This is a genomic window from Alkaliphilus sp. B6464 (assembly GCF_018141165.1).
Classification (GTDB): Bacteria; Bacillota; Clostridia; order Peptostreptococcales; family Natronincolaceae; genus Alkaliphilus_B.
On sequence record NZ_CP058557.1, the window covers coordinates 922,742 to 1,038,084 of the forward strand.

107 protein-coding genes, 3 tRNA genes, 3 pseudogenes, 1 riboswitch and 1 other annotated feature (1 of these 115 cut by a window edge) are annotated in these 115,343 nt (G+C 30.5%); of the genes and pseudogenes, 30 read left to right on the forward strand and 83 right to left on the reverse strand.

Translation table 11 applies throughout. The features are described from left to right. From HYG84_RS04455 to HYG84_RS04465, 3 genes are all read right to left on the reverse strand, one after another. Positions 1–1,471, reverse strand: partial view of an ABC transporter ATP-binding protein gene (locus HYG84_RS04455; protein ID WP_212380929.1) — the 5' portion only. The gene continues 401 nt to the left of window position 1, outside the view; the window shows 1,471 of its 1,872 coding nt (coding positions 1–1,471); the start codon lies at positions 1,469–1,471; its stop codon lies beyond the left edge, outside the window. Beyond that, entirely contained in the window at positions 1,471–3,204 is a 1,734-nt protein-coding gene (locus HYG84_RS04460; RefSeq protein WP_212380930.1) for an ABC transporter ATP-binding protein, read from the reverse strand. The genes HYG84_RS04455 and HYG84_RS04460 overlap by 1 nt, the downstream gene beginning before the upstream one ends. Before the next feature lie 135 nt (positions 3,205–3,339). After that, positions 3,340–3,783, reverse strand: a complete 444-nt coding sequence (locus HYG84_RS04465) for a MarR family winged helix-turn-helix transcriptional regulator (protein ID WP_212380931.1) — start codon at positions 3,781–3,783, stop codon at positions 3,340–3,342. Between the two features lie 527 nt (positions 3,784–4,310). On the opposite strand from HYG84_RS04465, the gene HYG84_RS04470 reads away from it, so the two are divergent. The 4 genes from HYG84_RS04470 to HYG84_RS04485 all read left to right on the forward strand — a co-directional run bounded on the left by HYG84_RS04470 (position 4,311) and on the right by HYG84_RS04485 (position 7,230). Then, positions 4,311–5,165: an ABC transporter ATP-binding protein gene (locus HYG84_RS04470; RefSeq protein ID WP_212380932.1), complete on the forward strand. Its 855-nt coding sequence runs from the start codon at positions 4,311–4,313 to the stop codon at positions 5,163–5,165. Next, positions 5,158–5,886, forward strand: coding sequence for an ABC transporter permease (locus HYG84_RS04475; protein WP_212380933.1), 729 nt, complete (start codon positions 5,158–5,160; stop codon positions 5,884–5,886). The genes HYG84_RS04470 and HYG84_RS04475 overlap by 8 nt, the downstream gene beginning before the upstream one ends. A gap of 1 nt (position 5,887) precedes the next feature. Continuing rightward, on the forward strand, positions 5,888–6,607 hold the full coding sequence (locus tag HYG84_RS04480) for an ABC transporter permease (RefSeq protein WP_212380934.1): 720 nt from the start codon (positions 5,888–5,890) through the stop codon (positions 6,605–6,607). 119 nt (positions 6,608–6,726) lie between these two features. Continuing rightward, a complete protein-coding gene (locus HYG84_RS04485; protein ID WP_249168711.1) occupies positions 6,727–7,230 on the forward strand; it encodes an HDIG domain-containing metalloprotein in 504 nt (167 codons plus the stop codon). A 191-nt stretch (positions 7,231–7,421) separates the two neighbouring features. Here the strand turns inward: HYG84_RS04485 and HYG84_RS04490 are convergent, their stop codons facing one another. The 10 genes from HYG84_RS04490 to HYG84_RS04535 all read right to left on the reverse strand — a co-directional run bounded on the left by HYG84_RS04490 (position 7,422) and on the right by HYG84_RS04535 (position 17,763). Further along, positions 7,422–8,078, reverse strand: a complete 657-nt coding sequence (locus HYG84_RS04490; RefSeq protein ID WP_249168712.1) for a putative ABC transporter permease — start codon at positions 8,076–8,078, stop codon at positions 7,422–7,424. A 343-nt stretch (positions 8,079–8,421) separates the two neighbouring features. Then, the gene (locus tag HYG84_RS04495) at positions 8,422–8,586 is read right to left on the reverse strand and encodes a hypothetical protein (RefSeq protein WP_212380936.1); all 165 of its coding nucleotides are present in this window, start codon (positions 8,584–8,586) and stop codon (positions 8,422–8,424) included. Positions 8,587–8,620: 34 nt separating this feature from the next. Continuing rightward, positions 8,621–8,788: a hypothetical protein gene (locus HYG84_RS04500; RefSeq protein ID WP_212380937.1), complete on the reverse strand. Its 168-nt coding sequence runs from the start codon at positions 8,786–8,788 to the stop codon at positions 8,621–8,623. Positions 8,789–8,861: 73 nt separating this feature from the next. After that, positions 8,862–9,497: a thiamine phosphate synthase gene (thiE, locus tag HYG84_RS04505; protein ID WP_212380938.1), complete on the reverse strand. Its 636-nt coding sequence runs from the start codon at positions 9,495–9,497 to the stop codon at positions 8,862–8,864. Further along, a complete protein-coding gene (thiM, locus tag HYG84_RS04510) occupies positions 9,484–10,302 on the reverse strand; it encodes a hydroxyethylthiazole kinase (RefSeq protein ID WP_212380939.1) in 819 nt (272 codons plus the stop codon). Before thiM ends, thiE begins: the two co-directional genes overlap by 14 nt. Positions 10,303–10,401: 99 nt before the next feature. Beyond that, positions 10,402–10,515, reverse strand: a riboswitch (TPP riboswitch). Positions 10,516–10,608: 93 nt separating this feature from the next. Continuing rightward, positions 10,609–11,352 carry an elongation factor P 5-aminopentanone reductase gene (gene ymfI / locus HYG84_RS04515; RefSeq protein WP_212380940.1) on the reverse strand — a complete coding sequence of 248 codons (744 nt, stop codon included), beginning with the start codon at positions 11,350–11,352 and terminating at the stop codon, positions 10,609–10,611. Positions 11,353–11,462: 110 nt separating this feature from the next. Beyond that, complete coding sequence (locus tag HYG84_RS04520) at positions 11,463–12,149, reverse strand: phosphoribosylaminoimidazolesuccinocarboxamide synthase (RefSeq protein ID WP_212380941.1); 687 nt, start codon at positions 12,147–12,149, stop codon at positions 11,463–11,465. A 218-nt stretch (positions 12,150–12,367) separates the two neighbouring features. Next, on the reverse strand, positions 12,368–14,326 hold the full coding sequence (locus HYG84_RS04525) for an endonuclease MutS2 (RefSeq protein WP_212380942.1): 1,959 nt from the start codon (positions 14,324–14,326) through the stop codon (positions 12,368–12,370). Between the two features lie 670 nt (positions 14,327–14,996). Then, positions 14,997–17,096 carry a sensor histidine kinase gene (locus HYG84_RS04530; protein ID WP_249168713.1) on the reverse strand — a complete coding sequence of 700 codons (2,100 nt, stop codon included), beginning with the start codon at positions 17,094–17,096 and terminating at the stop codon, positions 14,997–14,999. Further along, positions 17,065–17,763 (reverse strand): response regulator transcription factor, encoded by a 699-nt coding sequence (locus tag HYG84_RS04535; RefSeq protein ID WP_330655575.1) that lies wholly within the window; start codon positions 17,761–17,763, stop codon positions 17,065–17,067. Before HYG84_RS04535 ends, HYG84_RS04530 begins: the two co-directional genes overlap by 32 nt. A gap of 178 nt (positions 17,764–17,941) precedes the next feature. Beyond that, positions 17,942–18,192 (forward strand) — a binding site (T-box leader). A 54-nt stretch (positions 18,193–18,246) separates the two neighbouring features. On the opposite strand from HYG84_RS04535, the gene HYG84_RS04540 reads away from it, so the two are divergent. The 6 genes from HYG84_RS04540 (at position 18,247) to HYG84_RS04565 (ending at position 24,976) form a co-directional block, all read left to right on the forward strand. Beyond that, positions 18,247–19,593: a sodium-dependent transporter gene (locus HYG84_RS04540; RefSeq protein WP_212380944.1), complete on the forward strand. Its 1,347-nt coding sequence runs from the start codon at positions 18,247–18,249 to the stop codon at positions 19,591–19,593. A gap of 272 nt (positions 19,594–19,865) precedes the next feature. Then, positions 19,866–20,288 carry a DMT family transporter gene (locus HYG84_RS04545; RefSeq protein WP_212380945.1) on the forward strand — a complete coding sequence of 141 codons (423 nt, stop codon included), beginning with the start codon at positions 19,866–19,868 and terminating at the stop codon, positions 20,286–20,288. A gap of 11 nt (positions 20,289–20,299) precedes the next feature. Continuing rightward, positions 20,300–20,752, forward strand: coding sequence for a DMT family transporter (locus HYG84_RS04550; RefSeq protein ID WP_212380946.1), 453 nt, complete (start codon positions 20,300–20,302; stop codon positions 20,750–20,752). A gap of 222 nt (positions 20,753–20,974) precedes the next feature. After that, complete coding sequence (locus tag HYG84_RS04555; RefSeq protein ID WP_212380947.1) at positions 20,975–22,462, forward strand: spore germination protein; 1,488 nt, start codon at positions 20,975–20,977, stop codon at positions 22,460–22,462. Beyond that, complete coding sequence (locus HYG84_RS04560) at positions 22,459–23,619, forward strand: Ger(x)C family spore germination protein (RefSeq protein WP_212380948.1); 1,161 nt, start codon at positions 22,459–22,461, stop codon at positions 23,617–23,619. Before HYG84_RS04555 ends, HYG84_RS04560 begins: the two co-directional genes overlap by 4 nt. Positions 23,620–23,878: 259 nt before the next feature. Then, positions 23,879–24,976 (forward strand): GerAB/ArcD/ProY family transporter, encoded by a 1,098-nt coding sequence (locus HYG84_RS04565; protein WP_212380949.1) that lies wholly within the window; start codon positions 23,879–23,881, stop codon positions 24,974–24,976. 83 nt (positions 24,977–25,059) lie between these two features. On the opposite strand, the gene HYG84_RS04570 is transcribed toward HYG84_RS04565, so the two are convergent. The 3 genes from HYG84_RS04570 to HYG84_RS04580 form a co-directional block, all read right to left on the reverse strand. Next, positions 25,060–26,241 (reverse strand): hypothetical protein, encoded by a 1,182-nt coding sequence (locus tag HYG84_RS04570; protein ID WP_212380950.1) that lies wholly within the window; start codon positions 26,239–26,241, stop codon positions 25,060–25,062. Positions 26,242–26,488: 247 nt separating this feature from the next. Continuing rightward, a complete protein-coding gene (locus HYG84_RS04575) occupies positions 26,489–27,076 on the reverse strand; it encodes a TlpA family protein disulfide reductase (protein WP_212380951.1) in 588 nt (195 codons plus the stop codon). A gap of 12 nt (positions 27,077–27,088) precedes the next feature. Continuing rightward, positions 27,089–27,784 carry a cytochrome c biogenesis CcdA family protein gene (locus tag HYG84_RS04580; RefSeq protein WP_212380952.1) on the reverse strand — a complete coding sequence of 232 codons (696 nt, stop codon included), beginning with the start codon at positions 27,782–27,784 and terminating at the stop codon, positions 27,089–27,091. A gap of 391 nt (positions 27,785–28,175) precedes the next feature. Here HYG84_RS04580 and HYG84_RS04585 point away from each other — a divergent pair. Both HYG84_RS04585 and HYG84_RS04590 read left to right on the forward strand, forming a co-directional pair. After that, a tRNA-Lys gene (locus HYG84_RS04585) sits at positions 28,176–28,252 on the forward strand. A 231-nt stretch (positions 28,253–28,483) separates the two neighbouring features. Further along, complete coding sequence (locus HYG84_RS04590; RefSeq protein ID WP_212382068.1) at positions 28,484–31,249, forward strand: calcium-translocating P-type ATPase, PMCA-type; 2,766 nt, start codon at positions 28,484–28,486, stop codon at positions 31,247–31,249. A 130-nt stretch (positions 31,250–31,379) separates the two neighbouring features. Here the strand turns inward: HYG84_RS04590 and HYG84_RS04595 are convergent, their stop codons facing one another. Together HYG84_RS04595 and HYG84_RS04600 are read right to left on the reverse strand one after the other, a co-directional pair. Then, the gene (locus HYG84_RS04595; RefSeq protein ID WP_212380953.1) at positions 31,380–32,231 is read right to left on the reverse strand and encodes a GNAT family N-acetyltransferase; all 852 of its coding nucleotides are present in this window, start codon (positions 32,229–32,231) and stop codon (positions 31,380–31,382) included. A 1-nt stretch (position 32,232) separates the two neighbouring features. Beyond that, positions 32,233–32,841 (reverse strand): TetR/AcrR family transcriptional regulator, encoded by a 609-nt coding sequence (locus HYG84_RS04600; protein WP_212380954.1) that lies wholly within the window; start codon positions 32,839–32,841, stop codon positions 32,233–32,235. 245 nt (positions 32,842–33,086) lie between these two features. Between HYG84_RS04600 and HYG84_RS04605 the strand changes: the two genes are divergently transcribed. Together HYG84_RS04605 and kynU are read left to right on the forward strand one after the other, a co-directional pair. Continuing rightward, entirely contained in the window at positions 33,087–33,524 is a 438-nt protein-coding gene (locus HYG84_RS04605; protein WP_249168714.1) for an Lrp/AsnC family transcriptional regulator, read from the forward strand. Between the two features lie 230 nt (positions 33,525–33,754). Next, complete coding sequence (kynU, locus tag HYG84_RS04610) at positions 33,755–35,038, forward strand: kynureninase (RefSeq protein WP_212380955.1); 1,284 nt, start codon at positions 33,755–33,757, stop codon at positions 35,036–35,038. A gap of 82 nt (positions 35,039–35,120) precedes the next feature. On the opposite strand, the gene HYG84_RS04615 is transcribed toward kynU, so the two are convergent. Beyond that, complete coding sequence (locus HYG84_RS04615) at positions 35,121–36,053, reverse strand: helix-turn-helix transcriptional regulator (RefSeq protein ID WP_212380956.1); 933 nt, start codon at positions 36,051–36,053, stop codon at positions 35,121–35,123. 130 nt (positions 36,054–36,183) lie between these two features. Here HYG84_RS04615 and HYG84_RS04620 point away from each other — a divergent pair, with 130 nt between their 5' ends. After that, positions 36,184–36,606, forward strand: a complete 423-nt coding sequence (locus HYG84_RS04620; protein WP_212380957.1) for a pyridoxamine 5'-phosphate oxidase family protein — start codon at positions 36,184–36,186, stop codon at positions 36,604–36,606. A 297-nt stretch (positions 36,607–36,903) separates the two neighbouring features. Here the strand turns inward: HYG84_RS04620 and HYG84_RS04625 are convergent, their stop codons facing one another. Next, entirely contained in the window at positions 36,904–37,593 is a 690-nt protein-coding gene (locus tag HYG84_RS04625) for a Crp/Fnr family transcriptional regulator (RefSeq protein ID WP_212380958.1), read from the reverse strand. A gap of 171 nt (positions 37,594–37,764) precedes the next feature. On the opposite strand from HYG84_RS04625, the gene HYG84_RS04630 reads away from it, so the two are divergent. Next, positions 37,765–38,454, forward strand: coding sequence for a YjjG family noncanonical pyrimidine nucleotidase (locus HYG84_RS04630; RefSeq protein ID WP_212380959.1), 690 nt, complete (start codon positions 37,765–37,767; stop codon positions 38,452–38,454). Between the two features lie 359 nt (positions 38,455–38,813). Here HYG84_RS04630 and HYG84_RS04635 read toward each other — a convergent pair whose 3' ends face one another. From HYG84_RS04635 to HYG84_RS20730, 10 genes and pseudogenes are all read right to left on the reverse strand, one after another. Then, on the reverse strand, positions 38,814–40,148 hold the full coding sequence (locus HYG84_RS04635; RefSeq protein WP_212380960.1) for a S41 family peptidase: 1,335 nt from the start codon (positions 40,146–40,148) through the stop codon (positions 38,814–38,816). Between the two features lie 261 nt (positions 40,149–40,409). Further along, positions 40,410–41,087 (reverse strand): NAD(P)H-dependent oxidoreductase, encoded by a 678-nt coding sequence (locus HYG84_RS04640; RefSeq protein ID WP_212380961.1) that lies wholly within the window; start codon positions 41,085–41,087, stop codon positions 40,410–40,412. Beyond that, a complete protein-coding gene (locus HYG84_RS04645) occupies positions 41,081–41,653 on the reverse strand; it encodes a flavodoxin family protein (RefSeq protein ID WP_212380962.1) in 573 nt (190 codons plus the stop codon). The genes HYG84_RS04640 and HYG84_RS04645 overlap by 7 nt, the downstream gene beginning before the upstream one ends. Continuing rightward, positions 41,654–42,178, reverse strand: a complete 525-nt coding sequence (locus HYG84_RS04650; protein WP_212380963.1) for a PadR family transcriptional regulator — start codon at positions 42,176–42,178, stop codon at positions 41,654–41,656. Positions 42,179–42,549: 371 nt separating this feature from the next. After that, complete coding sequence (locus tag HYG84_RS04655) at positions 42,550–43,443, reverse strand: EamA family transporter (RefSeq protein ID WP_212380964.1); 894 nt, start codon at positions 43,441–43,443, stop codon at positions 42,550–42,552. 94 nt (positions 43,444–43,537) lie between these two features. After that, the gene (locus tag HYG84_RS04660; RefSeq protein ID WP_212380965.1) at positions 43,538–44,272 is read right to left on the reverse strand and encodes an AraC family transcriptional regulator; all 735 of its coding nucleotides are present in this window, start codon (positions 44,270–44,272) and stop codon (positions 43,538–43,540) included. Positions 44,273–44,480: 208 nt separating this feature from the next. Beyond that, positions 44,481–44,693 carry a helix-turn-helix domain-containing protein gene (locus HYG84_RS04665; RefSeq protein ID WP_212380966.1) on the reverse strand — a complete coding sequence of 71 codons (213 nt, stop codon included), beginning with the start codon at positions 44,691–44,693 and terminating at the stop codon, positions 44,481–44,483. A gap of 9 nt (positions 44,694–44,702) precedes the next feature. Continuing rightward, on the reverse strand, positions 44,703–45,179 hold the full coding sequence (locus HYG84_RS04670) for a DUF2975 domain-containing protein (protein WP_212380967.1): 477 nt from the start codon (positions 45,177–45,179) through the stop codon (positions 44,703–44,705). Between the two features lie 328 nt (positions 45,180–45,507). Next, positions 45,508–45,864, reverse strand: coding sequence for a cupin domain-containing protein (locus HYG84_RS20605; protein ID WP_330655578.1), 357 nt, complete (start codon positions 45,862–45,864; stop codon positions 45,508–45,510). A gap of 66 nt (positions 45,865–45,930) precedes the next feature. Then, positions 45,931–46,062, reverse strand: a pseudogene (locus HYG84_RS20730) (helix-turn-helix domain-containing protein); the annotation flags it as partial. Positions 46,063–46,179: 117 nt separating this feature from the next. Between HYG84_RS20730 and HYG84_RS04680 the strand changes: the two are divergent. Further along, positions 46,180–46,764, forward strand: coding sequence for a LysE family transporter (locus tag HYG84_RS04680; RefSeq protein WP_212380969.1), 585 nt, complete (start codon positions 46,180–46,182; stop codon positions 46,762–46,764). A gap of 63 nt (positions 46,765–46,827) precedes the next feature. On the opposite strand, the gene HYG84_RS04685 is transcribed toward HYG84_RS04680, so the two are convergent. Beyond that, on the reverse strand, positions 46,828–47,046 hold the full coding sequence (locus HYG84_RS04685; protein WP_212380970.1) for a hypothetical protein: 219 nt from the start codon (positions 47,044–47,046) through the stop codon (positions 46,828–46,830). Positions 47,047–47,075: 29 nt separating this feature from the next. After that, positions 47,076–47,846: a DUF2087 domain-containing protein gene (locus HYG84_RS04690; protein ID WP_212380971.1), complete on the reverse strand. Its 771-nt coding sequence runs from the start codon at positions 47,844–47,846 to the stop codon at positions 47,076–47,078. A gap of 383 nt (positions 47,847–48,229) precedes the next feature. Here HYG84_RS04690 and HYG84_RS04695 point away from each other — a divergent pair, with 383 nt between their 5' ends. Both HYG84_RS04695 and HYG84_RS04700 read left to right on the forward strand, forming a co-directional pair. Beyond that, positions 48,230–49,876 carry a molecular chaperone HscC gene (locus tag HYG84_RS04695; RefSeq protein ID WP_334301094.1) on the forward strand — a complete coding sequence of 549 codons (1,647 nt, stop codon included), beginning with the start codon at positions 48,230–48,232 and terminating at the stop codon, positions 49,874–49,876. Then, entirely contained in the window at positions 49,876–52,101 is a 2,226-nt protein-coding gene (locus HYG84_RS04700) for a J domain-containing protein (RefSeq protein ID WP_212380972.1), read from the forward strand. Before HYG84_RS04695 ends, HYG84_RS04700 begins: the two co-directional genes overlap by 1 nt. 156 nt (positions 52,102–52,257) lie before the next feature. On the opposite strand, the gene HYG84_RS04705 is transcribed toward HYG84_RS04700, so the two are convergent. After that, complete coding sequence (locus HYG84_RS04705) at positions 52,258–52,521, reverse strand: hypothetical protein (RefSeq protein WP_212380973.1); 264 nt, start codon at positions 52,519–52,521, stop codon at positions 52,258–52,260. A 223-nt stretch (positions 52,522–52,744) separates the two neighbouring features. Here HYG84_RS04705 and HYG84_RS04710 point away from each other — a divergent pair, with 223 nt between their 5' ends. Further along, positions 52,745–53,416 (forward strand): protein kinase domain-containing protein, encoded by a 672-nt coding sequence (locus tag HYG84_RS04710; RefSeq protein WP_212380974.1) that lies wholly within the window; start codon positions 52,745–52,747, stop codon positions 53,414–53,416. A gap of 340 nt (positions 53,417–53,756) precedes the next feature. Here HYG84_RS04710 and HYG84_RS04715 read toward each other — a convergent pair whose 3' ends face one another. After that, positions 53,757–54,617, reverse strand: a complete 861-nt coding sequence (locus HYG84_RS04715; protein ID WP_212380975.1) for a damage-control phosphatase ARMT1 family protein — start codon at positions 54,615–54,617, stop codon at positions 53,757–53,759. A gap of 75 nt (positions 54,618–54,692) precedes the next feature. Between HYG84_RS04715 and HYG84_RS04720 the strand changes: the two are divergent. Next, positions 54,693–55,118: pseudogene (locus HYG84_RS04720) on the forward strand (ATP-binding cassette domain-containing protein); the annotation flags it as partial. 325 nt (positions 55,119–55,443) lie between these two features. Here the strand turns inward: HYG84_RS04720 and HYG84_RS20610 are convergent. Then, positions 55,444–56,580, reverse strand: coding sequence for a DUF2200 family protein (locus HYG84_RS20610; RefSeq protein WP_330655579.1), 1,137 nt, complete (start codon positions 56,578–56,580; stop codon positions 55,444–55,446). A 259-nt stretch (positions 56,581–56,839) separates the two neighbouring features. Between HYG84_RS20610 and HYG84_RS04730 the strand changes: the two genes are divergently transcribed. Then, the gene (locus HYG84_RS04730) at positions 56,840–57,643 is read left to right on the forward strand and encodes a UPF0489 family protein (RefSeq protein ID WP_212380977.1); all 804 of its coding nucleotides are present in this window, start codon (positions 56,840–56,842) and stop codon (positions 57,641–57,643) included. A 946-nt stretch (positions 57,644–58,589) separates the two neighbouring features. Here HYG84_RS04730 and HYG84_RS04735 read toward each other — a convergent pair. From HYG84_RS04735 to HYG84_RS04820, 18 genes are all read right to left on the reverse strand, one after another. Further along, the gene (locus HYG84_RS04735; RefSeq protein WP_212380978.1) at positions 58,590–58,862 is read right to left on the reverse strand and encodes a 2TM domain-containing protein; all 273 of its coding nucleotides are present in this window, start codon (positions 58,860–58,862) and stop codon (positions 58,590–58,592) included. A 16-nt stretch (positions 58,863–58,878) separates the two neighbouring features. Continuing rightward, on the reverse strand, positions 58,879–59,664 hold the full coding sequence (locus tag HYG84_RS04740) for a MerR family transcriptional regulator (RefSeq protein WP_212380979.1): 786 nt from the start codon (positions 59,662–59,664) through the stop codon (positions 58,879–58,881). Between the two features lie 294 nt (positions 59,665–59,958). Further along, positions 59,959–60,774 carry a DUF2268 domain-containing protein gene (locus tag HYG84_RS04745; RefSeq protein WP_330655580.1) on the reverse strand — a complete coding sequence of 272 codons (816 nt, stop codon included), beginning with the start codon at positions 60,772–60,774 and terminating at the stop codon, positions 59,959–59,961. A 404-nt stretch (positions 60,775–61,178) separates the two neighbouring features. Next, on the reverse strand, positions 61,179–61,505 hold the full coding sequence (locus HYG84_RS04750) for a DUF2200 domain-containing protein (protein WP_330655581.1): 327 nt from the start codon (positions 61,503–61,505) through the stop codon (positions 61,179–61,181). A gap of 291 nt (positions 61,506–61,796) precedes the next feature. Further along, positions 61,797–62,846, reverse strand: a complete 1,050-nt coding sequence (locus HYG84_RS04755) for a DUF262 domain-containing protein (protein WP_212380981.1) — start codon at positions 62,844–62,846, stop codon at positions 61,797–61,799. Then, complete coding sequence (locus tag HYG84_RS04760; RefSeq protein ID WP_212380982.1) at positions 62,833–63,429, reverse strand: hypothetical protein; 597 nt, start codon at positions 63,427–63,429, stop codon at positions 62,833–62,835. The genes HYG84_RS04755 and HYG84_RS04760 overlap by 14 nt, the downstream gene beginning before the upstream one ends. A gap of 317 nt (positions 63,430–63,746) precedes the next feature. Then, complete coding sequence (locus HYG84_RS04765) at positions 63,747–65,756, reverse strand: hypothetical protein (RefSeq protein WP_212380983.1); 2,010 nt, start codon at positions 65,754–65,756, stop codon at positions 63,747–63,749. Between the two features lie 310 nt (positions 65,757–66,066). After that, a complete protein-coding gene (gene rlmH, locus HYG84_RS04770; RefSeq protein ID WP_212380984.1) occupies positions 66,067–66,546 on the reverse strand; it encodes a 23S rRNA (pseudouridine(1915)-N(3))-methyltransferase RlmH in 480 nt (159 codons plus the stop codon). A gap of 198 nt (positions 66,547–66,744) precedes the next feature. Then, entirely contained in the window at positions 66,745–66,912 is a 168-nt protein-coding gene (locus tag HYG84_RS04775) for a CxxH/CxxC protein (RefSeq protein ID WP_212380985.1), read from the reverse strand. Positions 66,913–67,109: 197 nt separating this feature from the next. After that, complete coding sequence (gene htrA, locus HYG84_RS04780) at positions 67,110–68,393, reverse strand: serine protease HtrA (RefSeq protein WP_249168715.1); 1,284 nt, start codon at positions 68,391–68,393, stop codon at positions 67,110–67,112. Positions 68,394–68,527: 134 nt separating this feature from the next. Next, positions 68,528–69,322, reverse strand: coding sequence for an MBL fold metallo-hydrolase (locus HYG84_RS04785; protein WP_212380987.1), 795 nt, complete (start codon positions 69,320–69,322; stop codon positions 68,528–68,530). 59 nt (positions 69,323–69,381) lie between these two features. Then, positions 69,382–70,641, reverse strand: coding sequence for a UDP-N-acetylglucosamine 1-carboxyvinyltransferase (locus HYG84_RS04790; protein ID WP_212380988.1), 1,260 nt, complete (start codon positions 70,639–70,641; stop codon positions 69,382–69,384). Positions 70,642–70,980: 339 nt separating this feature from the next. Beyond that, positions 70,981–71,880: a two-component system regulatory protein YycI gene (gene yycI / locus HYG84_RS04795; protein WP_212380989.1), complete on the reverse strand. Its 900-nt coding sequence runs from the start codon at positions 71,878–71,880 to the stop codon at positions 70,981–70,983. Positions 71,881–71,896: 16 nt separating this feature from the next. Further along, positions 71,897–73,351 carry a two-component system activity regulator YycH gene (gene yycH, locus HYG84_RS04800; protein WP_212380990.1) on the reverse strand — a complete coding sequence of 485 codons (1,455 nt, stop codon included), beginning with the start codon at positions 73,349–73,351 and terminating at the stop codon, positions 71,897–71,899. A 17-nt stretch (positions 73,352–73,368) separates the two neighbouring features. Beyond that, positions 73,369–73,884, reverse strand: coding sequence for a hypothetical protein (locus HYG84_RS04805; protein ID WP_212380991.1), 516 nt, complete (start codon positions 73,882–73,884; stop codon positions 73,369–73,371). Between the two features lie 90 nt (positions 73,885–73,974). Next, entirely contained in the window at positions 73,975–75,798 is a 1,824-nt protein-coding gene (locus tag HYG84_RS04810) for a sensor histidine kinase (protein WP_212380992.1), read from the reverse strand. Between the two features lie 2 nt (positions 75,799–75,800). Then, positions 75,801–76,490: a response regulator gene (locus tag HYG84_RS04815; protein WP_212380993.1), complete on the reverse strand. Its 690-nt coding sequence runs from the start codon at positions 76,488–76,490 to the stop codon at positions 75,801–75,803. Between the two features lie 97 nt (positions 76,491–76,587). Next, a complete protein-coding gene (locus tag HYG84_RS04820; RefSeq protein WP_249168716.1) occupies positions 76,588–77,403 on the reverse strand; it encodes a peptidase MA family metallohydrolase in 816 nt (271 codons plus the stop codon). 248 nt (positions 77,404–77,651) lie between these two features. Between HYG84_RS04820 and HYG84_RS04825 the strand changes: the two genes are divergently transcribed. After that, positions 77,652–78,950, forward strand: a complete 1,299-nt coding sequence (locus HYG84_RS04825) for a S8 family peptidase (protein ID WP_212380994.1) — start codon at positions 77,652–77,654, stop codon at positions 78,948–78,950. Between the two features lie 58 nt (positions 78,951–79,008). On the opposite strand, the gene HYG84_RS04830 is transcribed toward HYG84_RS04825, so the two are convergent. Continuing rightward, positions 79,009–80,505, reverse strand: coding sequence for a M23 family metallopeptidase (locus HYG84_RS04830; RefSeq protein ID WP_212380995.1), 1,497 nt, complete (start codon positions 80,503–80,505; stop codon positions 79,009–79,011). A 310-nt stretch (positions 80,506–80,815) separates the two neighbouring features. Then, the gene (locus tag HYG84_RS04835; RefSeq protein ID WP_249168717.1) at positions 80,816–82,321 is read right to left on the reverse strand and encodes a M1 family metallopeptidase; all 1,506 of its coding nucleotides are present in this window, start codon (positions 82,319–82,321) and stop codon (positions 80,816–80,818) included. 231 nt (positions 82,322–82,552) lie between these two features. Here HYG84_RS04835 and HYG84_RS04840 point away from each other — a divergent pair, with 231 nt between their 5' ends. Beyond that, entirely contained in the window at positions 82,553–83,644 is a 1,092-nt protein-coding gene (locus HYG84_RS04840) for a DnaD domain protein (protein WP_212380997.1), read from the forward strand. 13 nt (positions 83,645–83,657) lie between these two features. Continuing rightward, positions 83,658–84,635: an ATP-binding protein gene (locus HYG84_RS04845; RefSeq protein ID WP_212380998.1), complete on the forward strand. Its 978-nt coding sequence runs from the start codon at positions 83,658–83,660 to the stop codon at positions 84,633–84,635. 34 nt (positions 84,636–84,669) lie between these two features. Here the strand turns inward: HYG84_RS04845 and HYG84_RS04850 are convergent. From HYG84_RS04850 to HYG84_RS04910, 13 genes are all read right to left on the reverse strand, one after another. Next, positions 84,670–84,744, reverse strand: a tRNA-Glu gene (locus tag HYG84_RS04850). Positions 84,745–84,798: 54 nt separating this feature from the next. Continuing rightward, a tRNA-Lys gene (locus HYG84_RS04855) sits at positions 84,799–84,874 on the reverse strand. Between the two features lie 125 nt (positions 84,875–84,999). Beyond that, positions 85,000–85,203: a DUF1858 domain-containing protein gene (locus HYG84_RS04860; protein WP_212380999.1), complete on the reverse strand. Its 204-nt coding sequence runs from the start codon at positions 85,201–85,203 to the stop codon at positions 85,000–85,002. Between the two features lie 309 nt (positions 85,204–85,512). Continuing rightward, on the reverse strand, positions 85,513–86,118 hold the full coding sequence (locus HYG84_RS04865; protein WP_212381000.1) for a GNAT family N-acetyltransferase: 606 nt from the start codon (positions 86,116–86,118) through the stop codon (positions 85,513–85,515). An 11-nt stretch (positions 86,119–86,129) separates the two neighbouring features. Then, on the reverse strand, positions 86,130–87,455 hold the full coding sequence (gene dnaB / locus HYG84_RS04870) for a replicative DNA helicase (protein ID WP_212382075.1): 1,326 nt from the start codon (positions 87,453–87,455) through the stop codon (positions 86,130–86,132). A 218-nt stretch (positions 87,456–87,673) separates the two neighbouring features. Then, the gene (gene rplI, locus HYG84_RS04875; protein ID WP_212381001.1) at positions 87,674–88,120 is read right to left on the reverse strand and encodes a 50S ribosomal protein L9; all 447 of its coding nucleotides are present in this window, start codon (positions 88,118–88,120) and stop codon (positions 87,674–87,676) included. Beyond that, a complete protein-coding gene (locus HYG84_RS04880; RefSeq protein ID WP_212381002.1) occupies positions 88,117–90,129 on the reverse strand; it encodes a DHH family phosphoesterase in 2,013 nt (670 codons plus the stop codon). Before HYG84_RS04880 ends, rplI begins: the two co-directional genes overlap by 4 nt. 27 nt (positions 90,130–90,156) lie before the next feature. Continuing rightward, on the reverse strand, positions 90,157–91,086 hold the full coding sequence (locus HYG84_RS04885) for a DUF2232 domain-containing protein (protein ID WP_212381003.1): 930 nt from the start codon (positions 91,084–91,086) through the stop codon (positions 90,157–90,159). A 19-nt stretch (positions 91,087–91,105) separates the two neighbouring features. Continuing rightward, entirely contained in the window at positions 91,106–91,435 is a 330-nt protein-coding gene (locus HYG84_RS04890) for a MazG-like family protein (protein WP_212381004.1), read from the reverse strand. Positions 91,436–91,632: 197 nt separating this feature from the next. Then, entirely contained in the window at positions 91,633–91,899 is a 267-nt protein-coding gene (locus HYG84_RS04895; protein ID WP_212381005.1) for a pro-sigmaK processing inhibitor BofA family protein, read from the reverse strand. 270 nt (positions 91,900–92,169) lie between these two features. Further along, positions 92,170–92,472 (reverse strand): YaaL family protein, encoded by a 303-nt coding sequence (locus tag HYG84_RS04900; protein WP_212381006.1) that lies wholly within the window; start codon positions 92,470–92,472, stop codon positions 92,170–92,172. Between the two features lie 188 nt (positions 92,473–92,660). Beyond that, positions 92,661–93,989, reverse strand: coding sequence for a PhoH family protein (locus HYG84_RS04905; protein WP_212381007.1), 1,329 nt, complete (start codon positions 93,987–93,989; stop codon positions 92,661–92,663). Positions 93,990–94,268: 279 nt separating this feature from the next. Continuing rightward, entirely contained in the window at positions 94,269–94,685 is a 417-nt protein-coding gene (locus tag HYG84_RS04910; protein WP_212381008.1) for a bacteriohemerythrin, read from the reverse strand. Between the two features lie 410 nt (positions 94,686–95,095). On the opposite strand from HYG84_RS04910, the gene rbr reads away from it, so the two are divergent. Further along, entirely contained in the window at positions 95,096–95,686 is a 591-nt protein-coding gene (rbr, locus tag HYG84_RS04915) for a rubrerythrin (RefSeq protein WP_212381009.1), read from the forward strand. A gap of 185 nt (positions 95,687–95,871) precedes the next feature. Here the strand turns inward: rbr and HYG84_RS20810 are convergent. Next, positions 95,872–95,934 (reverse strand): annotated as a pseudogene (locus HYG84_RS20810) (hypothetical protein); the annotation flags it as partial. A 259-nt stretch (positions 95,935–96,193) separates the two neighbouring features. On the opposite strand from HYG84_RS20810, the gene HYG84_RS04925 reads away from it, so the two are divergent. Continuing rightward, a complete protein-coding gene (locus HYG84_RS04925; protein ID WP_212381010.1) occupies positions 96,194–97,177 on the forward strand; it encodes a D-alanyl-D-alanine carboxypeptidase family protein in 984 nt (327 codons plus the stop codon). Positions 97,178–97,446: 269 nt separating this feature from the next. Here HYG84_RS04925 and HYG84_RS04930 read toward each other — a convergent pair whose 3' ends face one another. From HYG84_RS04930 to HYG84_RS04945, 4 genes are all read right to left on the reverse strand, one after another. Continuing rightward, positions 97,447–99,420, reverse strand: a complete 1,974-nt coding sequence (locus HYG84_RS04930) for a S9 family peptidase (RefSeq protein WP_212381011.1) — start codon at positions 99,418–99,420, stop codon at positions 97,447–97,449. Between the two features lie 273 nt (positions 99,421–99,693). Then, complete coding sequence (locus HYG84_RS04935; protein ID WP_212381012.1) at positions 99,694–100,464, reverse strand: ABC-2 family transporter protein; 771 nt, start codon at positions 100,462–100,464, stop codon at positions 99,694–99,696. Positions 100,465–100,479: 15 nt separating this feature from the next. Beyond that, positions 100,480–101,271, reverse strand: coding sequence for an ABC transporter permease (locus HYG84_RS04940; RefSeq protein ID WP_212381013.1), 792 nt, complete (start codon positions 101,269–101,271; stop codon positions 100,480–100,482). A gap of 15 nt (positions 101,272–101,286) precedes the next feature. Continuing rightward, positions 101,287–102,255, reverse strand: coding sequence for an ABC transporter ATP-binding protein (locus tag HYG84_RS04945; protein ID WP_212381014.1), 969 nt, complete (start codon positions 102,253–102,255; stop codon positions 101,287–101,289). 99 nt (positions 102,256–102,354) lie between these two features. On the opposite strand from HYG84_RS04945, the gene HYG84_RS04950 reads away from it, so the two are divergent. Then, complete coding sequence (locus HYG84_RS04950) at positions 102,355–102,531, forward strand: hypothetical protein (protein WP_212381015.1); 177 nt, start codon at positions 102,355–102,357, stop codon at positions 102,529–102,531. A gap of 523 nt (positions 102,532–103,054) precedes the next feature. Here HYG84_RS04950 and HYG84_RS20260 read toward each other — a convergent pair. Together HYG84_RS20260 and HYG84_RS20265 are read right to left on the reverse strand one after the other, a co-directional pair. Continuing rightward, on the reverse strand, positions 103,055–103,282 hold the full coding sequence (locus HYG84_RS20260; RefSeq protein WP_249168718.1) for a hypothetical protein: 228 nt from the start codon (positions 103,280–103,282) through the stop codon (positions 103,055–103,057). Between the two features lie 51 nt (positions 103,283–103,333). Next, positions 103,334–103,549 (reverse strand): hypothetical protein, encoded by a 216-nt coding sequence (locus HYG84_RS20265; protein ID WP_334301095.1) that lies wholly within the window; start codon positions 103,547–103,549, stop codon positions 103,334–103,336. 1,311 nt (positions 103,550–104,860) lie between these two features. Here HYG84_RS20265 and HYG84_RS04960 point away from each other — a divergent pair. Further along, entirely contained in the window at positions 104,861–106,564 is a 1,704-nt protein-coding gene (locus tag HYG84_RS04960; RefSeq protein WP_212381016.1) for a methyl-accepting chemotaxis protein, read from the forward strand. Between the two features lie 484 nt (positions 106,565–107,048). On the opposite strand, the gene glmS is transcribed toward HYG84_RS04960, so the two are convergent. The 3 genes from glmS to HYG84_RS04975 all read right to left on the reverse strand — a co-directional run bounded on the left by glmS (position 107,049) and on the right by HYG84_RS04975 (position 109,761). Continuing rightward, positions 107,049–108,878, reverse strand: a complete 1,830-nt coding sequence (gene glmS, locus HYG84_RS04965) for a glutamine--fructose-6-phosphate transaminase (isomerizing) (RefSeq protein WP_212381017.1) — start codon at positions 108,876–108,878, stop codon at positions 107,049–107,051. Positions 108,879–109,265: 387 nt separating this feature from the next. After that, on the reverse strand, positions 109,266–109,502 hold the full coding sequence (locus HYG84_RS04970; protein WP_212381018.1) for a Spo0E family sporulation regulatory protein-aspartic acid phosphatase: 237 nt from the start codon (positions 109,500–109,502) through the stop codon (positions 109,266–109,268). Positions 109,503–109,530: 28 nt separating this feature from the next. Beyond that, positions 109,531–109,761, reverse strand: coding sequence for a helix-turn-helix domain-containing protein (locus tag HYG84_RS04975; RefSeq protein ID WP_212381019.1), 231 nt, complete (start codon positions 109,759–109,761; stop codon positions 109,531–109,533). A 179-nt stretch (positions 109,762–109,940) separates the two neighbouring features. Between HYG84_RS04975 and HYG84_RS04980 the strand changes: the two genes are divergently transcribed. After that, positions 109,941–110,315 carry a helix-turn-helix domain-containing protein gene (locus tag HYG84_RS04980; protein ID WP_212381020.1) on the forward strand — a complete coding sequence of 125 codons (375 nt, stop codon included), beginning with the start codon at positions 109,941–109,943 and terminating at the stop codon, positions 110,313–110,315. Positions 110,316–110,533: 218 nt separating this feature from the next. Here the strand turns inward: HYG84_RS04980 and HYG84_RS04985 are convergent, their stop codons facing one another. From HYG84_RS04985 to ade, 5 genes are all read right to left on the reverse strand, one after another. Beyond that, complete coding sequence (locus HYG84_RS04985; RefSeq protein WP_212381021.1) at positions 110,534–111,004, reverse strand: hypothetical protein; 471 nt, start codon at positions 111,002–111,004, stop codon at positions 110,534–110,536. After that, positions 110,992–111,342, reverse strand: coding sequence for a YtrH family sporulation protein (locus HYG84_RS04990; RefSeq protein WP_249168720.1), 351 nt, complete (start codon positions 111,340–111,342; stop codon positions 110,992–110,994). The genes HYG84_RS04985 and HYG84_RS04990 overlap by 13 nt, the downstream gene beginning before the upstream one ends. Positions 111,343–111,666: 324 nt before the next feature. Further along, the gene (locus HYG84_RS04995) at positions 111,667–112,530 is read right to left on the reverse strand and encodes a diguanylate cyclase (RefSeq protein WP_212381022.1); all 864 of its coding nucleotides are present in this window, start codon (positions 112,528–112,530) and stop codon (positions 111,667–111,669) included. Beyond that, the gene (locus HYG84_RS05000) at positions 112,524–112,877 is read right to left on the reverse strand and encodes a hypothetical protein (RefSeq protein WP_212381023.1); all 354 of its coding nucleotides are present in this window, start codon (positions 112,875–112,877) and stop codon (positions 112,524–112,526) included. Before HYG84_RS05000 ends, HYG84_RS04995 begins: the two co-directional genes overlap by 7 nt. Before the next feature lie 646 nt (positions 112,878–113,523). Continuing rightward, positions 113,524–115,308, reverse strand: a complete 1,785-nt coding sequence (gene ade / locus HYG84_RS05005; RefSeq protein WP_212381024.1) for an adenine deaminase — start codon at positions 115,306–115,308, stop codon at positions 113,524–113,526. Positions 115,309–115,343: the final 35 nt, after the last annotated feature.

Genomic DNA, 115,343 nt, shown 5'->3' on the forward strand with positions numbered 1-115,343 from the left:
TAGCTGCCCTAACAATCTCTTCATCAGTGGCATCTTTTCTACCGTAGGCTATATTGTCTTTTATAGTGCCATTAAATAGCCATGTGTCTTGCAGGACCATACCAAATATACTTCTTAAATGTCCTCTATTTAAATCTCTAATATCAAAACCATCAACGGTAATTTTCCCTTCACCTATTTCATAAAAACGCATTAAAAGATTTACAAGAGTAGTTTTACCTGCTCCAGTTGGTCCTACAATAGCAATTGTTTGACCTGGTTTTACATCTATATTCATATCTTCTATTAGAGGCTCTTCTTCTTTATATCCAAACTTTACATTTCGGAAAGCAACTTCTCCCTTAGGCATTTTAATAACCATACTATCTTCTCTATCTGGAATTTCTTCAACCTCATCTAGAAGTTCAAAAACACGCTCTGCTGACGCTATAGTAGATTGCAAAATATTAGCTATATTAGCTGTTTGAACTATTGGCTGTGTAAACTGTCTTGAATATTGTATAAAAGCCTGAACATCTCCTATTTGAATTGCATTTTTAATTGCTAAAATACCCCCAACAACAGAAATAATAACATATCCAATATTATTAACAAAGGACATAAGGGGCATAATTACGCCCGAAATAAATTGGGCCTTCCAGCCTGCATCATAGAGTGTTTCATTAATTTTGTCGAAATGCTCTATTGACTTTTCCTCCCTAGAAAAAGCCTTAACTATTTTATGTCCAGTATACATTTCCTCTATATGACCATTAAGCTCTCCTAAAGTCTTTTGTTGCTGTAAAAAGTATTTCTGAGAACGTTTAGCTACAGACTTTGTTACTAGTACATATAGTGGTAGTGTTACAACCAGAATCAAAGTCATAGTAGGGCTGATAGTGAGCATCATAACTACTATACCTACGAGGGTTATTAATGATGTAATAAGCTGGGTAATGCTTTGTTGCAAGGTATTGCTTATATTATCGACATCATTAGTTATTCGGCTTAATATCTCTCCGTGGGTATGAGAATCGAAAAACTTAAGTGGTAACCTAGAAAGCTTATCATTTACATCGTTACGCATATTATATACAGTTTTTTGTGCAACTGTAGCCATAATTAGTTGTTGTATATAGCTAAAAACAGCGCTAACAATGTATAATGTCCCTAAAATAAATAGTATTCTTAATATATAATCAAAGTCTATACTAACTCCAGCTACCCCTTCTATCCTTTTCATTGTTCCTTCAAAAAGTTTAGTTGTTGCCTTACCCATAATCTTCGGACTAAGTATGCTAAATCCTGTGCTTAGTATTGCAGTTAGCATTACTATGGTAAGTTGAAGCCTAAATGGTTTCAAATAACTTAACAATCTTTTAAGTGTCCCTTTAAAATCTTTTGCCTTTTCAGTGGGCATACCCATCACTGGTCCTCTACCGTGACCACCACCTGGCCTTATCGTTGGTTTTTGCTGTCTATTATCTTTCATTAGGCAATCTCCTCCTCTGAAAGCTGAGAATGTACAATCTCCCTATAAACGTCACAGGTTTTCAAGAGTTCTTCATGATTTCCTACTCCTGCAATTTTACCTTTATCCAAAACTATTATTTGATCTGCATCTATAATAGTACTTACCCTTTGTGCAACTATAATTAGTGTAGAATTAGTGGTTTCACCTTTTAAGGCACTACGTAATTTTGCATCGGTTTTAAAGTCGAGGGCAGAAAAACTATCATCAAATAAATATATTTCTGGTCTTCTTACTAAAGCTCTTGCAATAGAAAGTCTCTGTTTTTGTCCACCAGAAACATTGGTTCCACCCTGTGCAATAACAGAATCGAATCCATCTTTCATATTTGATATGAAATCAGTAGCTTGGGCTATTTCTGCTGCCAGCCTTACCTCTTCATCTGTTGCATCTTCTTTTCCATATCTAATGTTTTCTGCAATTGTTCCTGTGAAAAGCACTGCCTTTTGAGGAACAAAGCCTATTTTGTTACGAAGGTTTTTTTGTTCCATTTGCCTTATATCTACTCCATCTAGTAAAATACTTCCACTATCTATATCATAAAAGCGAGGAATAAGATTTATTAATGTTGATTTTCCTGAGCCAGTACCTCCAATAATAGCTGTAACTTTACCAGGTCTTGCGGTAAATGAAATATCATTTATAGCTGGTTCTTCTGCACCAGGGTAACTAAATATTACATTTTTAAACTCTACCAATCCACTTATACTTGTTGCATCAGTAATACTAGATTTTGCTGGATTCTTTATTTCTGGAATCGTATCAAGTACCTCATTAATTCTCACTGCGGATGCAGAAGCACGAGGTATCATTACAAACATCATAGAAACCATAATTAAAGCAAACATAATTTGCATTACATATTGAATGAATGCCATTAAGTCTCCTACTTGCATAGCTCCGCTGTCAATTTTTATGGCACCAAACCATATTACAGCTATTGTTGTAAAGTTAAGTATTAAAGACATAGTTGGCATTAATGCTGACATTAACTTATTAACCTTAATGGCTGTACTTGTAAGATCATAGTTTGCTTCTTTAAATCGATTCTTCTCGTGATCTATTCTATTAAAAGCTCTAATTACTCTAACTCCCATAAGGTTTTCTCTTAGCACTTGATTTAACTTATCAAGCTTGGTCTGCATTACTTTAAATAGTGGCACCCCTTTTTTAGCTACAGCAAGTATTCCTAATAAAATTATAGGTATAACAAATACAATAACTAATGATAGTTTTGCATTTTTAGAAACTGCCATAATAATACCACCAATAGCCATCATCGGTGCTCTTGCCATCATTCTAAGAGACATCATCACTACCTGTTGTATTTGTGTAATATCGTTTGTGGTTCTAGTAATAAGAGATGATGCCCCTATTTTATCAAATTCATTAAGAGAAAAATCTTCTGCTCTTTTAAAAACTTGACCTCGAAGATCCCTGCCAAAGGCTGTCGAAGTTTTTGCTGACAAATAGCTAGATGCAATTGCACATAGAGTTCCTCCTATAGCAATTAGTATCATCAAAATACCTACTTTAAATATATAGGTTGTATTTCCATCAACTACACCTATATCAACGATGTTTGCCATTAGTGTAGGTAGGTATAATTCCGAAATGGCTTGTAGAAATATTAGTCCTAAGGCTGCCATAACTGACAGACGATAGGGTTTTAAAAATTTAAATAGCTTAAGCATTATTATCATCTCCTGTCGTAAAACGTATATCAGCTTATCCTTTTTAATATTTTATACTTTAGATTATTACCGTAGGCTTTAATCTATATAAGCAAGGTTATCTCTTATAGTAAATAGAACTTAATAATTAGCCGACTAACTATTATGACATGCTTTTTTAAGATTATCCCGCATTTGCATTAATAATCTACGGAGTAGCATTTGCTCTTCTTCTGTGAAATTACTAAAGGATTCTATTTCTATAACTTTTCTAATTTTATCAACTTCTTTACATACTTCCATTCCTTTTTCAGTAATATATACCCTTGAAACTCGCTGGTCTTCAAAGTCCTGCCTACGCTCGATAAGCCCCACTTTCTCCATTCTTTTAACCATTGTGGCAATTGTAGACGCCTTAATATTAAGCTTATTAGCTAAATCTTTCTGGCTCTGACCATTTCTATGGTATAGGGCAAATAATAGAAAAGGCTGACCTGGATATACCCCTACTTTATCTAAGAGCATATGGCTTCTTTGATGATGAAGGCGTATTACTTGATAAAAAATATGTTGTAACGAATCTGGATCATGAAAGTCCATCTATATCCCTCCACTTAGTTAGTCGGCTAAATACATTTAATATTACCATTAAAAAATTTACTAGTCAAGTTTTTTTGGATAAAATAGATATAAAAAGAACCCCTTTGTTTGGCTGTTCTAGTATACTTGCATTGAACCAAAGGGGATATTTTTTCATTTTAAAAATCCTATTAATGACTGTTTAGCTTTCTCCATGTGCCCTTCTAAAATCTCTATGGCTAGACCTTTATCTCTATTTTTACAAGCTTCCAATTATAATCGCTTCCTTTAATCTTTCTGCAATGATCTCTAGTATTGTTTTACATCTTTCTATTTTTTCTGTATAAATCTGCCAGTTTTTATCATATCTAAATTACAATATATTTTAATGTTTTGTAAACTATATTTTATAGAGTATGCTACATACAATTATTGTTTAGAGTAACCATAATGTCTACATTTTTAGTTTTAATAAAACTTATAGTTAAGGTGTTTTAGTCATATAATATGTTTAACTTATACTAATAGCATTTGAGGAGTGAATTTAGATGTTTAAAATCGACAACCTGGAATTTAAGTATCCTGGCAATAAAGCGGATACAATAAAAGGTATTTCATTTGAATTTAAAGAGGGTGAAATTTTTGGTTTCTTAGGCCCATCTGGAATGGGAAAATCTACAACTCAAAAAATAATGACAAGGATTTTAAAAGATTACAGGGGACAAATATTATATAGGGGCAAGGACCTTAGAGAATACGATAAAAGTATGTTTAATGACATTGGAGTTGGATTTGAAATGCCTGTACTTTTCACTAAACTAACTGCCATGGAAAACATGAGGTTTTATCGTGACCTATACCCTAAGGGAGCTGAGATACAGCCCATATTAAAACGTTTAGGTCTTTGGGAAGATAGGGACAAAAAGGTAGCATCCTTCTCTAAGGGTATGAAATCCAGACTTAATTTTGCTAGGGCCCTTATTAATGATCCTAAGATGCTATTTTTAGATGAACCAACAAGTGGACTTGACCCAGTAAATGCCCGTATAGTAAAGAATATAATTTCAGAGTTTCGTCAGAAAGGCGGTACTGTATTTTTAACAACCCATGTAATGCACGATGTGGAGGAACTTTGTGACAGAGTAGCCTTCATAACTAATGGAAAAATTGCAGAAATTAGCTCTCCAAAGGATTTAAAACTTCGTTACGGTAAAAGAGAAATAACAATTGAATATAAAGAAGATGATAAGGTGCTAAAGGATGTATTTAATATGGATACTCTAAAGGAAAATAATAAGTTGTTTGATATTTTAAAAAATAAAGAGGTAATTACAATCCACAGTGGAGAAACCACCCTTGATGAAATTTTTATTAAGGTAACTGGGGTGAAGACTAATGAATAAGTTTATAACCCTAGTGAAAGGTGATCAAATGCGAATGAGGAAGTACGGTATTACCTATGCAAGTTTATTTACGGCAGTACTTTTTGTAATTATGATACAGCTAATAAATATGAACTCTATAGACGCATACTTTCCTCTTTTTATATTTATAGATGCTACAATAATGTCCTTTTTACTGGTAGGAGTATCTATGATTTTTGAAAAACAAGAGAATACAATTAAATCTATGCTTGTGACTTCAATAAGTAAGCATCAGTATTTGTTATCAAAAATAATAGCCACAGTTGCTTCTTCTCTTTTAATCCTTATACTATTAGGTGCTTACGGCATTATATTTAAAAATCTATCAATAAACTATGTTGGTATTATTGGCGCCGTACTCTTAACAGCTTTTGTATTCTCATGCTTCGGTATTCTGGTTACTTATATATCTAATGATTTTACAAGTCTACTTATGTGGATATTTGCATATTCAATGATAATGATAATACCTACCTTACTACAGGCATTTAATATTATTACCGGGAATTGGTTTAAGTATATACAATATATTAACCCTACACAGTCTGCTCTTAATGTTTTAAATGCAACTGTTATGCCCATCGATAAGACAGATTTCATAATAAGCTTAAGTTATTTAGTGATTTTAGCAGTTGTTTTATATATATTTGCAGCAAAAAAGTTTGACAAGTATAGTCAGAAAGAGCTGGGAGGTGAATAGTATGAGGCAAAGCTATATTAAATACGAGCTAAAAAAATGGATAAGGGACCCTATGGTAGGTTTTTTACTTATTTATCCTATAATACTAGCCCTCGTTGTAAGATTTGGAGTACCCTTTGCAGAAAACAAGTTTGGCTTTCCACTTGCCCCTTACTACCACATAATTATTGGTGCCTTATTATTATTTGTAACTATATTAACAGGTACTGTAATTGCATTTTCAATATTAGATGATAGGGACAATAAGATACTATATGCAATAGATGTATCCCCTGTTAGCTTTAATACCTTTATAGGACTTCGATTTATAATGTGCTTTGTATTAACCTATATTAGCAGTGTATTAGCCATATTAATTTCGGGTATTGAGGTTCCTTTATATGCTATGCTTCTGATATCTATATCTATATCTCTTTTTGCCTCCCTTTCAGCTATGTTTATTAACTGCTTCTCTAATAATAAAATTGAAGGTTTTGCTGTAATGAAGGGTGGAGGATCCATATTAATATTTCCAATAGTGGCCATGTTTTTTACTGATAAAAAAGAATTTTTCTTTGGATTTGAGCCTAACTTCTGGACTGTAAAGGCATTGAGCGTCGCAATGCAGCCTAATATGAATTTTAATCTTACTTTTGGAACGTATTATATAGCTGGACTCTTATTTGTAACAGCCCTTAACTTTTTAATATATAAGACTTTTAAGAGAAAGATTTTGGCTTGATATTTTAATAATGCTATCTAAAAGAACTATAGTGTCAGTGCTCTTGATTCTTTTAGTTTATTATAATTTGTTAATACCCTAAAACTGTATTAGAATATAATTAAACTATATGGAGGAAGGTGTATAAAATATACAGGATTAAACAATTCTATTGGTATTTTACAGGTATTTTTAAAAAGATTGATGAAGAATTTGTAATTAGATATTTAAATAAAGAAGAATTAGCTCTGTTTAAAAAATTATCTGTAGGAGAGCAGCATCACAGTATAAGAGTTGCTAAAAATGCCATTAAAATCATTAATGATAAAAAAGTATTAGGAATAGATATGAGCTGGTTTATAAAAATATGTTTACTACATGATATAGGGAAAATAGATGGGAATATTAATATTATCGACAAGTCAATATTGGTGATTATAGATAAGCTATCTAAAGGAACTATAAAAAAATATGCAAATATAAAAAAAATAGATATATATTATAATCATCCAACAAAAGCTATGAAGATCCTAAAACCCCTTAATTTAGATGAAGAATCTTTATATATAATAAGAAATCATCATAAAGTTATAGAAGATAACATGCTTTTAAATATATTAAAAGAAAGTGATGATATTTCCTAACATCTTTCCTTAATATCTTCTATAGAAAAATTGTTTATTTCATCTATCTTCACTACTTTTTCAAAACGAGAAAAGCACACACCTAATTGTAGAGTCTGTGCTTAATTTTTGTTTATTTTTAATTTTCATAAATATAATAACATAGTATATTCTAATAATTAATAAAAGTCATTTTGTAATTAAATACTTCTTTATATCTTTCTTTCCTCTATTCTAGATTTTATTTCGCCAATTAAGTCACTAAACTTACCTTTGGTTAAGGTAGGATACATTCTTAAAAAACTAATATGTCGTTTTTTCAATCTCATATATACCTTATCTCTACGCTGTGCTAGCAAGGTATCTTTTTCCTTAAGCTTTTGACTTAGCTCCTCTTTAATTACTTTAAGCTCTTTTAGTATCGCTCTAAACTCAATTAAAGAATTAATTGTTAAAGTAACGTCTACAACAAAAATAACTAGGATTATATTATATAATGGCTCTATCATAAAGTTAGGTATTGAATATATGATTTCTTGTATTTTATAATTTAAAACCCTCATTAAAAATACTGATGCAGCTCCCCACATAATCGAAAATCTTAAGCACACATATCCTTTTAAATTAAACTTTTCATTAGTATAATCCCACCATTTTGTATCAAATGCTATCTCTAAAACATAGCCTGTTATATATTCTAAAATAGTAGCTACAATAAATCCACCCACAAATAAATAGAAGATATTGTCTTGTAGTGGTGTTAAAAATAATATCATTAATACTGATCCAGTACCATAAATAGGGCAAATAGGTCCATGTAAAAATCCTCTGTTAATCAGCTTCTTATCGGTATAAATATGAAATATCACTTCTAGGCACCACCCTAAAAATGAATAAACTATAAAAATTAAAAATATAGTATGTAGATTTAAATATTGATTCAAGTCCCTCTCTCCAATCTTTATTTAGTGCAAATAGTATTAATTAATATATGTACCCACTATTACTTATCTATATCAATATAACAAAACTTTTTTCAAAGATTATTAATGTTGATTTTGTTGACACATTACAGAAATTATGGCTTATCCACAGTTTTAGAAAGTACATAATTTCCTATGTGGTATAAATAAAGCCAGCTCCTAATAAAAAGGGCTGGCTTTATTTATATATTTTATCCTAAGGAAACTAAAAACTTTTCTACACTTAATTTTAGCGATCTTTAGCAAGAGCTAGGCTGTTCTTTGAAACATTAGATTGTTTGGTAATCATAGAGCCAATTATACATATAGCAGCTGAAGTAATAACTGGCAGCGCAAATGCTATTAATAACTTGTTAGCCACAAAGAATGGCACTCCTGAAACTATTCCTAGCACAGCTGCTACTAATGCGACCTTTTCTGCAAATACTCTAATACAAAGTAAATGTGGCAGATAATATTTTCGATCCTATACTGCCACTAGCAGTTAGAAAATCGTCCATGGTCTCTATTTTTCCTCTACTATATAGAACACCTATAATAGTAAAGGCAACAACCGTTAATGCTAATAAAGCCATTATGTTGAAATATGAAATCATTAATCTATACCTCCTGCATTTGTATTTATCCTATAGCATAGGGTTCTAAGACCCATTGGAATTAAACCTTTATTTATTTTCGTGAAAAATCATTATATAATTTTACGGCTGCTTCTCTAATATCCTGTTTACCTAATATGGCAGAAACTATAGCAACTCCATCTATACCTGTGTCGCTTACGGATTTTATATTACTTTCATTAATACCACCTATCCCAACCACTGGAATATTTATATTTTCTTTAATATTTTTAAGCTGGTCTAATGTTACAATACGAGTATCCGTTTTAGTATCTGTAGGAAATAATGCCCCTACCCCTATATAGTCAGCCCCATCTTCTATAGCCTTTAGGGCCTCTTCTAATGTTGCAGTGGAGACTCCCACAATTTTATCTTTTCCTAGAATATCTCTTACAACATTTGCTGGCATATCATCCTGTCCCACATGAACACCATCAGCATCTACTGCTAGAGCAATATCTAGTCTATCATTAATTATTAGAGGAATATTATATTTATATGTAAGCTCTTTAACCTTAACTGCAAGGCTATAAAACTCTGAAGAAGTAGCACTTTTTTCTCTAAGCTGGATAAGAGTTACACCACCTAAAATAGCTTCTTCTAAGCTCCTTATAAAGTCCCTTCCACCTAAAACATCTCTATCGGATACTAAATAAAGTTCGTAATTAATATTTCTATTGGATTTCATTAATCTTTCCCCTTTCTTTAATATCTTCTGGCTTAAGTTTGCTTATTGCATCCATTAAGTAAACCTTAACGCTTCCTAATCCTTCCTGTTCTTTTAATCGTTTATGTGCTTTCTCTCCTGCAATACCCATTATCATAATTCCTGCAATTGTCCCATATAGGCTTTCTTCTCCTGTACCACAACAAACACCTATTAAAGATGAGCTCATGCATCCTGTGCCTGTTATGCTAGATAATATTTCATGACCATTATTGATATAATAGACCTTTTCTCCATCAGAAATAATATCTACGGCTCCTGTTATCGCAACAATACATCCCAGCCTTTTTGAAAGCTCTATAGCTATTTCTTTTCCTCCATCTAATGGATTATCTATAGAATCTACTCCTCTAGTTAAGGCTTCTATCCCATAAATATTTTTAATTTCCGACATATTACCTCTAAGTACAGATAATTTTACTTCCCTTAAAATTCTTTCTACTGTTTTATTCCTCAAAGTTGTTGCACCCACTCCTACAGGGTCTAATATTACTGGAATATTTAATGTATTTGCTTTTTTACCTGCTAATATAAAGGATTCTATAGTTCTTTCATTTAATGTGCCTATATTCAATACCAGTGCAGATGCGATGGATACCATCTCCTCAACTTCCTTTGGGTCATCTGCCATTACAGGACTTCCTCCTAAAGCTAGCACAATATTTGCACAATCGTTAACTGTAACATAATTTGTAATGTGATGTACAAGTGGTTTATTCTTTTTTACATTTTCAAGAATTCCATAAATATGTTCATATAACTTCATAATTAACCCCCTACACTTTAAAAGTAATTTATCTTAAACAATAAAAAAAGCACAAACCCAACTATAGGATTTGTGCTTAATTACGCATATAATAAAATGCCTAATACAAATACACTTTCCTACGCTGGTATTATCCAGATCAGGTTCTTAGGGATCAAAGACATTATAGGGTCTTTCTCTCAGCTGGCCTTTCCAGCTCTCCCAGTGTTTAATTCTAATTTAGTTTTATTTTATACCAACATAATAACACATAGTATTTTTATAATCAATAAGAACAAATAAGTGACAAAAGCTATAGCTTTAAAATTATATAACAAATCCTCCGTTAACACCGATAACCTGTCCTGTTATAAAGTCAGCTTTATCCGATGCTAGATAAAGAACACTTTGAGCAACTTCTTCTGGCTTACCAAATCTTAATAGAGGTGTACATTCAACTAAACATTCCTTTTCTTTTTCATCAAGAAAGCTATTCATATCCGTCTCAATAATACCAGGTGCAACACAATTTACTTGAATATTCGAAGGACCTAATTCCTTGGCTAAAGCTTTTGTAAAACCAATTATCCCTGCTTTTGCTGTAGAATAGTGGACCTCACAGGAAGCACCTACCATACCCCATATAGAAGATATATTTATGATCTTACCTTGTTTTCTACTAATCATATGTGGAAGGGCACATTGAGAACAATTAAACATCCCTTTAATATGTACATTCATCATATTATCCCATTCATGCTCTGTAATATCTGTAAATAACTTTTGCTCAGAAATACCAGCGTTATTTACTATTACATCTATAGCCCCAAATCTTTTTATACCTTCATTAATCATAGCTTCAGCTTCGTCTCTTTTTGTAATATCCGCTCTGTGTGCTAAAGCGTTATACCCTTCCTTTAAAAGACTCGACTGTAAATCAAGAGCTTCTTTTTCAGACTTTAAATAGTTTATTATTACATTATAATTATTTTGCGCAAATAGCTTTGTTATTGCTGATCCAATTCCCTTTGAACCTCCAGTTATAAGTACAGTTTTCTTCACTAGTTTCATCTTCTTTCTTATGCAATTAAAAAATTTATACTTTCCTAGACTATAAAAAAGCTCCATTATGGCTTTATATCTTTAATTTTACCATAAGGGAGCCTATTATTTATATTTTTTTACTCTAGTAGCATTAATCTCTCTAATTCCAATGGTTCTATATACTCTCCATCCTTATATGCCCTCATATTTCCGCCAGAGATTTCATCTATTAATGCGACGTGAGCATCTTCTCCTACTCTACCAAATTCAAACTTTATATCATATAGATCTATCCCTTTTTTGGCCAATTCTTCCTTAATTATATTTCCTATTTCTTTAGTAAGGCCTTTCAGCACTTTGTACTCGTCTCTAGATAAAATACCTAGCATATGAAGAGCATCTTCTGAAATAGGCGGGTCTTGACGGATATCATCCTTAAGTGTAACTTCTACAAAGCCATCTAATGGCTGGCCCTCGGTAGCATACATACCATAACGACGTAGAAAGCTTCCTACTGCTCTGTAACGGCAAATAACTTCAATCCCATTACCAAATACAGTAGCAGGTTTTACTGTCATAGTTGCTTGTTCAATGTTTGCATCAATATAGTGGGTAGGTATATTCTTTTCTCTTAATATTTCAAAGAAAAACTTTGTTAATCTAAGCCCTGCCTTACCTGCTCCCTCTATGGTTAACCCAACTGTGTTGGCTCCCGGATCAAACTTACCGTCTTCTCCTGTTACATCGTCTTTAAACTTAAGTAGATAATTTCCGTCTTCTAAAGCATATACATCCTTTGTTTTACCTGTATAAACATGCTCCATATTCATTAGCTCCTTTTTGTTTAAATTTTATAACCGCTATATCTATAATATTTATTATACATTAATTTTTTTCAAAAAACCAAATGTTTTATATAAAATTTTAAAAAATATACGAATATGTTAGAACGTTTATGCAATTATGATAGTATTTTATACGATATTTTAATTTTGTATAACAAAGAAAACAACTCTATGGCTTATATTGCACCAGCTTTTAATTAATTCTCTCTTCTCTCCAACTCTATAGAAATTCCCTTTCCATGTCCTTTATTAATTAATTTATCTTTCTTTCGATGATCTTTGGTTTTAAGCACAATATCAAAATCATAATTCTCTGGATAGAGTTCTTCCTTTTCTATATAGAGTGATAGGCGTTTTTTGTTTATCTTGATTTTCTTTTGCATAATCATAACACCGTACTCGCCCTTAGCATTTTCACCCTCACATATAATTCCTGTTCTGTTCATAGAGCTTACAAAAACGCAATCTCCCACATTGAACATTTCCTTTTTATTACTCTTCTTAGCCTCTTTATTTTTATCGATACCTATTTTTACCTTCTCAACCTGTTCTAAATGCTTTTTTACCTCTACTTCATCTTTAATAATAACTTCATATTGATCTTTATATTGGGAATAATCCTTTTGCTCTTTATAGGTAATTGTATGAGCTCTTTCTATTAGTTTTTCATTCATACCAAGTCTTAATGCGATTAAAAATGCATTACTCTCTCCCGGTTTACCTATATTAAGCTTATATAATGGTTTTAAAGTATTAATATCAAATGCCATGGAACCATTTATAAAGCCTTCATGATTTTGAGCAAATTCTTTTATTTCACTATAATGAGTTGTAGCACATATAATAGCACCTTTATTATATAACTCCTCTAGTACTGCAACAGCTATACCCATTCCTTCACCTGGATCTGTACCTGCCCCCAGTTCATCTAATATTACTAAGGTATGTTCATCTGCGCAATTTAAAATAGTGATTATATTTTTAATATGTGAGGAGAAAGTACTTAGACTCTGTTCTATACTTTGACCATCTCCAATATCCGTTAACACATTGGCAAATATAGCTACTTCACTGCCTTCATCCACGGGTATATGCAGTCCTGATTGAGCCATAATGGTTAATAGTCCTACTGTTTTTAAAGTAACGGTTTTACCACCAGTATTGGGCCCTGTTATAATTACACCTTTATAGTTTTTACCAACTTCAAAGTCCAAGGGCACTGCTGACCTGCCAATTAGTGGATGCTTAGCTCCCTTGATATTGATATAATTTCTATTATTAAAATCTACACTTCTACCCTCTATAAGCTTACTGTACTTACCTTTAGCGAATATAAAGTCATAATTACTCATTACTTCAATGTTAATATTAATTTCCCTTTCCTTTTCACATACAAGGGCTGATAGGGTCGATAAAATTCTGTAGACCTCCTTTTCCTCCTCAAACCTATACATTTCTAGTTTATCCTGCATTTTTCTAACCTCTTCTGGTTCAATAAAAACCGTTGATCCACTTTGAGATTTATCATGAATACTTCCTTCTATCTGTTTCTTATGCTCGGTTTTTATAGGAATTACATATCTATTATTTTTTTGACTAACTAGTGAATCTTGAATATATGATTTATATCTGTCATTCCGCAAAAAATCCTCCAACTTAATTTTTATCTTGTTTTCTAAAATAGCTATATCCTTTCTTACTTTAAAAAGCTTTGAGCTGGCTCTATCATCTACCCTTCCTCTAACAATAGCTTTTTCAATTTCTTCTCTTACTTCATCTAGCTCATAGGTAGATAGAGCATAAAGGCTAATAGTAGGTGCAACATAGTCCTTATCTTTCATGAAAATTTTTAGTCTTTTTATTTCTTTTAGTAGTCCTGCTAACATTTCTAAATCTTCGGGCGAAAGAACCATACCTTTAGTGAACTTATCTCTTACAATATCTATTCCCGCTAAGCTATTAATAGGTATACTTGAGCTTATGTTTACAATAGCCCTAGCCTCTGTAGTTTCCTTCATAGCCATTTCGATGCTTGCTTTATCTAATAAAGGCTCTAACCTTTCAACCCTCTCCTTAGCTATATTGGATAAGGCATATCCCTTTAATATTTCTTTTATTTTGTTATATTCTAATAGTTCGATTGTTTTACTGTTCAATTTTATTTCCTCCATTTCTTTTTAAAAACTTCTAGAGGATTTTTATGGATCTTAACTTAGTAAAAAATTCGTCTGATGCTATCGCATCGACTCATGGCGCACTCAATTTTAAAGCTTGAGCTTCAAGATTTCAAGTGCTTAAAGTATTACTGACCTTATACTTCTTTAAAAATCTCTCAATAACTAAAAATTTCTACTCTCCTAAGCAATAAAAAAGGCTATAGGTAACCAGAGCTCACCTATAGCCTAAAACTTCCTTTAATAATTGTATACTAAACCTATACATATCTAATAAATAATTAGATATTATTAAACAGGCTTATTCATACAATAAAATGGCATAAAAATACCGTGACAAAGCACGGATTATTATCTTCACATATTATAAGGAGACTGTGAACCGCGTTTTTACTAAGTTTAAGTCCTAAAAAATCCACAACAAATAAACCTACATAAATAGGCAAATTTAAAATTCTTTAAGACCCGTTATTCAATTACTTAGTTAAAAACAACCTCGGACATCAACATACTCCCTTTCTTGTAATATATATTTATTATATTACTATTTACATATTTTGCAATAGTATTTTAGAAAAATCAAATAATTTAATAATAAAGATCTAGTTATGCGAAACATGTGCTTTACATAACTAGATCATTTATGCAATTCTTATGCCTTTGGAAATGTAACAATTAATTTGAACAAATCCCCATCTACAGTTATTTCTAATTTCCCATTTTGAAGTTCTACAAAGCTTTTAGCTATCGAAAGTCCAAGCCCTGATCCTTCGGTATTCCTGGATTCATCCCCTCTTGCAAAGCGTTCTGTAATTTCAGATGCATCAAAATTCATCTCATAAGCAGAAATATTTTTAAATATAAAGCTTACTTCATGCTCATTTTCTAAAATATCTATATATACTCTTGAGTTTTCCATTGCATATTTTAATATATTAGTCAAAATATTTTCGAATACTCTATAGGTTCTTCTACCGTCTAAATTACACATCACTTTATTTTCTGGTGCATTTATTTTAAATTGAAGGTTACTGTCATTTATTTTTTCCTCTAGCTCTCCTAATGTTTGTCTAAAGAGAGCAACTGCATCTACATTTTCTAAATAAAGCTCAATATTACCACTAGAAGCCCTACTTGCCTCAAATAAATCCTCTATTAATATCTTTAGCCTCTGTGATTTCCTATCAAGTATACTAATATACTCTTTTTGGGTATCTAGGTCGATATCTTCATTTTTCAATAAGTCTATATAGGTAATAATAGATGTAAGTGGAGTTTTAAGATCATGGGATACATTTGAAATAAGCTCCGATTTCATCCTTTCGCTTTTTATTTCTTTATCTACAGCTAATCGAAATCCTTTATTAATATTATTCAAGTTTTTAGCCATAGGGCTTAATATTCCCATATCCTCATCAAGACTAATATTAAAATTACCCTCAGCAACTTTAGCACTAGCACCATTTAAATCTTTTGCTTTATCAAATACTTTTAGCAAATATTTAAATATAAATAAGCTATAGGCTACTGCTAAAATAAATCCTAAAAAGCCACCTGCACCTAAGATTAATATTGCTAATAGATTTATTCCTGTTACTAATACTAACTTTCTATAGTTATCTTCCCTTAAATCTATTCGTGTCAACTTTTTGAATACTCCTTTTACACCTCTTACAAAATATAAAAATATTTTTCCAAAAAAGCCGTTATCGATTAGACCCTTCTTGAATCCTGTATAATAAATATACTTTAAATATACAGTACTTAAATAAACAAGAATGTATAATATAAATGTTAGAATTATCCCAACTACATAAAAGTATGGGTCTGCATCATATATGAAACTCCCAATGCCATATCCATAGTAATTATATCCATTAATCACAGACCCTGTGCCAGCACATAATAATACAAATCCAATCCAAATAAAGACTTTAAGCTCTAAAAACATTTTATTAAATACTCTACAAATACTCATCCTGCTTTGTGCAGAATAGGGCACTGCAAAGGCTGCTATTATTAAAATTAGAATACTTACTGCTCCTATTACTGAAATAAGCATTGCATAGTCTGGAAATGCATGAGTGTCCTTCATATCCACAGTAAACACATCATTATATGCTTCGAAATCCTCTGGAACAATGTATAATACCTCTAAATTAGCATATTCTTTTTTGACTTCATCATCTGAATGATTCAACATATCTACAAAAGCGCTTTTACTAAACTTATTTTCTAGAGATGTTTCTATTTCCGGATTCCCATTTTCATCAAATGTAGCTTTCATATAAAAAATACTATTTTTTATTTCTTCTTGAAGCTGGGCATCTGAAATATCTGCCATATTACTTAAGGAGTTTGTTTCTACTGTATATTCCTCAGATTGTGTATTCTCTACTTCATCAACGGAGTCTAAGGCCTTATTAACTGTATTATTGATCTTATACTTAACACTTTTTACATTTACATATCTACTCTCATAGCCTTCATCGGCTTTGTTTATAGAGTGCTGAAGATTCCTTGTTAAACGTGATAGATTATAAACAAAATTACTACTTTCTAAATAAGATTTTGCATTATCTTCCGCAGGAAAATAGCTATTTCTTATAGGCGGATAGCTTACCACTGAAGCTGCAGCAAATATTAATATAATAAGCACTGTAGCTAGTGAAGAAGCTATAAAACTTCTCTTATCTTTTTTATCATATATAATTTCATCATTATCGTTTTGGTTGTTCAAATTTGTATCCAACTCCCCACACCACCTTTAAATATTTCGGCTCTCCTGGATTAATTTCAATTTTTTCGCGAATTCTTCTAATATGAACTGTTACTGTATCTGGATTATAAACTGGCTCTTTCCATACCTTCTCGTATATTTCCTCTATAGAAAATACTCTGTTAGGATTGCTCATAAGTAAATATAAAATTCTATATTCCAAAGGGGTAATTTTAACTTTTTCGCCATCTACAGCTAGTTCCTTACTATCATCCCTAAGCTCTATACCACCTATTTTTATAGTATTTTCTTTAGATACTACATTGTTATTTGAATAATTTGTGTATCTTCTCAAGTTTGAATTAACCCTTGCAAGTAGCTCCATAGGGTTAAATGGCTTGGTTATATAATCATCTGCCCCTATATTAAGTCCTAGTATTTTATCCATATCCTCAGACTTTGCTGATAGAAAAATAATAGGCACTGAACTCTTTTCTCTTATTTTGATTGTGGCCTTTGTACCATCTAGCCTTGGCATCATAATATCTATAAGCACTAGATGTATTTCCTCTCTATCAAACACTTCTAAAGCTTCTATCCCATCGTATGCCTTAAAAACATTGTAGTTTTGGTTTTTTAAATAAACCTCTATTGCATCCGTTATTTCTTTTTCATCATCAACAACAAGTATATTATACATATGCATTTCACCTCTAAACCCTTCTGAGATATCTCTTGTAGTTATAATAACATATACTTTCTAAAAATCTACTATTATAATCCTTACAAATTTCTTACAAAATTACGCTGGTCAAAAAAATATTGACATTTATCTGTTTTAAAAATATAATAACTAATAATTAATCAAAGTGAATATTTAATCAACGATGACAGAGAAAGAAGCATTGAAACTGTAACTACAGAGAACTGGAATAGGTGAGAGCCAGTATTATAAGACAATGTGTATGTTCACTCTAGAGTTTTTGCTCTTAAAGATATTCAAGTAGGAGCAAAGGGTTGTCCCCCTTACCAAGACTATAGTTTAGCCTTCGGCAGACTAGAAATTAAGATGGTCTTATTCTTTTAAAGATCAAATAGAGTGGTACCGCGAATCAGCTTCGCCTCTACATATGTATGTAGAGGTGAGGCTTTTTTTATTAATTATTAAAAGGAGGTATTTTTTATGAGGGACAAATGGTCTTCAAAGTTAGGATTTATATTAGCCGCTGCAGGCTCAGCGGTAGGATTAGGTAATATTTGGAAATTTCCTTATAGCGTTGGCACCAATGGAGGAGGCGCCTTTGTAGCTATATATATTGCCTTTTTAATTATTATAGGAGCTCCACTTATGTTAGCTGCTATTACATTAGGTAGAAAAACTCAACTATCTGTTTTTGGGGCTTATAAAAGTATAGATAGCAGATGGTCCTTTGTTGGCACATTAGGAGTAATTTGTGGTTTCTTTATACTAGCTTTTTATTCAACCGTAGGAGGATGGGTTTTATATTATTTTAAAAGTGCTATTTCAGGCACATTAAATATTGCAGACCCTAATTCTCTTGGAGAAATATTCAATAATCTTATGAACTCACCAAAAGAACTCATTTTATATCAATTTATTTTTATGTTATTAACTGTAGCTATCGTGTTAAAGGGCATTAGCGGAGGAATAGAAAAAGCCTCTAAGGTAATGATGCCAGCATTGTTTATTATGTTAATAATAATAGCCATAAGAAGCTTAACTCTAGATGGTAGCATGGCTGGAATTAGATTTTTATTTGTACCAGATTTATCTAAAATAACTATGGATGTAGTTATGAATGCCTTAGGACAAATGTTCTTCTCCTTAAGCATTGGTATGGGTGTTATAGTTACCTATGGTAGCTATTTAGATAAAAAAGAAAATATCTTAAATACGGGTGTTATTATTCCAGCTATAGATACGGCAGTTGCATTAATTGCAGGTATAGCCATAATACCAGCGGTTTTTGCCTTAGGTTTTGAGGCAAGTGAGGGTCCAGGGCTTATGTTTGTCACCTTACCAGCAGTTTTTGCATCTATGCCAATGGGAACTATATTTTGCATTGTTTTCTTCTTACTAGTAGTTTTTGCAGCCTTAACATCCTCCATATCTATGTTAGAAGTAGCTATATCCTATTTTGTAGATGAAAGACAAAAAAGTAGAGTACCTACCACATTAATAATAGGTCTTTTAATTTTTATTTTAGGGATACCTGCTTCCCTTTCAATGGGGGCATGGAAGGATTTGGGTCTAATTGGAAACCTTAACTTTTTTGACCTTTACGACAAGCTAACTTCAAATATACTCCTTCCTACAGGTGGATTTCTACTTTGCATATTTGTTGGATGGATATTAAAAGCTGAGGAAGCAGTTGAAGAGATAGAAAGCTCAGGTATTAAGTTTAAATTAGCTGGACTTTGGTGTTTTTTAATCAAATATATAGTGCCTATCGCTATATTTATAATATTAGTCAATTCCTATAGAGATTTTTTTCTTTCATTATTATAGAAATGTTTCTACAGGCAAGACTCCAAATGGACACTAAGCATATTATCTAATGACCGTACAATTCTAATATTCCAGTCTGTAGAGGATGGAATATTAGAATTGTTAGTCAGCAGATAAACCACCTTTTTTTCATGTTTATCAACATCAATGCAATCTTATAATAAAAATTTATAATTTTATATAATTATAGCATACATACTATGACATATGTCATGATGTACTTTGCTCTATATGTGCTAATATTAAGACTAGATAATTTAGGGAGGTGTTTTATGTATAAGCTATACTCAGGACTAATAGGTGTGTTAATTGCAATAATGTTAGTTTTTAATGGTGTTCTTGCTAGTAATATAGGTAATTATTCATCAACAGTAATAATTCACATAATAGGACTTATTGGAATAAGTTTTGTTTTGATAATAAATAAAACTAAATTTAATTCTTATAAGGATATTCCCATACATCTTTATAGTGCTGGGGCTATTGGAGTTTTTACCGTATTATTTAACAATATCAGCTTTAATCATCTTGGAGTGTCATTAACTTTAGCTTTAGGCTTGTTAGGTCAATCATTTGCTTCAGTAGTTATAGATCACTATGGTTTGCTTGGAATGAAAGTTGTAAAATTTAAAAAAGATAAGATATTAGGTCTAATTTTAATATCTTTAGGTATAGTTATTATGAATCTATATTAGGAGGATAAAACATGATATATGCTTTATTTGCCATTGGAGCAGGGGTTTCAATAGTTGTTGCTAGAATTATAAACTCAAATTTAGCAGATAAGATAGGGGTATTTCAAGGAACCTTTTTTAATTATGTTATAGGATTATTGTTTTCAAGCATATTTTTATTTTTAAGTACAGAAACCTTTAACATATCATCTCAAATTCTAATAACCGTGCCATTTTGGGCTTATTTAGGTGGTTTAGTTGGTGTAGTAGTTGTAGCAATGTCAAATATAGTTACCCCTAAAGTATCTACATTCTACTTAACTTTGATTATTTTCATAGGACAACTATTGGCTGGAATAATAATTGACTACTATACTTTAAGCCTAATATCAAAGGGTAAAATAATTGGAGGTTTATTAGTAATTGTAGGATTAACATATAATCTGACTATAGATAAGAAACAATTAGATGAAAATAAATTATAGAGCATCTGACTATAAAGGCCAGTATGGTAATTTATATTAAATTACCATACTGGTTTTTTTATAAACTCATCTTCTGAATTAATAGTTACAACTTTAATTACACTATTAACGTTCCAGTATATAATTTCTTTTGTCTCATGGCTAACTAAACACTGAATATTATCTGTCCATTTTGCTTAAACTATTTATTATAACTATTATTAACATAGGGTGGTTCTAAATATGTCTAAATTAGAAAACTATAAATTGTCTAGTTCATTAGACAAAAATATAGAAACAATCAAAGAAATATTTAATAATGATGACACATTAATAAACAGGATATTTAAAAACCAGCATAATCCTGGTTTAGAGTACTGTATATTTTTTGTTAATGGAATGGTGGATAGTAGGCTTATCAATGAAAATATTATTGAACCAATTATTACAAACCATATTATCGAAGAAGGAGCCGATTCAATTAATCAGCTACATCATCAAATAATTGCTGCAGATAATGTGACAAAGACGAAGGATATAGCCAAAATTATAGAAGGTATTGTTAGTGGTGATACAATACTTTTTGTTGAAGGCTCATCAGAATCATTAATAATTGACACAAAACAATATGAAACTAGATCTATTGAAGAGCCGGTTTCGGAAAAGGTTCTACGTGGCCCACGAGAAGGATTTACAGAACATATTATAACTAATCTTGCAATGATAAGAAGAAAGCTAAAAACAAATGATCTTAAATTTGAATTCACTGTACTTGGGCAGCAAAGTCGTACAAGGGCATGTATATGTTATATTGATGGAATCGTAAATAAAAAAATACTTAATGAATTATATAAAAGATTAGATAGTTTTAGTATAGATGGAGTATTAGATGTAAATTATATACAAGAATTTATTAAAGATTCTCCATTGTCAATGTTTGATACAATAGGTAATACAGAAAGACCAGATGTTGTTGCCGCTAAGCTGTTAGAGGGACGTATTGCTCTTATCCTTGATGGAACACCTGTTGTATTAACACTCCCATATTTATTTATTGAATATTTTCAGTCCAATGAAGATTACTATATAAGCTTTACTTTTGCTTCTATTGGAAGATTTTTAAGAGTAATAAGTTTTTTTATTACTATAAGCACTCCAGCCATATATTTAGCATTAATAACCTTTCATCAAGAAACTATACCAACACCACTCCTTTTAAGCATAGCTGCAGCGAGACAAGGAGTACCCTTCCCAACAGTAGTTGAACTGTTAGTTTTATTAATTGTCTTTGAAATATTAAGAGAATCCGGAATACGTATGTCAACACATATGGGTGAGTCTTTAAGTATTGTAGGTGCCCTAGTGTTAGGGCAAGCCGCAGTAGAAGCAAGATTTATTAGCGCACCTATAGTAATTATAGTAGCAATAACAGCAATAACAGGTTTTATGATACCAGGAATTAAAGGTGCATCTATTACACTACGATTTTCTTTCTTACTTCTTTCAGCAATGTTAGGGCTATATGGATATATGTTTGCCGCTTCTGCATTATTGATTCATCTATTTAGGCTACGTTCTTTCGGTGTCCCCTATATGGCTAATTTAACTTCATTACACCTACAGGACCTAAAAGATACAGCTATAAGAGCACCATGGTGGTATATGAAATATCGTCCTAAATTCTTAACATATAAAAATATTAAAAGAGAAGCTTCTGGAGGCATAAAATGATGAACAAGCGTTTTCTTCTATTTTGCATGGTTATGATTAGCGTCATGATTTTAGTTTCTGGATGTTGGAATTATGCGGAACTTGATAGGATAGCAATAGTTTCCGGCTTAGCAGTTGACAAAAATCCTAAAGGCGATAAATTTCTGCTCACCGCTGAAATAGTCGATATCCAAGGAAGTCTAACTGAGGAACATGTTAAAGCTAGAAGAATTCAAGCGGAAGGGGATACAATTTTTGATGCTGTTAGAAATATGATACTTATTTCCGCTAAAAAATTATATTGGAGCCATACAAAGGCTATTATAGTAAGTCAGGATGTAGCTAAAGAAGGTATAAGACCAGTTATAGATTGGGTATGTAGAGACATTGAACCAAGAGCAGATATGGGCATATTTGTTTCTAGAGAAAAAACGGCTTGGGAATTATTAGAACAACAAAGTATAACAACGGATATACGTGCTTTTGAAATGGAATATATGCTTATAGCAAATACTGATTTATCAAAGTCTGTAAGAATAGATATAATTGAGTTAATAGATACTATAGCAGGTAAAGGAACTTCCTCATATTTACCTGCTATTGGTGTTACATTAAATGACGGAAGAATGACTGCAAATCTTTCTGGAATAGCTGTACTTAAAAAAGATAAGTTTATTGAATTTCTAAGTGAACAAGACGCAAAATTCTTTCTTTTTGTAAGGAATAAAATACGAGGAGGATTATTAATAATATCTCCAGACGAAGAACAGCCGAAAGATAGAATAACATTAGAAATATTTAAGAGTAAAACAAAAATACAACCGGTTTATTCAAATGGAAAATTATTAATGAAGATAAATATAAATACAGAAGTAGGTATAGCAGAAGAGGATGCACCTATAAATTATATGATTGAAAAAAATAAAAACAAACTCAAAAAAGAAACAGAAGAATACTTGAATAAAAATATTGAAAATATAATAAAAAAGGTTCAAGAAAATTTTGATACAGATATTTTTGGATTTGGAAGAATTGTTATGGAAAAAATGCCTTCATTATGGAAGAACATTGATGATGAATGGGATGAAGTTTTTAAAACGCTAGAAGTTGATATAAATACAGAAATAGATATTAGGGGTAGTGGCCTTATATCTAAACCAATACAAGTAGGTGACTAAATATGGGAATACTTATATTGTACTCTCTCCTATATATTTTATTTATATTTGTTGACATTGTTCCAATTTATAAGGATAATAAGCGAAAATTATTATTAGTGTACTCCATAATATGGTTTTCCTCTTACATAATTTTTGTATTGATAAATGCCAACGTAAAAATCCCTAGTCCTGCACCAGCTATAAAAAAACTTGTAGCCTTAATCTATGGCATATAGAATAGACAAGTCATTTTTTTGTTAATTAAGGAGTAGAAACCATGAAAAAAGAAATAATTTCAACTAAACAAGGTATAAGTATAATGTTTATATTTTTGATAGGAACTACTTTAGTAGCTGGTACTACCAATAAAGCTCACCAGGATACTTGGATTTCTATATTAATTGCTGTAGTCATGAGCCTACCAATGTGCTTTGTATACTCAAGACTTCTTAAGCTTTTCCCTGGTAAGAGTTTATTTGATATTGTTGAAGAGATATTCGGAAGTATTGTTGGAAAAGCTATAACTCTTATTTTTATTTGGTACTTTTTTCATTTAGGGGCTTTAATTATAAGGAATATTACCGAATTTATTCAAATTATCTCCTTTGCTGAAACACCCCAGTTCTTTGTCGCTATATTTATTGCATTATTAGTTGTTTATATGGTTAAAAGTGGCATGGAGGTGTTGGCACGATGGACTGAATTTGTTCTTCCCATAATAATTTTTATAATTATTTTGACAATTTGTTTATCTGCACCAAAAATGAACTTTAATCATTTAAAACCAGTGCTATATAATGGATTTAAACCAGCTTTTCAAGGTGCTTATGCTCTGTTTGTATTCCCCTTTGCTGAAACTGTGATATTTACAGTTATTTTTAGCTCATTAGAACAGCAGGACAAGTGTTTTAAAGTGTATTCATTAAGCCTAATTATGTTTGGCATTATCTTACTGCTTGTAACACTGCGAAATATTTTGGTTTTGGGAATTGCAAATATAGACATCCTTTATTTCCCATCTTATTCCGCTGTATCTATGATAGATATAGGTAACTTTTTGCAACGCATCGAAGTAGTAGTATCTGTAATATTAATATTATCAAGCATTGCAAAGCTAAGTGTTTGCCTATTTGCAACAAGTATTGGTGTTTCAAAACTATTTAATTTTGATGATTATAAATTGGTAGCAGCTCCAATATGTCTTTTAATGTTAAATCTATCGTTCATTATTTACAATAGTACTATGGAAATGTTTGATTGGATAGGAACAACTAATTTATATTATTCAATACCATTTCAAATAATATTACCATTAGCTATTCTAATCGTTGCTGAAATAAAAATTAGAATAGGTAATTCAAATAATAGTTTATAAAAAAACAGGAACTTTTCTTCTACAATATTAAGAAGAGTTCCTGCTTTTTATATAATGATTATTAAATTAAGCTTTGTAAAAAATTACTCGATTACTGGTATTAAATCGTTAAAATATAAAGCATTTTCAGCATTTACATCAGGCATTGTAATATTTATATCTTTATTATTAATGTTATAAATATTTGTTTTAAACTTTATGCCTAATTTTATTATAGGTGCTTTTTCACCTAACATAGATTTTCCAGCTATATCAGTATTAATAAAAGTTTTTTCTATAGAACCTAAGTCAATGTTTAGGTCAATTACTCCTTCTTCATGAGTAATATATCCATCTTTATTTATACCATACTCTATAGTAATACCATTATCTCCTAAAACCTTCACTTTATCGAATTTATCCATAAACTCATTAAATTTCTTCTTTAGTTCTGGAACCTCTTCTTCAAACTTATTTAATCCTTGATTAAATTCTTCTTTAGCTGATAGTTTTTCACTTTCTTCTATCTCTACAATATCCATTACTGAATTCATATAGTCTTTTATAAATTCAACAGCATCTTTATTATCTAATAAATCGTTTACTGAATATCTAATAAGCTTTTTAAAAGCAGCATCATCTAGCTTTACTTCATATATAGATAATGACTCACCATCAACAGTCTTTTTACCTTTAGAATTTATCATTTTAAATCCAGGGTCAAAGTCTAGGTAGTGCTCCTTTACAAAATCAGTTAGTTTTGCTTCAATGTCTTTTCCAAGCTTAGCAAACTTACTGAAATCAACCTCTTCTTGACCTGCATTCATCATCTTACCTATGTCATATACTATGTATTCCTTGCTTTCGCTCTCTGGAGATAATGATGCCATCATAAGCTGAGGCATCTTAATGATTTCTATCATCTTAGGTGTCTCACCAGACATATCAGCATCAATCCATACCTGCATATCCATTTGCATACCGCCAAAGTTTACTCCTACTTTTGCTTCTGCCTTAGTTGCTGTTTTGTCTTTATTCAAGATCGCTTTTTGATGTGCATTAACTTTTAATCCATTAATCATGTTTACTATTTGTTTTGCCATTTCTTGATCTTCTTCTGAAAGATTGTCAACATCTACAGTAAAACTAATATCAGTTTTACTCTCCATAGATGTTATATCTTTAGATTTCTCGAAAGCCTGATATAGTTTTAATTCGTCACTTGTACATCCAACAAAAAGCATTGATACTACTAACAATAGTGATACAATTGATATTTTTTTCATTTATGTCCCTCCCATATTATATATGTATTCCTATAATTATACACCATATTCATCATATTACAATTTAACCTATTTTTCAATTAAAAATAAAAAAAGGTTACAGATTAGGAAATTCGAACTACTTAAGTCATTTTATTAAGACATTCTTAATTAGAAGTGTATATTACTAAAATTTATAAGCCACAGAAACCTTAGTTGCTATGGCTTATGTGGCTTGAAATTAGAGGTTAATAAACATAGCTTTCCTTTATTTGTTTTCCCTAATATGCTGTAAAGCTTGATTCATCTGCTCATATGTCATCATTCCTGGTACTGCCCCTTGAAAAATACCTTCTTCATCTACAAAATATGATGCAGGGTATCCACCTACTAGGTAAGTTCTAGCTATAGTCCCATCCTCATCTAAAACTACTTCAAAATCATATCCGCCTTCTTTAATATATTTTTCTACAGTTTCTTTATGTTCCATTACATTTACTGCTAAAACAACTAAATCTTCATTCTCCTTATCTAGTTTTTGTAAATCTGGCATTTCTATGTCGCAGTACACACACCAGGTTGCCCAGAAGTTTATAAGAACTATCTTACCTCTATAGTCTTGTAAGGATATTTCTTCCCCATCTAAATTTCTAAGAATAAAGTTTGGCGCTTCTTTTCCAACTTCTATTTCAAATACCTGCTTTTCTTGGCTTGCAACCTGATCTTCCTCATTTCTTTCCTCAACAGCATTATCTTGTGGTGGAATAACTTCTACTTTTTTTCCCATTGTCAAATAGTATAATCCTGCAAGCAATACTCCAATAAGAATTATTATTCCTATGCTTTTTTTATTCACTATGTGGCCTCCTTATATTAATAATCTACTTATATTTACAATCTTATTTAGAAATACTAGAGTTCCAAAAATTATCATAATAAGCCCACTAATTTTAGGAATATATATTATGAACTTTTCTGCTCTAGTAATAAATTTGCTAAATACATTTATAAATAATGCAGTTAATATAAAAGGTATTGCCATACCAATAGAGTATATTAATAGTAGATAAATCCCTTTTGAAACAGTAGCTGCTCCCCCTGCATAAACAAGTATAGATGCTAATACCGGACCAAAACACGGTGTCCAGCCAGCAGCAAAAGCCATACCCATTAAAATTGAACTAAACCAGTTAGTAATTTTTCTAGGTGCTTTAATTCGTTTTTCCATATTTAAAAACCTTAAATTTATAATACCAATCATTTTCAAACCAAAAACTATTATGAGAATACCACTAATCCTAGAAAACATTTCTTTATTTCTTATAAAGATTTTTCCTAGGAAACTAGCAGATGTCCCCATTGTTATAAAAATAATTGTAAATCCTATAACAAAACCAACGGTTCTTTTTAGTGCGAATAACCTTTTTGTCTCAAGTTCATTTTCCATACTAACTCCAGTAATATACATTATATATGCTGGAATTAGCGGAAGTATACACGGTGAAAAAAAGGACAAAAATCCAGCTCCAAAAGCTATTGATAATGAAACATTTCCTAAATCCATATCTCCCCTCCTAAAACATAAAATAAACGATAATAATTATTATAACATAATGATTATTTTAATATGATAACTATTTTCTATGTTATATATTATATTACTTCCTTTTTGTCTACTATCCTTAATTCATATAACTATATTCTTCTTCATCAACAGATAGCCTATGGGTAATAATATCTGTAGCGTCAAGCTTTACTTGTTCGGTTAGTTTTTACTATAGCATCTGTATTAAAGGGTTAATTTACCTAAATAAATCCAACTGCTTTTTCTCTTTAATCTATTGTCATAGAAGCATTCTATATATTGATGTACAATTATAGAATGTTTCTATATTTATTTACTCATATTGCAGCCTATGATAAAATAAAAAAGTCAAATCACTAATATATACTATGTTCCATTAGCTCAGCTGGCTAGAGCACCTGACTCTTAATCAGGGGGTCCAGGGTTCGAATCCCTGATGGAATACCAAAAGATGAAACCACCAATAAAAAGGTGGTTTTTTTATTTGTAACTAAAAATTACTCATAAAAATATAGATTTAAACATAGAGTTAATAGAGAAAACTTTATTAAAAAAGCTTACAAAAAGGACAACCCTTTATAACTTTAGTATTTAATAATCACTCAATATAATTATAATTCCTTGTATAGCTAAGCGATATCTCATGTATTAGTTTACTATTAAAGATTAGGAGGCATGATGATGTATTTCAATGAAGAAAAATCAGAAGTTCTAAAGAAACTTATGACTGATGAAAACCAAGGATTAAATGAAAGTGAAGTTAAGATAAGACAAGAAAAGTATGGTTTTAATGAATTTTCAAAAGGTAAGAAAAGATCTCCATGGGATGGCTTCTTTGATCCTATGATGATTATACTTTTAATTTCTGCTATTATTAGTGCATTAGTTGGTGAATACATAGATGCAATTGGTATAATGTTTGCCATAGTATTAAGTACTACAATAGGGGTCATAACAGAAGATAGATCTAAAAAAGCCGCAGAAGCATTGTCCAAGATTACAGATAACATTACTGTTAAATGTATACGGGATGGAGAAGTAAAGCTGGTATTAAAAAATAATTTAGTTCCAGGAGATATAGTATTGCTTGAAACAGGAAGCATGGTTCCCGCTGATGGAAGACTCTTGGAATCCATAGAACTTAAGGTTAGAGAGGACATGCTAACTGGTGAGTCCGATGATGTTAACAAGTGCGGAGATAAAGTTATAGAAATAGAAAGAATTGATTCTCATGGAAATGTGGTAATACAGGAACCTGTACCTGCGAAACAAATCAACATGGTATTTGGCGGTACTTTAATTGCATATGGTAGAGGAAAAATGGTGGTAACGTCAATTGGGGATTTAACTCAAATAGGTAAAATTGCCCAAAGTCTATACGATAACGACAATAATGAAACTCCGTTACAAATAAAGTTAGGACACTTAGGTGAAAAAATCGCTAAAATATCCGGTTCAATAGCAGGTATGTTATTTATATACATGATTTTCAAAATGATAATAAGTAAAGCGCTACATTTAGATATATCGGGTATATTACCTTTCTTGAAGTCTATGGAACCTGTTAAAAGTGCATTTGTAGTTTGCGTTGCCCTTATGGTTGCAGCTGTTCCTGAAGGATTACCAACGATGATAAATATGACCCTTGCAATTACAATGCAAAAAATGGCTAAAATAAATGCATTAGTTACAAAAAAAGAAGCCTGTGAAACTATAGGTTCCGTTTCAGTTATTTGTTCAGACAAAACAGGAACATTAACTCAAAATAAAATGACTGTGGATAAAGTATTTATAAATGGAGCATTTGTTGAAGAATATGATAGGAATGAAAGCTACTTTGTAGATAACTGTATTATAAATTCAACCGCAGATATAATCTACGAAAACAATCAATGGAATTACATGGGAAGTGCTACCGAATGTGCATTGTTGCTTTATTTAAAGGACAAGCAATACTACAAATACCGCAAAATAAAATCCATATTACACCAAATTCCCTTCACATCAAAGGCAAAGAGAATGGATACAATTATTCAAGATGGCAGAAACCATGTGCTTTTGTCTAAGGGGGCCCCAGAAATTATTTTAGAATCCTGTGATTATGAATATATTGATGGACAAATACTAAGGCTTACAAGTAAAAGAAAGGAATTTATTACTCAGCAGATTAAAAAACTTCAAACTCAATCTATGAGAGTATTAGGTTTTGCCTATAAAAATATGAGTAGTGTACATAGAGAAGTAGCCATAAGCTCCAATGCCTATGAACAAATAGCTGTAACAGTTGATGGATACAACTTTGAAAAAGGTCTAATATTCACCGGATTTGTAGGTATTAAAGATCCTCTAAGACCAGATGTTAAAGAAGCTATTGATATTGCTAAAGAAGCAGGCATTACCACTAAAATGCTAACTGGCGACAATATTAACACTGCTGTAGCTATAGGAAATGAGCTAGGATTATTGGATAATAATCATAGGGCTGTTGAATCTAGCTTTATAGATGCACTGTCCTATAGCCAATTAAAGGAAGAATTAAAGACAATATCAATAGTTGCTAGATCGAAGCCAGAAACCAAGATGAGAATAGTTCAAGCTCTTCAAGATAATGGGGAGGTTGTAGCTGTAACCGGAGATGGTATAAATGATGCTCCAGCACTATCCAAGGCAGATGTTGGTATATCTATGGGCATTGCAGGTACAGAGGTGGCAAAAAAGGCTGCTAGTATAATTTTAGCTGATGATAGTTTCAGTACCATAGTGAGGGGAATTCAGTGGGGAAGAGGAATATATGAAAACTTTCAAAGGTTTATTCAATTTCAGATTACAGTCAATATTGTGGCCTTTTTAGTCGCAATATTATCACAAATATTAGGAAAAGAAATGCCCTTTACTACTATTCAATTATTATGGGTAAATATAATAATGGACGGTCCACCAGCCCTATCTTTAGGTCTAGAGCCTGTTAGAAAAAATGTATTGAAAAGAAAACCTATTAAAAGAGATAGCAGTATAATAACAAAAACTATGCTTAAGACTATGATTGCAAATGCATGCTTAATTACTTCTCTATTATTAATACAAATGTTTTTTAATCCATTAGGTGTATCAACAAGCGTCTTTAGTAGGAATGGAAAATTTGTAGCTAATGAAATGCAAACTGCTTTGTTCGCCCTATTTGTATTTAGTGTGTTATTTAATGCTCTTAATTGTAGAGAATTTGGGTTAAACAGTATAATACCCAATCTTACAAAGAACACTATAGCTATAAAAATCATACTAGGTACTGGGTGTGCACAAATCGTACTTATGGAATTGTATAATAATTTTTTTAATACGGTCCCTATAGATTGGATTCTCTGGACAAAAATAATACTTATGGCCTCATCTGTTATTTGGATTAATGAGATTTTTAAGCTTGTTATAAGAACTATACGTTCTTAGACGATAAAAAAGCAGGAACCTTTCTTATTATATATGAAAAGAGTTTCTGCTTCTTTATTGTTATTTATATAAAAAATAATATATTATAATTAATTCTAGTACCTTTAAATACTATTTAACTCCAATTATTCTAGAGAATTAGATACATCTCATATTGAGATATTTCTTCTTTTTTAAAATTATTGCGCTTTACAAATCCAGCTAAGTTAGCATTATTAGGAAAGCTAATACTTAACTGCTTTAAGTTAAGCTCTATTAATGCTTTTCTAAGCATATTTCTTGCAATTCCTTTATGTCTTTCTGAAGGTTTTGTCCAAATAAAATAGATTTTTCCATTTGTGCTTAAGCTTAAGGCTCCTATAATCTCTGAATCTTTGTAAACTCCATAATGAACTAAGCCATCCAGTCTCTCAATATAATCAAAATCATTTTGCCAATTAATATGTGTGTCCTTTAATTGATTTGATAAGCTCTTAATAGCATTAAAAGAAATCTTTTTAATTTCTATTAAATCGTCTATCTCTTTATTTATATCTTTATTATTTTGACATGTATAGTAATTAATATCGTAAACTTTTTCATACCCTAGATTTCTATAAAAGTTTATTGCTCTATCATTTCCTACAATTACTTCTAAAAACATCTGTTTACAATTATTATCTATAGCTACCTTCCTATGTAATTCAAAAAGCTTTTTACTTACACCTTTACCCCGATAGTCAGGATGAATAGAAAGGGTCCCGCAACGAAGGGTTTTGACACCTTCATAATTTTTAATCCCTCCTAAAATCACTCCAATTGGCATACCTTGATAGAATGCAATATATGAGTATTCCAGTTGATTACCTTCAGGTCCAAAAAAACGTTGTAAAAATATTTCCTTAGACATCTCTATTTTGATAATATAATCAGAAAAACCTATTTGAAATGCATTGTATATACTCTCAAGTTCTACAGTACTACAGCAATCATATGTTATCATATTAATCCTCCTTTTCTATTTTTCTTAAAATCATGTCTGTATAGTTCTCAACTACTTCATAGGTTATTTCAATTCCCATTATACAGCTAGTGAATCCGATTCCATCCATTGTTGATAATATAATATAAACCATCGATGGTATATCAATATCCTCTTGGAATTCCCCATGATCAACTCCTTGTTTTAAGATTTTGGATAGATCGTCATAAAATAGATGATATCTTTTCTTTGCCTTATCAGACATATTAGGATTTCTAGCAAGTACAGACCAAAACTCAAATGTAAATCGAGCCATCCTCTGATGCTTATCTTCAAATAAACCTATTAAAGTCCAATGAATATAATTAATTATTTTATCTCTATTAGACATATCTTTCGGGAAACTTTCGATCAATCTATGTCTTTGTTCAAATCTATTTTCAGCAATCTCTAAAAAAATCTCCTCTTTACTCTTAAAATAATTATAGATTCCCCCTTTACTAATTCCGGATGCATTTACAATATCATCTATTGTAGTCTGTGCGTATCCACTTTCTGCAAAAACTTCAAATGCACACTGAATTATTTTATTTTTTCTAGTCTCTGCTGCTTCTTTACTGATTTTTGGCATAGGGTCCTCCTAAAAATTAGTTTGATACTCTTGCATAAACCTATATTTGACTTTAAGTTTATATTTATTATCAAAAAACGACCAGTCGGTCTTTTATTTGTATTATAAAATATATGATCTAATATATACAATAGTAATTTATACATTTTATTACTTTATGTTTTACACGCTAGTGGAATATTCTATCTATTTTAAAATTTTTATATTAAAATAATAATTAATAAAAAACTGTAGAGGATGATTTTATGATGGATGAAATAGATAAAAAGATTGTTGAATTATTACAGGATAACTCTCGTATTTCAATTACAGATATTGGGAAATTAATTAATCTTTCTAGACCAAGCGTTAGTGAAAGAATTGCAAGATTAGTTGAAAAAGGTATTTTAGCAAAATTTACAACCTATGTTCCTGCACATATGGTTGGTCATCAAGTTAGTTTCTTTATGGAGATTAGCGATTTAAAGGTTTCCTGCGATAAAATAGTTAACATTCTTCTTTCAAATGAATATGTAACTGAAGTTCATTGTGTAACTGGTAGTACTAATTATATTGCTAGAGCATCCATGCCAAGTATAGAAATGATGAACGAGTTTCTATCTGAGCTAATGAAATATAGTCAAGTTGTTACATCAATCATTTTACATTCACCCTTGGCTTATAGACCAATAAAGCCTCTTTAAACTAAATCTATAAAACCTATATTACTAGAACTTTTACTTGAATTTTGATTTAGTAGTCATAAAGTCACTTCTCCTATAATTCTGTATTCCTTCATGTTGTAGATTATCAATAAACAATACCTGCTTTTTGAAGGAAATGTACTGTAAACTAGTTCAAATCTCTATATTTAAATTCACCTATTTATGTTAGTATTTTTGTATAAAATAAAAACATTAAGGAGGAGTATGTTATGGGATATGAATTTAAAGATGGATTAGAATTTGCTAAAAAACTGGACAAATTAGATAAGCTCCATCATATTCGGGAACGTTTTTATCTAAATGAAGGTGAAATTTACATGGATGGAAACTCTTTAGGATTAAGCTCTAAGGATGCTGAAGAAGCCTTATTGAATATCTTTAATGTTTGGCGTAAGGAAGCAATCAAAATCTGGGGAGTTGAAAATGGCCGTTATTTTAATTTTTCCAAAAATATTTCAGAAAAATTTAAAAATTTAATTAATGCAGATGCGGATGAAATTATAGTAATGGGAAGTATCACTACAAATATCCATCAGGCGCTGGCTACTTTTTATAAACCTACGAAAGAAAAATATAAAATTATCGTTGATGAATTAAATTTTCCTACAGATATTTATGCTACTAAGAGTATAATCGAGCTGAAAGGTTACGAGGTTGAAGATGTATTAATTGTAGTCAAAAGCAGAGATGGGCGTACTATTTCTGAAGAAGATATTATATCAAAAATGGATGATGATGTTGCATTAATCTTATTACCATCAGTTCTATACCGTAGTGCACAGCTTTTAGATATGGAACTACTTACTAGAGAGGCCCATAAACGTGAAATTATTATTGGATGGGATTTAGCCCATTCAATCGGATCTGTTCCCCATGACTTTAAAAAAATTGATCCTGATTTTGCAGTGTGGTGTTCGTATAAATATCTAAATGCTGGACCTGGAGCAACTGCCGGTATGTATATAAATAGAAGGCACTTTAATAAAAGTGCTGGCCTTAAGGGCTGGTTCGGAAATAAAGATGAAAGTCAATTTCTTCTAAATCATGATTTTGATCAAGACAAAGATGCCAATGGATGGTTACTAGGAACTCATAATATGTTTTCAATGGCACCATTAGATGGAGTTCTAAATATCTTTAATGAAGTTGGCATAGAAAATATACGTGCTAAATCATTGCATATTACTGCATATTTAATGTATTTAATCGATAATAAATTATCTAAATATGGATACTCGATTGGTAATCCTCGTGAGGATCATCGTCGAGGGGGACATATTTGTTTAGAACATGATGAAGCCTATCGTATAAGTCTAGCCCTACGTGATAATAAAGTAATTCCCGATTATCGGGAGCCAAATGTTATTCGCCTAGCTCCTGTTGCCTTATATGTTTCTTATGAAGAGTCATATCATCTAGTAGAAATTCTTGAAAAAATTGTTAGGGATAAAGAGTTTGAAAAATATTCATTAAAGAGAGTAACAGTGTTGTAAATGAAAAATCATAGACTTTCCCATATACAATGTATCTATTATATTCTGAAATTCAAGTTTCTATTATATTCTTTTATAGATATTATTTATCATAAATGTTTGATAATTTTTTAATACGATGGATAAGCTCTCTACGTACATTTTCAGGGGCTAAACATTCACATTTATCTCCAAAACCTAGCAAAATATTGTATCCTAAGTCATCTTCTACAAATGGAAAATCAACCATAAATTGATTACTCCCATAAGGCTGGATATTTTCTTCCCCACAACGTTCAACGATTTGTTCTCTAAGAGACCAATCAACTAAAAGCTTAATTGTGATAAGTCTTTTATCTATCCACCCAGTTCCATCTAACGGTTTTGCGTAAAATTCTCGTGGTACAAATGTAGAATCTAAGATTTCAAGATTTGAAATTCGAGATAGTTTAAAAACACGAAAATCTTTCCTCAAAGTGCAGTAACCTTGTAAATACCAATTTGCCTCTTTTAATACCAATTTATAAGGTTCAATGCAACGGTTGCTTTTTTCTCTGCCACCACCATAATATTCAAATAATAGATACTTACTGTCATTTAGAGCTTTTTTTATTTTTTCAAGATTTGGTTGGAAATTCTTATTACCCATCCATGTGGTAAGGTCAATGGTTATTTGGTTTGATTTTAATTCAACATCCCTAAATTGTTCTTTTGGAAGTAGGCTTTTTACTTTTTCTAGTGTACCTATAATTTCTTTATGAGATAGAGTTGTTGAAATACTTCCAAGTCCCATTAAAAGTGTTGAAATATCTGAAGTAGTAAAAAATTTTTTATCCACTTTATATTCAGGTGTTATGCTAATACCACCATTAACACCAGTGTGAGTAATAATCGGTATACCTGCTAAAGATATTGTTTCTATATCCCTATATATAGTTCTAGGTGTAACCTCAAACATTTCAGCAAGTTTTGTTGCACTGATTTTTTCACAATTCAGCAACACCATAATTATGGACATTAATCTATCTATTTTCAATTGCATAGCTCCTTAAAATTATTTATGCACTCATTTTATAACCTTGACATAATGGTGTCAAGGTTTGTGTGCTATATTAAAATTACAAAATGTATTCTATGACATAATAAATTTATAAGGAGGAACAAAAATGGACTTTTTACGAGAATTTAATAGGATTATGGTAGAGCAAGGTGAGATAGCTTTAGCAACTTGCGTAGACAATATCCCAAATGTTAGGATTGTAAATTTCTATTATGATACTAAAAAGAAAGGGGTAGTGTATTTTTCAACCTTTGGAGATAATCTAAAGGTTGGCGAATTTTCTAAAAACAATACAGTAGCATTTACTACTGTTCCGACTAAGGGGAATGAACACGTTCGAGTTACTGAGGCAATAATTCAAAAAAGTAATTTAACAATATATGATTTAAAAGATGAATTTGGTAAAAAAATTCCTGATTATAAAATGACAATAGAACAAGTTGGAAGTCAGTTAGCTCTTTATGAAATTCATTTTAGAGAGGCTATGGTGACATTAGATTTTACTCACTACGGGAATATAACTCTATAATCTCAAAACAATTGAGTGAACTTTTTACAAAAATTAACTTTTTACAAGAATTATAAGTATCTAAATAATTTCAACTGCACTTTATATACTTTTCAGGTAGATAAGATTCTCTCTATATAGGAACTGTCCGACTAACTTTTACAGGTAGTCGGGCAATTGCTTTACTAATAAATCAATTTATTATATATAATTTCGTCTGCAATTTATAAAAATATCATCTTCACATACTATCTTGTCATTGTTTACAACTACATCTTTGTAAAATTGTTTACTCATATTTTTTACGATGTTCTAACATTATATGGATTTTATATACAAGTTTTTAGATAATTCTCGAAGTCTATTCTCATCTAATATATATATTGTTTTATTGTCACATTTTATAATTGATTTTGATTCAAGCTCTTTAAAGGTTCTATTTAAGTGCCTATAAGTTGTTCCTAAGAATTGAGCAATTTCTAAGAATGATGAACTTAAAATTATATAGTTTTTATCTGTTATATGCTCAACTAAATAGCTGGACAGTCTATTTATAAGCGGATATACAAAGTTATATGAACTATTATTAATGGTTGCATAAAGCTTTTCGCTTAAAGAGTCTATTAAGTGATGTAAAAACTTTAAATTATCTAAATATTCTTTTCTAAGTATATCTGAAGGTATTGCTATCAAATAAGTATCTTCTATTGCATCAATGTTACAGAGTATAGGAATGTTTCTTAAAAGCTCTAGATCTCCTACTGAATTAAACTCTGTATAAAACTTTAAAAGCATTGATTTACCGTTTTCAAAAAGATAAGAGATTTTGATTTTTCCGTCTACAAGTAAATAGTAATATTCAAGACTAGACTCTGCTTCCAATATATATTCATTCTTTTGATAAAAGTGAAGCTGCGCATGTTTTAGTATATCTTTATCAAATATACTTTCTATATTATGCTTAACAATATAGTGATTTAAAAGGTTATTGTTTGAGATTCTTTTCATAGGTCCTCCTTAGCATGACATATGTCATGTACAAATTTATATAAATATAATATTTTATTTATAAAGTATTGTAAAGCATATGAAGGATTTATATACGTATAAAAACCTAGCTCTTATAAATAGTATTATACTTACTATAATTAAAAAACTGACTATATGGGGGGAATTATTATGAGGTACGAGATTATAATATTTGATGCAGACGAGACTTTATTTGATTTTAAAAAATCTGAGAGAGATGCTTTTAAAAATACTATGCTTGAATTTGATATAGAGTACGATGAAAATCATCATTTAAAAATATACACGGATATAAATATGGCCATATGGAAAGAGTTTGAAGATGGACTTATTAATCAGAAGAAATTAAAGGTAGAAAGATTTAAAAGATTGTCGGATAAATTAAATGCTGGATTTGATGAGACTGCATTTGCAAAATCATATATAAAACATTTATCTAATGCATCCTTTTTATATGACGATACTATCAACCTTGTAGAAAGCCTGCATAAAGATTATAGACTTACTATAATTACTAATGGTCTTACAGATGTTCAGGATAATAGAATAAGAAAATCTATTATAGCAGAATTCTTTGAGGATATAGTAGTATCTGAGGAAGTTGAAGTATCAAAGCCAGATCCTAAAATATTTGAACACGCTTTAAACAATATAAAGCATACTGACAAAAGTAAAGTATTGATGGTAGGAGACAGCTTAACATCTGATATACAAGGTGGAATAAATTTTGGTATAGATACATGCTGGTTTAATCCTAATAAAATTGTCAATAAGACTGGAATAAAACCTACCTATGAGATTTCTAATCTGATGGAGCTTAAGAATATACTTGGAAAATAGATATAAATTATGAAATACCTAAATTTTAGAAACTATATTACATCAATTGCCCCAATACTGAAATAGCAACTATGCTATGGATTGAGCCTATTATTAAGGGCAGTATAAAAAATATGCCAACCTGTTTTGAAACTGACTTAGATATTTCTAAATCTGTAGTACCTACTTTTTTAAGTATTTGATATTTATTCTTATCTCTAAAGGACTCACTTAAAATCTTAAAGTAGATAATACTGCTCTATATTATACTATTTAACATATAAAATATAGTAAACGCCCCTATTGCAGATGTACAACATTATTTGTAATAGGGGCTTTTAACATAGCTTTATTCACTTATAATATTTCTTTTATTTTTTCTACTTCGATTTAATCAGTTCTATGGTTTTAATTAATGCGTCTTCTGAATAATCCACATAGATATCCGGTTCTAAAACTCGTTCACTATCTTTGGTTTCATCTGGCCTAGTCCATTTCTTATATGAAATTTGACCATCCAACTTTGAGTTTTTTAATTCAAATTGTAACACGTCTCCAAAGGAAGAAGGCATATTTCTACTGGGACGTCCTACGATAGTACCTAGTTTTCCGTCCTTCACCCATGTAGCAAGCCATTGAGCCGAGCTAAAAGTTTGCTCGTTTGTAAGTATATATAGATTTATATTCTCATTCCGTACTACATCATTACTCCTGTCATATGATATAAACCCGCTTTTTCTCCAGTAACCATATTGCTCCTGCGCTAATGGCGAAAACCTTATTATAGATCCAAAGTGACCTGGTTCTATTTTCACCGAATCTAGAAGCATATTACTCGCTCTTGAAGCCCCGCCCGGATTATCCCTTACATCTATGATTACATTTTCTATACCAGCATCAACAGCCTGTTTTAAATCTTCTGCAACCTTATTTAGATTTTCATTCAATTCACAAAGCCCAAACTTTACATATATAGTATTATCATCTATTTTTTTACTTGAGATTTCATAATCCATAGAATACATGTTATCCCCATAGTGTAATTTTGTTTGTATATCTTCTTCCGAAGTTCCACTCATGACGGTTACAAACATATCCTTTGTACAATCAACCCCTGAATATTCTAATACTTCCTCGCTCTTTGAGTAAATACTATAATTTATGCTTTCAGCTACATAGTTTTCTGCAGGGAAAAGTTCTTTTACTGTATTGATTATATTGTGAATGTCAACACCATTGATTTTGGTTACAATTTTATTTGTTGATTCATTATTTTCATCAAATAAAATCAATTGACCATCTAAATATCTCCAATTTATATCCAAGAACTTCATTTCTCTCCAACTCAGTCCTGTGTGTCCATCCTGTATGGAGGATAAGTATCTACTAACAGAAAATCTAAATTCATCTACTGTCATATTTTTATTTGTATCATGTAAAAACCTATCTTTAGCTTCTTTATATTTTTTCGTTTCTCCCTCTAAAAAAATCGGATGTGTAGTTTCCATGATTTCTATCATCTGTTCTACATCCGCCTTTACCTCTAGCTCATTTAGTTCTTTGCTTAAGATTACTTCTCCACTAGTCTGATAAGGTTTAGGTTTGTGTACTGAAATAAAAGGCATGTTATAATATCCATACAAAAAGATTCCACCTAACAAAATCACTATGCAACCCAATGCTATCCCAATAATTTTACCCTTTTTCTTGTTCATAATCCTTTATTTCACCCCTTTAAAATTATTTCATAAGTGAATTTCCAGATACTATACTCATTATAAATACTATAGATAGGCAAATGATGGATTACAGGCTCTTTCGAGAGTAAGATATCCGCGCTGAAAATCATCCCTTTTTTATGATAATTAACATCCTAATTATACCATAATTAAAACCGAAACACCGTCAATATATGGCTGGGTATAAGAAGCATAAACACTTAAGGTTTAATTATCAAAATAGAACTGTGATATTCTTTATTCTTTTATATAGGGCTTTGCGTATAGGCTTTTATGTGCATTAAATTTCTTAGCCTGAGTTTTCCAACCTCTATTTGCCATTAATGTGTATAGCCATATAGGCATTAATTTACTTGACATCATATCACTGGCCTCTAAAGGAATACTTTTATTATTAGTTATTGCCTCTATAGTCATATCTAGAGCTTTTACTATATTTCTAGTCATACCACCTAAATCTTTAATGGGCATACCATCTATTGCAGGACCTCCTCCCATGGCAAGTCCTCCAAGCCAATCAAAATCAGTTTTATCTGCAAAATTTTTACATATCTTAAGGGCAGTATCATTATGAAAAGATTCAGGGAACCCACTATTTATAATAGATATCATGCTTTGTTTTTTTACACTTTCCCTTTCCTTTCTATTTTCACCTATAAGCTCAAAGGCCTTAATTAATGGTGATGGCAAACTATCTACATATGTAGGAGAAGAAACTATAAGTATATCAGCATCATTAACATTATGAAAAAGTTCTTCTACATTATTTTTAAGTATAGAAATTATATGGAGCTTGTTACATTTATACCCATTTTCATATAATCCTTCAAGCAAATAGCTTCCCAAGGATTCAGAGGCGCTTTTCTTTAATTTAGGACTTCCTATTAATAACAAAGCCTTTTTCTCCCTTAACATGTTCTTACCTCCATAACATTTAATTTTTCTTTTAATTGATATTTAATATCCTTTCCTAAAATATTCTTTATGGCGCCTCCACTAAAAGAACTGTACCAATTTAAGCTATTTCTCTTAATAAGACTATTAAATATTTCTTCCATCTCATTATCTTCATGTGGCATTATTCCTAATACAATTACATCTGGATAGTTTTTATACCGTTCTTTATGATGTACTTCTCCATTAATTTTTTTAAAAAAGGGAAGAAGTAGGGGAATGATCCTATCTACAGCTTTTTTCAACTCAGATGAATATCCTCCATATACGACAGGAGTAAGATAGATTACAATATCTTTATTAATAATAGTTTCTGTAAGTATCCTTCCATAATCGTCTATTACACAAACTCCCGGAGATTTTATCCAGCAGCCAAAGCAGCCTATACATTCTCCTATTTTCTTTTCGTGGAGCAATATAGATTCTACTTCATAGCCTTGTTCAATAAGTATCTCTTCAGCAAATTTATTTATTGTTGCCATACTTTTGTCTTCTTTTAATGCACCGTTAAGTATTAATGCTTTCATTTACAGCTGCCTCCCATCTTTATTTAAATCATCTAAAAATTTTTCGTACCAACCAACCATAAATTTTAGATGATCTATTCCAAAATAAAGTGTTGATATTTCAAAATAACCTGCTTTGTGCTTAATTTCAGTTTCAAGTTTTCTGAGTTCTTCTAATTTTCTATTAATATCTTCTATCAGTTGTTCTATAAGCTTTGAAACCTTTTCCTTTGGAAGTTTTTCATAAAAAAATATTTTAACAAGGATATCTTCATAGGATCTCATAAAGTCTATAGGCTCTTCTAGCCATTTAAGAAATACATCCTCTCCAGTTTCATTAATAGTATATATCTTTTTGTACTTCCCATTTTCTATAACCTTCGTAGAATTTATCAATCCATCATTTTCCAGTTTATTTAGTGCAGGATAAATACTTCCAAAACTTGCGTTCATAAAGTTTGAAGTACTCTGAATCATTGCTTGCTTTATATCATATCCTGTTAATTCTTTATAGGTTAGAAAACCTAAAATCATAAATTTTATCACTCTTATCATTCCTTTTTAGTCTTTAGTAATAATATATCCATATAATATATATCGTATTGATATATATTATATAGGTATATAGAATAAAAGCAACTATAATATTAAATTTCTAAAACTTTTGCATATGATTTTGCCTTTAAATAGAAAAACATCTATCTTTAAAGATAGATGCTCAATCTAATATTTTTACTATATTTATATTTTAATCTTACTTAATATCTAACTTCAAAAAATCATCAAATGTAGCCATATTCTATGTCCTTCCTTCTTCTACAGATATTTAATAAATAATGTCATACTATAACAAAGCAAAATAGTGTTTTACATATAGTATAACTATAGTGTTTTAAACTTAGTCCTAGGATTTAGATTTACAGTGCTCTTATTCTATCTTTTACCTTTTCTTTTTCTGGGTAAGAATTTATTATTAATCCACAAAATAAAAATAAAACACCGAACATAGAAACATATGTCAGATTTTCATTAAACACAACCACTCCAAGAATAGCTGCAGTAAGTGGTTCTGCTAATGTTAAAGTAACAGCCTTAGGTGTTGAAATACTAACAAGTCCATAAGCAAATAAAGTATATGCTAAAGCAGTTGCTACTACTCCTAAGTGTAGCGTTGTCATAATTCCACGTGTAGATATTACCCAACTTAAGTCGTTCATAAATAAAATAGGTGATAATATAACTGCACTTATAAAGAATACTAATCCATTAACTGCATCTCTCGGTGAATTCTGAAATAACTTTTGTGATACTTTTACATATACTGCATATGATAATCCTGCTCCTAAGGATAAAATCAAGCCTAATATGTTCATATTAATAAAATTTTGCCCAGCGAAAAGTAAAGTACATCCAATAATGGATACTATAGTACCTACGATCCACCTTTTACTAAGTTTTCCCCCCATAAAATATTCAATAACACCTGAAAAAACAGGTGAGCTTCCTAATGCTAAAGCCGTGCCAAGTGCAACGCCTGTTTTGAATACTCCTAAAAAGAATAGAGGTTGATAAACTGCCATGCATATAGATGCTATTAATAGTAATTTTTTATCTAATTTAATTTTTGTTTTAAATGCTCCTCTAAGTTTTGCCACCAAAAATAAAGCTGTCCCCCCTATTGCGATACGCAGTGCACCAATTACAATTGGTGTAGCATTTTCTGGAGCAAAAGCTTGTGTAGAACCTGTGGTTCCCCATAGTATGGCTGCCATTAGTACGAATACTTGTGCTTTTATATTCGATTGTTTCATAATTTTATCTTCCCAATACATTTATATAGACTTCAGACTTTAAAATCTAAGTCCTTACAATCATTATAAAATGTATAAGCACAAAGTTCTTTACTTAAATTGAGGAGTTTTTGTCTATTTCTCGGTACTTTTTACGATACGCAGTTGGTAATAATTCTTGATGCTTTATAAATAGTCTAGTAAGGGATGATTGTTGCTTATATCCAACAAGTTGTGAAATCATAAGTAAACTTAAGTCTGTACCTATCAAATATTCTTTAGCTTTTTCTAATCTTAGTTTTTGAATGTATATATTCGGTGTCATCCCAGTTTTTTTATTAAACCATTCAATATAATAAGATACATTAAAATTTTCAATTACTGCTAATTTATCAATTGATATTTGATTCTGAAAATTATCATGAATATACTGTATCGAAATAGGCCTTACTTCATCGAGTAGAAAACTACAGGCATAGTTCACTAAATCATATAGTCTTCTTCCGTTTGGATTTCGTACTTCTTCATGCAGAAGATATCTTATTGCTTTCCATCTATCATCCAAAATCTGATGCATTTCACACTTAAACGTATCCGCTAATAAAGCTAAACTAATTTCTCTTGGAATATCAAGTACTAAAAACTTATTTATACCATTTGAGTAGTATGAATGATAACACTTAGGTGGTAGAAAAAACAAATGATTTTCATCTAAGCTTAGTTCATACTTATCTGTTTTTATAGATAAACTACCCTGTAGTGGAAGTATTAACTGACTATAAGAATGATTATGTGCATAAGTTTTTTCTATATATGTCCTCGTTTCACATAATAAATTATTTGATTGCATAGTTTCCTCACCCAACCTCTTTAATTGCTTTTTTCTATAATAAATAGTATAATTGCTCTTTTAAAAATGACATCCTATTTAAAAGCTATCCATTCTTTAATTTACACTATATAGTTGATATAAAAAAGCAGTAGATTTTTATAGTAAGAATCTACTGTTTTTTAATCTTTACACAATATATAGCATCTATAAAATCTTTGCACTAAATTTAGTTATAATCCTCAATATATTCTAATATATCTCCTGGTTGGCAATCTAAAGCTTTACATATTGCATCTAAGGTAGTTAACCTTATAGCTTTAGCCTTTCCATTTTTAAGAATAGAAATATTAGCCATAGTTATACCTACTCTTTCTGATAGCTCGGTAACACTCATTTTTCTCTTAGCTAACATTACATCAATATTAATTATAATAGCCATATTATAACCTTATATTGTAAAATCATTTTCATTTTTAATTTCAACCACCTTTATAAGTAATGCTTTAAGTACCGCTGCAAATATGGATATGATAGACGCAACAAGAATAATTATTAATCCTAATAAAAACAACCCAGGAGGTAGTGCATTTTCTATGCTAAGATAAAAAATCCCTATAATATAGAGTACTATTACACTTATAGCACATAATGTGATTACTCTTAATGATTTGCATGCATCTTCAGTAAAGGCACCGTCTTTTCCAATAAGCTTAACCAATTTAAATGTTTTAAAAATAGCTAGGTAGAATGGGATACATGTTAAATAAATACCAATAAGTATTGGGTACTTTAAATAAGCAACCTCAGGATTTAATTCTGCACTAATTCTAGCCATATCTGGTAACCAAAATATACAAAGTAGCAAAATAACTATTCCAATAAAAGTAATATACATCCTTAATACATTTAACATCCATCTTTTCATATTATCACATCCTAACTATATTATACTTGTAGTATATCAATATTATTGTTCTTTTAGAATATATTTTTATTGTAATTCGATAAATATTTTTTTGTAAAATAATGCGCCACAGGTTTTTAATCTCAAAAATAATTATGGATAATATATACAAAATATTTACTATTACAATTAGATATACGTACTAGTTTAATTTTTTCACATTGTTTTATTAGATATATTTAGGGATATATTTATGCTAATAAAATTATAAAAAACTTCTAATAGCACAAAGTATCTACCAATAATTAAGCTACATTATCCTAGCCTTACTAATAAGCCAAGCGAAATTCTATATTGGATAGTAAATAACCATACTTAATGAGCAAATTATATCGTCGGTATTTTTATAAGCATGAGGACTGTCTGCCTTAAAACGTATGGAATTACCAGCTGTTACAACAAAATCTTCACCATTTATATTAATAGTAAGATTACCGGAAAATACAGTGATGAATTCCTGTGTACCTTGTTGGTGAGCTTCTGAAGATAGATAACCTTTAGCATCAGCCTCAATGGAATACATTTCAAATCGTGTAGCGCTGTTAAATGGGAACACAGGAAATATTCTGATCCTGCCGTTATCCTCAACAAGTGGCTGCACCTGAGACTTATCTACGATTTCAAAGTCAGCCTCAGGCATACTCATAAGTTGGGTACATGATATTTTAAGCCCATTCGCAATCTTCCATAACGTCGACACAGTAGGGTTCACTTCACACCGTTCAATCTGACCAAGCATACTTTTGCTTACACCAGTCAGCTTTGAGACATTGTCGAGGCTAAGTGTCTTTTCTGCACGAAACTTTTTTAGGTTCTCAGCAATAATAAAATTAAGTTTTTCCAAAATTTAACCTCCAATCTATTGACAGTATAGTATACAAATAGTATCATTATACTGCACAGTATGATATATTGTTCTTTTCGTATATTATACGATACAATAATTAGGAGGTAAATATCTATGACAAATTTAGCAGCATTTTTATCCTATATCCTTGTTGCAAACTTTGCGCCCGGACCCAATACTATTATATCAATGTCAAATGCAAGTCTATACGGATTTAAGAAAAGCATAATGTTTAATGTAGGCGTATTCTTTGGTGTCTTTATTATATTTGCTCTAAGCAGTATTTTCAGTGTGGCGCTTTACGATTTTATTCCATCAATCAAATCAATTATGGCTTATATTGGTGCATCTTATATACTATGGCTTGCATGGCAAACCTACAAGAGCAAACCTCGTAGTGAGGAAAAAACGCAAAAACGTACAAACACATTTTTATCTGGACTACTTTTGCAGTTTGTAAATCCAAGCGTTATCATTTACAGTCTTGCAACCATCTCAACATTTATCGTACCATATTACAAATCTGTGTTTATGCTTGCAAGTTTTTCTGTAATTCTTGCTTTTGTTGGTTTTGTAGGAACCTGCTGCTGGGCATTGTTTGGCTCTATATTCCAAAAATTTCTTGTGAAAAATTATAGAACCGTTAATATTGTTATGGCACTGCTACTTGTCTATTGTGCAGTTTCATTGCTTCTTTAATTAATAACTATTTTTAAAATCAAAAAATAATAAAATCTAATACACTATAGTATAGGCTCGAATCTATATTCGTATGATGCTAGAAAAACTAATGGCAGTTTCTAAAAGCAACTTTTCATATCCCTTTCCTCTAACTACTTTAATTAAAGCTAAATCAAATTCGTCAGATTTGAATTGCTTATCTATATCTTCATAAGATAATTTATTTGTTTTATTTCTATTTATAAACTGAATCAACTTCTCTACTTCAAATTTATTTAATTCTAAATAGTTTTTAATCATGCCCCCATCCCCTTTTTAATACTCGTCATTTATTCTTTTACCCAATAAGTACTACAGTCATTTGTTCTTTCAATAAATCCGTATTCTATTAACGCCCTTCTTATAGTTGCGTAATCTTCATATATTCTTTTTAAAAGTCTATTAACTTCTTTTTCTGAATAAGTCTTTCCTTTAGAAAAATTTTTAACTATCTCTTTTAATACTATAATTTTCTTTTTTTCTTTAGCAGGATAGCTTTTCAATGCTCCTGTTTCATCAATATACGTTTTAAGAATACCCTCTTTTTCCTTATCAGTAATATTATATCTATCATCTAAAGTTGTTGCTGTTTTATGAGCATCACATATAATCTCTTTATCCAACTTATTAATTTTTTTATTTGTATTTTCTGAAAGAAGACTCATCAAAGCTAAAAATAATTTTGCTTGTTTTTCTTTTTCTCTTAATTTATAACGATGGTTTCTAATAGTCGATTGAGCAACTCCAAGCTTCGCGGCAACCTCCTTATCAGATAGCCCTTGCGATATAAGAGTCAGTACTTCTCTCTGTATATCTGACAATCCTGTAAAAGCAGAATTCATCCCCAATAAGTAGCCAAGCATTGAATCATGGGTTGCTTCTATATGAAATTCTGCTGTCTTCCTTGCATCATATAATTCTGAATTTATTTCATATATACGTCCCTTTTGAAATGCTCTTTCACAAATTATGCATTTGTATTCTTGGTCATTCTCTACCAAACCACTTTTTAGCTCTTCTATTGTGGCACTCCAAAATAATTCCTTTGATTTTATATCCATAAAACTCAATTCCTTTCAATATCAATACTATTTATTTTATTTACATTATACGTTATTTTTGATAATTTGTCTATACATAAGTAAACATATGCATTATTTGTTTATTTGAAGTCCTTTGATGCTTAAATTAAGTTCTTTGGTTCTAACATAGTAGTTAGGGGCAAAGAGGAAAAAACACAGATTATGTATTTCAATTGACATATAACAGATTAACCTTATATTATATAATTGATATTAAAAAATTAGTAATTTTAAACAGCTCTTTTGAGAACTTTAAAAATTGTCTAGAAGCTTTCAAATAAGTTTTCTTTAATGTAATTGAGGAGGAGATTATTATAGCTATTATTGGAATAGATTTAGGAACTACACACAGTTTAGCTGCTATTTGGAAAGATGGACAAGCGCAAATTATACCAAACGTCCTAAGAAAGCATTCAACACCATCTATTGTGAGTGTTGATGACAATAATGAAATTTTAATTGGGGATGTGGCAAAAGAAAGACTTATCACCCATCCTGAATCTACAGCATGCAACTTCAAAAGATTTATGGGATCATCAAAAAAATTTAATTTAGGATCTTATACATTTACACCTGAAGAATTATCTTCATTTATTTTAAAATCATTAAAAGAAGATGCTGAGAAATATATAGGTGAAGAAGTTGTAGAAGCGGTTATCAGTGTTCCTGCTTATTTTAATGATGCACAACGTAAGGCAACTAAAAGAGCTGGTGAACTTGCAGGGCTTAAAGTTGAAAGATTAATTAGTGAGCCAACAGCAGCTGCAGTAGCTTATGGACTGCATCAGGAAAATGAAGAAACACAATTTTTAGTATTTGATTTAGGTGGAGGAACTTTTGACATATCAATACTGGAACTTTTTGAAGGTGTAATGGAAGTAAAATCTATAGCTGGAGACAATTATTTAGGCGGTGAAGATTTTAATAAACTACTTGTTGATTATTTTTTACAGGAAAATGATTTAGATTTAAGGATATTAGATAAAAAAACATTATCAGCTTTATACAAACAAGCCGAACTTTGCAAAAAATCATTGTCAAATCAAGAAAAAGCAATTATGAGTTTAACTATAAATGAGAAACATTTTGAAACTAAAATTGATAGAAATAAGTTTACAAAAATATGTTCAGAAATAATTTTAAGGTTACGCCATCCAGTAGAGAGAGCTCTTAGAGATGCTGACATATCACCAGTAGAAATTGAAGCCATCATTTTAATTGGTGGAAGTACAAGAATGCCTCTAGTGAGATCTGTAGTTAGCAAAATGTTTAATAAATTACCATATTCTAATATAAATCCAGATGAAGCAGTAGTATTAGGTGCAGCAATACAAGCAGCTTTAAAATCAAGAAATTCTGATTTAAAAGAATTGGTATTAACAGATGTATGTCCCTATACTTTGGGAGTGTCCATAGTAAATGATTTAGGTAATGGTAATTATGAATCAGGATATTTTCTACCTATAATTGAAAGAAATTCGCCAATACCAATAAGTAAAGTTGAAAAATTAGTAACTATTAGAGACGATCAGACTAGTATGTTAATTAATGTATATCAAGGTGAAAGTAGGCGAGTTGAAAATAATATAAAGATTGGCGAATTAGAAATTTCAGTACCACGAGGAAAAGCAGGAGAACAAATGATAGATCTTAGGTATACATATGATATAAATGGATTATTAGAAGTAGAAACCACTTCGCTAAGTACAGGAGAAAAGAAATCGTTAATAATTCGAAACTCTGAAAACTCAATGTCAGAAGAGCAGATAAAACAGCGTATGCTAGAACTTAGAGATATAAAAATTCATCCAAGAGATAAAACCGAAAATAGATTACTCTTAGCTAGAGGAGAAAGATTATACGAAGAGTCACTTGGGGATAAGCGGGAATATATATCGTCATTATTAGACGCATTCGAAAAAACTTTGTTAACTCAGAATCCTAGACTTATCGATAAAAATGCTAAGCTACTTGTTGAAAAATTAGATGAATTGGAGAAATATTATTAATGATGAATTGGTGGGAAATCTTAGGTATATCCTATGATAGTGATTTAAAAACTATAAAAAAAGCTTATGCAAAATTATTAAAAATATATAATCCGGAAGAAGACCCTGAAGGCTACCAAAGACTTAGAGAAGCATATGATAAAGCTATAAAAGATGTTAAGAATAATAAACAACAAAATTCACATATTAACTTAGTTGAAAATATTAGAGATGAATGGGACGTAAATGAAAAAATAATTAAAAAGCAATACCAAAATATTAATAACAATTATGAAGAACAAAATAATAATAATTCTACGAATCAAAAAATAGAAGAATTTTTAGATAAACTAAATGAAATTTATAATGATAATTCCCTAAAGAAGAATACTGAAGTATGGGAAGAATTATTAAATATGGATGTAGTTTGGAATGTCCATAGTGCTCCTATTATAGAAGATTATATGTTTGAATTTTTATTAAATCGCAAAGATTTGCCTCTTAATATATGGCGTATATTAGATCATTATTTTAATTGGACCAAAAAAGAAAGAAATTTATATGAAAAATATGATAGAGAAGCCATTGAAGAAGTTTTTAACACTTTACAAAATATTAGTCAGTTTAAATACGAATATATAAAAAAAATAGATCCAAATTTTATTGAAAAATATTTATCATTACGAAAGCAAGGTTATGAAGCATTAGAAAGTAAAGATTATTACGAAGCACAGGAGTGTTTACTTTCAGCTTATGAGATATTTAAGCATGATGCAGAATTATTAAAATTAATAGGAGCCTTATATTTTGAAATTAGAGATTTAGATAAATCATTAAAATTTTATAAATTAGCTTTTGAAATAAATAAATCTGACTTAGATGCTGCTTTATATATTGGAAATATTTTAACGATAAAGCTCTACTTTTCGGAAGCTTTGCCATATGTTGAAATGTGCTTAGCTGCTAACAGTAACAATGTAATAGCATTAAATAATATAGGATACTGCTATTATTTTACTGGGAATTTAGTGAAAGCAAAGGAAAGTTTTAAAAGATTATTAGAATTTCAACCTAAAAGTAGAGGAATAAAAAAATGTCTAGAGACTATAGAAGCCGAATTAGAAGGAAAAAATGTTAAGCCCTTAAAGTTAAAAAAATATAAACCTAGAAAGAAAAAAATTGTTAAAAAGAAAAATAAAAGACAAAAAACAGAAGCCTCTATGGAAAAAGCAAGAATTACAGTAATTGCAATTTTAACAACATTAACATTTTTATTCTTTAAATTAAATTTTATGTTTCAAGCGCCGGTTGATCATGATTATACTGAAAAAAATACAGAATACCAAAATGAAAATAATAAACAAGATGAAATTTATGATGAAGATGAGACAGTTTTTAAAACAATAAAAACCAGAGAAGATTTGCGTAACGTAGACTATTACATTAATTTGAGGATATATTTAGATGAGGTAAAGCCAACAGATTATTTCAAAATATCCGAAGAATTCAAAGGTAAGACTATCCTATCAAAAACGGAAATTGAATCTAATAATCTACAAGATAAGATTGAAAGTAAGATATTTGTAGGAATTTTTGATACTGGTGCTATATTATTTGCAGATGAGAATTACAAAGAAGGTACTGTGAATAAAAATGCTAAATATAAAATAGAAGGCGCTTTGTGTGCAATTGATAAGGAAGTTTTCGAAAATATTAAAACGGAATTTGAATTCCATAATGAAAGTGACAAAGACTGGAGAAATGGACTATATATAGATTGCTCTCCAAAAGAAGTTGAAAGGTTACGAAAATATAATGAATCTTTTGAGATGCGCGATGATAGAAGGATTAAGGTTGCAAAGACATTAGAAGAGTTTAAAGAAAGCCATTATGGAGGATTACATTCTATATATTTAAAAAATATTATGCCTCTTAATATTTATGTTAATGTTGATGAAAATGGTAAATTTGATTTTCGTAAAAAAGAAGAACTAAATGGAGAAAGTTTTAAAAACAAAACATATACTAAAGCCTTTGTTGGCCAAATTGATGGAAAAAATATTATGTTTATAGATAGTAATTTTTCAATAGATAATGTAGATAGTAATATGGGATATACTATTGAGGGTTATAAGTACAAATTCACAATAAAAGAAGAGATAAAATTACCAACTGAGAAAGGACAAAATGTTGATTTAGTGGAGATTGACCCATGCTTTATATATAATACAAATTTTAAAAATTAATTATTATCATATAAAGGCAACTAGGGAGCCTGTACAATTAGGTGTAAACAAATTATAAAAAAATCCAAAAAAATAGTAGCATCACACGCAAATAGATAGCTACTATTTTTAAGTATTAAATTCAATAGTGATGCCTAGTTGCCTAAGCGACTAAAGTTATATACTGTGGGGTGCTACCAAATTATTAAATAAGAAAAAACATTTATTCTTATACTTTTCTCTAAGTTTTTCATGATCGGAAGGCACAGTTGTTTCCTTTACATAGTCTTCGGCTTTATCAATAAATGTAGTACTAACGTTGTACGTTGTATAAATAGATTCCTCCTTATCCAATGCCATTGCCATTGCTACATTGTTCGCTCCTGCAAAAACCGTACTACATAAAGTAATAGCCGCTACACTTGTTACTACTGTTTTCAATGTATTTTTTTCTTTACTCCTATTGTTTGTCTCATAAATAAATCTCCTTTACAAATTGGGTAGTGTCAAGTTGACACTACCTTTTAATATTAGGAGGTATTTTAATGAAGAAATTATATTGTATCAAACTTTTGGGATTAGTAAGTACGCAAAATCAGGTTGCATGGCATATATTGTAGTAAATTTGAAGCATTCATTTAGAGCATGAAGGGGGCGGCGGCACGTGCCTGAAAAAGAATTAAATCAATATATGGTTAATTTAGAACCCATCGGAAAAGGTGTTTATGGAATTGTATATCTTGCATATGACAAATTCAAAAAAAGGAGAGTTGCAATTAAAGAGTTGGAAGATATAGAGCGTGCAATGCATGAAGCATATGTAATGAAACAGTGTGGCTTCTCAAAATTTTTACCAACTTTTTATGACTTCTTTAAGAATAATGGCAAAGCATACATTGTGATGGAATACGTTGAGGGCAAGACTTTTGGTGAAAATTTTGATAGCCATGGTAAAAAAAGAAACGAAAAATTGAGTGTGCAAATTACAATAAATATGTTGAAAGGGCTTAAAGTTTTTCACAAAACTGGGTTTTGCCATGATGATATCAAGCCCAAAAATGTTATGATTCATAACGATGACCCAAAAACTGTTAAGATCATAGATTTTAATTCCTCTAAAAAGATAGAAAACGTTGGCTTAATGAAGAAAGATTTAAGTGATGCTGCACAAATGTGTATATTTCTAATAAATGGAACTGTACCAGAGCCAGTAGATAAGGTAGAAATTCATAATAAGAAATTAAAATCAATTTTATTTAAGGCTTTAAATGAAGATGCAAGAGATAATTATAATTCACTTGAAGAGTTTATGGCTAAATTAAAGGAGTTTAGATAGGCTTTAAATAGACTCGAAGGCTTTATCTTAGATACATTAGAAATAAAGGTTTGTGGGAGATCTCCAACAGTTTAAGAATAGATCATTTTTGTGTAAATGGTCATTCACTCTTTTTTATGACTAGTGACCATTTACACATAGTATGAATACTCACTATTAAAGGCTATTATTACAACTGCTATGGTACACTCTGTTAAGAATGTAGAAAATCGTATTATTGTTATATCTTTTTTAATTATGATAGGGCTCATCGTATCAATTTTTACTAGAATTTTAAAATAAGTATTTATATGCTTTCCTTAGCATCATACTCCTAAATCATCTAATTAAGAAAGCTATTCTAATAACTTGTAAGCACATAGTCCATTCGTTTACACCCAATAGCAGAAGCAACTGAACTGCATTTTGCTCGCAATAGATAGAATATATTCTTATCTTTAATATCACTCAATGTTTCAAAATTGGCTTGCCCTTTACTTATAATAAGATCTGCTTTACTAAATTCACTCTTAAATGTACTTGAGCAATCTTTTAATATCGTTCCTTGCGCACAATGCCCATTGTCAATTACTTTTACTAGGTCTACAACACCTGTGCTTATTGCATCCTGCATAGTCGCATCATTAACTATTGGACCTCCCTTTACTACATAAGTAACCTTGTTTGTTGGGAGATTCTCTAATAGAAATTTATCAAATATTATTTCACCAGAATTATCGGCAATATACATGATGTTATTTGACTTTTCTACTGCTTCTCGTAGAGCAGTTGTTCCCGTACCAAAAATATCATGTTTGATACTGTCTTCAACCGACTTAACAATATCTGAATGCTCTAGCTTTAGTCCAACTGAAAAATCTATAATATTTCCTGCAATAGCCAGCCTACAAGCCATATCAAAGCGATCTTCTGCCTTATACAACCATTTTTCCTCTATAATTCTCTCATAAATATCTTTAGCAATTTCATTATACTGTTCCTTCAATCTCTTATATGGATCATTAATACCAGTAATATTCTTAGCATGTTGATGCATCCTAAAAGCTATTTCGGGCGCTGTTTCACTAAAGTCCATTTCTCCTAATTCTTTCAAGGATCTTTTTATTATTTCTTCTTGCATTGTTATATTACTCGTGGCTTCTTCAGCTATTTCTACTGCTTGTCTAGCAAGACAATAAATGCATTCACGTGATATTTTCATATATATCTCTCCTCAATATGAATATGTTCTTATTCTACTAAAAGGCATATTCATAATTATAAAATTTAAGATTTCGATGAAATTGTAGAAGCAGCAAAAAAAGCACGCTCCAATGACTTCATTATGAATCTTCCACAAGGTTATGATACGATCATAGAGGACGGTGGTTCTACTCTCTCTGGAGGTGAAAAACAAAGAATATATATTGCAAGAGCTATGTTAAAAGATGCTCCAATAGTCATATTAGATGAAGCTACAGCCAGCATTGATCCAGAAAACGAGCACTTCATTCAACAGGCGATTAGTGCATTGGTACATGGAAAAACTATTATCATTATAGCCCATCGATTAGCCACTATCCAAAATGCAGACCAGATACTTGTAGTAGATAGTGGACAAATTGTACAAAGAGGCACTCATACGGATTTAATAGAAGAGGCAGGTATTTATAGGCGTTTTATTGGAATTCGTGAGAAAGCAGAAGGATGGATGATTGCATAATTGATACTTCTCACTTCATTCACTTTTCATACTATACAAATGAAATAAATATTCTAAGAGGATGAACTATTTGTTTATCCTCTTATTTTCTTGCAATCTGAGCAATCAACTGACCTCATATCTATCCGGATAATGTTAAAGTGTTAAAAATACTTGGCTACCAAAAAACCACAGTCATTTATGATGCGGTTCACCACTCTATTAGCACCTGCAACCCTTTTATATACAAAACTAAACTCTAAATCTTAAAAACTTCACCCCACTTAGTTAAGTGGAGTTGTTTAGAACATCCTAAATAACTCTTCTGTAGGTATACCACATCTCATTATCTTCCTTTACTTGCTTCTACATCTCTTGTTAAGTTGCTAATATGTTCACCCTCTTTACTAGCATCAAATGTTAATTCTAAGCTAGAGTGATTTTCTTTCGCTAAAATTCCTACTTGATAACCATCGGACTTTATTATTTTTAAAGGAATAATATCTTGTGTAGAAATTATAGTGTATATTTCATCTGCTTCAGTAGGTACTAAGCTGTTTAGAAGTAGTTTTACAAAATCTAGATTTTCCGAATTGTTCTCATGCAAAGATAATTGCATTAATTGCATTTCAGGTACTACCTGTGAAAATGAAATTTGGTAAGGCATACCGTCTTTCCCTATAGCGTGTCTGAGATAACTTATATCATCTGACCCAAATTTCTTATAACCGTTGCTGAGTAATAAACTAGGAACTTCTTTTAATGGTATCTGTTTATTTGCAGTAGGTAATTTGATTGGCTCGCCTGATGTAGAGATATAAGCTGTTCTATTTACATAACCTACTTGTAAGCCTAATGCATCAGATACAACTCTTAGGGGCACATAGACAGTATTATCTTTCATTTCAGGCACACTGGGTAATTGAATGTAACTGTTGTTCACTTTAGCATTATGATAACCTACTGCAAGTTTGATATATTTATCATCTTTAGAAATAGTTGCTTCCCGTTCTTCATTGTCCCATTCTACTTTATAATTAAGAGTTTCTGATAGAATTCTTAAAGGTATCATAGTATTTCCATTTTCACTTATATATCCTTGACCAATTATCTTATTATCAAGTGATACTGCTACAGGATTTTGTAAAGATTTAGCCTGAACTTGTATTGGTGTAAGTATTAACATACCTACTAAAGTCATCTTAATAATCTTTTGTATTAATTTATTCATTTTATTAACCCTCGCTTCATATTTTTCTATACTAGTAACATCATTTACTACTTCTTTAATGCTATCACATTTATTAAAACAGTCTGGTTCCTTAATACTTAGTTGTTCATAAAAATCGCGCTTTATATACAATCCTGTCAACCAACGGATGATTTCATCGACTTCTGTTTTCGTACGTCCTTTTTTCTCCGCACTCGTAACATAAAGTGGATAGACACCTGCTACACTCATTGTATATATGATGTTTGCCATAATACATCCTCGCTTATATGATTTTCTTCATTATATCACGAAAAATAGTCGAGTTAAATAAAAGTTGTTTTCTTACAGTGATAATAATCATTAATTATCCTTCAACACTATAAGGCTTGTTTTAGTATTAATTACATGCTGAAAATTTAAGTTTAACAAATTTCCAATTACCAAAAAATTACACTTTTCCTTTTGTTAAAGATATGGTATTCTATATAACGTCGAAATTTGTAGGTTGTTTCTGTAGGAGTGATTATTGTTGAAAATAGATAAAGTAACTGAAAAAGTAGTATGCGGAAAGAAAATTTATATTGTAGAGAATCATCATGAAGTTATAATTCCATGGTCAGAGTATGCTTCTAATAATGAAACGGCACCAGTATTATTAACTTTTGACCACCATATGGATACTCGTAGTGCATTTTATAGGCATTCCCGTAAGGTTGCTGGCTTAGAATGGAGACCCGTAAGAGATCAATTGATATCGGATGTAGATATAAATGAATCAAGTACAATTATATCATCATTAGAAAGGCTTTGTAACGATGAGCATATAGATTTTGCATTACAAACTGGAATGATATCAGACGCAGTAGTATTTAGCCTAATGAATGCAGATATTTGCACAGATTATGCCAATAGTAAAATATACTATATAGATCCTTGCTGTACTAGCAAATGTAAAAAAAGTTCACATGACGATGAATGCCAAATTAATGTGTATGATAAGGTAATAGAAGGAGAGGAACTATTGTTCAAATTAAATAAGATAAATACGTTTATACCTGGTTTTTTTATCTCGAATAAAGTAAACAAGAAATTTATTTTAGATATTGATTTAGATTGTTTCCATACTAAAAAAGCTATCAATGCTGTAGATATGTCTGTTTTTAACTATTTAGTAAATAATGCAGAGATAATTACTATAGCAACAGAAGGATATTATGTTGAGTTAGAAAAAAAGGATAATGATATAAATGAGAATTATCTTTTAGAAAAGTTATTAGTGCATATAGAAAATGCTATAGATAATAAAAGATTTAAGTTCTCTACAGCATCTTAAAGAAATCATTTTATCAGAGTCTATTACTACTAAAACCATAAGTGAAGTCACGGAAAATAGATTTTAAAATGGAAAAGTCTACCTTCACTGTGAAAGCGAACTAACTTAACTTTAATTATTCTTCGGCATTTAATTCAACTATTTTTGACTTTGATAATCTGTACTTTACTTCAATATTCTAATTAAGTTTAATTTGGCCAATCCTAACACTTCTTCTTATTCAATTATTATTAAGTTTAAAGCAATCTCTTTTTATATTCTTGTGTTGAACAAGATTTCAGTAGCATATCAAAATTCTACCTTATACTTTTGACAAATTCTAAGATATCTGTTGTAAGCTTTCATCATAAAAAAGCATATTATAATTATTTTAACTTATCATATATTAATCTACAAAATCACTCTAACTCCATATATATCAAGCTTTAAAAGAAAAACCGCACTTATTTATGATACGGTTCGCCGTAACTATTGCAAATGAGGTTTTACCATTTTATTCTTCTGTATATATTCTACATAAATTACACTCTGTGAAAGTTCCAGTAGCAAAATCAAAGATTTTGGCTGTCACTTTTAGTATTACTTATAGAAAAAATCTCAAAAAAAATAGTAGCCTCGGCTCGCAATTGGAAGCTACTGTTTTTTAATCATATTAAATTATAGTGATACCAGTTGCCTAAGCAACTAGATTGTATATTATAGGGTGTTGGTAGCATCCTATTTTTATTTTCTGCATTTCTTATTTATATTATATCAAATTTTGATAAAAAATAAATATAAATAATTTTGATAAAATTTCTAATCTGCTCCTATAAGTTGTAATTTTTATAATAGATTAAGTTGAATTGAAGTTATAAACTTAGAAATAAAGAATGAAGATATTATAGATAAATAAAATAGCATCTATTTGAATTAGAAAATTAATTCTAAAACTTAAATTTAATAATTAGTTGTCCCTTAACTTCTTAATTTCGTTTTGAATTTCATTTTCCAAATTAAAGCTAAAATTAAAATTAAGAGATAGAGCATGAAATATTACACCTACTCCCCAACCTAATACAGGAACTATATATTGAGGTTTAAAGCCATTAATTAATAATAAGGTTATAGATATAACTGAAAAAATAAAATATATACCTACATGTATTATAAATTCTCTTTTCGATTCCACCTTCTTTTTTGCAAATTCGTATAACTCTTTATCTGATATTAATTTCAAATTACTTCACCCTTTCTTATAAGTTTTCATTAATACTAATTTTGTTAATTTTAAAATAATGTGCCAACAATTCTCCAAGATATTCATTTATTTCATTCTGCTTTTTAGATAATTCGTAGTTACCACCTGATACTTCATTATTAAAATTCATTAAACTTGGAATTAAATCCATATTTCCACCTGTAAAATCTAAAATTAACTTCCACCATAGTTTTGCTAACTTCATACTTTCATCACTTTTAACACTAACATTTGAGTTTTTTAATTTAAATGTAATGTCTACAAGTTTTAAATACTCTTGAATGAGTTCCTCCCCTAAATCTGGAGTATCTGAAAAGCTAGATTTAATATGTTCTGTTAATGTATTATCTAATATTTTCCATACCCAGTAATTTTTATTTCCCAGCCTTAGTAGCTCAATTATCTCAGAATATTTCTGAAAGTTTACCTCTTGAATATTCTGTATTTCTGATTGGAGCGAATTTATCAAATTTAATGCTTCATTTAAATTTTCAAGTTGTTCTTTTATTATACTTTTTTGATGTTCTAATACATTAATAACTTCATTAGGTGTATCAAGTTTTAAGATTTGATTTTTGATATCATCTAATGAAAAGCCTAAATATTTAAAAGATAGAATTTGATGTAGCTTTATAATATCTTTACTAGAATATAGCCTTCTTCCACCTTCTGAAAGTTTAGATGGTTTTAATATTTGCTCGTTATCGTAATATTGTAAAGTTCTTACAGTTACGCCCATTTGTTTCGCTAATTCCCCAATAGTTAAATACTCTTTTTTCATGCAATTATTCACCTCAAAAATAATTATAATATATTACGTAACGTTATAAGCAAGTATAAAAATAACAAAAAATAAACTTTTAGATAGTAATAAGAAATATGAGATTAAAATTATAGACATAATTTTGATTTTACAGTTGCATTATTAAATAAAAATAGCCTTAGCCATTGAATCTACCTGGTTAAGACTATTTTTATCATTTATTTATGGTACGGTTCTCCGTTACATCTCCAATGGAGGTCGTTTTTAAGTTCTACTTTATCTATGGTATCTTATGAAAGGTATTATTGTAATTTACTCCCAAAACCCTTTTATACCCTCTATAATTTCGTCATATGGTAAAAGTGTTGCTTCTATTATGGACTTACCTGTTTTTTCTAAGTAGTACTTAATCATATGATATCCACAAGCATAACCTGCACAATATGGTAGTCCTACTGGAAAATACCCTTGCATCTCAGCCATTTCATCTCCATAAAGATATGCTGTTATATTTTCAAATCCAGTCTCTTTTAACCCCCCTTTTATTATAGGTTTTATATATTCATTTAAAGTCTCCATGTCAGTCTTACTTACCCAAGGTCCTGCCTTATCCTCTCCGAACATCCATGTAGCAAAATTTTCTGCAAGACCTTCATTTATCATCATCTCCTCTAGTGTTATATCATTGCTCCATTTTATAAATTGAAATCTAATATTATGATTAACCTCATGAGCAAGTGCAACTGTAAGCCTACTTAGTGTGTATTCATTTGGGATTAATGATAAAAGTATATATCCAGGTATCCCTCCATCTCCGCAGTATCCATCATTTAATATTGTATATGGACTTTTAGGGTTTGCTAATAATATTGAAAATGTATATTCCAAAACATTCAATTCATAACCTTCTCCTTGAAATACATTTATTGACTTTTTAATAGTGTCTTTACAAATATCCCAAACCTTATCATCTGCTAGTTTACTTATATTATCTATTTGACTTTCATCGATATCTCTTGGTGGTAAAAAGCCTAACATTTCGCTCGCCATAACCACATCATATCCACCTTTTTGTTTTGCTTTAATAGGAACATTGATGCATTCCCATTTAAATTCAAAAGGTTTCATAATTTCATATCTGTATATATCTTCTTTTTTTCTATTGGTGCGCTCATTATCTTTTCGTAAATTTGATCAGAGCGAATCTCAGTAATATTCATGTCATCATCTCCTTTAGAGTAAAGTATAATCTCTTACGCTACGTCAATGTCAATATATCACTTTAAGTAATCAACTTAATGTGATAATCTGTCAAATAAGTAAAAACCGTATCACTTATTTGTGATACGGTTCACCGTAACGTGGTATCGGCAGTTTTAGCCCTACAGCTTCCTCCTTTAGGTGATATAGTTTTATTATATCGGATTACTAGACTCGTTTACCTGAAGTTTCAAGATTATTGTCGGTTTACAAAAAAACACCGATTCTTTTATATTTTATATATGGAATCAGTGCTTTTTCGTTTTTAATTATTATTTCCGCAAAATCTTATCCATCGCTTTTCCCTTTGCTAGCTCATCGATCAGCTTATCCAAATAGCGAATTTCCTGCATAGTTGGTTCTTCAATATCTTCCACTCGGACACCACAGACCACACCTTTGATCAAAGCCCGCGAAGGATTCAGTTGGGGAGCTTCGGCAAAGAAGGTCTCAAAGTCTGTCTGTTTTTCCAGTTGCGCTTCTAACTCTTCCTGGTTATACCCTGTCAACCAACGGATGATTTCATCGACTTCTGTTTTCGTACGTCCTTTTTTCTCCGCCTTCGTAACATAAAGGGGATAGACACTTGCTACACTCATTTTATATATATGATGTTTGGTCATGATACATCCTCGCTTATGTGGTTTTCTTTATTATATCACGAAAAATAGTCGGGTTAAACGAAAGTTGCCTTTATTTTTTATTATCCATAATCAGCCTTATAGTCATAAGCATACTACATGCTAATCCTATACACTAGTTGACATGTCTAGTATACAGCAAAAACTGCCGTCATTTATGATACGGTTCACCGTATCATTGTAACTGCGGTTTTTCTGTGTAAGAAAAGAGTCAAAGAGAACCTTACCTTTTGACTCTCTACTTGTAAACTAAGCTAGGAATTTTTTTATAATGTTTGTACGCTTTATACGATTATTTTTTCTTTTAGTTCCTTCTAAAGCTAGTTTCATATATTCACTTACTAAACTTAATTGTATTTCATTTAAGTCTACTGTACAATTATATATTATTGCGCTTGAAAAAGTAGTTAGTTTTATTTTAAAATCCACACTTCTTATATATTCTGGTTTCTTACTCAAGAAATAGTCTACAACAATTATTAAAGTGTATAAATGTGTTACTTTTTTCATAAATTGATAAACACTTGGTATCTCTATGAACTCTTGTAACACAGAAATTATTTTAGTAAACCTTAAGTAATCTTCCTCTTTTTTATCGTATTTCTCATTAAACATATCATATGCTTTGTTAATAGCCTCTTGATTTAATTCACTTTCAATTCCAAATCTGAAGTATACTAATATTTGACTGATGAATTCAATATCAGCCATACGTCTAGTTTTACTTGCAGAAAAAATATATTTCCAAAATTCTAAATCAGAAATTCTTTCTGCTTGATTAATGAATTCACCATTGAACTCAGCATTTCTTAGTTCTTGGGGATTAAGAGTTTTATCTGTAGCATTCAACCTTAAAAATAACTCTACAATGTATTCTCTACTAATCTCTGTATTTATTACCCTAGAAGTGAATGGATAACTCCAAATTGTTTTCTTCTCATCTGTACTTAAGTCCCTAAAATATTTATTAGCGAAAGAAACATCTGAATTACTTAAATAACGCTCAGATAACATAAACTCATCATTAATAAAATCCGTAATCGATCCTATTCGTTGCTGTCCGTCTATAATACTGGTTATCATTTCTCCAGTGTTAGGATCTACCGATACATTATATAAATATATTTCAGGAATTGAATATCCTAGTAATATAGTTTCTATTAGTTTAATCTGGTCCTTCTTAGACCAAACAAAGTTTCTTTGAAAGGAATTATCAATTACCAATGTACCGTTTCTCCGCGAATCAATAAGCCATTTTGATGTTTTAATTTCAGTTTGCATTTTCTCAATTATTCTCATTTAATTGCTCCTTACATTCTTTTATTGATTTTTCATAATAACATTTGACCGCGTCCCAAGTTTTAAATATTCTGTAATTAATATCATTCTCTATTTCGTATTCCAATTGTATAGTTGATTTAAACTCTCCTGTTTTTTCAATCCATCTAACATATTCATCATTCTTCTCTGTAAATCCGTCAAAAATAATAAATCTTCTAAATATTGCACTCGTTACTTTTTTATGTGCACGATAATTAAATTGTTCATTATAGAATCCTTTAAAGTATGCATCTCTAAACATCTTATAATATACATCGCTGATTATTGCTATATCAATGTCTGATTCGTCATCAAAATCCTTTAATCTCTTTTCTGGATTCAGACTAAATCCTAATTTTCCACTCCCAAAGATATGGACATTATTTTTATGTACTTCCAATAACCTTGCAACATCTTTTTTAAATTCATCATATTTATTGATAGAGTCTATTGTTGCAGATGGACTGAAACAGTATGCATTATTACTTAAGAGATGATCTTCATAAATCTTATCAACTTCTTTCGCTAAAATTATTCTTTTTTCTGTTATCGAAAATGACATATCTCCCTTTGTCTCCTGTTTAATAAAATTCTTAATTAACTTAAATGATTATAAGTTCTTCAGAGTTTACTTTATGCTTAATTATATCCTATTTTTACATTTTGGGATAGATTATTGGCTTCACCTTTACTTTTGAGTTAATCACTCAAAGCAATAGTCATTTATGGTAGGGTTCTCCATATCGTTATATGGGCGTTTTTAATGTATATGAAAAAGAGTCAAAAAGTACCGCCCCTTTTGACTCTCATATTCTCATTTTATTCTATGATTATGCCATTGTCAATCTAGCAAGCAAAGATCGTCTCCACTTGCCCTAGTTACCTTTTACTGAGTTTCTTTTTATTTGAGGAATTTTTGTGTAAGGTTTTTATTTCCGTCCTTTTGCTTTTATACGTAATATACTCAATTGTCGATTCATTCAAGTCATTTGTAGCTGGTAGTACTAAAAATATAATTGTCCTAGCAAAGTCTAATGTAAACAACAATATAACTCCATTCTTTATTGTGGTAAGCAAATTAAAGTTTCCATGTGTAATAGTAACATAAGCTTGCAGAACCCCAAAAACAAAAGCATTTGATATAAAAGCAGGAATAAAGAAAATAAATATACTCCTTAACTGCTTTTTTTTCATTTTATGGCTTGCAATGCCAGTGTCAAACCCGACAAGTTTGCACAGGAAAGCAGAAATTCCTACCATATAACTCACTTGATTTATAAGCTTATCATAAACAGAATTTGATAAAATCATAATTTGATTCGTAGATATGAGATAAATAATTATTATAAAAGATACTCCATATAACAACACTGAGACATAATGTCTTGTATTTCGAAAATTGTTATAGTTTGGTTGAGTTAGGTCCAAATATAAAACATTATTAGACGATAGCGAGGCAAATGACATCCAAATCACAGCCCCTAATAGGACATAAGGACTTATTTTTGAAATAAGTGGAACATTTAAGACCAAATAATAAATTACTAAAAAGAGATAGCTAACACTCAATGAAGAAGCCTTCTTTAGAGCTGTTTCTTCCTTTAATCCTTTTGTGCGTATTTCAGGATTTAATAAATCGGTAATCTCCTCCAACATCGTAAAACTAAAAATAAGCATATAAAAAACAAACAATATTAAGAGTGATGACTTTAGTTCAAGCATTTCTTTAGCAATTTTTTGAATATCCACCCCATTATTGACAATAACAACGCTTAGAAATGGAATTATAAACGATATGCCACTACCAAGAAATATCTCTATCTTTTTAAGTTTTTCATAACTATTTCCAAACAATATATTGAAAACTATTTCTCCAATAACTGTTCCAAACAAAAAATTGAAAATACCTTTAATGTCATTTATATTTATACGCTTTTTATTATCCTTACTATTATATATAATTGGAGCAAATACCCTGCATATACTAATTATTAAGCTTATCATTACTGTAGTTGAAGCTGTTAAAAGTAAAAAACTTTTGAGCTGTATATATCTGTTGGTAAAGAAAATAAACGTTGTAGCAAACCCTGTATAAACTGCTGGAAGCATATAATGTTTTACGATCGGCATAAATTTACTTTTTTCAATTTGATATTGTATAACAAAGAACAAGATACCAGTTACAACTAATACAAAGATTGCCCCATATTTACTATCCCATTCAGGACGTATTCCCCCCTTTCCCAATAATACTGCAAAGGTTGCCAGAGAAAATAATAAAACTATATATTCCATATGTTTCTTTTTTCTAAAAAAAGGAATACATAAATACGGGATTATATATATAGACCAAGAAACAATATATGTAATTATTCCTATTTCATTTTTAAAAATTGGACTGAGTAGAAAGGATATAAGACCAAACATAATTCCGTAAGCATATTGTTTTTCAGCTAATTTTTCCAATGCATCTGTACTTACCAATACAGAAACAAATAATGCACACCATAAGCCCCACCATGTACAACTACTCCCAATCCAAGTATTTAGCTCCTGAAATGAAAATATTATTACTAATGCACCAATAGAGCCATAGAGCAAGTTTGTAATAGTCTCAGGCTTTATATTTTCAAAGTATTTATGTATTTCAAATTTATTAATTAAAATTTCTAGAACTCTGAAAATGACTGGCAAAACTATAAAAAGTAATGCCCAATATTTTAATTCAATCAATATTAATACAGGGGCACCTACTGTTATATATATCACGGTTGCGATGGTAAGTATTTCGAATACTCGCTTAATATACTTATCTGGGTGATACATTATCATTATGAATATGGGTAAAAGTATTGCAGGTAAAAAAACATATCCTTGATATTTTAGCATTTGTTTGTACCTTTCTAAAATCTATCATTTAGTGATAGTACTTCGCCAAGAAATAATAAAATCCTTCAATTTTCTTTTTATTTTACTAATATCTAAAGGGACAAGGGCAAAAAACAAGAGGACAGGCACATCGTCTCACTTAAAATTCAATGATTTTTTCATATCCAATTATTTCGTCAACTGACCTACTCTAAAACTCTGATATACTATAATAGAATAAGCGATATCCTTCTTGTTTCATTCGTTAGATATACTTCATCTAATTTGCCTATACATGTTGTAACTACTGATTTTCATCAAAAAACCGCCATCATTTATGATACGGTTCCCCCTTAATAATCCTAAACCCTCTATATATCTGCTCTAATAATATAAGCTTCATTAGCTGATGTGGAAATGTCATTGGAGAAAAACATAGTTTATAATCGGCTCTTTTAAGCACTTCTTCTGATAATCCAAGTGATCCACCTATTATAAATGCTATATTACTATTACCAGTTATACCCAGACTCTGAAGCTTGTCTGCCAATTCTTCCGAAGAAAGCATTTTTCCTTTAAGATCTAAAGCAATAACATAGGTTCCTTCTTTTACGTGTTTTAGTATTCCTTCTCCCTCTTTATTTTTTACAATTTGTTCCTCTGCCTTACTTAAGTTTTCCGGTGCCTTTTCATCTGGTACCTCTACTAGGTTTAACTTTGTATATCTAGATAGTCTTTTACTATATTCATCTATTCCTAATTTTAAATATTTTTCTTTTAATTTTCCTACACTTATTATTGTAATGTTCATCTGTACACTTCCTTTTTATACTGTTTCACGTGAAATTCGTCTATCGCTATAGTAATAATTCATATCCCACTTAAATTTTTAAACTTCGTTAAAAATTTAAGTGCTCAAGGTATTTCCATCCTCCAGTTTCCTATTTATCTCCTAGTCCTAGAAATTTGATGTCTTTTAAACAAGCAAAAAAAGTCGAGGTTTCCTCGACTATACTACTAAATATTTAGGTAGTTTATCACAAAGATGACAGTTCTTTGGTGCCATCCAATCTGAAAAGGATACCTTTTCTAGTTCATAAATATCTGGCGGCTGTTCGTATATATCAACAAAATCCTCTATAGCATCTTCTAAATGTTCTCCACATACTACATACATTCATAACCAACTCCATCTATGGTTTATTATCCTTCAACTTTAGTATATATAGTATTTGTTAAAGTAAATAGTTAATGCATGGATTGAAGGATTATACGATAATTTTAGTATTTTCATTTCCATTATATAGTATAGATTTAATTTTTTCAAATAATTTCTTAATTTTCAAAAAACCTAGGCAAATTTGCCTAGGTCTATTATTCAAAAACTATATCTATATTTACTTCTTGGTTATTCCTTATAACAGTTACAGTTGTTTTATCTCCTGGTCTATACTTATAAAGAGATCTAACTAAGTTGCTCATCCTGCTTACCTTATCATTACCTATTTTAACAATAATATCCTTTGGCTCTATTCCATACTTTATTGCAATAGAATTTTCTATAGTCTGTGCAACATAAACACCCTCATCAGACTGAGCTTTCTGTCCTGTAGCTCCTTCGTACACATCTATATCAACGCCTTGTATACCTAAATAAACCCTTGTAAATTCACCTTTCTCTATAAACTGATCTACAATAGGTTTTGCGATATTAATTGGAATGGCAAATCCTAAACCTTCTCCCGTGCTAATTTTTGCTGTATTAATTCCTATTACTTGTCCTCTTGCATTAAGTAAAGGTCCACCACTATTTCCTGGATTGATTGAAGCATCAGTCTGCATAAGATTTTCAATAGTTTCTCCTGCAGCATTTACAGTTATTGTTCTGTTAAGTCCGCTAATAACCCCTTGTGTTAATGTTCTTTCAAAGGTTAATCCTAAAGGGTTACCAATAGCAATAGCTATTTCACCTACCTCTGTTTCATCACTATCTCCAAGCTCCGCTACAGTTAGATTTTCTCCTTCTACTTTTATGATAGCAAGATCTAGGCTCTTTTCGTTCCACAATACTTCAGCTTTAATCTGTCTTCCATCATGAAGTAACACCATTACCTCTTTAACATTTCCATCTCCAACTACATGAGAGTTTGTTAAAATATATCCTCTTTTATCTACAATAACGCCAGTACCCACACCTGAAACCTCTCTTACACCATAAAACCAGTCTCTTTCCAAGGCAACAGTTGTAATACCAACTACTGAAGGCATTACTTTCTTAGCCACAGCCGAATAAACCGTTAAATCTTGAGTAGGATTAATAGTAATTTCTTGCTGTGCACCATCTAGTGAAATACCACGCATACTAAGCATATTAGGTAAAAAAGCATAAGTAGCTCCTAAGGTAACTGCGCTCCCTAAAATCACTCCAGCTAAAGTACCACTAATAAATCTTTTTCTTCCTTTTTTATTAAAACTTATTTGTAAACGTTCTAATTCATCTTTTAACTCATATTTATTATCAGTCTCTTCTATCTTCTCCACATCGATGGAGTTGCTATCTGGGTAATTATTTTCTAAATTTTCATTTTCATGGTTACCTTCTAGATCATAGACCTCACCATTGTTTTTTATTCCATTTTCATTGTCAAAGTGATTCAATTCGCACACCTCCAAAGAATTATAGTATTGTTTAAATTATTCTAATACTATTATATCTACTCCTGCTCCAGTTAAATTTTTAACTTTAGTTAAAAATCTCCAAGTACTCAAAGTATTACCAATATCTTACTTTCTTAAAATTGATATATATTACTTACCCTATCTCGATGTACTAAATCTAATTCTATGTCTTTTCCTATAATAATTTTTTTGCTATCTAAAATATTTTTTACAGTTGCAATTGCCAGTTCTGGGAAGTTATTTTCCTTACTTAAATGGGCAAGTAGTATAGATCTTACATTCCTACTTACTAAATCTACTATAGCATTGCCTGCGGCTTCATTTGATAAATGTCCACTATTAGAAAGTATTCTTCTTTTTAAACTATATGGATAGCTCCCAGCCTTTAACATTTCTTCATCATGATTTGATTCTAATATAACAAGGTTGGAGCCACCTATCTCTTCCATAATATCTTCACTAATATAGCCTAAATCTGTAGCAATACTAATTTTAATACTATCTTTTTCGATACTAAATCCTACTGGTTCATTTGCATCATGAGAAATCCTATAGGGTTTAATATTAAAATCTCCAATAGAAAAATTTTCATTCGATGTAAAACATTTAATATTTTCTTTCTTAATATTTCCTATTTTACGTTCCATCCCAGCCCAGGTTCCATCATTAGCGTAAATAGGTATATTATATCTTCTTGACAATATGCCTACACCACATATATGATCACTATGTTCATGGCTCACCAAAATTGCCGATAGATTTTTTGGATCCACATCGACTTCCTTTAACTTATTTTCGATTTGCTTACCGCTCAGTCCTGCATCAATTAATAAAAATTTTTTGCCATCATTTATTAAATGACAATTACCACTACTACCACTAGCTAAGGAGCAAAAATCTACTGTCATATTTATTGCCTCCAATTTATGAATTAACTACTGTATTCGATTATTTTTTAGGATAACAACTATTCCCGGTGCTCTCTCCTAACCTTTGCTCCTAAGCTTATTAGCTTTTGCTCTAACTGATCATACCCTCTATCTATATATTGTACATTTTCTATTTCTGTCTCACCTTTTGCCATAAGACCAGCTACAACCAAAGATGCCCCAGCTCTTAGATCTGAAGCTACTACTTTTGCACCTGTTAGATTTTTAACTCCATGAATAACAGCTACTCTTCCTTCTACTTTAATATTAGCTCCCATTCTTTTAAGCTCATCTACGTGTTTAAATCGTCCTTCAAATATTGTCTCTGCTACAATTCCAGTCCCCTTAGCTGTAGTTAAAAGACTACTCATTGGTTGCTGCAAATCTGTTGGGAAACCTGGATATACTAAGGTTTTTATACTAACATTTTTTAAGTTTCCCGAGGATATTATTCTAAGGGATTCTCCATTTTCAATAATATTAACACCCATTTCCTTAAGCTTTGCAGTAATAGCCTCTAAATGTTTAGGTATAACATTATCTATTAATACGTCACCACCAGCAGCTGCAGCTGCTATCATATATGTTCCAGCTTCTATCTGGTCTGGAATGACTGTATGAATACACCCTCCTAATTTTTCCACACCTTTAATCTTAATTACATCTGTGCCTGCCCCTTTAACATCTGCTCCCATACAGTTTAAGAAGTTTGCCATATCAACGATGTGTGGCTCTTTGGCAGCATTATCTATTACAGTTGTACCTTCTGCCATAACAGCAGCTAACATTATATTAATGGTAGCACCAACACTAACCACATCAAGATAAATTTCTGCACCTACCAGTTTTTCTGCCTCTACAGATATTATGCCATGTTCTATAGTTACCTTTGCACCTAAAGCTTCAAATCCCTTAATATGTTGATCTATTGGTCTACTACCAATAGAACAGCCTCCAGGATATGCTACCTTAGCCTTTTTAAATCTACCAAGAGCTGCACCTAATAAATAATAAGAAGCCCTTAACTCTTTGGCTAATTCATAGTCTGCATAACAATCCTTCATTGCGGTTGTGTTTATCTCTAAAGTATTTGGTCTTAACTCCTTTACGGTAGCACCTAAACTCGAAAGCATGTCTGCTAATATCTTAACATCACTAATTTGTGGTAAATTATCAATAACACAAGTATCTCCTGCTAATACTGTAGCTGGTATAATAGCCACAGCAGCATTTTTAAATCCACTTATTCTAACCGTTCCTTGTAGTTGTTGTCCGCCTTCAATTATTAGTTTCTCCATATATTTACTGACAAAAGTCAGTTATTCACCATCCTTCATTATAGTTTGTATCCTATGTTTATGCTAATTTATCGATATTCTTTATAATAATTCTAGTTAATTACAATACATAAATTAATTGCCTATTCAATTAAAGTCTTTTTTAGATTTGAATATTATACCAAAATTCAACAGTTTGAATTTATTATAGCATTTATTTACTTCTTTGATAAGTGCTATACTACTGGAAATAAAAAGATATTCTATTTTTAATTGCTGTGTATAAACAAAAAAAGAAAAAGTCTATTAAACTTTTTCTTCATTTTTACAAGAATCCCTTTTAAGTTATACGAAATAATATTAATTTTTATAGGCCTCTATAAAATAAGTTTTTCCATTTTGTATTGTAATTTTCCATGAAGGAAAGGCAGTTCCGGACTCAATTTCTTTCCAATCTGACTCCATATAATATGTTGGACTGAAATAATATCCTATTTCAATATCTTTTACAATTATTGGTTCTTCATTTTCCCTTAAAATTGTACTTGTTGCTCTCATAAGTGCTTCTGGTGCAGGAATAATTTGTTTCTTATGTTGTTGTGTTTTTTCATATTCTAATAGCATTGCCTCAAAACCTATTACTCCCCTATTACTTACATATACATGAATGTAACTTTCCCCTAAAAATTTATTTTTATATGTTTGATTATAAACTAGCTTATATACAAATTCATCTTCAAACTCGTCTTCTGTTCCATAATAAATTTGAGCTAATTCAATATCTTCTCCCATTAAATTATATTGTTTTAAAAAATCGTTACTAATTTTTTTAACAGTTTTTTCATTTAGAGAATAATTCTTTTTTTCGGTACTCATATTCTTATATGTTAATCTTTTACTACTCTCTACAATTAATTCTTTGTCCGTACTTTTAAAGATTTCTCTTTTCAAAATTTTATCTTCTAGAGTAGGAATTTGCTTCTCGTTATCTTTACCTAAAAAACTTTTCGCTATATTGTCCGAATCGAAGGTTTTATACCTTACTACTAATATGGGTAACGAGATGATTTCTCTAGGAATATGAACATCTAGTTCTATATTATTGTCATTTAAATGTTGCTCTACATTACTTATATACTTATCGCTAATAAGCTGCATTTCTTCTTGTCTAAATAGTCTACTTTGTACATTATAAATTAAAAAAACATTTGTAGCTATAAACGCAACAATTAGTATGTTTTTTGCCTTAGACCAATCCATAGGATTTCACCATCCATTAATTTAGCATAACACTATTTATTAAATCACCTGTATAGCTATCAAAATAATAAATATCTCCTTTAATTTTAATCTTCCAGCTAGGTCTTAAAAGTTGTCCTTTGCCTTCTTCTACAGTATCAAAGTATACCATTCTCACTTCTTCTACGCTCTTTAATATTTCTAAAATTTCATCCTCATCATCTACTTCTTGTGATAATTGATCCTCTTTATTAAAGTACTTCAGTTTTAAGTGTTCAATATTTTTCTCAATTATATTTGAGAAATATAAAATAGATTGTTCTGGACTAATACCTTGCATATTCATAACCTTACGTACTAAGATACGATATGACTTTACCTTATTACCATAAACCTCTATTTCAATAGGATGCTCCATCTTATTACTATTAAACTCTACAGGAAAACCTCCTATGCGATAACCAAATGAAAATCGATACCCACTATTCTGGTCCTTTAAAATATGTTGAATGTCTTTTAAATAAGCGCCTTCGGGGAATCCTCCGTTTTTAGAAATAAAATCTACAGCCGCATCTAAGGAATCTAATACATTAGAGCTGGATATATTCCCGATCTCTCCGTTATACTCTAGTGCTCCTTTTTCATTAATACGAACCCTTTTTTCTCCGTATCCATAGATATAAACTACAGCACCGCTAGTTTCCTTGATAGTTTTTACAAAGTCAAAATTTTCATTGAAAAAATTTTTTGATCTTTCTATTAACATTGCATCATTCTCAATATCAATTTCACTCTCAACAAAGGTTTGTGTTGTAGCTACAGCGTAAGTAATAGGCATAGGAGTATAGTTTGATTCAAGTTCATTAAAAAGAGAAAAAATAGGATGATACTTAATATATTCAACCGTTTCTAATTCATCTATAAAACTAACCAATGTAGAGTTTTCAGCATGTTCTAAAAGCTTTACTTCAAATATGCTATCGTTATTTTCTACAATGTATATAACTCCACGATTAAAAGCTGGAATCAATATTTTTTTTATCTCTTTTATATTTCTAACAACTTTATTTTCTAAAGAATCAAAAATAGAAGAGACTAAAATGGTTGGTATGTTATCACTAAACTCCAATTCTACGGATTTTAAAATATTGCTTTGAACATATTTTTCATATGTAACTGGAGTTACTTCTGGATCTCCTAAAAAATAATCTTTAAGTATATTTTTACTTTGATCCCATACAAAATCTAAGCTAGAAGATAAAACTGTATAATGATTTTTTCTTCTATCACCTGCTCCAAAACTTACAATAATCGAACTCGGCGAAATTATATCTTTGCGATTTTCAGCTACAGTCAAGTTATGAAGTTTTCCGCCTCTAGCCTTAGATTCTAATATTTTAATTGGAGAAGGAAACCATAGTTGTTGTGTTAATAAAATACTCATGACCACTAAAATTGATAGAATCAGGGTTTTTAATCTTTCCCTATTCATACTAATCACTCCAAGATCTATGGTTTTTTGCCTATGCCTAGAGTAGATTTATTAACAATCTCTTCCAGTAACTGTTTTACCTCTTGTACTTCCATTACGTTTATAATTCTAACAGCACTATCTTCTGATCCATTTTTATATTTTGCTTTAAACTCAATTTTATTTAGTCCAGGCTGCAATTCTATTTCAGCCCATCCCATTTGAATTGAACCAACAGTTACTTCAATTGGGTCATAAGATAATTCGTAGTCTTCAGCTTCATCATCTTTACTAACATTGTGGTAAACTTCTATAGATACTTTAGTGTCTTGGGGAGCTTTAAATGCTAAAACTAAGTTTTTATCACTAGTAACAGAGTCTTTCTCTGGAATCACTACTTCAAATGATTGTTTAACTTCCTCTACTTTTTTATTTGCACTTTTAGTATCTGTAGCTGTATTGGCGGGAGCTGCGATTGGAGTTGCATAGGATAGTATATTTGATGTTCCTAATATTGCAAATACAATTGTACTGGCAACTATTTTTTTTATCATATTAATTCCTCCTGTAAAACAGATAAATGAATTCATTTCCATTATATATAATTTATATTACAATCATATTACAATGAAATTAAAATTGAATTACACATTTATTGCCTCTGTCTCCATAATAATAGGTAATTTAATAACTGCCTCTGTTCCTTTACCTTCCTCACTAAATATTTCAATAGTGCCATTATGTGCTTCAATAATCTGCTGTGCAATTGATAACCCAAGGCCTGTCCCTCCGAGTTCCCTAGATCTTGCCTTATCTACTCTATAAAATCGTTCAAAAATTCTTGGAATATCTTCCTTTGGTATTCCAATACCATTATCTTTAATTTTTAACAAAACAATATGATCATTTAATTCAACATCAATGTAAACTTCTCCACCTTTAGGAGTGTATTTAATACTATTGCTTAAGAGATTTAAAACTACTTGATCTATACGGTCTTCATCAGCATAGATATTAACTGCTTTTTCTGTTAATTTAGAATGTATTTGTTGATCTTTATTTTTTGCAGAAACCTCTAATTTTAATATAGTTTTTTCAACAATTTGTTTTAAATCAACTACCTTTTTATTCCACTTAGACTGCTGAAAGTCTAGATTAGATAGTTGCAGTAAATCTCTTACTAACCTAGCCATTCTTTCTGACTCACTATCTACAACCTCTAAAAAGCTTACAGCAAGCTCTTTGTCATCTATAACACCATCTAACAGGGTTTCAGTATAGCTTTTTATAGTAGTTAAAGGAGTTTTTAATTCGTGAGAAACATTAGCTACAAATTCCTTTCTCATGTTCTCTAGTTTTTGATGATTTGTTATATCTTGAAGAACTAAAATTATACCCTCCAATGCACCGTTTTGATCCATAAATGGAGCATAATTAGCTTGAAGTATAACCCCATTCCCTGTATTAATCATTCTATTACCGGTTGAATCTTCCGAATCACTCAATAGCTCCCCTATCTTTAATTGTCCACTGTATGATGCGAATATTTCATTAAAGTCTTTTTCTATAGGAGTATGCTCATCTATTTTTAACATTTCCATTGCCCTAGGGTTTACATGGATAACTTTGCCTTCCTTTGTGGCAGCAACAAGTCCATCAGCCATGTAAGTTATTATAGTATCCATCTTTTTCTTTTCATTACTCATTTCCTGCAAAACAGCGTTTAATCTTGCAGTAAGATAGTTAAACATACTGGCCAGCTGCCCTATTTCATCATCTGACCTTACTTCAACCACTTGTTCGAAGTCACCTTTTGCCATTCTCTCCGCCTTAATTGTTACATCATTAATAGGCCCTGTAATACTCTTAGCTATGAAAAAGCCTAGTATAATAGTTACAAAAAGGGCCAAAAATGTAGCTTTTAATATAATTGATCTTGATTCTTCTAATGTTTTATAAATATCCTCTAAATTGCTTTTTAAGTAAATAGCTCCCGCAATACGGTTATTATCATCATGAATAGGAAAAACCATATGCTTAGAGCTATTAAGCTTGTCTTCTTGGTCTATACTATCCCTTTCACCTATTCCTCCATTAAAGGCATATAAAATCAGCTCCGATTCTAAAAAACGGGTAGCATTTGCATCACCATTATTCTCCATATAGGATGCATTAGTACTAAAAACAATAGTACAATTTGCATCATTTTTAATTATTGTAATTCCAATTCCAGTTCCCATCTGTTCATAGCTTCTAATGTTTTTTTCAACTTCAGCTGGGTTATTCTGCCAATCAATAGTTTTTAAAGTGGTAGTTACTGTATTCGCTAAGCTTGACAGGTTATTACTAACGACTCCTAAGTGATACTGTTCAAACTGCTGCATCAGAAATACTCCTATAATAACCATTGCCATAAACACTAGAAGAAAATAGATGGTGATGAACTTCCATCTAATGCTTTTAAACATCATTAAGCCCTCCTGAAGTAGTAACCTACCCCTCTTTTTGTCATAATATATTCAGGACTTGCAGAATTATCTTCTACTTTTTCTCTCAGCCTTCTTACTGTTACATCTACAGTACGTATATCGCCATAGTATTCATATCCCCATACCTGCTTTAAAAGTTGTTCCCTAGTGAATACTTGCTCCGCCTGAACCGCTAAAAATTTTAATAACTCGAATTCCCTAGAAGTAAGTTCTATAACACTATCATTTTTCCTTACTTCGTATTTTGTAAAATCTATAGTTATACCACCTGTAGAGAAAACACCCTCTAATCTAGTACCTACAGCATTGTCATTTCTTCTAAGATTAGCTTTCACTCTTGCTAGTAGTTCTCTCATACCAAAGGGTTTTGTAATGTAATCATCGGCTCCCATTTCTAATCCTAATACTTTATCAACTTCTTCTTCTTTGGCTGTTAGCATTAAAATCGGAACTGTCGAAGTTTCCCTAATTTTTCTGCACACTTGAAAACCATCTAATTTAGGCAGCATTACATCTAACAAAATCAAATCTGGATTAAGAGTAATCGCCTTATGTAAGCCTTCTTCACCATCATAAGCTACTAAAACTTTATAACCTTCCTTTTCAAGATTAAATTTAACTATTTCCGAAATAGGTTTTTCATCTTCAACGATCAAAATATTTTTTGCCACGATGCAGTCACCTCATTAATTAATTGATTAATTTAACCATTCTATTTTAATTGTATTTTTCCTTCTTGTTAGAAAAATCTTTGAGGAAATTTAATAATTAAATCTCCTCAAATAAATATATAAATTCATTTAAACTATGTCCATTACCTAAAGAAGTAATAATGTCCATCAATTGATCTAATCCATGGTTTTGTACAAAAGTTTTTACTAACCTAAAGGACTTGGTATAAGCCTCATACTGATTTAGACTCTTAAACTGACCACTTAGTTCCTCTATTGTGTAATCTTTTTCTGAAAAAATAACTTCTTCTCCCCACTCGTAACCATCAATCATATACTCAAAGTATAAACTTACTCCTTCAGTAAACCACATAGGGAAATTTCCTCTGCCAACATGATCAGTAAAAAGGTGTACTAGCTCATGTAGCATTGGGCCTTCGTTATAAAATTTATAGTCTAATTCCTCTAGTTTATCTACCCAAAGTTCAGGATTTGCAATATGAATACTATCTCCATAATAAACACCCATAGGTGGTTCCCCTTTGCTAAGCATGGTAGTATTCATCATTAAATCTGTATTATTATATACTACTATCAATACCTTATCTTCTAATTTGTATGGAAAAACATCAGCAATTTGCTTGTATTTATCTTCCGCCGTATTGATAATTAAATCTAGAGTTTTTCTATCTATATTTTCATATCTGAAAATATAGGTATCTGTTTCTAATTCGTTAAAGTTACGAGTTTTATACAGTACAATTCTATTTTCTATACTTCTAATTAAAGGTCTTACTGTGCCTATAATCCCAAATGTATTTATAGTGTAACTTGAGATCAACCACATAAATAGAAGTAAAAAAATAAATACCGTTCTAAAATTATATGCTTTATTTTTTCTTTCTAATATCATCATTACCACCCCTTTCTAAAAAAGCATATGTAAAGGGTGTTATTTTCATATTATAGCATATAGCCTAATAAACCACCATCAATGATAGCTTAGGAATATATACCATTAATTCTATGTATTACTTCCTCATCATTTAAATACCTTACTGATTGAATTAATTAATATAGTTATTTCAACTCTTTTTAGCACCTCTTTCATATTTCTGCATAATTTATAAATATAACAGAATAGGAGAAGGGGGATATATTGTGTTCGGATATAGAGGTATTGTAGAAGATTTAGTCGTAGAACGACTGCTAACCGCAAATGAAGAGAGGATTCCAATTATTATTTCTGGAAAAGATTGTAATTGCGATGATCTAGAGAAATTTGTATCCCAGATGGGAGGAAAGATTAAATATAAGTTACCTATCATTAACTCTGTGGCTGCCTATATGCCCTCTATGGGTATTAGAAGCATGGCAATGGAAAGGGTAACTGAAAAAATTTTCTTAGACGATTATGCCTATAAGCTAATGAACATTGCTACAGTTACAGTAGGCTCTGATTTTGCTAACGAGCATGGATTAACTGGAAAAAATATTTCTATTGCTGTTTTAGATACAGGGGTATTCCCCCATGAAGACTTAACCAATCCTAACAATAGGATTGTGGCCTTTAAAGACTTTGTAGGAGAAAAAAGTCAGCCATATGATGATGATGGCCACGGTACCCATGTAGCAGGGATTGTTGCCGGTAATGGTTTTGCTTCTAGAGGAAAATACATGGGCATTGCTCCCGATGCTAATATTGTAGGAGTAAAGGTTTTAGGTAGTGACGGTGGAGGTAGCATTTCAGATGTAATTGCAGGAATTCAGTGGACTATTGATAATAGAAGTAAATATAATATTAAGGTTATGACCTTGTCTCTTGGAACAAAACCTAAGGGCAATTATGCAGATGATCCTCTTTGCCAAGCCGTTGACGCTGCTGTAAATTCTGGTATCACAGTAGTAGCTGCTGCTGGAAATAGTGGCCCTGATTCATCTACTATAACATCTCCTGCTATAAGCCCTAAAGTAATTACAGTTGGTGCTTGTGATGATCGTAAAGCAAAAACATCTAAAGATATTAGTATCGCTGACTTTTCGAGCCGTGGCCCTACACCGAACGGTTTAAAAAAGCCAGATATTTTAGCACCAGGAGTTGGAATTAACTCCTTAGCAAATAAGCCAATGGAATACCGTAGCTTGTCTGGAACCTCCATGGCAACCCCTATTGTAGCAGGCTGCGCAGCTTTGTTATATGAAAGTAACTCTGAAATTACACCTTCTCAGGTAAAAAGTACTATTACATCTAATGCGCATAACCTGGGTCTTAAGCCAGATGAACAAGGAACAGGTTTATTAGATATTCGTGCCATAGTTAATAAAATGGAACCTAATATTAAACCAAAGCAACCTCAAAATAAACCTAATAGTTCTTATAGTGGTAGTATAAGAAGTTCATCTTCATTTAATAATATATTTTTAATAATTTTAATAGTTATTATTTTACTAGTTCTCTAAAAGTCATGTGCTGTTGTAAAGGTTAAAAGTCGTCTGATGCTATAGCATCAGACGACTTTTAATAACTAACAAATCCTTGTGGATTAATAGGAGTACCATTTTTTCTAACTTCAAAATGAAGATGAACCCCTGTGCTTCTTCCTGTATTTCCCATTTCGGCAATCTTCTGCCCTTTATAAACACGATCTCCCTTTTTTACAATAAGCTTATTATTATGTGCATAATAAGTTTGATATCCGTTTTCATGATCAATAATAACTAGATTACCGTAGCTACCATTTTTTCCTGCGAAGGATACTTTTCCTGCATCCGCTGCAGAAACTGTAGTGCCCCTAGAAGATGCTATATCTATTCCTGTATGTCTTCTTCCCCACCTCATACCAAATGGTGAAGTTAAACGTCCCCTTGTTGGATTAGAAAATGCTCCTGTTGCCATTGTAGCTGGTCTTTCCTTAGTCCCTTGAGCTATAACCCTAGTTTTTGGCTCTGAAATGATTTTTTCGTCTACAACTTCCATATTAACTTCTGCACCATTTTCTTTAACTATATATCCTTTTATTTCACGTTTTCCTTCTGCACCTTGAACTGTTATTTTCTTATCACCTTTATATAAAGAAGCTGTTTCCTCGTATTCAGTGTCAAAAGGGATTTCTTCCACCAACTCTATATACTCCTTAGTTCTAACAGAAACCAAAGGCTTAGGCACTATTAAACTAATTTTTTGGCCTATTTGTATCCTCTCAGGGTTCATACCTGGATTAGCTTTTATAATATCATCTATCTTTAAATCATATTTTCGCGCAATAGTCCAAGGATTTTCTCCTGACTCTACTTCATGTATTTTCTCTTCATCTGTACCAATTGCTATTTTTTGTAATGCCTCTTCTTCGTCTATAATCTCACTAAATTCTGCACCTACTTCAACAATTTCTACTTTTTCTGAAAAATCAATCTCATCATACTCACTCTCTTCCTTTTCTAAGAAAGGAGCTTTAATGCTGTCTAATATATTTAAAGCTGTTTTTTGATCTTTAACGATTACTACTTCTTCTCCCTCAACCTTAATAGCTGTAGCTTTTAATTTAATATCAATTTGTTCCTTAATATTTTTAATCATTTCATCTACTTTTGTTATCTCGTCTCTTTTTACCTTTGTCTCAATAAATGATGGTTCCTCACTCATTACTACATCCTGACCATATATGGATATAGCCTCTTCTTTAACCTGTTTAAGAGCTTCCAAGAATTCCTCTTCGGTCTTAACTACGGCCAGTATATTATCATCTACCTCTACATTATAGGCTGCAATTGAACTGTTTGCTTGTAAATATATACCAGATACTAAAGATATAGATATAGCTGCTACACCAGCTGCCCTATATGTAAGCTTCTTATTACATTTAAATTTATTATATAGTGATTTAAGTTCAACGCTTTTAACTTTATTATAAAATAACTTAGTATCTATATTCTTACATTTATTGTAGAATGATTTCATCTCAGTTGTAATTTTCTTTGAAAATTTATTAACTTTCTCACTTATCTTAGTTTCCATCTGTAAATCTCCTCTCAGAGTATCTAATTCATTGTAGACATCTCTTGATTTAATTTTCTTAGGATTCTCTTAAAATCTCCGTAACTCTTTTGTAACAATTACTTTTTTATTATAACATAAAATATATTTTTTCAATACCCAAACTTATATTTTTTATATAAAATATAAACTTTCTAGTTATTTAAAATTTTAAAATCAGTAACAGGTCGATCACATTTTGCGTATTGAAACTTTTACCTTAAAAATTCAAGGCTATAGGAATTAATACGATAGTACAAGATGATTTTTAGTTTGCCCGAGCTATAGAAGATTATTCCATATTTTTATTTAGCCACTTGGAAAACTCGCTTTTCAAATCCTTATTTGTATTTTTTTGCATAATATCATAAAAATCTTTTGTTGTGGCATTTTTGAATTTATAGGTATCAAAATATTCTCTTAAAGCCTTTAAGAAAGCTTCATCTCCCATTTCTCGTCGAAGCTCTTTTATAAACATAGCCCCTTTACTGTAAACAATACTACTATATTCTATAGAACTATCGAATTCTTTTAGGCTTCTTAAAATACCTTTATCATCTTTATTATATCCATGCCTAACAAAATCTTTATATTGAGCTTTTATCATTTTTTCATATATCTCTTCTTCAATATGGGCACCGTATTTTTCTTCAAAGTACATTAATGTAGCATGTTCTGTCAAAGCCTCATCTAGCCATGGTTCTGTCACTTCATTATTTCCTACAATTCCATACCACCACTGATGGGCTACTTCGTGAGCTATTACATATTCTAAAGCAAGGTCCTCCTTCATTTCGTAAAGAGATTGACTAATCATGACTAGATTTGGATACTCCATTCCTCCTATAAAAAAGTCACTAGCAACTATAGATAACTGCTTATATGGATATTTTCCAAAAACCCTATTAAATATTTCTAAAGCTTCTATTCCATATTTTAATGCCTGCTCATTCTTCAATCCACCTATTGTATAAGAAATTACTTCTGTACCGTCTACATTACCTCTATCTATAGTAAACTTTTCGCTTAAAATCATAGTAAAGTCTCTTACATTACTAGCATTAATTTTATAAGTTTTTTTCTTATCATTAGAAGACACTTTCAAAATATTACCAGTAGTAGCTAACTCATATTTGTCTGGAATAGTCATTGTTACATTATATTCCGCTATATCACTATAAAACGGATCCCCTATAGAATAATAGGGATCTAAATTCCATCCATTCTTATCAAATACAGATAAAATTGGATACCAATTTGCTATGTTTACTGTATTTTCACCATAACCCATTCGTCCTATAGAATTAGGAAGCTTTATCTCAAAATCCATGCTTAACTCGATAGAGGTTCCTGGTTTTACTGGTATTTTAGGTGTAACTCTTAAATTTGTACTTCCGTCACCTATAATCTTATAGTTTATTCCCTTCCCACCTTCCCTCACATTCATAAGCTCAATCCAACCTTTATCAAAACCATTAGGATAGGCTTTTACCATATCACTAGCCTCGAATGGGGCACTGTTGTTATTTTTGAAGGCGTTAGGGTATAAGTGGAAGTACAGATTTTTCATTACTTGATTGCTGGTATTTTCATAATATATACGTTGTTCTCCCCTTACTATCATATCATTTTCATCAAATACTGCATTAATTGTATATTGTGGTGCTTGCTGTGGCTTTGTAAAGGTATTAAAAACCCTTTGAACTTTGCCCATATCCCATATATAGTGAATAGATACAGAAAAGACAAATGCTACTAATATAATACTTAAGGTACGGACTCTTCTGCTGAGCCTCATTTTATACACCTCCTTAACAATTTAACGTACTATTAGATTTTATTACAAACTTTTTCTTTTATTCCACAAATTCTATTTAAACGCTAGAAACAGTATGCGTTGTTCTATGATATAATTATATAAAAGATATAATAAAGGCTCTTATTAAAATTTTTAGTAAGCCTTTGTTGGAATGCATTTTGCGGAAAGTATATACTTTCCTATACGTTATAATAAAATGGAGTGATAGCTATGAGTTTTATTAAAGGGAGTACTTCTATTGATTTAGGGGACACGCCTATTGAAAATATTTTTATAGATGTTTATATGCCAATGACAAATGGAACCTTTGTACAAGTGTATTTGCTTGGATATAAATATTCTCTTGATCGTGATCCTAATATGGAGGTAAATAATATGTCTATTGCAAGACATCTTAATATTCCTCTATCTGATGTGCTATCCGCCTGGGATTTTTGGGAAAGCAAACAAATTGTAAAGAAACATAAAGTAGATGGTGAAGATGAAAATAACTATACTGTTGAATTTATTAATTTAAAACAGCTTTATATTGATAATAATTATAAAGCTAACTACAATATGCAAGTAAACAATAGTATTACAGAAAAAAAATCTGATACTTATACTTGTTCCCCTACAGATCTAGTGGAAGCTAATAAGGTACCAGAAATTAGAGATATGTTTGTAGAAATAAACAAAATTATTGCTAGAGAACTTGCTCCTAACGAAAAATTAAAGGTAATAGAATTACTTTATCAATACAATATAGATCCACCTCTAATAGTTGAAGCCTTTCGTTATTCTAAAAAGCAAAAAAAGGTAAGACATATTTTGAGCTATTCAGCTGGTGTTATTAGAACCTGGTATGATAAAGGTGTTTTTACTGTGGAACAGTTACAGGAACATCTTATTAAGCAAGGTGAAAGATATGGCCTATATAGCAGAGTATTCAAATCTTTAGGTTTTGGCTCTAGGGAAGCATCTGAAGCTGAAATGAAGGTCATGGATAGCTGGATAGATGAATTCCAATTTGATCTTGATTTGATTTTAGCTGCATGTCAAAACTCTAGCAAAACCCCTAATCCTAATATTAACTATATTAACGGGATATTAAGAGACTGGCACAGAAAAGGAGTTAAACAAGTAGTAGATATAGAAAATCTAGACTATAAAGAGAAAAAGACTTTTTCGTATAAACCAACTCAAAGTACACCTAAAATAAAAACTAAATTCCACCTTGCAAAAAGCCGTGGTGATAAATACACTGCTGACGAGTTAGAGCAACTTATATTAAACAATCAGAAACAAAGATTAAATCGATAGGAGGTGTTATTTTATGATGCACTCATTCATACATGAAATACTGAGAGATTATGAGGAAAAAAGAAATAGGGCTAAAGCATTTAAAGAAAAGAGATTACAAGAAGTCTATGAAAAAGTTCCAACAATAAAAGAAATTGATGAAGAACTTCAAAAAACAGGTATATCCATTTCTAAAGCATTAATAAGAGGTACAGAGGATCCTGAAAAAACCATAGAAGACTTTAAGCAAAAGTTAGAGCAATTAAAACAAGAACGTGCAATCTTATTAACCGAGAATAATATCCCTCTACAATATTTAGATGAAAATTATTCTTGTGAAGAGTGTAAAGATACAGGTTTTGTTAATAGTGGACAAAAATGTAAATGTTTTAGACAACAGCTTATTATTAAGGCTTATAATATGTCAAACTTATCTAATGTTTTGAAAAAGGAGAACTTCCAACACTTTAACTTAGATTTATTTTCTAGCAAGCCTTTTGAAGGACAATCTTTAAGTCCAAAGGAAAACATGATGGATATACTTAATATCTGCGAAGGCTTTGTATTTAACTTTAATGAAAACAATGAAGAGAATTTATTGTTTTATGGAGAAACAGGTCTTGGAAAAACATTTTTAACTAATTGTGTAGCAAAGGCATTACTGGATAGAGGAAATATTGTTATATATCAAACTTCATTCAAGCTATTAGAAATATTAGAAGAGCTACGTTTTAAAAATAATGATGATAAAGAAAAATATAATCTTATATTTGAAGCAGATTTATTAATAATAGATGATTTAGGTACAGAAATGACTAATACTTTTACAAATAGTGAGATTTTCAATATTATTAATAGTCGTCTTTTATCTAATAAGAAAACAATTGTTTCCACGAATTTATCTCCTAAAGAGATGATGGATCGTTACGATGATCGTATTTTTTCTCGTCTCTTCTCAAAATTTACTGTACTTCATTTCTTTGGTAAAGATTTAAGATGGGAAACAAAATAGCCTCTACTCATAGAGTAAAGGCTATTTTTTAATTTGGTGACCCCTAGGGGAATCGAACCCCTGTTACCGCCGTGAAAGGGCGGTGTCTTAACCGCTTGACCAAGGGGCCTAGACAGCAATTCCCAGTATCCTTAACCAAGAATCACCGTTATAAGATTATAAATGGTGACCCATCCGCGACTCGAACGCGGGACACCCTGATTAAAAGTCAGGTGCTCTACCGACTGAGCTAATGGGTCAAGTTCTTGCTCACAGTTATATATATTACCTAAAATTTTACGTTGTGTCAACATATTTCTACAAAAAATTTGTATGCTTCTATGAAACTAAAAAACCTAGGTAGTTAGCCTAGGTTCTTTATTAACTATTTTGACTCAAAATATTTATTTAATTCAGCGATTAAATCCTGAACATTAATACCATGAACTCTACCTGCATCACCAATGCTCTCCATTGTAGCACCTGGGCAGCCAAGGCAGTGAAGACCAAAGCTCATAAAAATAGGTGCAACTTCGCGATCCATTTGTAAAACTTCCATAATTGTCATATCTTCTGTAACTTTAAACATTCGACTTCCTCCTTTTTTATAAATATTTCTGATTTCTATAATATTACCACTTTTATATTGTTTAATCAATGTCGCATACTACATTATATTTATTTCTCATTATTAATTTAACTTAATAATTATAGTATGGTTTAATGTAAAGCTCTTTATTATATATGATCCACATTTTTCTGATAAATTTTTAATACTATCCACAAAATCCAGGGCTTATGCACAAGTGTTCGGTGGATATTGTGGATAAGTCTGAATTTTTTCTAAATAATATGTTAAATTCTCATAGTTATCCTCAGGCTCACTTGTTATATAGCATTAACTATTTTGCTGAATCTCATAGTACATATCCTTTGTAATTACCATATTAATAAATTGACATTTTATTTTTTTAGATTCTTGCTTAAAAAAATGCCTATATGGAATAAAATAGTCATCTTTGAAAATAGGTAAACTTTGATCTTCAAATTCCTCCATAACAATACCCTTTGACTTAAAACCACATTTTTCATAGCACCTTTGGGCTCTTTTATTAAAAACAGATACTTTTAAATACAATGTCTTCATTTTTAATCCTTCAAAGTAGTAAGTTAAAAAGGCCTTTAATCCATCTGTACCATATCCTTGAGCAATTTCACCTGGGTCAAACACTATTCCAAGCTCACTAGCTTTTCTAAACCACTTAATATCCCTTAGGGAAATATATCCAACCAACTGGTCGGAATAGTTAAATACTACAAAGCATCTCTTTGAAAAAGATAATGCTTTCTTTTTATACCAATAATCACTTTCTTTTTTACTCATATAAGGAAAATTATAACAATAAAATAATGGATCCTTATGTCTTCCCCACTCTTGCATAATATCTACATGCTTTCTTTCAAGCTTTTTAATATAGGTTTTTTGCCCCCTTGCAACTACCATGCTATCCCCCGCTATGCATCTCTATATTTTTCATAGTCTAAAAACTTTTGGAATTGTCCCAACCAAATTAGATCCACGGTCCCTGTTTCCCCATGACGGTGCTTTGCAATAATTACTTCACCGATATTCTTTTTATCACTATCGGGATGATAATATTCATCACGATATAAAAACATAACTAAGTCTGCGTCCTGCTCTATGGCCCCTGACTCTCTAAGGTCCGATAAAATAGGTCTATGGTCAGCTCTAAGCTCAGGCGCACGAGATAATTGAGATAAGGCGATTACAGGACAGTCTAATTCTTTAGCCATTATTTTTAAGTTTCTTGATATAGATGCTATTTCCTGCTGCCTACTTTCACTTCTTCCTTCACCCTCCATTAGCTGCAAGTAGTCGATTAAAACAAGGTCTAACCCTTTCTCCATTTTTAATCGTCTACATTTTGATCTCATCTCCATTACCGAAATACCTGGGGTATCATCAAAAAAGATTTTAGATTGTGATAAGGGAGCCATAGCTCCTGCAATTTTCGCCCATTCCTCTTCATTTAGGTTTCCAACTTGAATCTTTCCTAAATCTACCATAGATTCGGCTGCTAACATTCTGAGCATTAGTTGTTCCTTAGACATCTCCAAGCTAAATACAGCTACAGAAGCACCTGCTTTAATAGCTGCATTTTGAGCTAAGTTTAACGAAAAAGCAGACTTACCCATAGCAGGTCTAGCTGCAACTAGAATTAAGTCCGTTTTATGAAATCCACTTAACTTTTTATCTAAATCCATAAAACCTGTAGACAAGCCAGTAATACCTTTTTTATTTTCATAAAGTTCTTCTATTCTATCAAACGTATCTGATAAAACATCTCTAATGGGAGTAAACCCTTCATTAGATCTATCTTGCGAAATGTCGTATATGCTTTTTTGTGCCTGCTCAATTACTTCTAATACTTCTACGTCACTACTATAGCCTAATTGAATTATTTCTTGGGAGGATTTAATTAGCTTACGAAGTAGGGACTTTCTCTCTACTATTTCTGCATAATATCGCACATTGGAAGTAATAGGGACACCAGAAGCTAAGCTAGTTAAATACGGAATTCCACCTATGGCATCTAAAATTTCTCTTTTTTTGAGCTCTTCAGTTAAGGTAACTAGATCTACTGGCTCATTCCTATTGAACAAGTCATACATAGCTTCAAATATTTCTTTATGGGCCTCTTTGTAAAAATCTGAGCCTCTTAAAAATTCTAAAACAACGATAATCGCTTCCCTATCTAATAACATAGACCCTAAGACTGACTGTTCGGCTTCTATACTATTAGGTGGTATCTTATTCATTAATTTTAAATCTTCCACAGATATACCTCCTACCTACTACCTGTTTGTTTAAGATTTTTATATAGGTTTAAATATTATTACACTAATTATAATATAATAAAGGGTTGGTGTCATTACCAACCCTTTATTATATAACAAAATATACTTTCTAATTGTAATCTCCTCTGAAGAAGCTAGAGGTTAGTAAAAGCATTCGATGCCATAGCATCAGACATCTTTTATGCTTCTTTTATACTTACCTTTAACTTTCCAACAACACCAGTATGAAGCTTTATTTCCACATGTCTTACTCCTAGCTCTCTAATTGGCTCTGGTAAAACGATTTTTCTCTTATCTATCTTAATTTTATATTGTTTTTCCAACATTTCTGCTAAGTCCTTAGAGGTTACAGATCCGAATAATCTTCCGCCCTCTCCAGCCTTTGCTGTTATTTCTATAGATGACTTTTCTAATTTTTTTGCAAGATCTTTAGCATCATCTACTTCTTGTTGTTTCTTCATTTCTTGAGAAGTTTTTTGTTCGTTAAGAGTTTTCATATTACCACCAGTTGCTTCTACAGCCGCTTTTTTAGGAAATAAAAAATTTCTTGCATACCCATCACTGGCATTTACTACTTCACCCTTTTTGCCTAATCCCTTTACATCTTGTAATAAAATTACTTTCATTCATCTTCACCTTCCTCAAAGTATTCTTCTATTGCTTTTTCTAATCTTTCTCTTACTTCCTCCATGGTACTATCTTCTATCTGGGCTCCTGCTATTGTCATATGCCCGCCACCACCAAGTTTTTCTAAAATCACTTGGACATTAATATCTCCCATGGATCGTCCACTTATAAAAATCATTGTATCATCTTTTCTTCCTAAAACAAAGGATGCCGTAATCCCTCTTGCACATAACAACTCATCTGCTGCCTGAGCTGCAATAAGCTGTGAAGCCTTAGAAACTTCATCTAAGCTTGAAATAGCTATAGTTTCATAAATTATCTCCGATTTTTTTATAACCTCTGCCCTAGCAATAATAGTGTTAAAATCATCCTCGAATAACTGTTTTACTGAAGTTGTATCTGCACCTGCCCGTCTTAGTAAAGATGCGGCTTCAAAGGTTCTTACCCCAGTTTTAAATGTAAAGTTCTTAGTGTCTATCGCAATACCTGCTAATAAGGCCTCTGCTTCGATTTGTGGTATATTAATTTTCTCATCCATGTAGCTGAGTACTTCCGTTACTAGCTCACAAGTAGAAGAAGCATAAGTTTCGTGGTAGGTTAAAACAGTATTTTCAATAAACTCTGTCCCTCTTCTATGATGATCTATTACAACTATTTTATCTGTTAACTTTAATAAATCTGGACACTCTGTAAAATTGGGTCTATGAGTATCTACTACTACTAATAATGATGTGCGCTCAATTCTAAGCTTTGCCTCATCGCAATGTATAATTGCCTTTTTGTATTCTTCTATATCATATATCCTATTAAATAATCCTTCAATTGATGGATTAGATCCATTTAGAACAACATAGGCATCTTTGCCTCTATTTTTGGCTGCGCGATATATACCAAGTGCGGCGCCAACAGCATCTAAGTCTGATATTTTATGCCCCATAACAATAACATTTGTAGATTGTTCTATCAACTCACGTAGAGCATGGGAAATTACCCTTGCCTTTACCTTAGTTCTTTTCTCCACTGCCTTTGCCTTGCCTCCATAGAAGCTAATCTTATCTCTCTTCTTTACAGCTACTTGGTCTCCACCTCTACCAAGAGCTAAGTCTTTAGCTCCATTAGCAAAATCACAACTTTGCAGAGGAGTTTCGCCATAGGTTCCTACTCCAATACTTAGAGTAATCGGCATATTATTTCCTTGATTTATTTCCCTTACTTCATCTATTATATCAAATTTTTTAGACTCCAATTTTTCTAAATACTTATGATGAAAAACAACTATAAACTTGTCCTTAGCATATTTACGTATAAATCCATTAATTTTTCCTGCCCATAAGTTTAATCTATGCTCTATTTCAGCTGACACTAGTGGACGTTTTGTCTCCTCTGTGCTCTGCATAACATCATCGTAATTATCAACCTGTATAAGACCTACAACCATTTGCTCCTCATTATATTTTTTGCTTAACTCCTCATACTTTGTAACTTCTATCCAATATAGCATAATAATATAATTAGAAGTATGTCCCCTCGGTAATTTAACAATATTATATACAACCTTAAAGTACCTATTATTAATTTCAATTATCTTTGACAATTCATTTTCATTTTGCAATATGTTTCTAAGATCAAAATTAGGAATAACATCCTGAATATCCTTCTCTAACAAATCCTTGCTATCTACTACATCTAAAAATTTAGGGTTATACCAAGTAATGGTTCCATCAAATTCTACTATTGTCAAAGGAATAGGAAGATTTAGAACTGCATACTTTGTTGCAGAATCGATGTCAGAAGACAGCCCTTCAATATAACGAGTCCATTCCTCACGCCTGATGTTGCTAATTTTTAAATTATAGTAAATTAGGTATGCTAATAAAAATATACCAACTACACCAATTGCGCTATTATAATAGGATACTATTAATATGAATACAAAAAGTATAATAAGATAAATCCGTGTATCAGGAACTAGCATCTTGATAAATTTGCTATTTTTTATACCTTTCATAGTTTTGCCTCCTAAATTTCATTAAAGCTATTTTGTCCCTAGCCTTCTCACGTCAACTATAGAATCTACTAATCCTACAAATGAAATTGCAGTTAGTAAAGGACTTATCAGGAAAATTATTCCTATCAAAAGGATGCGAATTGCTTTAGGAGTATTAGTTCTTTTTATTAAATAACTTATAACGGATATTCCTTGTAAAAAAAATAGGAAAATAAAAAGCAGTATAACATTTGTAATCAGACTAACATGATAAATACCTTCAATATATCTAGTTAAATAGCTTAATGTAAAAATAATAAAGGAACCGAGTACAATATTTGTCGGTAACCTAAATGTACTAAATTGTGGAAGATCAATATCATTAGATCTGAAACGTTTCAATATGGCAGCAGTTAAATAGTAGTTTCCAAGGGCTATAAACATAGATTGAATAATCAACACCCCAGGCACAATCATTAATAAATAATTTAGTATTTCATCCGCACTAAGAACATCTACATTCATTGTCTTTAACATATCTACTTGTGTATTGATAATGTTCTCTGCAACAATGGCTATTTCATCAATTATGCTAATGCCTCCAATATATGAAATAAACTGAAATACAATGAAGATAGACAGAATTGATGCAATAGTGCCTACCCCTATTACTACATATGACTCTTTACGTCTTTTTATATAATAACCCATTGCAATCGTCATTGGCCCAAGTATTGATATTAGTAAAATAGTGTACATTAATTCTGTCAAAATACCAATTAATAAACTAAAGGTAATAAAAGATAATATAGAATAACGAGCGCCATGTCTATAAGCTAAAATCATAAATGGCACAGGGATTAATATTATTGATATAGACAAAATAGGTAAATATATAGTGCTAATAGCAAATATGGTTGTAATAGCAGCAATTAAAGCTGCCTCCATAAATGCCTTGTTATCATTATAGCTTTTCATTTAAATTCACTCCTAGTTGTTATTTCCCATGTTCTTTTAGATGTTGATGTAAGCTTGAAAGGTCTCCATACCATTTTTCAAGATGATGCTCTTCTAATATATGAAGTCTTGCCTTCTCTTGTACTTTTTTATCAATGGTATCATAGTCAATACCTAACCTTTTACCCAAGGAATAGGTAACTAAAATAATATTGGCTAGTCCTTCAAGAATCATTTGTTGTCCTTCTTTAGCTCCCTTAAATAAAGCTTCAAAAACTACAGAAACACTACTTAGAAGCTCACACTTAAGGAAATCTATCATTTTTATATTACGACCTATATCAACATTGTTCTTTTGAAAATCAAACATTATATCTCCCCCTAGAATGCCACTAATATGATCATTCTCTCTATATTCTATTATATACTACTATTCCCCTTCTAACAAAAATTTCTTACTAGTTTTGATTTAATCGGTATCCTTTTATTATATACTATTTTTAAAATTGTAGCACGCGTTTGAAATAATTCATATACTTCAAAACAAAAAAGCAGCAGAGCCGCTTTTTATAACACATATTTTAATAATAACAATAATATTACTCCAGGCATCCCTAATACACCAGCAATAACAGCGCTAAGAGGGTTAATTACTAGTGAAATACCCCAAATACCTCCAATTATATTTATAACAAAAAGCATAATTCCACCTAATATACTATTCCATACTAATCTTATTATCCATTTCAAAGGGATTAATAAAATCCAGCCAACAACATATAGTAAAATTAGTCCCACAGCATAGGCTAATATAATATTTAATTCTAATCCCATATTAAGTTCCTCCAATATCTATTTATTAAACCAAGTTATATACTATTGTACATAAATATAAGGAGTAGTACATGTACTACTCCTTATATTATATAATTCTTTATATAATAATATGATACTCTAATGAAAAAAGTCCTCTGATATTATAATATAGACTTCTGTGGCAATTAAATTCTTAAGCTTTTATTTTAAACTTCAAGTACTTAAAATACTGCTATACTTCTGCTTTTTTATAAACCATCCATAATTAGAAAAGTATGTTGCTTTGCATTAATGAGAGTTCATTCTAATACCATTAGCCTTTGCTTGTTTAAGCAAGTAAATATATCTCGCCTTAGTAGCTTCTAGTTTATATATAGCGTGGTCTACTAAATCGGGATCAGCTACACTATGAAAGAAATTTTCTGCACTTTGCCACTCTTCATATGCCTGCATTAAACATTTAGCAAGTTCTTTATCCTCATCTACTGCTTGATTATTTGTTTGATTAACTCTATTATATAAATTTCCTAAAGCACTTACTAAGCCACCAAAGCTTTTTTCTTTTTTTCTAGTTATATCTTTTTCTTCCATTATAGATTCCTCCCCCTGGATCTTGATATTTTATCCGATTTTATCTATAATGTTATCCATTTCTTACTATACTATACATAGTGCTTCTTATAACAAAGGCTTCTGCCAGAGTGTTTTAAGTCAAGTAATCCTTTATTGAAACTCATTTACAAAAATGTACATTAACAAATTTTATGATTTCCTATTGGTTATAAAATATCCGCTGCTAATTGAGCTAAAGAAGAACGCTCGACCTTTCTAAATGTCACATGGGCTGATAAATTCTCCTCTTTAAACTTATTAATAATATAAGTTAATCCATTGCATTCACTATCTAAATAAGGATGGTCTATTTGCTCTGTATCTCCCATTAAAACTATCTTACTGCCTTCTCCAACACGAGTAATAATCGTTTTTACTTCATGTCTAGTTAGGTTTTGTGCTTCATCAATTATAATAAACTGATTTGGCACACTCCTTCCTCTAATATACGTAAGAGCTTCAATTTCTATTCTATTCATTCCAACTAACGTATCTTCTAGCTTTGTAAATGATTTTGTTCCCAATAGTAGTTCAAGGTTATCATAAATAGGTTGAACCCATGGTCTAAGCTTTTCATTTTTATCTCCTGGCAAATACCCAATGTCTCTACCTACTGGAATAACTGGTTTTGTGATCAATAACTTTTTATAGATTCTTTCATCATTGGTTTTATATAGCCCTGCCGCTAGTGATAATAAGGTTTTTCCAGTCCCCGCCTTTCCCGTTAAAGTTACTAGCTTAATATCATCATTTAATAATACTTCTAATGCCATCCGCTGTTCTACATTTCTTCCCTTTATTCCCCAGTAGCTATTTTCTCCAAAAACTAAGGCTTTGATTTTTCCTGTTAGTTTATCAAACCTTCCGACAGCCGACTTATTAGGCGAATCTTCTCCTTTTAATATAAGAAATTGATTAGAGAGAAGTCCTATGTCATCAAAATAATGATGGTCTAAATATCCTTTTTCGTAAAACTGATCAATCAATGTTGAAGAAACTCTGTGTTCCTTATAACCAACATAGGTCTCATAGGTATATTCGATTTTATCATGTAGATAATCTTGGCTTTCTATACCTAAGCTATCTGCCTTAATTCTCATTATTGCATCTTTGCTAACAAGCACCACCATATTTTGTATATCTTTATTCTCGTTTTCCAGTTGTAAATTTAAAGTAACAGCTAAAATCCGATTATCATTGTTAACTTCATTAAACCATTCAGCAACATGACTAAAGCTTTTATGGTTTAACTCTACCTTCAATGTTCCACCGTTTTCTAACCTTACACCTTTGCTTAAGCTATTTTGCTCTCTTAAATGATCTAACTCTCTAGCAACTTCTCTAGCATTTCTTCCAATAACATCTAACAAATTTTTCTTTTTATCTATTTCTTCTATAACAACTGCTGGAATAATAATCAAATTATCTCCAAAAGCATATAAACTTCTGGGATCATGAAGCAACACACTGGTATCAAGCACAAAGGTTTTTTGCATAAATCCCCCTACTAAAGTAGAGGTCTTCACCTTCCTTTCCATAGGTAAGTCTTTCTACTTAGTATTATATGTTTATTAAGTAAAAAGGAGATTCATGTGTTAAAATTTATAAATTCTACTATCCATATTTTTTAGATTTTAAATTCCTGCCTTGTATGTTTATATATTTTAACTAATATTAGGTTTAAACTATTATTAGGTTTAAACTATGTTTAAGATAATTACAAAATAATAAGAGCTAGCAAAACTATTGTTAGCCCTTATTATTATAAACTCTATCTACTTTCCTAGTTTCTCGATAAGTAGATCTTTATATTTAAAGTCTGTTCCAACTATATGACCAGATACCCAGTTAATAATAAACTCTATCATATCTAAGACTACTTGTTTTTGATTTATATCTATATCCTTAGCCTCAGTTTCATTTAACTTATCAATAAAACGTTGGTGCTCTATTTTATGACTTTCAATATCACTATAGTTCACCTTATGCAAACATAGTTCTTCATAATCAAAATGATATTTTGTGTATTCCTTTAGATGGTTTATTAGCCCTACTATCTCATCATAATGATCCGAGCCATCATCTAAAGATGCTAAATCGTATAATTCTGCTCCAATTTGAAATAATCGTTTATGTTGCTTATCAATTTCATCAATACCTGTATTAAACCTATCCTTCCATTTAAATATCATAACTTTTCCTCCTTTATGTTTTAAAACTTTAATTGTTAAAATTTTATTAATTATAGTTGCATAGACTTTGGATAAATCATTTTAGTAGACTAACTTTCCCAATCATTATATACCAAATTATGCTTTATTTTAAACAATTTAAAAAGCTTATAACAAATATTTAATCGACAAACTTCTTAACTTAATGTTAATAAGCTTTTTAATATATATTTTCCCTGGAAATAGTTTTATGGCTTTCTTAATTTAAATCATTCTTTCTTTTCTAATACTTACTCTTTTTAATCTTAGTTAAATTGTATTTTCCTAATTATAACCTTATTTTAAGCAAATCCACATAATTATTATATAGCTCACTAAATCTTATGATATAATTTTAATTGAAAAATATTACTCACAGGAGGAGATACTATATGAAATCTTTAAAAGGTACAAAAACTGCTGAAAATCTATTAAAAGCTTTTGCAGGAGAGTCCCAAGCGAGAAATCGTTATACATATTATGCATCTCAAGCAAAAAAAGAAGGCTATGTTCAAATCTCTAACTTATTTACAGAAACAGCAGATAATGAAAAAGAACATGCAAAACGTTTTTATAAGTTTTTAAAGGAAGACACTCAAATTAATGGTGAATGTTTAGAAATTACAGCTTCTTTCCCTGCTGCTTTAGGCGATACTAAGTTTAACTTAAAAGCTGCTGCTGAAGGAGAAAATGAAGAGTGGACAGAACTTTACCCTGAGTTTGCTAACATTGCTGATGAAGAAGGATTCCCAGAGATAGCTGTTGCCTTTAGAAAAATTGCAGAAGTTGAAAAGCATCACGAAGCTCGTTACTTAAAGCTTCTAGAAAATATTGAAAAAGATCAAGTATTTAAAAAAGAAGAAAAAACATCCTGGAAATGTAACAACTGTGGTTATGTACACGAAGGAGATAGCGCTCCAGAGTTATGCCCTGCATGTATTCACCCACAAGGTCATTTTGAAGTTTTAGCTGAGAACTATTAATTTATATTTAAGAATCTTCTATTGTTTATATAACGCAGATAAAATTTTTATAAACATTAGAATAATCAACGAGACTATATTCAAAGTATAGTCTCGTTTTTGTTTGGATAAATGATAAATCAAATACGATAAGTCTTTATTTCTTAAAAAATCCAATTTCCTGTAAATTAAGGGAATTAGCTTTTTTACTTGCTTTTTTGAACTTTGAAATGATAGCCACAAACAATACCGCTAAAAAACAATATATAACCCCCTGGTACTAAAAAGAAGAAAGGTTATATCAGGGTACCTATAACCGATATAATTAAACAAATAATCGCTAAAAATATTGGTATAGTAGCTAATAAATATTTATTTCTCATATATTTTTAAATACTGCAAATATTAAGTAGTCTATAAGAGAATCTAAATAAATCTATAAGCCGTTGCTTACATAAAAATATTCAATTTTATTAGAATTATGTTGTAAAATAATATTGTAATTTGCATTTGAGGAGGAATATTAAAGTGAGAGCTAATAGACAAAAATATAAAAGAAAAAAGAGAAAAATAAAATGTGTTCTTTCAATACTCTGTGTATGCGCGGTATGTATCATAGCTTTATTTTTGCCAAATCATATAATAAGTAAAAATAACCAACAAATAGAATCACCTGTAGAAACCCAAGAAGCAAGAATTCACGAGGAAATTAATCAGATTGTAGTTGATGACTTGTATAGTTCAAACGCCATTCTTATTTCCTTAGATGATAATACGATATTATTAGATAAATCATCTGATGAAAGAATCTACCCAGCATCCCTTACAAAAATTATGACAGCAATACTAGCAATTGAAAACCTACCAGACTTAGGCGAAATGATTCATCTGCCAGAGGATATGTTTCAGGAATTGTATTCTAAAAATGCTTCTATGGCAGGTTTTTTACCGAATGAAAAGGTAGCAGCAATCGATTTGATCTATGGAGTCTTATTACCATCTGGGGCAGAAAGCTCTATCGGGTTAGCTGATGCAATCGCAGGTTCAGAAGAAAATTATGTGGAGTTAATGAATAAAAAGGCCAAAAAATTAGGAATGAATAATACTCATTTTACTAATTCCACAGGACTACATGACCAAGATCATTATAGCACTGTAAATGATATTGCAAAACTACTGGAATATGCATTACAAAACAATACATTTCGAGAGGTATATACCTCAAAACGTTATACGACAAAAGCAACAAATTTTCACCCCGATGGAATCACTTTTCAAAGCACAATGTTCAAAAAAATGGATACACAAGATGTAAATAACGGTATTATCGAAGGCGGAAAAACTGGTTATACGGAAGAAGCTAAATTATGCCTTGCTAGTTTGGCAAAGATAGATGGCAAGGAATATATTTTGGTGACTGCTAATGCAGACGGGAATCTTCAGACGGAGCAGTTCAATATTTTGGATGCATTTACTGTCTATAATCAAATTTTCGAAAACAATGATTACTAAAAATATTAAGTGTTTCATGAGTAATTCTTAAGAGGTCAATAAGTAAATATATATAGTTTTTCCTCAATTTCTATAAACTATAGAGAAAAGGAGAATAACTTTTAACAAGTTATTCTCCTTTTTATATTCTCAACCTTTTTGAGATAACTTTTCAATCTTTTTGACATTCAAAAATAAATGTAGGTGTTAAAAAAAGTTTGATCATTTTATTTAATATATCTTTTTTTGTCCCGTAGATAAATCAGTTGTACTGAAGTATCCATTTATTATCATAAAACCCTAAAATCTTTCATACTTTCTCCGAGAATATAGTATGAAAACCACATCAAATTCTGCTTCATAATAGCCACATTAATTCCTGGCTGGTCAGAACTATATGTCATTCCTTTAAATATAATTAATTCTGTATCAACTTCCATATCCCTTAATCCTTTATATAGCTCATATGCATTTGGAGTTGGAACTCTTTCATCCTTTTCGCCATGTTGGATTAAGGTAGGAGTACAGGCTGATTTAATATATGTGATTGGTGATGTTTTAGTATATATCTCTGGATCATTCCATGGATTATTTCCTAAATACATCCTAATAAAGTAAGGTATATCTGTATTTACATAATGGGTACTCCAATTAGTAATTCCACCTCCAACTGAAATAGCTTTAAATCTACTACTAAATGTAGAACAGAAAGCTGATATATATCCCCCGTTGCTCCATCCCATAACCCCTACTCTATCGTTATCTGCAATCCCTTTGTCAACTAGTTTATCCACTCCAGATATAACATCATCGTAGTTAGCAATCCCCAATTTTCTATAGTTTGCTTTCAAGAATTCATTACCATAACCAGAACTTCCCCTGTAGTTTGGTTCTAAAACTATAAAGCCTTTTTCGATAAACTGTTCAATAGGATATTTCTCATTAAAATAGTCTAAAAATATTGGAAAGGATGCCCAACCTGGACCACCATGGATTACCACTAATAATGGATATTTTTTATTTTCGTCAAACTCTACTGGGGTTGATAAAACTCCCTCTATTTCAAGACCATCACTACTTTGCCATGAGATTATTTCCTTGTTACTTTTAAACTTTCCTTTAAAAAAGCTATTTTCATTAGTTATCTTTTTATCATCTAAATAGATTTCAAAGGTTTCATTTGTTATAGCCTTATTATAGGATATATGATTTCCATCTTTTGTTATAGAAGCATCCTTTATAAAACTATCTACTTTTTCGCTTAACATTTCCGCAGTGCCATTCTCAGATAGCAACCCAATAAGATAATTAGTTTTATTCTGCCATCTAATTAAAATCCCTTTAGCTGTCCATCGTATTGGAATAACCGTACTATCAAAATCTGTTAAAGGTTGAATTAACCCTCCATTATTAATATCATATATCTCTAGTGTACTGTCTTCTATATGAGTCTTATAGTAATCCTTCTCCCTTATGCTTGCTGAGTAACATATTTTGCTGCCTTCAGGAGAAAAGCAAACCCTCCCTCCCAACAACTTATCTATATTCATCTTTTGTAGCTCTCCAGCTTTAATATCTAGTATATATAGATCTCTATTAATATAATCTCCCATATTTGGGCTTGGTGTAGCCATAAATACAACCTTTTTCCCATCATTTGAAATATCAAATTCATGGATATAAAAATCCTTACCATCAGTTAGTTGATAAACAACGCTATTTTCGTGTTCATATTTATCATTTTGTATCACTTTTTCTATTTCAATGTAATACAAACAATTATTCTGGTATTCCTTACCTATATGATGGAAATCTCCATATAGTTCCTTACGTTTCTTTATCACCTCAGATTCTTTTGACTGTGCAACATAATAAAAACCCTTGCCAGTAGGCTCCCATTTGAATTTACTGACCCCTTCTTTCTCATCAGTAATTTGAACCCCACTATAACCATCTATTGACTTAACAAAGATCTGATTTTTCTTATTATCCCCGTCACCAACTGGGCTGAGGTATGCGATATCTCTAGAATCTGGAGACCATAATGGGTACGTACTTTCTATATCCCTAGTTGTCAATGGGCAACATTGCCCCTTATCTTTTTTATATATCCATACATGATTCTCATATTTATTGTCTTTCCAGTTAGCTGTCTTCTTGACAAATGCTACGTTTTTACCATCATCGCTTATGCTTGTGTCTGATAAGATTGGTAATGAAATAGCCTCTTCTATACTTAGATATGTTTTTTCATTCATTTTCATTAATAACCCCCCCTAGTTTTAATTTTTAGCCTTGTTACTCTTCCCAAAGATGGGACATCCTGAATCTTTATCCATAGTTTATAATTCGGTCCAACTCCTTGCCCCTACCCTATCCATATATTTTTTTATTCTAAGACAAAAAAATCATCTCTCTATGGTATATGTTACCATAAAGGGATGATTTCGCTTCAACCTTTTTAAAAATAGTTTAACTTTTTTAAAAACAAATTAATTAATGTTTCAACATTATTAAATAAATGTATATATGTTTCTTTATTGATAAATACTTGCAATAGACTTCTTCCAAAAGTAAGAGCTTGCTGTTACTAAAACAATGGCAGCTATCATTGCCATCCCAATATAACTCCAATTAAATCCATTCCATAATATATTAACAGGGTAATTATAAATTACTAAAACAGGAATTACTAATACTAAGATATGATTTAACCATAATTTATAAATCCCCGCTGGGTTTTTTCCTAATTCCATAATGGACCAAAACATTTGAATTAAGCCATTAACCTTAATAAATCTTAAAGACATAGTTATAATAAAAAAGAATATAGAATAAATTATTAGTATGGAAGGGATTACTTGAAAAACAAACCATAATAAGTTTACAGCAGGTATTGAATAACTTATGGTCACAAATATAATTAACACTATTCCCCACACAGCTCCAAACAGAATTCCAAAATTCATATATCTCATAGATACATAAAATATATTATTAATTGGTTTTAAAAGTATAAAATCTATATCATAGTTTTGTATACTTTTAGGAACTCGAATCAAGCTGAAAAAGAATAGTCCACCAAAAATAGAGTCTACAATCCAAATAATGCCCTGCAATAACAACATTTGTGTTTTATCCCATCCCCCAATGCTTGGTGTGAACTTCATTAGAATTAAAATATTAATAAGAGAAATAATGCTATTTACAAACATTAAAGCTATTTGAGTTATAAAATGTGCTCTATACTGCATATCTTTTATAAAGTTAATCTTAAGAAATAATTTGAAAATATTAATATATCTCATATGTTATCACTCCACTTACATACTATATCCAGAGTATTTCTTTCTTCCTTTTCTCCATAAAAAAATAGCAAGCACTCCAATTATTATCACCCACAGTAATTGTAATAATAAACCATTTCTAATTGCCATTAGATCTAAATTATTTAATAAAATTTCAATAGGAAAATATAAAGTCAACTGAAATGGCAAAAAACTTACTATTCTAAAAAATAAATTAGGAAAAAAACTTAAGGGAACTATTGCACCACTAAGTAGCAATGCTATATTTCTAAAAAAATCTAATATTGCTGTATTTTCTTCAAACCAAAAAGTTATTACCCCTAATATAAATCCCATGATAAATTGAATAATAATTGCCATAATAAATGCTACTATGAATAATAGTAGGTTTCTTGAATTAATTTCCAGCTTCAACCTACTTATTATAAAAAATAATATTACGGGTATTAATCTCAGTAGAGAAAAACTAATTTTTTTTGAAAAAAAATATAAAAACTTCATTTTGACAAAAGAAATAGGCTTTAATAATTGACTATTTAAATTACCACTTTGAATATCATCGCCTAATTCAACTGATAAAGAACGACTTTCTGTCATTTGTTGAATAAAATAAACTAAAATAAAATAGCTAACAATATTATTGTAATCATAATTACCAATTGAATGTCCATTTCTATAAAAAAATATTGATTTCCATAAAAATATATTGATTAATAATGGTACACTTCCAAATATAATTTGACTTATTATATTTACTTTATACATCAATTCTTCTTTCCAACTTGCAGAAATTATTGCTTTCACCACTCTCATTATCCACCTCTAAGTTAATAGTTTATTAGATAATACATCTTCCAAATTATCTTCTTCAACGGTAATTTGCACTACACTTTCTTGGCTTCCCAACATAGCTTTGACATCTCTAAGCTTCTCCTTAGGAATTTCTAATATTGTTTCAAACTTATCTTGTTTTTTAATAAATTCCAAAGGAATATCAAAATTAATATCCTCATCATGATTTACTATAATTGTTTTCCTTTTTGGTGCATACATATTCTTAAAGTTCTCTAAACTTCCATCATATATTAGATTTCCGTAGTTTAGTAATAGCATTTTCGAGCATAATCTCTCAATATCCACAAGATTATGGCTTGTAACTATCATTGTACTATTACGTTCTTTATTATATTGAATCAAAAAATTTCTAATATTATTTTGTGCTATAAAATCAAGCCCTATAGTAGGTTCATCTAATAAAATTAGTTCTGGCTTGTGAAGTAAAACTGATATAATTTCAAGTTTCATTCTCTCTCCTAGCGAAACCTTTCTTAATTGTGTTTTAAGAAGGTGATCAACTCTCATTAACTTCGATAATTTATCTAACTCATCTTTAAACCATGAATCATCAACTTCATAAATTTCCTTTTCAATTTTTAGTGCATCAATAGCAGATAAATCTAAAGGAAGCTGTCCTCTTTGACCCATAATAAAACCAATATTTTTCAAAAAACTATTTTCTTTGTTCCATGGATTAGTATTTAAAACTTTTATTTCTCCTTTTGTAGGATATATTAATCCAGCTAAACATTTAAGTAATGTTGTTTTCCCTGCACCATTGAGGCCTATTAATCCTACCACTTCACCGGGTTCAATATTAAAAGATATATCATCTAATGCTAAAATATTTTTATATTCTCTTTTAAATAAACTTTTTAACGAGTTCTGTATACCTATATCTTTTTGAAGTGTCCTAAAACACTTACTAAGAGAATTTACTTCTATAGATCCCATATATACCTCCTCAAATATACGATAAAGGATTATCCTTCGTAAATCTTTTGTACAACAATTTTTTTGTCGACTGTTCATATAAAATTAATATCTTTTTTAATGCTAACCTACTTTTACTGTGGATTAGAAGTATCTAATGAAATCTTAACCATAGGATCAGGCATCAAGCTTGCTAGAGCTAATGTTGAAAAATACAAAATTCTTTGGATTCATACTCAGACAATAAAAGATAAATCTATTGATGAAATTTATAAAGTCTTAAAAATAGCAAGCTAAAGTGCCAATGGAGTATTCATTAGCTATTTGACTGTAAAATTTTGTATGTAAAAGTGCAAATTTATAGTATTTTTTATGTTTTTTACTTATTATGTATATATCATATATTGGAAATTTCAACAATGATAAACTTTGTGTAAGGATCTTTTTATTTGCCTTTTATCATTTGGATTGGAGTGTATACATCCAGTCACAATAACCACTCCTGTATACTTTCAGTAAATTGCACATTTTTTCTACAACATTCTTTTAAGCACTGATTTTAATAGATTTATATTTGATAACAGTTGTTACTTCTGTGTTTTTTATGAAAAGGACTACTTAATCTTTTTAATACTTCAACTATATCCTTGATATCATCTAATTTATTTTTTAGATTTTTGTTTTCAACTTCTATCCGAGTTAACTTTTTAGAAAAAGCATCTTCATTAATAAACTATTAATGTTTTATTCTCTATTACATATTAGAGCCCCTTTATAAAACATTCGTCTAATTATTGCAAATATCGACACTGACTATTATCTAATAAAGCAATATACATCTCAAAATCATACATAAATTTAAATTATTTTGCATCTCTGATACTTCTATTTCATCTTTATCCTTACCACTGCTATCAGAATTTTCTGGGTGTTCATATTTATCATTTTGTATCACTTTTTCTATTTCAATGTAATATAAACAATTATTCTGGTATTCCTTACCTATATGATGGAAATCTCCATATAGTTTCTTACGTTTCTTTATCACCTCAGATTCTTTTGACTGTGCAACATAATAAAAACCCTTGCCAGTAGGCCCCTATTTGAATTTACTGACCCCTTCTTTCTCATCAGTAATTTGAACCCCACTATAACCATCTATTGACTTAACAAAGATCTGATTTTTCTTATTATCCCCGTCACCAACTGGGCTAAGGTATGCGATATCTCTAGAATCTGGAGACCATAATGGGTACGTACTTTCTATATCCCTAGTTGTCAATGGGCAACATTGCCCCTTATCTTTTTTATATATCCATACATGATTCTCATATTTATTGTCTTTCCAGTTAGCTGTCTTCTTAACAAATGCTACGTTTTGCCATCATCACTTATGTTTGTAACTGATAAAGTTGGTAATGAAATAATCTATTCTATACCTAGATATGTTTTTTCATTCATTTTCATTAATAAACCCCCTAGTTTTAATTCCTTCTAGACTTGTTGCTCTTCCCAAAGATAGGACATCCTGAATCTTTATCCATGGTTTATAATTTTGTCCAACTCCTTGCCCCTACCCTCATCTTATATTTTTTTATTTTATCTTATCCTCATTTATATTTCTTTTTCTTTTAGACAAAAAAATCACCCCTCTATGGTATATATTACCATAGAGGGGTGATCTTGATTCAATTTTTTTAAAGCGGCTTAACTTTTTTTAAAAACTACAATAAATTGTAGGTTTATAAAAAAGTTTGATCAAAATAATCTATTAATCTGTTGATTTTCCGTAAGAATAAGAGCTAAATTTTGAAAAAAGTTTAATCAAAATTTAGTTTTAGTTTTTTTAAATACTATTTATTTTTGTAAAAAAGTTTGATTATTTTTATAATGCTAATAATATAAAATTTATATTATATTTCGATTATAGTATTTACTCTCTAGTATATACAACTCAATTGATTATATACTTAATAATATATAAATATAACCAATATTTATGGTTGATTCATTCTACTTAGCTGTGATCTTATAACACCATAATATCAGGATCTTACAATTGTATGTTCTAATATTGCATACTAATATTTCTAAGCCTTCTATATCTATTATATAGACACATGACATTAAAAAAGTTATTATAAATTCATCGCAAAATATCGTAATATTGCACTAATATGGTGTTAATATAAATGAATCATGGAGAAAATAATATAAATTATTCATAAAACCAAATGATCTTAGGTCAATATAATGTAAAACTATAACTTACTTACTAATAAAATTAAACTATAAATAAAACTACTCTACTATTTAAGCTGATAGAACCTATAAATGAATCATTTTAATGGTACGATGAACCTGTCCCCACTTCCCCCTTTTTAAAATCTTATATAAAATCCTACTGATTTAACTATCGGTAGGATTTTATTATTTTTACTTATTTTTAATCACTATTTACATATCAGATTACATATAATTATCGAAATTTTAAAAAGAAAAGAGGAATATATAGAATAATGGTGAAATTAATATTAAATAATACGTTTTGGGTACTATTTAAATATAATCGAAGGGATTTATTAGATAAAAATTTATTAATACAACCTATAAGGAGGACATATAAATGTTAAGAAATTTAAAAATAGCAAAAAAACTTAATTTTGCATTTTTATTAATTATAATTCTGGCTCTAATAATTGGTAGTTTAAGTATAATATACTTAAATGAATTGGAAAATTCAATAATTAATTTGTATAATCGTCCATTTACAGTTAGAGGAGCAGTTTTACAAGCTGAACGTGATATAATTAAGATACATAGAGAAATGAAAGATATTTCTATGGGTACAACTCTTTCTAGAATTGAAAACTCAGAGAAAATAATTAATGAACTTGAGAAAAATATATATGAAGATTTTGATATAATATACGATCGTTTTGCCGGAGATATAAGCATGGTAGATGAAGCCTATAATGCATTTAAAAATTGGAAGCCTATTCGAGATGAAATAATTGAATTTATAAAAGCTGGTGATGTAGAACAAGCTGCATTAATAACTCAACAAAAAGGTGGCAATCAAGTTCGACTAGTAGAAAGCTTTCTAGGACCTATACGCGACCTTGCATTTAATAGAGCTGAAGAGCTATATCAAACTGCAGGAATAACAGTTGCGACTTCTAGAAATATTATTATTGTTACTTTAGTTTGTATTGTTTTATTTTCTCTAATTACTGCTATTGTAATAACAAGGTCAATAACAAAACCCATACAGGAATTACAGAATATTATGGGGCAAGCAGAAAATGGGGATTTAACAGTTCAGGTTCTGGTAAATAGTAAGGATGAAATTGGGGAACTAAGTAATAGCTTTAATACAATGATAGGAAATATAAGAAAACTATTTAATGAAACTGTAGATATAATTGAAAAAGTAGAAAACTCTTCAGATATAATTGCTACATCAGTAGAAGAGATTGGACAATCAAGTAATGAGGTTTCAAAAACAATTCAAGAAATTGCTATGGGTGCTACAAATCAAGCGCAGGAAACTCAAGAAACCTCTAATATAACAAATACATTAGCTGAAAGAATAGAAAGTATTAAGGAAAACTCTATAAAAACTAGCAGTAGTATTACTGAAATGAGAGGCAAAACTGATTTAGGTATTCAATCCATCGCTACACTTAAGGATGGGTTCAGTAAAAATATTGAGGCTGCTCAAAATGCAAATAATGGAATCAAAGAACTAACTCATAAATCTCAATCTATTGGAATGATTGTAGATACTATTAACTCTATTGCAGAACAAACTAACTTATTAGCATTAAATGCTGCAATAGAAGCAGCAAGAGCAGGAGATGCAGGTAGAGGATTTGCAGTTGTAGCAGAAGAAGTAAGAAAACTAGCAGAGCAAAGCTCTACAGCTACTAGTGAGATTCAAAAGATAATTGATGAAATAAGAATGATCATAGTGAATACACAAGATAAAATGAACTATACAGTAGATGCTGTTAATAATGCAAATGATGCGTTAATTCATACAGAAAAGGTTTTTACGGATATAAACGTTGCCACAGATGATGTATCTGAAAATATTATTTTCTTAAATCAATATATTGAAGATATCGATAGTGCTAAAAGCAGAGTGTTACAATCCATAGAAAGTATTTCAGCTATATCAGAAGAATCTGCAGCATCAACTCAACAGGTAAGTGCATCTGCTGAAGAACAGACAGCTTCAGTAGATGAGGTTGTAGCAACTATGCAAGAGTTAAATAATACTGTAAAAATATTATCAAGTGCTATTAGTGTATTTAAGTTGAAATAGTATGAAGATTTGATTAAATCGATATATTCCTCTACTGGAGTTGATTAATAATTATCGACTCCAGATTTTTCGTTGTGATATAGTTCTTGTAAAAATTTACTTTTGTTACGTATTTAAGTGATGTAGCTTTCCATTAGGATAATGACTGTATTGCAGTACTTATTAAATATTATTATGAATAAGTGGCACGATGGACCTGTCCCCACTTCCCAACGTAAAAGTTTTATAACTATAATTTATTCCGTTATTTCTAGTTTGTTAGTCTAATAAAAAATAATATATAAAATCACTATAATTGAGTAAATTACTCTGCCTTTAAACTATTATTAATAAAAATATAAAAAGCAGATCTTTTTAGATCTGCTTTTTATATCCATATTTTTAACATCTGTAAATGCGATTTTGATCTAAAAATATCAATCTTTTTTATAAATTATCAAACTTTATTTTAAATCGACAATAAATGTTTATAATTTGTCTCCCACTACTCCACAGTAACGGACTTTGCCAAGTTCCTTGGTTTATCTACATCACAATTTTTTCCTAAAGCTACATAATAGGATATTAACTGTAGCGGAATAATAGATAGTATACCTATAATCTCATCTATGGTATCGGGTATATAGATTACTTTATCTGCAGACTTTTCTATTGAAGTATTCCCTTCCTTTGAAACAGCTATTATATATCCTCCCCTTGCTTTTACTTCCCTTATATTGCTTATCATCTTATCATAAAGGTTATCTTGAGTAGCCAGAGCTATAACAGGTGTTCCCTCTTCTATTAATGCTAAGGTACCATGTTTTAACTCTCCTGCTGCCATAGCTTCTGAATGTATATAGGATACCTCTTTTAATTTTAAAGAACCCTCCATAGCTACATTGTAGTCTATTCCTCTTCCTATAAAAAATATATCATCCTGATTCATTATATCGGATGCAATATCCTTTACTTTAGAAATATCATTTAATATATACTCAACCTTTTCAGGAAGTTTTATGACCTCTTTCAAAACAGTATTATATTCACTATTACTTATATTTTCATTTAACTTTCCTAGATATAAGGCTATAATAGTAAAAGCAGCTACTTGGGTTGTATAAGCCTTTGTTGAAGCTACTGCTATTTCTGGCCCTGCCCATGTATAAAATACATCATCAGCTTCTCTAGCTATAGAACTTCCTACCACATTACATAAGGCTAGTGTTCGTGCACCTTTTTCCTTTGCAAGTCTTAATGCAGCCAACGTGTCTGCTGTTTCACCAGATTGACTTACAACTATCATTAAAGTATTTTCATCTATAAATGGATTATTATATCTAAACTCTGACGCTACATCTGTTAACACAGGTATTTTAGCATACTTTTCTATTAAACTTTTTCCTACTATTCCAGCATGATAGGCTGTACCACAGGCAACTATATATATTTTATTTATATTCTTTATATATTCCTTTCCAATATTAATATTATCTAGTCTAATACTACCATCCTTTGTTATCCTTGGAGAAATTGTATCCCTTAAGGCCTTTGGCTGTTCGAATATTTCTTTTATCATAAAGTGATCATAGCCACCCTTTTCCGCCTGATCTATATCCCAAGTTACCTTATAAATTTCCTTCTCCTTTACATTACCTTTAAAATCCATAATCAATATGCTATCTCTCTCTAATACTGCCATTTCTTCATTTTCTAATAAATATATTTTTCTTGTATAGTTTATAACTGCAGGTATATCTGATGCTATAAAGTTTTCACCTTCTCCTACACCAATGATTAAGGGACTATCTTTTCTTATAGCTATTAATTTTTCTGGTTCATCCTTTGACATTACTACAATAGCAAAGGCTCCTTCTAATCTTCCTATTGCTTTTTTTATTGCATCTAATAAATTTCCATTGTAGTAATAATCTATAAGGTGAGGGATAACCTCTGTATCGGTTTCTGATAAAAACTCATATCCCTTTTCCTGAAGCTCTTCCCTCAACTGATTAAAGTTCTCGATTATACCATTATGCACTACAGATATAGTTTTAGATGGATTTAGATGAGGATGAGAATTTCTATCTGATGGTTCTCCATGAGTAGCCCATCTCGTATGGCCTATCCCTAAGTTTCCTGTTATATTTACTTCTTTTATATTTTCTTTTAATATAGCTAGTCTACCTTTATATTTTTTCATTTCTATATTGTTATTGTCGTTCAGTATAGCTATACCAGCTGAGTCATAGCCTCTATATTCTAATTTTTCTAATCCGTCGATTAATACATTTACAGAATCTCTATTTCCTATATATCCTACTATTCCACACATATTATCACCTTTTTCTATTTGATTTTAGCCTTGCATTCTTTACAGTCGCTCATTAGCAAAGTTTAAACAAAGGCTTTATATTGCCTAGACCTTTGTTTATATTACCCATTAATCATTCTTTATATATCTTTCTATTTAGTTGAATAATAGTATCCATCAATTACTACAATTTAATTTTATTAAATATACAACCGTTGGTACAGAAAATATTTTATCATAAACATTTATCCTTTAAAAGTAAAAAAGAGGATTTTTATGGAATCTTTAATTATACTTATATAACAAATACTTGTATTACTGCCTTAAGAATACAATAAAATATAAAACAAACCACCCTATCTTGAATTGAAATTAGGTGGTTTTGTTTTTTCAGATGTATACTTTTATTTACTTTTTAATCATAATTTTAGATTTTAAATGTTTTTCCAAAAAAATATACTTTAAAATTATGTTATCTAACTTTCTACTTAGATCTAATATATCTTCTTTTACATTATTTTTTTCCACAGACACCAAAGCATTTAATCTGTCTTTTGTTTTTTCCATATCTTTCTTTAATTCTAATAAGTCACCATACTCTTTACTAATAGCAACTCCTTTATCATCATACTTATTCTTATTCATCAAAATAACCTCCCAAAATCTTTTATACTTATTCCTCTATACTCTTTTGCTTATTTTCTGTATCTTGACCAGTATTCATCAAAAGAATATTTTCTATCATATCTTTATATTTTGATCCTGATCTTTCTCCATATAAAATCATACTGAGATATGCTTCCGATGTTCCAACCTTTCTTGCTAGTGTTTTTTGTGTCATATTTAAATAAAATAATCGTTTCTTAACTTGCTCTCCAAAGTTAGTTAACTTTCTTTTTCTCACACAAAATCATCCCCCTGTTGCATAACAAAATTCATCATTCTCTTTTATAAGATATTTATGATACAATAATAAAGATTAAAAGTTAATCATAAGTCAATGTTATCTCTTTTATCAGATAATGTCAAATATTTTCGATGTTTTTTTCTGATTAAAGATATTTTATAGAAGGAGGTATTTCAATGGATACTATAGGAAAAAGAATTCGCTTTGCTCGTAAAGCTAATAATTTAACTTTAATTGATATAAACAAAATTACCGGACTATCTACCGGTAATCTTAGCGAACTTGAAAATGATAAGTTTTTACCCTCCGCAAATGCTTTAATACAATTTAAGAAAATATTTAATATATCTATAGATTGGATATTAACTGGCGAAGAGCCTGATCCTAACTTAAATCTTCAAAGTATTAAAGAAACAAAAGAAGAATATTTCTCTAGTCAATATACAGAAGACGAAAAACAGCTAATTGAATCCTATAGAAAATTAGATAATACAAGCAAACAAAACCTTTGGGGTTATTTAAATGTAGTTATTTCTTCTTATAACAAATAAGGCTTTTTTTATAACATAATGATTAATAATTAATCATTATACTTCTCTTTTACAAAGATTTATTTAATTTTACTTATTCCTAAGAATTAGTCACCAATAAAAAAACCTACAGACATTTATAGTATTGTCTGTAGGAGTCTTTGGCTTTACACAATTTTTATAGACTAAATCAACATTTCATTTATCTTGATTTTAATTGATTATTCTTATGAGAGCATTTATATTTCAACTTTTATAAAGATTTTTAATATCTCTGTTAATATTAATTTATTGATATGTAATCTATATTCCCTATCTTCTATCTTTAAAATTCTTTTATCTGCTACTTCTACAAGTATATCTGGATCAATATTTTTGACTTCTTTCCCTAATAGTGTACTGTATTTTTCTTTTATAGCTTTTTCTATTTCTATTTCATCTATTTCATCCATTTTATCTCCATCAAAAATTAAAATTATTTCTATATCCTTAAGTATAATATTTTGAGTATTAATTGATTTTTCTAATTTTTCAAGTCGAGCATTTTTATCTTGAATGGTTGTTTCGAGGTATGCGATTTTTTTATAATGCATATCCATTCTATAACTAACTATAATAGACAAGATAGCTGCGCCTATTAATAGACCAGTTACTAAACCTGCTATAAAACATAAAATAAATTTTTGACCCTTCTTTTTTAGTTGCCCCATATTTCACCACACCTCTGGATCAACTTAATAAAACTATATCCTGTATTTGCCCCTAAAAGAGCTACTAATATATATATAATCTGCTTTATAATAGATTTGAGCTCACCTTCAAATAGACCTTTCTCTATTACCTCAAAAGAAGAAAACGTTCCACCAATAGCAATTGCCATTGCCCATATTTTAATAGAGCTAGATATATTAAGCATAAGCTTAAGTGGTGGATAATCCGTTATTATGGCTCCTATCCCTGCGAAAACACTTGCTCCAATTACTACGCCAAAAGCAATTAAAAAGTTATGTACTATACTGGTATAAAAGTTAGCCAATTTAATCACCATACCTTACAAAATATCTCTACCTTTAATTTCATAAAATAAACCCTTGTTATTTTTAATAATGGTCATTATAAAGATCTCTTTTTACAAGATATGATAAGAATACTGCCTTTATGTAAACTTAATCTATAAATTTTTAATTTTATATTTTTAATAATTAGTTTATAAAAAATAGTGCACTTATCTTCAATTCCTTTAAAATATAGTTAAGTGAATAACATAATATAAAAGAAATTAAATTAAGTGCACATTAATAATATCCATTCTTAAATTAATAAATGTCTACCAAGTTTTTATAAAAATAATTCTAGTAAACATTCAGCCTGTTTATGCGATTGCATCTATATCAATGTTCTTAATACTAATAGAATTATAACCTTTTTGTTTTGCTCTCGTAGACGATAAACTTGCGGTATTAACCATGTTAATTATTAATTCTAAAATATTGTCTGCTTTTTTATTATGTGTGCTACAACCTGTAATACCAATTGATGCAGAAACTTGTATATTATCAGGGAAAATGTATGAGTTTATAGCCTTTATGATATTCTGAGCAAGTCTTTTACTATCATCTATAGAATATGGAGTTACTACTGCAAATTCATCTCCTGCATACCTGCACAAATAAGAATCTTTGTTAATACTTTTTTTCAATATATCTGCTACTTTTTTCAATACGGAATCTCCAATTGTATGTCCATATCTTTTATCTATATATCCAAAATTATCTAAGTCAATAAATATTATAGATATATTATCCTCACTTTTAAAAAGATTATATGCATTGTAAAAAATATAATCGCTTTTATATAATCCTGTTAGCAGATCAACAGATTTTCCTAATTCTATACTTAAGATCATCCTAGTTAAGTATCCTATAATCTCATTTTCATCCTGGACAAATATAACTTCGACATCTTTATTTAACTCAAATATTTTTTTTGTTTCCCATACAGATGTAGAAAAATCAACACAAATATATTTATCAGACATAACATCAGCAGCTATTCTATTAGGGTGGGCAACTACAAGTTCTTTTTCTGTAATTACGCCCACAATTTTATCGTTATCATAAACAGAGAAACATTTTATACTTTGTTCATAAAAGATATTTTGAATTTTTTTTACGCCAGTTAAGACATCAACCTTCATTAATTTTTTTTCTGATATATCTAAAACTTTTTTTACCATAAATCAATAGATTTGCTAACATTAAGAGTTATTCGTATCTGAGCTCTTATAATCATAGTATCGTTAGCAATTTTTCCTCCTTCTTCCATTATCATTTTAATGAGTTTGTCTTGAGGAAGCATATTTAATAAAGATTTTCTTACCACAATTGCTTCAAAATACCTATCTTCAATTCTTACTATTTCATATTGATCTGGAGATAATATATCTACCATTCTTCTTGCCGCCTCTGGTCCAATTGGAGCTCGTTTTCCAACTATTAATACATCTTGCATAGGAGGTACTTCGAACTCAGAAAAACGCATATTAATTTCTGCTTTTTTGTTTCCTTCAATTCTACTTTCCAAGGATCTATCACCTTCCCTATAACTTGTAAATTACTTATATTGCTTTGTTTAAATTCTTTATTTTATATGTTAAGCCTCCCTGTCATTGAATTGTTGCAGAACTAAAAACAAAAATCTTTTTCCAACAAAAATAAAAATGGTGATATAAACTAAATTTTATTAATTTGGCGCCTTAATTAACGTTAACAGAAAACATTATTTTTGTCTTGTTTTTTAATATTATTCCTTATCAAATAATATATTAATTTATCAATAGGACTTTTATCTTATTTTATCAAAATTAATTGAATTTTGGTGGATTTTATTTTTACATTTTTCGACATTCTATATTTGAAAGACTCCATATAGAATAAAACTCATCTAGTTTATATTCATATATTTAAACTATAAATTACTTTTTAATGACTTTATACATGTATAATGAAACATTCTTTTAAGTTTACCCATATATATATCATTAAATCTTTATATTTTCATATTATTTAAATTGTATAATATAGTTATAGTAAAAACTAATATAATTCGGGTAATTTAAAGATGTAGTATTAATAATAGTAGATAAAATATGTATGGAATAGGATAAGGAAAAAACATGATTTAATGATAACTATATACTTCATTAAATCATGTTTTTGATAGACTTTTTTTATTTTACAAAAAAGGTAACGAGCTTTTGATCAGTAACTGATACTAACCCTAAATCAGTTATTTTTGCATTTGGTACAACTGGTAAAGCAATAGTGGCTATTCTAAGAAGTGGATTTTTATTATCTATACCTAAACCCCTTATAGATTCCTTCATTCTAGATATAACCTTATCAAGCTCTCTAGCAGGTAACGGTGACATAAGGCCTGCTATTGGTAAAGGTAATATATCTAGTACCTCTCCATCTAAAGCACAGGATATGCCCCCCTTACTTTCTATAATAGCATTAACTGCTACTAATGCATCTTCTTCATTTGAAGCCACAACAGTTACATTATGACTATCGTGAGATACTGTCCCTGCTATTGCACCTTTTTTAATACCAAAGTTTCGTACTAACCCTATACTTTTATTTCCTTTTCCATATCTATTAAATACGACTACAATATTTAAATCATCGTCATGACTTGTATCAAGATATCCATTTTTTATAGGAATATCTTCGACTTTATACTCAGTTAAAGATGAATTTATTGATAAATAATTTATAACTCTAACTGACACATGACCCTTTTCTTCCTCAACCTTTACCTTAAAATCTTCTTCTGTAGGTTGCTTTAAATTAACTGTATTTATCTTTTCAACGTCATACTCTTTATGTTCTATGTCTACTAATAGTTTTCCGCCCTTGGCAACAAGTTCTCCCTTGCAAAATACGTACTCAGGTCTCATATCTTTCAAATCTGGTATAAGTAAAATATCTGCAGTATAACCAGGTGCTACTGCGCCTAAATTCTTTATGCCGAGAGAGTTTGCTGCTTGGATAGTAGCACATCTTATGGCATATACTGTATCTAACCCAGCCTCTATAGCCTTTTTAACTGCAAAATTTATATGACCATCTCTTAAAATATCTCCTGGCTCTCTATCATCACTGCATAATGTCATATTTGGCGGATAACAAAAGTCTTTCATTGCTGATACTATGTCTAACACATTTTGAGACATAGAGCTTTCTCTAGCATCAACTGTCATACCCATTCTAAGTTTATCTCTAGCCTCTTGCCCAAAGCGAGATTCATGGTCATTATTCGGGCCTGCACATATGTATGCAGACAGATTTCTTCCTTTAAGCATAGGTGAGTGTCCTTGGATGAAAACATTCTTTTTCTCTGCCAGCTCAAGAATTTTTACCATTCTTTCACTGTTATTTATGACTCCGTTAAAATCCATAACTTCACCAAGCCCAATTACTCTTTCAAGTTTTAGCAGTTTGTCTATATCGTCAGCTAGAAAAGTAGCACCTGAATTTTCTAGTCCAGGTACAGCTGGAATGCAAGATGGAGCTAGAATATAATTTCTAATAGGAAGATTTTCGCTTGCTTCATGCATATACTCTACAGCATCTATACCTAATACATTTCCAATCTCATGAGGATCGGTTATTATAGTTGTTGTTCCATGAGGTACAACAGCCTTTGCGTAATTAGCTGGAGTAAGCATACTACTTTCTATGTGAAGATGAGTGTCAATTAATCCAGGAACAGCAAACATTCCCTTACCGTCTATATATGTTTTGCCTTCCATTTCATTTCTATTTTCTTCAGTACAATCAGGATCAGCTTCAATATGAGCAATAAATCCCTCATATATACCTATATCAGCAGAATATATTTCTCCAGTGAATACATTTACTAACCGAGTATTTTTTATAACAATATCCATAGGTCTTTTTCCTATAGCTGCCTCAACAAGCTCTATTCTGTTTCTTACCGGTATTTTCAATATAATGCTCCTTTCTGGCTATTTTTATATAATAA

Coding starts and splice junctions, on each gene's coding strand:
- HYG84_RS04460 (WP_212380930.1), bottom strand. CDS start 3,204: ATGCTTAAGCTATTTAAATTTTTAAAACCCTATCGTCTGTCAGTTATG.
- HYG84_RS04465 (WP_212380931.1), bottom strand. CDS start 3,783: ATGGACTTTCATGATCCAGATTCGTTACAACATATTTTTTATCAAGTA.
- HYG84_RS04470 (WP_212380932.1), top strand. CDS start 4,311: ATGTTTAAAATCGACAACCTGGAATTTAAGTATCCTGGCAATAAAGCG.
- HYG84_RS04475 (WP_212380933.1), top strand. CDS start 5,158: ATGAATAAGTTTATAACCCTAGTGAAAGGTGATCAAATGCGAATGAGG.
- HYG84_RS04480 (WP_212380934.1), top strand. CDS start 5,888: ATGAGGCAAAGCTATATTAAATACGAGCTAAAAAAATGGATAAGGGAC.
- HYG84_RS04500 (WP_212380937.1), bottom strand. CDS start 8,788: ATGATTTCATATTTCAACATAATGGCTTTATTAGCATTAACGGTTGTT.
- thiE (WP_212380938.1), bottom strand. CDS start 9,497: ATGAAATCCAATAGAAATATTAATTACGAACTTTATTTAGTATCCGAT.
- thiM (WP_212380939.1), bottom strand. CDS start 10,302: ATGAAGTTATATGAACATATTTATGGAATTCTTGAAAATGTAAAAAAG.
- ymfI (WP_212380940.1), bottom strand. CDS start 11,352: ATGAAACTAGTGAAGAAAACTGTACTTATAACTGGAGGTTCAAAGGGA.
- HYG84_RS04520 (WP_212380941.1), bottom strand. CDS start 12,149: ATGGAGCATGTTTATACAGGTAAAACAAAGGATGTATATGCTTTAGAA.
- HYG84_RS04535 (WP_330655575.1), bottom strand. CDS start 17,763: ATGTATAATATACTTGTTGTTGATGATGAAAAAGAAATAACGGATGCA.
- HYG84_RS04540 (WP_212380944.1), top strand. CDS start 18,247: ATGAGGGACAAATGGTCTTCAAAGTTAGGATTTATATTAGCCGCTGCA.
- HYG84_RS04545 (WP_212380945.1), top strand. CDS start 19,866: ATGTATAAGCTATACTCAGGACTAATAGGTGTGTTAATTGCAATAATG.
- HYG84_RS04550 (WP_212380946.1), top strand. CDS start 20,300: ATGATATATGCTTTATTTGCCATTGGAGCAGGGGTTTCAATAGTTGTT.
- HYG84_RS04555 (WP_212380947.1), top strand. CDS start 20,975: ATGTCTAAATTAGAAAACTATAAATTGTCTAGTTCATTAGACAAAAAT.
- HYG84_RS04560 (WP_212380948.1), top strand. CDS start 22,459: ATGATGAACAAGCGTTTTCTTCTATTTTGCATGGTTATGATTAGCGTC.
- HYG84_RS04565 (WP_212380949.1), top strand. CDS start 23,879: ATGAAAAAAGAAATAATTTCAACTAAACAAGGTATAAGTATAATGTTT.
- HYG84_RS04570 (WP_212380950.1), bottom strand. CDS start 26,241: ATGAAAAAAATATCAATTGTATCACTATTGTTAGTAGTATCAATGCTT.
- HYG84_RS04580 (WP_212380952.1), bottom strand. CDS start 27,784: ATGGATTTAGGAAATGTTTCATTATCAATAGCTTTTGGAGCTGGATTT.
- HYG84_RS04590 (WP_212382068.1), top strand. CDS start 28,484: ATGATGTATTTCAATGAAGAAAAATCAGAAGTTCTAAAGAAACTTATG.
- HYG84_RS04595 (WP_212380953.1), bottom strand. CDS start 32,231: ATGATAACATATGATTGCTGTAGTACTGTAGAACTTGAGAGTATATAC.
- HYG84_RS04600 (WP_212380954.1), bottom strand. CDS start 32,841: ATGCCAAAAATCAGTAAAGAAGCAGCAGAGACTAGAAAAAATAAAATA.
- HYG84_RS04605 (WP_249168714.1), top strand. CDS start 33,087: ATGATGGATGAAATAGATAAAAAGATTGTTGAATTATTACAGGATAAC.
- kynU (WP_212380955.1), top strand. CDS start 33,755: ATGGGATATGAATTTAAAGATGGATTAGAATTTGCTAAAAAACTGGAC.
- HYG84_RS04620 (WP_212380957.1), top strand. CDS start 36,184: ATGGACTTTTTACGAGAATTTAATAGGATTATGGTAGAGCAAGGTGAG.
- HYG84_RS04625 (WP_212380958.1), bottom strand. CDS start 37,593: ATGAAAAGAATCTCAAACAATAACCTTTTAAATCACTATATTGTTAAG.
- HYG84_RS04630 (WP_212380959.1), top strand. CDS start 37,765: ATGAGGTACGAGATTATAATATTTGATGCAGACGAGACTTTATTTGAT.
- HYG84_RS04635 (WP_212380960.1), bottom strand. CDS start 40,148: ATGAACAAGAAAAAGGGTAAAATTATTGGGATAGCATTGGGTTGCATA.
- HYG84_RS04640 (WP_212380961.1), bottom strand. CDS start 41,087: ATGTTAAGGGAGAAAAAGGCTTTGTTATTAATAGGAAGTCCTAAATTA.
- HYG84_RS04645 (WP_212380962.1), bottom strand. CDS start 41,653: ATGAAAGCATTAATACTTAACGGTGCATTAAAAGAAGACAAAAGTATG.
- HYG84_RS04655 (WP_212380964.1), bottom strand. CDS start 43,443: ATGAAACAATCGAATATAAAAGCACAAGTATTCGTACTAATGGCAGCC.
- HYG84_RS04660 (WP_212380965.1), bottom strand. CDS start 44,272: ATGCAATCAAATAATTTATTATGTGAAACGAGGACATATATAGAAAAA.
- HYG84_RS04665 (WP_212380966.1), bottom strand. CDS start 44,693: ATGGCTATTATAATTAATATTGATGTAATGTTAGCTAAGAGAAAAATG.
- HYG84_RS04670 (WP_212380967.1), bottom strand. CDS start 45,179: ATGAAAAGATGGATGTTAAATGTATTAAGGATGTATATTACTTTTATT.
- HYG84_RS20605 (WP_330655578.1), bottom strand. CDS start 45,864: ATGAGTATGCCTGAGGCTGACTTTGAAATCGTAGATAAGTCTCAGGTG.
- HYG84_RS04680 (WP_212380969.1), top strand. CDS start 46,180: ATGACAAATTTAGCAGCATTTTTATCCTATATCCTTGTTGCAAACTTT.
- HYG84_RS04685 (WP_212380970.1), bottom strand. CDS start 47,046: ATGATTAAAAACTATTTAGAATTAAATAAATTTGAAGTAGAGAAGTTG.
- HYG84_RS04690 (WP_212380971.1), bottom strand. CDS start 47,846: ATGGATATAAAATCAAAGGAATTATTTTGGAGTGCCACAATAGAAGAG.
- HYG84_RS04700 (WP_212380972.1), top strand. CDS start 49,876: ATGATGAATTGGTGGGAAATCTTAGGTATATCCTATGATAGTGATTTA.
- HYG84_RS04715 (WP_212380975.1), bottom strand. CDS start 54,617: ATGAAAATATCACGTGAATGCATTTATTGTCTTGCTAGACAAGCAGTA.
- HYG84_RS20610 (WP_330655579.1), bottom strand. CDS start 56,580: ATGGCAAACATCATATATACAATGAGTGTAGCAGGTGTCTATCCACTT.
- HYG84_RS04740 (WP_212380979.1), bottom strand. CDS start 59,664: ATGAAAAAAGAGTATTTAACTATTGGGGAATTAGCGAAACAAATGGGC.
- HYG84_RS04745 (WP_330655580.1), bottom strand. CDS start 60,774: ATGAAACCTTTTGAATTTAAATGGGAATGCATCAATGTTCCTATTAAA.
- HYG84_RS04750 (WP_330655581.1), bottom strand. CDS start 61,505: ATGAGTGTAGCAAGTGTCTATCCCCTTTATGTTACGAAGGCGGAGAAA.
- HYG84_RS04755 (WP_212380981.1), bottom strand. CDS start 62,846: ATGAGAATAATTGAGAAAATGCAAACTGAAATTAAAACATCAAAATGG.
- HYG84_RS04760 (WP_212380982.1), bottom strand. CDS start 63,429: ATGTCATTTTCGATAACAGAAAAAAGAATAATTTTAGCGAAAGAAGTT.
- HYG84_RS04765 (WP_212380983.1), bottom strand. CDS start 65,756: ATGCTAAAATATCAAGGATATGTTTTTTTACCTGCAATACTTTTACCC.
- rlmH (WP_212380984.1), bottom strand. CDS start 66,546: ATGAACATTACAATAATAAGTGTAGGAAAATTAAAAGAAAAATATTTA.
- HYG84_RS04775 (WP_212380985.1), bottom strand. CDS start 66,912: ATGTATGTAGTATGTGGAGAACATTTAGAAGATGCTATAGAGGATTTT.
- HYG84_RS04785 (WP_212380987.1), bottom strand. CDS start 69,322: ATGACAGTAGATTTTTGCTCCTTAGCTAGTGGTAGTAGTGGTAATTGT.
- HYG84_RS04790 (WP_212380988.1), bottom strand. CDS start 70,641: ATGGAGAAACTAATAATTGAAGGCGGACAACAACTACAAGGAACGGTT.
- yycI (WP_212380989.1), bottom strand. CDS start 71,880: ATGGATTGGTCTAAGGCAAAAAACATACTAATTGTTGCGTTTATAGCT.
- yycH (WP_212380990.1), bottom strand. CDS start 73,351: ATGAATAGGGAAAGATTAAAAACCCTGATTCTATCAATTTTAGTGGTC.
- HYG84_RS04805 (WP_212380991.1), bottom strand. CDS start 73,884: ATGATAAAAAAAATAGTTGCCAGTACAATTGTATTTGCAATATTAGGA.
- HYG84_RS04810 (WP_212380992.1), bottom strand. CDS start 75,798: ATGTTTAAAAGCATTAGATGGAAGTTCATCACCATCTATTTTCTTCTA.
- HYG84_RS04820 (WP_249168716.1), bottom strand. CDS start 77,403: ATGATATTAGAAAGAAAAAATAAAGCATATAATTTTAGAACGGTATTT.
- HYG84_RS04830 (WP_212380995.1), bottom strand. CDS start 80,505: ATGGAAACTAAGATAAGTGAGAAAGTTAATAAATTTTCAAAGAAAATT.
- HYG84_RS04835 (WP_249168717.1), bottom strand. CDS start 82,321: ATGAGGCTCAGCAGAAGAGTCCGTACCTTAAGTATTATATTAGTAGCA.
- HYG84_RS04840 (WP_212380997.1), top strand. CDS start 82,553: ATGAGTTTTATTAAAGGGAGTACTTCTATTGATTTAGGGGACACGCCT.
- HYG84_RS04845 (WP_212380998.1), top strand. CDS start 83,658: ATGATGCACTCATTCATACATGAAATACTGAGAGATTATGAGGAAAAA.
- HYG84_RS04860 (WP_212380999.1), bottom strand. CDS start 85,203: ATGTTTAAAGTTACAGAAGATATGACAATTATGGAAGTTTTACAAATG.
- HYG84_RS04865 (WP_212381000.1), bottom strand. CDS start 86,118: ATGGTAGTTGCAAGGGGGCAAAAAACCTATATTAAAAAGCTTGAAAGA.
- dnaB (WP_212382075.1), bottom strand. CDS start 87,455: ATGAATAAGATACCACCTAATAGTATAGAAGCCGAACAGTCAGTCTTA.
- rplI (WP_212381001.1), bottom strand. CDS start 88,120: ATGAAAGTAATTTTATTACAAGATGTAAAGGGATTAGGCAAAAAGGGT.
- HYG84_RS04880 (WP_212381002.1), bottom strand. CDS start 90,129: ATGAAAGGTATAAAAAATAGCAAATTTATCAAGATGCTAGTTCCTGAT.
- HYG84_RS04885 (WP_212381003.1), bottom strand. CDS start 91,086: ATGAAAAGCTATAATGATAACAAGGCATTTATGGAGGCAGCTTTAATT.
- HYG84_RS04890 (WP_212381004.1), bottom strand. CDS start 91,435: ATGTTTGATTTTCAAAAGAACAATGTTGATATAGGTCGTAATATAAAA.
- HYG84_RS04895 (WP_212381005.1), bottom strand. CDS start 91,899: ATGGGATTAGAATTAAATATTATATTAGCCTATGCTGTGGGACTAATT.
- HYG84_RS04900 (WP_212381006.1), bottom strand. CDS start 92,472: ATGGAAGAAAAAGATATAACTAGAAAAAAAGAAAAAAGCTTTGGTGGC.
- HYG84_RS04905 (WP_212381007.1), bottom strand. CDS start 93,989: ATGCAAAAAACCTTTGTGCTTGATACCAGTGTGTTGCTTCATGATCCC.
- HYG84_RS04910 (WP_212381008.1), bottom strand. CDS start 94,685: ATGATATTTAAATGGAAGGATAGGTTTAATACAGGTATTGATGAAATT.
- rbr (WP_212381009.1), top strand. CDS start 95,096: ATGAAATCTTTAAAAGGTACAAAAACTGCTGAAAATCTATTAAAAGCT.
- HYG84_RS04930 (WP_212381011.1), bottom strand. CDS start 99,420: ATGAAAATGAATGAAAAAACATATCTAAGTATAGAAGAGGCTATTTCA.
- HYG84_RS04935 (WP_212381012.1), bottom strand. CDS start 100,464: ATGAGATATATTAATATTTTCAAATTATTTCTTAAGATTAACTTTATA.
- HYG84_RS04945 (WP_212381014.1), bottom strand. CDS start 102,255: ATGGGATCTATAGAAGTAAATTCTCTTAGTAAGTGTTTTAGGACACTT.
- HYG84_RS04950 (WP_212381015.1), top strand. CDS start 102,355: ATGCTAACCTACTTTTACTGTGGATTAGAAGTATCTAATGAAATCTTA.
- HYG84_RS04960 (WP_212381016.1), top strand. CDS start 104,861: ATGTTAAGAAATTTAAAAATAGCAAAAAAACTTAATTTTGCATTTTTA.
- glmS (WP_212381017.1), bottom strand. CDS start 108,878: ATGTGTGGAATAGTAGGATATATAGGAAATAGAGATTCTGTAAATGTA.
- HYG84_RS04970 (WP_212381018.1), bottom strand. CDS start 109,502: ATGAATAAGAATAAGTATGATGATAAAGGAGTTGCTATTAGTAAAGAG.
- HYG84_RS04980 (WP_212381020.1), top strand. CDS start 109,941: ATGGATACTATAGGAAAAAGAATTCGCTTTGCTCGTAAAGCTAATAAT.
- HYG84_RS04985 (WP_212381021.1), bottom strand. CDS start 111,004: ATGGGGCAACTAAAAAAGAAGGGTCAAAAATTTATTTTATGTTTTATA.
- HYG84_RS04990 (WP_249168720.1), bottom strand. CDS start 111,342: ATGGTGATTAAATTGGCTAACTTTTATACCAGTATAGTACATAACTTT.
- HYG84_RS04995 (WP_212381022.1), bottom strand. CDS start 112,530: ATGGTAAAAAAAGTTTTAGATATATCAGAAAAAAAATTAATGAAGGTT.